Source organism: Streptomyces sp. NRRL S-920, from assembly GCF_000717945.1.
In the GTDB taxonomy this organism is placed as follows: Bacteria; Actinomycetota; Actinomycetes; order Streptomycetales; family Streptomycetaceae; genus Streptomyces; species Streptomyces alboniger.
Map to the genome: position 1 here is coordinate 57,672 of NZ_JODF01000001.1, position 112,429 is coordinate 170,100.

Below are 112,429 nucleotides of genomic sequence, written 5' to 3' on the forward strand. Positions count from 1 at the left end.
TCGACGTCCAGGGACTGACGGTCACCGTCGACCGGGGCCGCAAGACACTCCTCGACCAGGTCTCGTTCCCCGTCGGCGAGAAGTGCCTGCTGGCCGTTGTCGGACCCAGCGGCGCGGGGAAGTCCACCCTGCTCAACGCCCTCACCGGGCTGCGCCCCGCGGACGGCGGCACCGTCCTCTACGACGGCCGCGACCTCTACCGCGACTACGCGGAGCTGCGCCAGCGCATCGGCCTCGTACCGCAGGACGACATCCTGCACGCCCAGCTGACCGTGCGCCGCGCCCTCGGCTACGCCGCCGAACTCCGCTTCCCCCAGGACACCGAGCAGGCGGAACGCCGGGCCAGAGTCGATGAGGTCATCCGCGAACTCGGTCTGGAACAGCGCGCCGACCAGCCCATCCACAGCCTCTCCGGCGGCCAGCGCAAACGCGTGAGCGTCGCACTCGAACTGCTCACCAAGCCTTCGCTGCTCTTCCTCGACGAGCCCACGTCCGGGCTCGACCCCGGCATGGACCGCTCGGTGATGCACATGCTGCGCGGCCTCGCCGACGACGGCCGCACGGTCATCGTCGTCACGCACAGCGTGCTCAGCCTCGACGTGTGCGACCGGCTCCTCGTCCTCGCCGCGGGCGGGAAGATCGCCTATTACGGGCCGCCGCGGGACGCGCTGCCGTTCTTCGGCTTCCCGCAGTGGCCGGAGGCGTTCGAGGCCTTCGAAGGCGACCGCGACCGGGACTGGGCACGGGACTACCACCTCTCTCCGCTGCACCAGCGCTACATCGTCAACTCCTCCGCGCAGCCGTTCCCGAGGCCCCTCCCGCAGGACGGCACGGCCACGCCCGGCTCCTTCGCGCCGCCGCCGAAGCCGCAGAGCTGGGGTTCCCAACTGCGCACGCTGGTGCGGCGGTACGCGGCCGCACTCGGCGCGGACCGCACGTTCCTCGCCATCATGATCGCCCTGCCGTTCGTGATGGGCGCCATGGCCCGCGCGCTGGCCGGAAGCCGCCTCACACAGGAGACGGCGATGAACGCGCTGCTCATCCTCTGCGTCGGCGGAGTCCTGACCGGTGCCGCCAACGCGGTGCGCGAACTGGTCAAGGAACGCGTCATCTACCGGCGGGAACGGGCGGTGGGGCTCTCCAGATCGGCGTACCTGATGTCCAAGGTCGTCGTCCTCGGCACGGTCACGGTGCTCCAGGCCGTCGTACTGACCCTCGTCGCTCTCCTCGGCGTCGATCTCAACGCGCCCAACGGCAAGGGGGTGTTGCTGCCACCGCTGGTGGAAGTCATCCTCGCCGTGGCCCTGCTGGCGTTCACCGCCATGATGCTCGGCCTGCTCGTATCGGCGCTGGTGCGCAAGGAAGAGGTGACGATGCCGCTGCTCGTGTTCCTCGCCATCGTCCAGGTGGTCTTCTGCGGCGCACTCCTCAAGCTGAACGGCGTGCCCGGCGTCGAACAACTGGCGTGGCTGGTGCCCTCGCGCTGGGCGCTGGGCGCCATGGCGGGCACCATCGGCCTCGGCAGGATCGTCCCGGGCGAACTGACCACCGACCCGCTGTTCCGGCACTCCGCGGGTGTCTGGCTGCTCAACATGGGGATGCTGGTGGTCCTGTCGGCCGTCTTCGGATACGTGGTCGCCAGGCTGCTGCGCCGCCATGAACCCGCCGTGATGCGGAAGTAGGAGCGCCGGCGATGACCCCCGCGGAATTCCGCCCCACCCATGTGGTTCCCCAGGACGGGCTGCCCGCCTGGGAGGCACCCGACGTGGAGCGTCCGACGACCCCCCTCGACGCGCTGCTGCCCGTGCAGCTGGTCGACCGGCTCGGCGACTGGGGCCGCATCGTGTGCGCCAACGGCTGGTCGGCATGGGTCGACGGCCGGCTCCTGCTCGCCGTGCCGCGCGATCCACCGGGCGCGAGCGGCCCCCTGACCCGCACGGCGGACCCGCGTCCGCTGTTGACCAGGACCGAGGACGCCCTCGGCCGCTACCGGAGTGCGGTGGAGGAACTGGCGGGCGGCGGCGACGGGGAGTCCTTCCGGCGCGGGACGCACGGGCTGCGGGTGGGCGTGGTCGTGGAGGGCGAATCGTTGTGGCTCTACGACGCCGACCACGAGCGGTGGGTGTACTGCGACGGAACGCGGCTCAGTACGTACGCGGCGACGGAAGGGCCCACCACCGAGGGGCGCGGTGATGACCACGAGGCCGCCGAACCCCCACGGGCAGCCGCCGCCGACCCCGGCGCTTCGCCTCCGCCCGACGAGGAACCGACCCGCCTCGTCCCCGCCGCGCAGGAACCGACCGACGGAACCGACGGTTCGCCCGCCGGGATGGGGCCGGGGGAGACGCAGGTGGTACATGAGGTGGCAGGGCCTGAGCCGACGCGGGTGGTGGGCGAGGCGGTAGGGCCGGGGGAGACTCAGGTGGTCGATGAACTGCACACCCCTGAACCGCACACCCCGCACGGCGGACACCCCGCCCCGTTTCTCCCGCCCGAGGGGGCCGAACCCGATCAGCCGCTGCGGTCCGGTGACGCCTGATGGCGGCCGAGCCGGGCGAGGGCGGCCCGAGCCCGCACTCCGGGCGGCCCTCCGAGCTGATCGGGCAGCGGATCGCGGACTACCGGGTCGAGGGCGAGATCGGCCGCGGTGGCATGGCCGTGGTCTACCGCGCCAGGGACCTGCGCCTCGACCGGACCGTCGCCCTCAAGCTGCTCGCCCCCGAACTCGCCCGCAACGACACCTTCCGGCGGCGCTTCACGCACGAGTCACGCGTCGCGGCGGCGATCGAACACCCGCACATCGTGCCCGTCTTTGAGGCCGGCGAGACGGACGGGGTGCTCTACATCGCCATGCGGTACGTCCCCGGGAGCGATCTGCGCCACCTGCTCGACCGCGGCGGCCCGCTCTCCGTCACGGCCGCGGTCCGCATCGCCACCCAGATCGCCTCCGCGCTCGACGCGGCGCACGACCACGGCCTGGTCCACCGGGACGTCAAGCCCGGCAACATTCTCATCGCCAAGGGCACGGACAGCGACCACCCCGAGCACGCCTACCTCACGGACTTCGGCCTGACGAAGAAGTCCTTGTCGCTGACCGGATTCACGACAGTGGGCCAGTTCGTCGGGACCCTCGACTACGTGGCGCCGGAGCAGATATCGGGCCGCCCGGTGGACGGCCGATGCGATGTCTACAGCCTCGCCTGCGTCGTGTACGAGACCATGGCGGGCGGGCCGCCGTTCCAGCGCGACGACGACATCGCCCTCCTCTGGGCCCATCAGTACGACCAGCCGCCCCGCCTGACGGAGAAGCGGCCGGGTGTTGCCCCCGGCCTCGACGGGGTTCTCGCGAAGGCGCTGGCCAAGAGCCCGGAGGACCGGTACGGGTCGTGCCTGGAATTCGCCGCCACGCTGCGGGCCGCGGCCATGGGCAGCAGTACGGACGGCCACCCCCCGACGCGGGTGGACCGCCGCGTCGAGCAAGCCCCGGCCCACCCGGGCGCGCCCCCCGACCCACCCCGCTGGGCCCAGCCGGTCTTCCGGCGGCTGACCGAATAGAGCGGCCTCTCCCGACGGCCGACCGCACAGCCCGCGCCAGGTCAGGCCTCGGGCCGCACCTCGCCCCGCCGCTGGACCCGCCGCGCCAGCACCCCGCCGAGGAACCCCGAGACCAGACCCCAGGCAACGGCCAGGAGCAGCGCCTTCCAGAGGTGTGGCCGCAGCTCCACGAGGCCGGACAGGCCCCCGCCGAGATCCCCGATGCCGAGGAGCGAGAGCCCGTAGTGGGCCGACACGCCCGCCAGGAGACAGACGGCGAGCACGGTGAGGGCCAGCGCCACCGCCATGTGCACGGCGTGCTGCCAGGCCCGCGTCCGTGCCGGGGAGCGGGCCGCCATCAGGAACGCCGCCGCCGGCACCAGGACCGCCGCGACGACCAGCAGCCACCACACCCGCCCGTCGTACTCGGCGAGAGTCCGCAAGCTGAGCGTGGAATCGGTCGGCGTACGCAGCACCTCGTCGAGGACCCGCGGCATGGGCAGCCCGAACGGCCCGTCGACCCGGCCCTCCCAGGACGCGCCGAGCCCCAGGGTGAAGGCGAGCCAGACGAGGTTGGGCAACCCGAGCAGCAGCACCGCGAACGTCTCGGCGGCATGGCCGCGGGTCGCCGCCACGACGAGGCCGGCGGCGAGCCCCAGGGCGGCGTACGACAGCAGCAGGAACAGCATGGCGTACGCCGCGGGACGCACCGATTCCTGGAAGCGCAGCAGGCGGGCGGGGAGCGGGGAGCCGCGCGAGACGGACAGTGCCACGACGAGGACGCCCGAGAGCCACAGCAGTCCGAGGACGAGGGTCAGCGGCACGTCCGTCCTGAATCCGACCTCGGGTGAGGAGTCCAGCAGATCGCCGATCTCCCCGGCGGGCCCGTCGCCGAGCGCGATCGCGAAGCGGTGCCGGGCCAGCAGGCCGAGACCGGTGAGCAGCAGCACCCACAGCACTGCGATCCGGGCGGCCCAGCCGGCGAGTTCCCGCACGTCGGCCACGGCCCGGTGCCGCAGCGGCCGCAGGAACCCGGCGGCGACCACTAGAGCGCCGACGAGGCTGACGGAGAGCGGGAGCACGGAGAGCCCCGCGTCCGTCTCGGCGATCATCCCGGCGTCGCCGGAGAGCCCGACAGAGCCGCCGACCGCCATCACGACGACGGCCGCGACGACACTCGGGAACGCCCCGCCGGGCAGGTCGGCGGCGCCCGCGGCCCACAGGCCGAGCCCGGCGACGACGGCCATGGCCGCCAGGGAGGCGAGCACGGCCGCAAGGGCATGGGGCCAGCCATGAGGGGCCCGTCGGCTCTGCTCCGCGCGTTGCGCCCCGGCCCGCCGCGGCGGTGTCTGCTCGCTCACGGTGCCACGCTAAGCAGCGCGGGACCGGTCCGCCTTTCGAGAGGGCCTTCGAGAGTGCCTTCCGGAGGGCTTTCGGGAAGGCCGACCGGCGTCGGCTTGCGGGCCCCCGGACGCCGGGGCACACAATAGGCGCGTACCCGAATAAAAGGTACGTCGCCGATCCCCCTACACAGGGAAGTGTTCGTGAGCGTCGAACCGCCGTCGTCAGGACGCCCCACAGGACCCCCTTCGGGCCCGCTCTCGGGTCCTTCGCAGCCGAGCCCCTCGGGGCCGGGCGAGACCCAGGCGGGCGCGAGCCCCGCCGACTCGACGCCGCCCCCGGGTGGCGCGCGGCCCTCGGGCCCGCCGAGCGGCGGCCCGCCCCGCGGTCCGGCCCGGGGCGGGGGGCGCGGGGGCGGGCGAGGTCCTCCTCCAGCCCGCGGGGAAGTCGGGGCCCGACCCCTTCACCCCCTCGACGGCCCGCGAGGGCTCCACGCCACCCTCCCCGAGCGAGCTGCCCAGCTCGTCCGCCTCGGCCAACGTGACGCGCGGCGTCGACGGCGCGGCGCCCGGTCTCTACGGCGGGACGCGGAAGGTCGGCAGCTGCGACGTGGAGAAGCAGGTCGGCGCGCTCCAGAAGGACCCGGCGAAGAACAAGGCGTTCGCCTCCGTCCTCGACATCGAACCGTCCGGCGTCCCCCGCTACCTGCGCTCGCTCACGCCCGTGCACCTGCGGCTGGACACCCGCGTGACCAACCACGGCTTCCGCGACGGCCGAGCCACCGGCTACCAGGCCGTGCTCCAGACCGGCACCGCGGTACTGGTCGACGACCACGGCGTGCCGCGGGTGCGCTGCGCCTGCGGCAACCCGCTGCTGCCGCCCGTCGCGCAGAAGAGCACACCGCGGCAGACGGGCGACGCGTGGCCCGGGTACCGGTCCTCGAACGTCGTGGTCGTGGCGCCCGCCAGCCAGGTCGTGAACCAGTTCGTCGTGTACGACCCGGACAGCGGTGACTGGTTCACCCGGGGCAAGGGCGACACCGGCACCGGCGACAAGAAGACGAAGCCTCCGGCGACCAGGCCTCCCTCACGGCACCCGGACACCCCGTCCCCCGACGAGTCGACCTCGACGGCCAGTACGCCGCCGTGCGACACGCGGTCCCCCGGGGCGCCCCCGGCAAGCTCGTGCCCGCCCTCGTCGGCCCTGCCGCCCTCCTCGCCCGCCACGCAGCCGCCCTCCTCGGTCGAGGAAGAATCGCCCGCGTCCGAGCCCGCATCGCCGCCGTCGTCCCCCGAGGTGGACGGGGGCCCGTGAGCGAGCGGATGTCGCCGGGCCGGCGACGACGGGACAGTACTCTCCTCGCATGACTGACAATGCGCTGCGTTCCGTCACCATCGAGCGGGCGGGCCCCGGCCGGTTCACCGCGACCAACGCCCAAGGGAGCACGCTGACCTTCGGCACCGGCGGGGGTACCGACTTCACGCCGGTCGAGTTGTTCCTCGCGGCGATCGGCGGTTGCAGCGCGGCCGACGTGGAGGTCGCCACGAGCCGTCACGAGGAACCGGCCGCGTTCACCGTCACCGTGACCGGCACCAAGGTCGAGGACGAGGGCGGCAACCGGCTGTCGGACCTCGGGGTCGCCTTCCACGTCACGTTCCCGGACGGTCCGTCGGGGGAGCGCGCCCGCACCATCCTGCCCCGGGCCGTGAAGACGTCGCACGACCGGCTGTGCACGGTCAGCCGCACGGTCGAGGCGGGCACCCCGGTCACCGTGACCGTCTCCGACGGCACCGGCGACGCCTGACACGCCGTCAGGCGCGCAGCGCCTCGTAAGCACCTCTCCGAGCCGGCGGAGAAGAGCCGCGGGGACGGATGCGCTGAGCTGCTGACCTGCACTACGACGACCTGGCGCGTTGCGTGACGACGATGCACGCGAGCACGATGACGGCGGCCACCGGAGCGGCGGGCGCGAGGTGTTCACCGAGCAGGAGTACGGACCACATGAGCGTCAGCAGCGGCTGCGCGAGCTGGAGTTGGCTGGCCTTGGGCACACCGATCAGACCCATGCCCTGGTACCAGACGACGAAGGCCCCGAACTGTGAGACGCCGGCGACGTACACCATCCCCACCAGGGCCTTGACCGTCAGGTGCACCGGCTCCTGCGGAAGCGCCACCGCGGACACCAGAAGGTTGACGGGGGCGGCCAGGACGACGCCCCAGGCGATGACGCGCCACCCCGGCATATGGGCCGAGAGCCGCCCGCCCTCGGCGTAACCGGCCGCGCAGACCAGGAGCGCGGCGAAGAGGTACAGGTCCGCGAGCGTCGGTTGTCCGCGGTTCTGGAGAAGCGTGAAAACGATCACGGTGGCCGCGCCGGTCCCGGCCGCGCCCCAGAACATCTTCGAGGGGCGACGCCGCGTCAGGGCGGCCGAGATCGCCGCCGTCGCCACCGGCAGTACGCCGATGACGACCGCCGAGTGCGCTGTGGACGATGTCTGAAGGGCGAGGGTGGTGAGCAACGGGAACCCGATCCCGCAACCGACCGCGACGACGGCCAGCGCGGGCCGGTCGGCACGTGACGGCAGTGGGGCGCGGGACGCCACGAGCGCCGAGAGCGCGATGGCGGCCGCCAGGACACCACGTACTCCCGTGGCGCTCCACGGGCCGAATCCGTCGAGCGCCCATACGGTGCCCGGGAAACTGAAGGAGAAGCTCACCACACCGAGGGCGGCGAGCACTGTGCCGCGCCGCTGCGGCGTCCACCGCCCGGTAGCTCCCTCGCCGTGCCTGGTGGCCGTGGCCGTGCGGGTCACGGCTTCAGCCGCTCTGCCAGGGCGCGGGCGAACCGCAGTGCGCTGCCCTCACTGAAGGAGAGGTTGAGCGACGGCTCGCACAACTCCATTTCGAGCACCATCGGTTTGCCGTCACGGTCGCGGATCAGATCGATACGTCCGTAGAGCAGGGGAGGCTCGATCCCCAGGGTCGCCGCCGAGGCCTCCAGAGCGGCAGCGGCGACGGCGCGCTCGTCCTCGTCGGCGACCCTGGCCTTGCGGTACTCCAGCGTCGGCACGTTCACGGTGCCGTCCGGCATCAGCATCGCGCCCTTGTGGATGGCGTGGCTGTAGGCCCCGTCGAAGTACGTCAAGTCGATCTCGCCCTCGCGGTCGACCGACTCTATGTAGGGCTGGAGGATGACGTGACTGCCGCTGTCCTGAAGCCGGGCGATGTGCTCGGCCGCGACGTCCACGTTCTGCCGGGGATAGCGCTGGACGTCCTTGGAGTAGCAGGCGTTCGACGGCTTGATGACGAATTCGCGGGCCTCTGGATGGACCGCGAGGAAGTCCCGCAGCGCTGTCGACGGCTGTTCACCGGGGGCGACCACCGCTGTGGGCGCGACCGGCACGCCGTGTGCCGCGAGGTCCCGCAGATAGCGCTTGTCGAGGGCCCACCGCACCAACGGCATGGGGCTCAGGAGGTGCGTCTCGGCGGAGATCTCCTCGCACCGGGCGAGGAACTCGGGCAACCGGTCGACCCACGTCCACGGCGAGCGCATCAGAACCGCGTCGAAGCGGGACCAGGTGACGGCCGGATCGTCCCAGAAGACGACCTCAGGGACGAAGCCGACTTCCTTGCACGCGTCGAGCAGCGGCGGCATGTCGTAATCGATCGGGAGGCTGGCCGCGTCGGTGACCAGGGCAAGGGAGAACATATCGCCAGTCCATTCTCGGGAGGGGCAGGGGGAACGGTGTCGTCGGCGGCACAGCGCCACCGGAGGACCTACCAGGGGACGATTTCGCCCCTGTGCACGTAACTGCCGGTGGGGCCGTCGCTGTCGAGCAGGGCCATGTCGACGCTCGTCCTCGCCCCGTCCGGGATCTCGAGGTCACCCGCGCCTTCGTTCATGTCCGTCTTGGTGTAGCCCGGGTGCACCGCGTTCACCTTGACCGGCGTATCGCGCAGTTCATAGGCGAGGTGGACGGTCCAGGAGTTGATCGCGCTCTTGGACGCGCTGTAGGCGGGAAGCGATTTGAACATGGGGCTGTACGCGTAGGAGTTCGGGTCACTGTGTGTGCCCAGTGATCCGAGCAGGCTGGAGACGTTCACGATGCGCCCTGCCTGAGACCTGCGGATCAGCGGCAGAAAGGCCGTGGTCACCTCGACCACGCCGAAGACATTGGTGTCGAACGTCTCCCGCCACTGCCGCAAGGGCTGTTCGGAAGGCTGCTTGCCGTACTCCTCGATCCGGATGCCGGCGTTGTTGACCAGGATGTCGAGCCGGCCGTAGGCGCGCTCGACCTCGGCGGCAGCGGCGGAGATGCTGTCGCTCGATGTCAGGTCGAGCGTGAGGGCCTCGACATCGAGGTGGCTGCCCCGCAGCTCCTCGACCGCCTTGGCGACTGCCTCGGTGTCGCGTCCGGAGAGCAGTACATGGACGCCCTTCTCGGCCAGCTGGCGGGCTATTTCGAAACCCATTCCGCGATTGGCGCCGGTGACCAGTGCTATGCGGGATGACCTTGCACGCAAAACGGGGACTCCATCTCAAAGGATCAAGAGGTGAGGAAGGCTGAGGAGGACGCGGTCTCCTACCAGCCCACGGACAGGAACTTCGCCACGGGGGGACCGAACCGGTCGATGTCGACCAAGAAGGCGTCATGCCCTGCCGGCGAGTCGAGGAGCAGGAACTCGACATCGGCACCGCCGGCACTGAGGCCCTCGGCTATGGTGCGCTGTTGATGCCAGGGGAACAGGATGTCCGTCCGCGCACCCATCACCAACGCCGATTCGACGCGTATGCGGGACAGCGCCTCAGCGGCCGTGCCACCGCATGAATCCCCGAGATCGAACTGATCCATGCTGTGGCTGAGGTAGAGATAGCTGTTGGGGTCGAAACTGCGCACGAACCGGTTCGCGTGGAATTCGAGATAGCCCTCTACCTTGAACTCCGGTTCGACGGGGGCCGGTTCCGCGGACGCGTGCCGTGCCGGCTCCATGCGGGCCCGCCCGAAACGGCTGTCCCACTCCTCGGCGGAGCGGTAGGTCACCATGCCGAGTTTCCGCGCCATGAGCATGCCCCGGCGAGGGTAGTTCTCCTCGTCGTAGTGCCCCTGGTTCCAGTCCGGATCGGAGCGGATCGCCTCGCGCTGCAACGAGCGGACGGCAATCGAGAACGGCAGGGAATGCACCGACCCGCACATGTTGATGTGACTGCGTACCAGACCCGGGTGCCGGGCCAGCAGGGCCAGCGCGCTCATCCCTCCCATGGAGGTGCCGATCACGCAGGCCAGGCGCTCGAAGCCCAGAGCGCGCACCGTATAGGCCGCCGCGTCCGCGATGTCCTCGACCGAGAGCTGCGGGAAGTCGAGCCGGTAGGGCTCGCGCGTGGCGGGGTTGACGGAGGCCGGCCCGGTCGATCCCTTGCAGCTGCCCAGCGAGTTGACGCAGATGACGTGCCAGCGATCGGTGTCGATGGGCTTGCCGGGACCCAGCATGCCCTCCCACCAACCCGGGGTGGGGTCATGTTCGTTCGACGCCGCGTGTGCGTCGGGCGAGAGGCCGGTGAGAATCAGGATGACGTTGTCGCGTGCCGCGTTCAGCTCACCGAAGGTCTCATATGCGATACGGGCGCCGTACAGCGCGCCACCGCGCTTCATGGCAAAACCGGCCGGAAGGTCGATGAACCGGGTTCTCGGGCGGATGCTTTCTCTCATTAACCTAGTCCCACCTGCGGGGTCGAGAAGGACCTACTGGCCCGGGGCCGCACCGGACGCGGTGTCCAGCGAGTCCAGCCAGTCGTCGTCCGAGCCCTCGTTCATGCCGTCGAACAGGAAGGTGGACAGATAGCGCTCACCCGTGTCCGGCAGCATGGCCAGCAGCACCGAGCCCGCGGGCGCGTTCTCCGCCACACGCAGCGCCGTCGCCAGGGTGGCACCGGCGGAGATGCCGGCGAAGATGCCCTCCTCCGCCGCGAGACGGCGGGAGGTGTCCCGTGCCACCACCTCATCGGCGGTGAGCAGGTCGTCGATGACGCTCCGGTCGAGGACGCCCGGGACGAAGTTGGGGGCCAGCCCCTGGATCTGATGGGTGTTCCACTCCTGACCGGCCAGCACGGCCGCCTTGTCCGGTTCGAAGGCGACGACGCGTACGTCGGGCCGCGCCTGCTTCAGCATCTGCCCGACGCCGGTGAGGGTCCCGCTGGTGCCGAACCCGGTGACGAAGTAGTCCAGGCGCTTCCCGGCGAAGTCGCTCAGGATCTCCGCGGCGGTGGTCTCCCGGTGGTACGCGGGATTGGCCGGGTTCTCGAACTGCCTGGCACGGAACCAGCCGTGCTTCTCGGCCAGCTCGTCAGCGATCCGGTTCCCGCCCTTGCTGCCCATGGAGCCCGGGAACAGGATGACCTTGCCGCCGTAGGCGCGGATCAGCTTGCGGCGTTCCACCGAATACGTGTCGCCCATGACCGCCACGAATCGGTAGCCGCGCGCCGCCGAGACCATCGCCAGAGCGATGCCGACATTGCCCGACGTGCACTCCACGATGGTGTCGCCGGGCTTGAGCAGGCCCTTCGCCTCAGCGTCGAGAATGATGGAGAGCGCGAGACGGTCCTTCACCGAGCCACCGGGATTGAACGACTCCACCTTGACGTAGACCGAGGTGTGTTCCGGTGCCATCCGGTGCAGCTTGACGATGGGCGTACGCCCAACGGTGTCCAGGATGCTGTCATAGAGCGGCATAAGGGATCTTTCCTTCGTAAACGAATGTGGCCGGTCCGGCCATGTGTATCTGCGCGGTGTCGTCGGGCCAGTGGATCCGCAAAGTGCCGCCGGGCAGGGAGACCGAGACATCGCGGTCGATGCGGCCTCGCCGCATGAGGACTGCCGCGGCGGCGCACGCCCCGCTGCCGCAGGCGAGGGTCTCGCCGGCGCCGTACTCGTGGACGCGCAGGCGGAGATGGTCGCGCGAGACCACCTGGACGAAGCCCACGTTGACGGTCGGGGGCAGGACCGCCGAGCCGCGCAGAGCCGGACCCACCTCGGCGACGGGCGCGCTGTCCACGTCGTCGACCTCGATGACCGCGTGCGGATTTCCCGTCGAGACGGCCGAGAAGCGCAGGGGCCGAGCCCACCCCAGGTCGGCTTCGTACACGTCCTGTTCGTCCTCGTAACCGGCAACAGGAATGGCCGCGGGGGAGAACCGGGGCACGCCCATGGCGATGCGCATGGTGTGCGGGTCGAGCACTTCCACGGTATGGGAGCCGGATGGGCTGTCCAGCACGAACCGGGGCCCCCGCGCCAGACCGGAGCGCACCAGCCAGGCCGCCACGCAACGGGCACCGTTTCCGCACTGCTGCGAGGGCGAGCCGTCGCCTGTCCAGATGTCGTACGACGCTACGGCTTCGGCGCTGCGTGGAACTCCGACGCCGAGAATCATGTCGCAGCCGACACCGGTGTGGCGGTCGGCCAGCGCACGGCACAACTCCGGGGAGGGCGCCGGTGTGTCACGCAGATCGAGAAGGATGATGTCGTTGCCGGCACCGTGCATTTTGCTGAAGTGCAGCGCGGGCGACGGCTCGAACGGGCTTGTCCTCATCGGAGTTCAGTCGCGTGCGGCGGCGGCGTCGAAGACGGGCGCGACCATGTCGAGGATGACGGAAACCGCTTCTTCGCTGCTCTTGTCGTCCATCGGGGCGTTGAACTCCGCCAGTTCGACCCCGGCGAGCTGCGACAGCGGGATCGCTTCGAAGATGGCGCGGATCTGCGACGGCAGCATGCCATCCGGAACGGTGTAGTCGGCCGGCACCGAACCCGGCTCGAGAACGTCCCAGTCGATGTGGATCCACACGGGCGCCCCGCCGACCGCCGCGAGGACATTCTCCGCCGTGGCCTCCTTCGGCGGGATGACCCGGACGCCCGCCGTCCGCAGCAGTTCCCGCTCGCCCGCGTCGATGTCACGCGACCCGACCAGAACCGCCTGCTTCGGGTTGAGTCCGGCACCGTGGCCGCTGTCCCACAGTCCGCACGCGCCCGAGAGCACCATGCCGCCCAAGTAGCCCGTGTCGGTGGTGTCGGGCGTGTTGAAGTCACCGTGCCCGTCGATGTAGAGCACGACGACCTCAGGGGTCTTACGGGCGATGACCGGCAGGGTCGCCAGACTCGCTGAGCAGGTGTTCGAGACCAGCACGGGCAGCCTGTCGTTCTCGATGCTCGAAGTGACCGCGCGGGCGAGGCCGTCGAGCGTCTCCTTGGCCTGCGGAAGGCTGTCGCGCCAGTCGTCCTGGGCGGGCGGAGCGGGTGTTCCGATGAAATCGCCCTTGAGTCCGTAGCGCTGTTCCATCTCCCGTGCGAGGCGCGCCGCGCCCTCGATCATGCGCGGCACCCTGTCCGCCACGCGCCCCTGGGAAACAATAAGGTCGATCATCGCTGAACCTCTCTACGTGTGGAGGGATGTGCAAAACCTGGCCTGTGCCGGGCCGGGAGCGTGACCCAGGCGGTCAGGCACCTCGGAATTTGAAAGGGCACTCGTCCGACCGCGGGGCGTTCTCCTCGATGAGGCCGTACTGGTACCACTCGAGTCCACCGGCACCGTACGAACCCAGTTGCATCGCGTGCGGCATGGAGTCGTAGCGGGCGATCCGGTTGCGGATGTTGGCTCGGACCTTGCGTCCGCTCGGTGTCTCACCAGCGAATACGTCGAAGCGTTCGCGTGGGTTGATGATGAGGAAGAAGTACTCTCCCAGGTTGCGGCTGCGGCGTGCCGTGTGCGCGGGGCTGCTCATGTTGCAGAAGAGGGGCATGGAGTCGAAGCACATGGACCAGCCGTCGGTGTCCGGGTCCTTCCCGACCTCGTCCGGCCACGGCCCCGGGTCCACATCGTGCAGCTCCTGGAGCACCTTCCAGCCGAAGGCATGGTATTCCTCGACGGTCTGTGCTTTTACCGCGTCCTGCGAGAACGCGACTGCCAGGGGATAGGCGGTGTCCAGTTGGCCGTCCCACTCCCTCGATATTTCCACGTATTCCTTGAGGCCGGCCGCCAGGTGCTCCAGGCCGCTTCGCTCGCTGTTCTCCACGAAGATGAACCTCAGGAGGCTCTTGCGGAACGCGTTCCGCGAGAATACGCAGGGGAATCCGGAATCGGTCAACCGCTCGGCGAGGTCTTCGAAGGCTGCGCGGTGCCAACCGGTCGCCCCCTCGCTGACATGCGTATGTGTGATGAGTTTGGTGTTCTTTTCCGACTCACTCAACTGAGGCTTCCATTCCTCTACGGCTATCGCTACAGGCGCCTCTGGCGGATCGCCCTGAGCGCGCCAGGATGAGGTCTCGGGGTAATAGCTGAAGGAGAAGCAGACGATGGTGCGACACATCGCCTGATCGCGGTGGTTACTCGGCGTACGCGCTGAGGAGCGCCGAAAAATCAACTTCCGGAGCCGATGGGCTGTCAAGGTAAACCTGACCCCCTCACCGGCATGATGCTGCCCAAAGATGATCATGCGTGTCAAGGCTTTGCTCCTGCCGCCCGGCAAGGGGGCGCGGGGCGTCCGACCGGCAAATATTTGCCGGTTGCCGCGATGGTGGAACGGCAAACAGTTGCCTCTTGACGAGCGAAGCTGATCATTGGCAGCATCCCTTCGGCGCGCAGGTCAGCCCGGCCATTCACCACGCGAATGGCTCTTGATGGAGAATCTGGTTTCTTGCTTGCTTCGTGCACGGGGAATACGGGTCTGTCATTTCTTGTGGCTTCTTTCTGTTCGATGGCGAACGTGGAAGTCGGCTGTTTCTGTCGACGTCGCTTACATCCGACTCCGGTCTGATATCTCACACGAACACCCGAGGACAGTAGAAGCATGAAGAAACCACAGGACGCAGCCGCACCAGGCGGTTACAAGCGCAGCCTCGGGACCCGTCAAATGCAGATGATCGCGATCGGCGGAACGATCGGTACGGGACTCTTCCTGGGGGCCGGCACCGCGATTTCCCAGGCCGGTTCGAGCCTGATCATCTGGTACGCCATCGCGGGCGCCGTGCTCTTCCTCGTGGTCCGGGCCCTCGGTGAACTCCTGTTGTACCGCCGGGTGAACGGGAGCTTCGCCGACTACGCGCGTGAATTCCTCGGGCCCTTCTGGGGATATGCCACCGCCTGGACATACTGGATCATGTGGGTGACCACGGGGATGGCGGAGATCACCGCGGCCGGCCAGTTCGTGCACTACTGGGCGCCCGGCTTCGACCAGTGGAAGACCGCCCTCATCGCCCTGGTGGTCCTCGCGGGCGCGAACCTGATCTCGGTCAAGGTCTTCGGCGAACTGGAGTTCTGGTTCGCCATGATCAAGGTCACCGCCATCCTCGGCATGATCCTGATCGGCCTGGGCGTACTGACTCTCGGCTTCAGCGACGCGGGGGACACCGCTTCCGTCACCCACCTGTGGGCGGACGGCGGGATCGCCCCCCACGGGGCGTGGAACTCCCTGATGACCCTGCAAATCGTGCTGTTCGCCTACCTGGGTGTCGAACTGGTGGGTGTCACCGCCGGTGAGACCAAGGACCCCGAGAAGAACATCCCCCGCGCCATCAACACGCTGCCGATCCGGTTCGGTCTGTTCTACCTGGGATCGCTGCTCGTCATCCTCTCCGTGGTGAGCTGGAGCGAGTTCCAGCCCGGCACCAGCCCCTTCGTGGCGGCGTTCGCCAAGATCGGCATCCCGGCGGCCGCCGGCATCGTCAACTTCGTAGTCCTCACCTCGGCGCTCTCCTCGTGCAACGCCGGTGGCCTCTACGCCACTGCCCGCATGCTGCGCACCGCGGCTCTGAACGGCCACGCCCCCCGCGGACTGGCCCGGCTCAGCGAGCAGGGCGTCCCCCGGGCGGCGCTGGCGGTCTCCTCCGCCGTCATGGCACTGGGTGTCGGCGTCAACGCCCTCGACCCGGAGCACGCCTTCCTCTACATCACGAGCGTCTCCACCGGCGGAGCCATCCTCGTGTGGAGCATCATCCTCGTCACGCACATGCGCTACCGCCGTGCCGTGAACGAAGGGCGCGTGGCCGCGTCCCCGTACCGCATGCCGGGCGCCCCGTACACCAACTGGCTTGCCCTCGCGTGCTTCGCCTTCGTCACGGTGCTGATCAGCTGGAACTCCGACACCCGCCTGGCCCTGTACGTCATGGGCGTGTGGGTGATGCTCCTCGTCGTCGGCTACGCGGTCCTCCGTGCTCGGCGCACGGACACGCCGGACGAGCCCGGCACCGTCGAGGCCTCGCCCGCGGATCTGACCACCAGCGCACCACAGAACTGACCTCCGCCCGGCCTGCGTCGGCCTCCCGTCGATCGGAAGTGACCCCCGACATGTTGATAACGTCCGTAAAAATCACGCCCATTGCCGTCCAGGACCCCCCGCTGCTCAACTCCGAGGGCGTCCACCAGACCCACGCGCTCAGGTCCGTCATCCAGGTGCACACCGATGAGGGACTGACCGGACTCGGCGAGACCTATGGCGACGACCAGATGCTGGTCTGGCTTCGCGCGGTGGCACGGAAGCTGCCGGGCACGGACCCGTTCGCCACCAATGTGCTCATGGCCACCGTGACCGAGGTGATGGAGGAACTCGCCGGCGACAGTGCCAATGAGGTTCCGGTGGGCGCCGGCTATCCGATGGCGGGTGCGGCCTCCAGCAAGACGAAGGCCGCCGTCTTCTCCGCCTTCGAGGTCGCCTGCCTCGACATCCAGGGGAAGGCCCTCGGCCGACCCCTGCATGATCTGCTCGGCGGCAAGGTCCGGGACGCCGTCCCGTACAGCGCCTACCTCTTCTACAAGTGGGCCGAGCACCCTGACGCCCCCTACCCGGCCGACTCGTGGGGGGAGGCCCTGACCCCTGACGCGATGGTGGCGCAGGCGCGGCGCATGGTGGAGACGTACGGATTCACCTCGCTGAAGCTCAAGGGCGGAGTGCTCCGCCCCGGCCTCGAGGTCGACACCGTTCTGGCGCTGCATGACGCCTTCCCCGACTATCCGATCCGTATCGACCCCAATGCGGCGTGGACCGTCGACGTGGCCGTCGAGGTGGGACAGCGGCTCGAAGGCGCCCTGGAATACCTGGAGGACCCCGTCGGGGGAACTCCGGCCATGGCGGAGGTCGCGCGCAAGGTGTCGATGCCGCTGGCGACCAACATGTGCGTCACCGCCTTCGAGGACATCCCCGAGGCCGTACGTGAAGGAGCGCCGCAAGTCATCCTCTCCGACCACCACTTCTGGGGCGGCATGCGCCAGTCACAGGTGCTGGACGGGCTCTGCCAGACCTTCGGGCTGTCGCTGTCGATGCACTCCAACACGCACCTGGGCATCAGCCTGGCGGCCATGACCCACTTCGGCGCGGTCTCCCGCAGCCTCGCGTACTCATGCGATACGCACACGCCCTGGCAGACCGAGGAGATCATCGTGCCCGGCACGCTGGGCTTCGAGAACGGCGCGGTCCGCGTCCCGGACGGTCCGGGCCTCGGGGTGGAGCTGGACGAGGACGCCGTCGCGCGGCTGCACGAGCAGTGGGTGAAGTGCGGTGTCCGCACCCGCGACGACGTCACCCCGATGAAGGCCGTGCACCCCGAATGGACGGGCGAGACACCGAGGTTCACCAGCCTCTGACCGCCGCCTCCGGCCCGGGCGCGGGCGTGAGCTGACGACGAGCCGCAAGACCGAAGGACCCGATCACCGCGGAGCCGATGCTCCGCGACAGAGAGATGGCTGAGAATGCGCGTTACAGAGTCGATCGAGGACTTCTCCGAGCAGGAGCTGGACGAGATCGCCGCCGACTGTCTCTTCGGGAAGCAGTACCTCTCGTTCGTAGAGGAGGAGCACGGAACCCGCGCCCGGGTGCTCTACTTCTACGCGCGCGACAGCAGCGGGAAGCTGACCGAGTTCACCACCGGGCACGTATACCGTGAATCGATTCCGCTCACCTTCCACCTCGACGACTTCGCCGGTGCCGGGACCGCGGGGACGTTCGCACGGTGGACCTCGCACCTCGTCCTGGGCGTCCCGGTCAGGCTGCGCTCCCGCGTCTTCGCCACGCGGCCGTCGGCGATCCCGGCCTTCCTGGAGGAGATCGTGGAGTGGGCCGGGCAGGCGGGACTCGAAGCCGTCGTCCTGCCCTTCGTGCTCGGCTCGGACAAGAACCTCTGCGAGAGCCTGACCGAGGCCGGCTTCGCTTCCGCCTTCTACGAGGGCGACTTCTACCTCCCGGTCTCCGGTGGTGACATCGACGAGTTCCTCACCGCCGGTCTGCCCCGCGGCCCGCGGAAACGCTTCCGCAACGACATCAACCACTTCGAACGCAGCGGCCTCGAAGCGTTGGAGATCGCGGATCTGGGCCCGGCCGCCGCCGTGCTCGCGGACCAGCACCGCGCCCTGATGGAGCGGTACGGCAGGCCGGCGGTGGAGTTCACCCGCGAGTCCTTCGAGCGCTTCGAACGGCTGGTGCGGGACCGCAGCTTCATCGGCGTGCGCTCCGGCCGGGACCTCATCGGCTACTCGATGAGCATGTACGGCCACGGCACGCTGCACGTCCTGCGCTACGGACGCGACGACGATGTGTCGGACGACTCCCGGATCTACATCAACGTGGGCTACGTCGAGCCCCTCAAGCGTGCCATCGAACTCGGCTGCGAACGGGTGCACTTCGGCAAATCGGCGCACCGGGTCAAGACACTCCGCGGCTGTCAGTACGAGGACGGCCTCGTCTACGCCCGCTTTCTGACCAGAGGCGTCCACGGCGAACTCGCCGAGACCTTCTCCCGTCTCGACCGGGCCAACCGCGAACGCTTCCACGCGCTCGTGGACGGCACTCAGCCGGACAGGCCGTAGTCCAGGCGACCTCGACCGGGATCAGGGCGAGGAGCCGTCACCCGGTCGCGGATCGCCCCACGGTCCCCGCACAGCCACCCTTCCGCATCCTCATCACGGGGGAAAGATGACGCAGAGCAGTCCCACCCTGCCCAGCAGGCGCAAACATGTCGGCATCATGGGTCTCGGCTACACCGGCCTGCCGATGGCGATCGGTTTCGCCGAGGCCGGCCACCCGGTCACCGGTTACGACATCGACGGCGACAAGCTCGCGGCGCTGCGCGCGGGCAGGTCCTACCTCACCGACATCCCGGACGAGAGCGTGGCCGCGACGTCCGCGGCCCTCTCCGCGACCGGCAGCAGCGCGGACCTCGCGGAGACGGACGCGATCGTCGTCTGCGTCCCTACGCCGGTCGGGCCCGACGGTGAACCCGACCTGAGCATCCTCCAGGGAGCCCTGGACACGCTGGCCGGCCTGCTGCGGCCCGGGATGCTGGTCATCCTCCAGTCCACCGTCCCGCCGGGGACCACCGCCGCGGCGGCCGCGTTCCTCGCCGAGAAGTCGGGTCTCACGGCCGGAACCGACTTCTTCGTGGCCAACGCCCCCGAGCGGATCAATCCGGCCAACCGTGACGGCTGGACCCTGGCCAACACACCCAAGCTGGTCGGCGGACTGAACGAGGAGAGCACGCGTCAGGCCCGGCAGCTGCTGGAATCGGTGTGCCAGACCGTCGTACCGGTGAAGACCCTGGAGATCGCCGAGACGGCCAAGGTCTTCGAGAACACCTTCCGGCTGGTCAATATCGCCCTCACCTACGACCTGGCCGACCTGTGCAAGAGCCTCGGCATCCCCGTCCGCGAGGTGATCGATGCCGCGGCGACGAAACCGTACGGCTTCCTCGCGCATCATCCCGGCCCCGGCATCGGCGGCGAATGCATCGCCGTCGACCCGCTCTTCCTCAAGTCGGTGGCCGCGAAACACGGCCGCGAGGTCCCCCTGATCGACGCGGCCCATCGACGCATGCTGCACCGCCCCCAGCAGGTCGTCGACCGGGCGGAACAACTCCTCAACGACGTGGGGAAGAAGCTGTACGGCAGCAAGGTCCTGATCGTCGGCGTCTCCTACAAGCCCGAGGTGTCCGACACCCGCAACTCCCCGGCGCGGGACATCGCGAAAGAACTGCGACGCCAGGGTGCCGAAGTCAGCTACGTGGACCCGTACGTCCCCGAATTCACCGCCGACGGCGAACCCGTGCCGCGCGTGGGATGGGAGCGCTCGGTGGTTCTGGAGCACGACTGCCTCGTGCTGACCACGCTGCACGACGAGTTCACCCACCGCCCCCTGTGGTACGCCGCACCACTCGTGCTGGACGCCTGGAACAGAGCGGTCGTGGGCGACGGGGTGTTTCACCTGTGACGGTGCGCCACCCGGCCCGCTCACTGGTGCCCGTGCTCGTGGGCTACGGCCGCGCCGGCCGTGACCTGCACCATCACAGCTTGCGGACCCTCGCCGAGAAGGGCGCCCTCACCACCGGGCAGGTCCTCGTGGTGGACCCGGCGCACCGCGACGACCTGCCGCACGATGCCCAGTGGGCACCGGATCTCGCGGCCGCCGTCGCCGCGCTGCCCGAACCGGACCGCGGCGTGTTCCACCTGACCACGCCGGCCGGGCAACGCCTGCCCGCCCTGCGGCAGCTACTGGCCGCGGGCGCCCGGCGGTTCATCGTCGAGAAGCCCCTGGCACCCGGCGCGAACGAGGCGCGTCAAATGCTCGCGCTGGCCGACTCCGCGGGCGCCCAGCTCATTCCCATGAGCGTGTGGCCGTCAAGCGCGGTGACACAGGAACTTGTCGCGCTGCTGCGCGCGGGGCGCGTCGGACAGCCGCGCTCCCTGCGGATCGAGCAGCACAAGCCGCGCTTCCGCCGCGGCCTCGACGACGCCGCCCACAGCAGCGCACTACAGGTCGAGATGCCTCATCAAGTCCTGCTCGCGCTCCACCTGTTCGGCACGCCCTGCCGGCTGACGGCCGGCGACACCTGGCCCCTGCCCCTGCCCGACGTCCTGGTGCCGGCGCTCGGCGGGGCCCGGGTCGACCTCGTGCACGGCGGCCCCGAAGACGCGGAGGTCACCAGCACGCTGGTGAGCGACCTGACGTCACCGGTCCGTATGCGCCGCCTCAGGCTGACGGGGACCGAGGGCGAGATCGTGGCGCACTACCCCACGGGCGGTGACGACCCGTACGGCCAGCTCCAGATAGTGGGCGAGGAGTCACGGCGCATCATCCCCGACGCCCCCCTGACACGGCTGATCGAGGACGCGTACCGGTTCCACCTGGGCGAAGGCCCGCGACCGCCGGGCACGGACCCGGCCCTGCACCTGGCCGCGATGGATCTGCTGGACGCCGCGAACACCGCGGCGCACACCCGGGGCGCCGCAAGTAAAACCCCTGTCCCGCACAGGTCGAGAGAGGCTGAATCATGCTGAAGGACCCAAGCGTTCCGTTCTTTTCGGGTGCCGTCGGCCTGCACGCGACACGCGAGGGGCTCTCCGCCCGGGTCCGGCGGATCGCGGAATCGGGCCACTTCGTCGACGGCCCCGCTGTCGCCGAACTGGAGGAGGCCGTCAGCGCGTACACCGGAGCCCGGTACGCCGTCGCCTGCAACAACGCCTCCGACGCCCTGATCCTGATGATGAAGGCGGCGGGAATCGGCGCGGGCGACGAGGTGATCGTGCCGGCCTACACCTTCCTCGCCACCGCCTCCTGCGTCGTGCATGCGGGCGCAGAGCCTGTCTTCGCGGACGTGCTCCCCGACTCCTACGCCCTGAACCCCGACTCCGTGCGGGCGGCGATCGGCCCGAACACCAAGGCCATCATGGCCGTGCACCTCTTCCACCAGGCCGCGGACCTGCACACACTTCGCGAGATCGCGTACGAGCACGGCCTCGACTTCTTCGAGGACAGCGCGGAGGCGATCGGTATGCGCGTCGGGGACACGCACGCCGGGCTCTGGGGCCGTGCGGGCGTGCTCTCCTTCTTTCCCACCAAGACCCTGGGCGCTCTCGGCGACGCCGGGATGCTGATCACCGACGACGAGGAGCTGGCCCGGCGGGCAACACACCTCCGTCGACCCGGCCCCGCCGTCCAGGGCGACGGGCCCACGCTGATCGGCATGGACAGCCGCTGCGACGAACTACAGGCCGCGGTGCTCCTCACCCGGCTCCAAAGCCTCGACGCGGACATCTCGCGCCGAGCCGAACTGTCCGCGCGCTACACCGCCCGACTCGCTCCGCTGGCCCCCGTCGTCACCACACCCGTACGGGCGGACGCGCGGGAACCGTCCAACCTCGTCTGGTACGTGTACCTGATCGAGACCGAGCGCCGGGACGAACTGGTCGGCTTCCTCCAGGAGAACGGGGTCGGCACGGAGACGTACTATCCGCGCCCGCTGACCGCCCAGCCCTGCTTCCGGGGCCGGCCCGGAACCCGGGTCCCCGTCCCCGTCGCCGAAGCCGCCGCCGAGCGGGCCTTGGCACTGCCGCTCTACCCCGACCTCACCGAGGCCCAGGTCGACAGGGTCTGTGACCTCGTACACGAATTCCACCGCGGAACCCGGCGATGACGCACGTATCGACACCCACCGAGGAGAGAGCCATGTCCGTACCGCTGCACGGAACGGCCCAGCGGTACGCGCTGCTTGCCGACGACATCGTCGAGGTGGTCGAGGAGATCGCGGGCGCCGACGAGTTCATCCTGAAAGGCCGCGTCGCGGCGGTCGAGGCCGGCCTCGCGGCCCGCCTCGGCGCGGCACACGCCGTGGCCTGTGCCAACACCACGGGCGGACTGCTTTTGGTGCTCCGCGCACTGGACATCGGGCCCGGTGACGAGGTGCTGGTGCCCGCCTGGGCGGAATGGCCGGTGCTCAGCGCGGTGGTGTCGGCGGGGGCCCGCCCGGTGCTGGTCGACGTCGAAGAGGACGACGGCGCCCTGAACACCGCTCTCGTCGAGAACGCCTTCTCCCCGGCCACGCGCGCGGTGCTGACCATCGCCGCGGGCCGCCCCCTGACCGACGCGGCCGGCCGGCTCGGCATCCCCGTGATCGAACTGCTCGGTACCCGGAGTGAGACGCGGGTGAGCCCGATGGCCGGCAACCTCACACGAGTCCTCGCCCTCCGCCCGGAAGGCGTGCTCGGCGGCATCGGCGACGCGGCCGTGATCCTCACCGATGACAGCCGCGTCAGCGAGCTGTGCCGTACGCTGCGCAACCACGGTCAGGACCTGCGGACCCGCTTCCTCTACCACCACATCGGCTACAACTCGCGTATGGACGAGCTGTGTGCCGCGTTCCTGCTGCGCCGCCTGCCGGAACTCGACCTGCTGCACAAGGAACAGGCGTCGCTGGCCGGGAGGTACGCCGACAGCCTCCGTCCGCTCCAGGACGTGCGGACCGTCTCCGAAGGCCGCAGCGCCGCCGCGGACGGATTCCTGATCCGTACCGCGCGAAGGGACGCACTGCAACACCACCTCGCGGCGCGCTCCGTGGAAACGGCCCGCCCCCGGCCCGTCGCCCTGCACAGGGACCCCTCCGTACGGCGGCTCGCCGTGGTCACAGCGGAGTACCCGGTCGCCGAGCGGCTCGCGGCCGAGACGCTGGTCCTGCCGTTGTACCCGGGCCTGTCCCCGGAGACCGTCGGCCAGGTCGCGGACCTCGTCGTCGAGTTCGGCGCCACCGGATGAGCGGCGGGATCGGGAGCGGACGGCTCTGCGGTATCGGCGACGAGGCGGCCATTGACCTCGCCGGGCAGATCCGCATCCACAGCGAGCTGGGATTCACGGGTCTGGAGCTGCGCACGGTCGACGCGGTGGGCGTTCACGACCTGCCCGAGGACGCCGTGCGCGCCATAGCCGATCGGCTGGGTGAGGCCGGACTGGAGGTCCCCGTCCTCGACACACCGCTGGGAAGCTGGGCGGTCGACATCTCGGTCGACTTCGCCAAGGAACTCGACCTGCTGGAGCGGGCCTTGCGGCGGGCCGAGCTGCTCGGCTGCTCCCGGCTGCGGGTGATGTCCTACCCCAACACCGATCTGGACGAGCCGCGGTGGCGGGCCGAGGCGCTGCGCCGCATGCGGGAACTGACCCGCAGGGCAGCCGACTTCGGTGCCGTACTGCTGCACGAGAACTGCCATGGCTGGGCGAGCCGCAGCGCGCCGCACACGGTCGAGCTGATCACCGAGGTCGACAGTCCCGCGCTGCGCCTCCTGTTCGACACGGGCAACGGGCTCGCATACGGGTACGAAACGCTGCCGTTCCTCCGGGAAGTCCTGCCGTGGATCGACCACGTGCACATCAAGGACGGTGTCAGGGACGAGGGGGGCAACGCCGTGTTCGGCATGCCCGGCGAGGGCACGGCGAGTGTGCTCGACTGCGTACACGCCTTGGAGGAGGCCGGTTACCAGGGGTGGTACAGCATCGAGCCGCACGTCGCGCTCATTCCCCATCTCGGGGTGGCGGGCGAGCCGGACAAGCTGGCCTCGGCCTACAGCGCGTACGGCCGCCGGTTCCGGGAGCTGGTCACCCGCTCACGGGGCGGGAACACCCCCCTCCATCACGGCGGCCCCGCCGAGCAGGGTCTCGACCCGGTGTCCTTCACCGGCCGCGACCTGGACTGGCTCATGGAGCTGATGAGGCAGGACACGGTCTCCCCCTTCGAGGGCGGTGACCCGATGGGCATCGTCCGTGCCCAGAGCGTCTTCGTCGCCGGGGCGGCCCGGCGCGGTCTGGCCCTCAGGCAACTCAGCTCCCCGCCGCCCGACTTCCTGCACCAACCCGGCGTACCCGCCCAGGTGCACGCGGCACTCGCCGAGGCGCCGGAACGCTTCCTCGACGCACAGCCCTCCGTGGTGGTCGGGATGGGAGACCCCCAGCCCCCCGAACGGCGCCTGGTGTTCAACTTCCACATGGACACCGTGGGCCCCCACGTTCCTCCGCGACTCGATGCCCGCACCCTGCACGGCAGGGGAGCGGTCGACGACAAGGGGCCGGGCGTCGCCGCGCTCCTGGGGGTCGCCGCCGCGTTCGCCCATGACCCGTCACTCGCCGGGGACATCGAGGTCCAGATAGCCAGCGTGCCGGGCGAGGAGGGCGGCGCCATGGGCGTCTACGGCACCCGGTGGCTCGTGGAGTCCGGTGTCGTGGGCCGGCTCATGGTCTTCGCCGAACCCACCGGCGGCCGTTCCCTCGACGCCTGTAGCGCCGCGATGACGCCGCGATGGACGGTCACCGGCGCGGACAGCACCGACGATCACCCGTACGACGGGCACAACGCCACTGTCGCCCTGTCCCTGCTGGCCTGCTTTCTCACCGAACGGCTCGCGCCGGTGGCGGAGAAGCTCGGGGCGAAGCTCTGTGTCGCCGGGCTGCGGACGGGCACGTCGCACAACAGGGTTTACGGGTCCGGCCAGCTGCTGCTGAACATCGCCTACTACGACAACGCGGCGGCGCAGGAACTCGGCCTCGCCGTGGAGGAGACGGCCCTTGCCGCCGGAGAAGAGCTGCGGCGACGCTTCCCCGACAATCCGGTGGTCCGTCGGCTGGCAGCGGACTGGAACAGCGTCGTACGGCTGGACTGGCTCAAGCGTGGCCTGCCACCCCTGTCGAACCGGGACCCGGTGATGGAAGGCGTACTGGCCGCGGCAGGTCTGCCACGGCACGACGGCGTGGCGGACGGCACCGCCTTCACCTGCGACGCCATCTGGGCCGCGGGGCCGGGCCGGTACGTGGTCGCCTCGGGCCCCGGGACGCTGGACGGCAACGGCGCGCACACACCGGACGAACACGTCGATCTGAAGGACCTGGAACGTTACGCGACCCGCTGCCGCGACCTCGTGCTGCGCTTCGGCGCCGAGGTGGGCCGGGGGCGGCGGCAGGTCCCACACCTGCGGAAGGAACCGTCTCGATGAAGCTCGGAATCATTGGTCTCGGTGCGATATCACCCTTCTTCATCGAGGCCGTCGAACGGTCCGGCGAAGTGACGCTCGCGGCCGTCTGTGACACGGCCTCGGCCAAGACCGAGCCGTTCGCCGCGCGCGGGGTGGCGGCCTTCGCCCGCTACCAGGATCTGCTGGCCGCGGGCGTCTGCGACGCCGTCGTCATCACCTTGCCCAATCACCTGCACGCCGAGGCGGCGGAAGCCGCGCTCGACGCCGGGCTCGCCGTCTGCTGCGAGAAGCCTCTCGCCGTCACCACGGCGGAGGCAGCGCGCATGACCCGCGCCGCACGCCGCAACAACGGCGTTCTCTTCACCGCCTTCCACCGCCGCTACAACACCAACCTCTTGGCGCTGAGGAAGCGGCTCCCCGAGGATCCGGCCGAAGTGTCCCGCGTCGTGGTCCGCTACCACGAGAACATCACCGAGCACATGGGCGGTGAGGGCTGGTACCTCCAGCCCGAACAGTGCGGCGGTGGCTGCGTCATCGACAACGGCCCCAACGCGCTGGACGAGGCGCGCTTCCTTGTGGGCGACCTGACCCTGACGGACGCGAGCATCGGTGACGTCCGCATGGGCGCGGAGTTCTGTGCCGAGCTGGACCTGAAGAGCGCCGAGGGGGTCCCGGTACGGGTGGAGCTGGACTGGGCCCTGCCCACCGGTGAGGTGAAGGACGTCACGGTCGAGCTGCGCGACGGCGAGGTGCTCCACGCCGACATGCTCGGCGGTTACGACGGCTTCAAGGCCTCCCTCAGCCACGAGTACGACGGCATCCTCGCCGACTTCCGAGGCGCGGTCGCCGCCGGGTCCGCCGCCTACCAGGACCCGGGCCCGGACATCGTCGCCCTCGTCGAGGAGGCGTACCGCGTCGGACGGGCGAAGCACACCAGGCTGCGCATGTCGTCCAAGAACCCGGTCTCCACCAAGGTGGTCCGGCTCCTGTTCCACGTCACCGAGAAGCGGGGCATGACCCTCTCCCCATGGGGCTCCCGCGCCATCCCCGCTGGTCAGATCCACGAACTGGTCACCACGACCGACCGGCCCAGCGCCGCGGGCGACAGGGTGGACCGGGCAGGCTTCCTCGGCTTCGTCGAGTTCCAGGACCCGGCCATGCTCTGCCGGGGCGACGAGGTATGGGTCCGCCAGGCCGGCCGGGCCGACCACCGGATAGGCACCCTCGCGGGGTTCGACGAGTGTCATTACCCGAACCACTACAACATCCTCATCGACTCCGACCGACTCTGGACCGCGGGCGACATCAGCCTCCAGCCGGGCGACGAGATCCGCTTCGTCGAAGGTCCGCAAGAAGAGATCGGCTGAGCGCAGGAAGCCGGCCGGCAGAGTCCGGCAGAGTTTTGACGAAGGGCGACGACATGTCGGACACCGCACCGCGGCTCGAACCGCTGAACAAGATAATGATCACCTCGCGTGACTTCTCCGAGTACCTGGAGATGTTCGGGCTCACCGAGAACGACGTGCTGGTCGGGCCTGTTCTCGACTGCGCCGCGGGGGCGAGCGACTTCGCCCTGCGGGCACGCGGACTCGGCGCGTCGGTCGTGAGCGTGGACCCGCTCTACGACCGGCGACCCGATGAACTCCGGGGGCGCGTGCTGGACGAGCTGGACATCGGGGAGCTGCGGGCGCGTGAGGCTCCCCAGCTCTACGACCTCTCCTGGGCGGGCGGGCTCGACGGCTACCTCGGTATGAGGCGCGCGGCCGCGACCGCCTTCCTCGACGACTACGAGCGGGCGTGGAGCGGCGGCGGCCCCCGGCCCTATCTGTCGGCCGCGCTGCCCGATCTCCCCTTCGGTGAGGGCCAGTTCCGTCTCGGCCTCGTTCCCAATCTCCTGTTCACGTACGCCAACCTGTTCGACCGGGACTGGCATCGCGCAGCCCTGCTCGAACTGCTGCGGGTCTGCGACGAGGTACGGGTTCATCCGCTCACCGACACCTCGGGGCGGTTCTACCCGGAACTCGATCTCCTTCTGGCGGAACTGGCCGAGCGGGGAGTGGAGTGCCAACTCATCGACGTGGACTACCGGTTGCGGCGTGAGCGCAGTCGCACGCTGGTGTGCCGCAAGGGGCAAGGACCGGTGTGATGAAGGTGCGGCAGGGCGACGGGGAGACCGCGCGCGAAAGTACCCGGATGGACAGATGGCGCGAGAAACTGCCCCAGGGCACCGCCGGCCGCCAACTCACGGCAATGGCGTTGATCGACGCCCTGGGGACCGGTGTGTTCCTCTCGGTCTCCGTGTTGTTCCTGACGGGTGCCGTGGGGTTGTCCGTCGGCCAGGTCAGCACCGGCCTCGCGCTGGCGGCCGGGGCAGGGCTGCTGACGACGCTCCCGACGGGGATGCTCGCCGACCGCTGGGGCGTCCGGCGCCTCCTCGTGATCGTGGCGGTGTGGCGTGCTCTGTGCATGGTGATCTACGCGTTCGTTCCCGGCTTCGTGAGCTTCCTTGTCGTCGCCGTCCTGATGGGGTGCGTCGACAAGGCCATGGCGCCCCTCGTCCAGGCGCTCGTGGGCATGGCCGTTCCGGAAGCGGACCGGGTGAGGACCATGGCGGTCATGGGAGCCCTGCGCAACGCCGGCTACTCGGTCGGGGCCCTCTCAGGAAGCATCGCGCTGGCACTCGACACCCGGGCTTCCTATACGGCGGTGCTGCTCTGTAGTGGCGCTCTGCTGATGACGCTGGCCATGGTGGCGGCACGCATACCACTGCTGCCGGGCAAGGACACGGATCCCTCGGACCTCGGGCGGAGGTTGTCGGCCCGGGTCCTCACCGACCGGCCGTTCCTCGCCATCGCCGTACTGAACGTGGTGCTGGCCATGCATCTGTCGCTGCTGACCGTGGGACTGCCGCTCTGGGTGTCGACGGCTACGACGGCCCCCCGATGGATGGTCTCCGTGCTGCTCGCGGTCAACACCGCGCTCGCCGTGCTCTTCCAGGTACGCGCGAGCCGGGGCGCCGGCGACCTCACCAAGGCCGCGAAGCTCATGCGCGTGTCGGGCTTCAGCCTGGCGGTCGCGTGCCTGCTCCTCGCGGCGACACCGTCGTTCTCCGTCGTACCCGCGGTAGGTCTGCTCGTGCTGGGCGTCGCCGCCCTCACGGCGAGCGAGCTGTTCCAGTCGGCCGGAGGGTGGGGGATCTCCTACCAACTGGCCCGGGAGGGGCAGGAAGCCACGTACATAGCGCTCTTCTGGCTGAGTGTCGGTGCCCAGCAGGTGATCGGCCCCCTGCTGATCAACCAGTTGGTCCACGGGGGCACACTCGCCTGGGCCGCCCTGGCTGCCGTGCAGGTGGCGGCCGGCCTGGCGGTACCTCCTGTGACGCGGTGGGCCGCGAGGGCCCGGAGTGCCGAGAAGGCGCTGGCATATTGTGGGTCGGATTGATTTCGGAGGCCGGGCGACGGGGGAGACGGGAAGATGTTCGAGAACGGGTCCATATGGGGGCGGACGGGATGAAGACTGCTTACTCGTCAAGCAAGTTTCGAGGCTTGCCGAGCCTGTTGCGTGTCTGGCGACTCGAGGCCGGGCTCCAGATGGGGCGGGGTAAGGCGCTGTCGCAGAAGGAAGTCGCTCACGAGACGGGCGTGAGTGAGCGCTGGTATCGAACCCTGGAGAGCGGGGCCGACGTGTCCCTGCCTCCGAATGTCCTCGACCGGCTCGTCGAAACCCTCCAGCTGGGCCGCGATGAACGCATGGCGATCTACGCCCACGCGTTGAGCGGTTCGGCTCTGACACGCCCCTACGCGGTCGAGAGCAGCTCGGAATTAGCCGATCTGAAGGAGCTTGAGGAACTTGTCGAGTGGCCTCAGGACGTGCCTGCTTACCTGATCGACCACACGTGGACCATCATCCGTCACAACGCACCCATGGCGCGCTACTTCCCTTGGGTGACCGAGCCCTCCGCGAACCTGCTCCGCTGGGTGCTCACCGCGCCGGAAGCCCGTGAACAGCTGATGGGCTGGCACGACCACGTCGAGCACTACCTGGGGCAGCTGCGCTTCGCACTGGTCAACTGGCCGACGGACCCCGTGCTCAACGACTTGCTGGAGCACGTCCTGGCCACCCCCGAGTGCGAGCGGATCTGGCAGGAGAAGCCCCGGGTCGTCGCCTACCGGCAGGGACATCAGTTCCATCTGCGGGTTCCGTCCGCGTCCGCGTCCGCGGAAGAAGTGACGTTCCGTTCCCAGGTTCTTCTCCCGGCGTCGCACCCGGGGTGGCGTTTCGTGCTTCTGATGATGCACCAGAACGGATCGCGCTAGGAACCTCCGCCGGTTCGGGACATTTCCCCGCGCGGTAGGGGGGCAGCACTTTCGGCGTGCGGGGCCGGTCCTCGACCCAGTAGGCGGACCACCGGCTTGCGCAAACTGAGACTCGCGCTCAGGACGGACCCGTATCCGCAGGTCACCGCCGGTCGTGGACCAGCCGGTCAGCGGCATCGAGCCGCGATCGTACTGCGAAGCAGGAGCACAGCGACGATCAGTGTGGCGAGCCACATGACTGTGATCGGCATGGCCATGATGTTTGTAGACCGCGGAGTCGAACGGGGTCCGGAAGTTGAAGTGGCTGCGCGTGCCGCGGATGGCCTGGCCGGTGATGATCCCCGTCTCGATTACGCCACCCGTCGCGATCACGGCTCCGGCCCACCACCCCAACCGGTTTCCACGGGTGAGGAATTGGAGCATCCAGGTCGGCGTCAGGGAGTAGACCGCGATCGAGAGCGCGAACTTCAGCGGCTTCGCCCAGATCGGCGCGCCGGCCAGCACTCGCTCGTCTACGACCACTCCTCCTGCGGAGACGACGGCCAAGACGGCCGTGGCTGCGGCGAGATCGAAGCCGCCGCCACCGACGTCCCCCGAGCCGCTGCTGTCCTCACCACGAGCGTCCCCGATCAAGAGCAGGCACCCGGGCCGCCGCGGCCGGGTGCCTCTTCCGCGGGAGTTAATCCCGCGGGAAAAACGCTCGATTTACGGGTACGTGAATACGGCGGTCGCTACCCAGGTGCCATTCTGCGCGTGAGCCGAGATATAGGCGTTGCGCCCTGTTTGTAGGGAGCCGGATCGGTAGGGCCCCTGCGTAAGGTCGAACGTGACGTCTCCGTTGGCGGTGGCCAACACGAGGGAACCGGTCTGCACAGCGGAGATTTTGCCGCTGAAGCCCACGGTCGCGGACCACGGCGAGTCGGCCACGCGGCTGACCTGCGTGACGTGCTCTGTCGGAGCCGCCTGCGCCATCGGACCGCACACAGTCAGTACGCCGACCATTCCGACGGCCACAATGGCGATCCTGGCAATCTTCCCGGAATTTCGCATTGCACTCCCTTTCGTCAGGGTGCCCAGTTGGATGAGCCGAAACCCGTCGGATGCGGGCCGGCTGTCCGGACACTAACGGCACGCTCTGCGCATGTGTAAGTTCCTTTCACGTTCCTTTCGTAATTCCCTATCCGGGTCCCGTCACGGTGCGGGGTCGCGGGTCCGAGAAGACGGCTCCGGAGAACATGCAGCACAAGAAGTCGTCCAGCACCACGTGAAGATCATGTATTCGGCCGACAAGCCGAGGACGTCCCACACGTCGCGCGGGGGCAAGGTCACTCTCAAGGATCACGCGGGGCGGTGTACGTATTGCTCTGCCGGCCGGACGGTACGCGGTGCAGGCTCAGGCCAAGGGTGGGGATCGCAAGGTCGGCGTGAAGACCGACAAGGGCTCGGTGCACAAGGTCAAGGCCCGCAGCAGCGGCGGCGACGTAACGGTCGCGCAGCGCTGAGGCACAGCGCCGCCTCTGTGTCCGCCCGGCCCTCACGGGCGAGGCAGCAGCGTGGCGAGTGCCTGGTCGGCGAGGGCGGAGGTGGAGTCGAGGACCGGCATGATGCGCTGCGCCTCGCCTGCGACCAGCAGGATCTCGGTGCAGGCGGCGATGACCTGGAGGTCCATGCGTTTGCCCGCCTCGTCGTACAGACGTGCGGTGCGGGTTCCCTCGGTGGCGAGGAAGGGCCTCCGCGCGGTCGGGCACCGCGCCCGGGGCCGGTGTGCCCCACGCCGCCTCGGCGGTGCTCTTCATTGCCGTATGCATGCGGAGAAGTCTTGGCCGCCGGGGCACCGCGCGCTTCGTCAGCGGATCCGAATCCTCGGCGGCCGATATGTGCCGGAACCCCAGGCCGGGCACTGACGACTCGTTGGACGGAGCGTCGCCGGGCGAGTGGTTCGACGGTACGGAGAGCCTGGTCGACATTGGGGTTCCACGACGAACTCCGCCTCCTCGAACTCGCCTAGCGTCGCAGGCATGTATCCGAGGAGGAGGCGCAGGTGACCGAAGATCTGCACGACCGCGCGGTCGTCGCCGACACGCACAACGATCTGCTCATGTCGGTGGTGGAGCGGCCGCCGCACCGCTGGGCGGAGTTCTTCCGCGAGCGGTGGCTCCCGCAACTGCGCGAAGGCGGGGTGGACATCCAGGTCCTGCCGGTGTTCGTGGACGACCAGTTCCGGCCCGAGGGGGCGCTGCGCCGCACCCTGCGGATGATCGAGTGCGCGCACGCCGTCGCCGAGGGCAACCCCGACCACGTACGCCTGTGCCTCGACGGCGACGACATCGACGCCGCGCTGGCGCAGGGGCAAATCGCCCTGGTGCTCGCGCTGGAGAGCGCGCCCGGCGTGGACGCGGACGTGGAGCTGTTCCGGACGCTGCACCGGCTCGGCGTCCGAATGGCCTCGATCGCCCACTGGGGACGTTCCGCGCTCGGCGACGGCAGCGGCGAGGACGCGACCGGGTCCAGGCTCACCGGCGACGGGGTCGAGGCACTGCGTGAACTGGAGCGCCTCGGGGTCATGTTCGACATCTCGCACCTGGGGGCGGCCGGTGTGGCGCACGTGCTGGAGCTGGCGTCCCGGCCGCTGATCGCCTCGCACTCAGCGGCGCGCGCGCTCCGCGACCACCACCGGAACCTGACCGACGAGCAGATCCGGGGCGTCGCCGCCACCGGCGGCGTCATCTGCGTCAACTTCGTCCCCGACTTCCTGGCCGCCGAGCCGGAGCGGCAGACCATTGACCGGATCGTCGACCACATCGAGCATGTCATCGGGCTCGTCGGAGTCGAGCACGTAGGCATCGGCCCCGACTTCCTGCGGGAGGTCGCCGCGGACATCACCCCGCCGTGCTGCGACGGCGGTGACTACACCGGGGTCGCCCTCGACGCCTCGCTGACAGGTCTGGACGGACCGGCGGAGCTGCCCGCGCTCACCGCGGCGCTGCTCAAGCGCGGCCTCGACGAGCGGGACATCGGCGCGGTCCTCGGCGGCAACGTCCACCGGCTCTTCCGCGAGCAGCTGGGCAGGCCGGGCGGTGCCCGGTGAACGGGACGACGCCGGTACGGCCGGCGGAGCCGCTCGCCGCGATGCTCGCGGACCTGGAGGAACTCGTGGTGTGCGAGTCCTTCTCCTCGGACCTGGCGGCGGTGGCGCGCAGCGCGGACGTCGTGGCCGCGCAGGGAGCCCGGCACCTCGGCGTCCCGCCCGAGCGCATCGTCGTCGACGGTGTCACGCATCTGAGATGGACGTTCGGGACGCCCCGGGTGCTCCTCCTCGGACACCACGACACGGTGTGGCCCATGGGTTCGCTGGCCACCCACCCGTGGTCGGTGACCGACGGCATCGCGCGCGGACCGGGGGTCTTCGACATGAAGGCCGGTCTCGTGCAGATGTTCCACGCCCTGGCCTCGCTGCCCTCTCTGGAGGGCATCTGCGTGCTGGTGACCGGCGACGAGGAGGTCGGTTCGGACACTTCCCGGGCCCTCATCGAGGAGTCGGCGCGGCAGTGCGCGGCCACCTTCGTCCTTGAGGCGTCGGCGGACGGCGGTGCGCTCAAGACCGCGCGCAAGGGCACCTCCGCCTACGAGTTGGTGGTACACGGCAAGGCCGCCCACTCCGGTCTGGAACCGGAGAAGGGAATCAACGCGGCCATCGCGGCGGCAGAGCTGATCCTCGCCCTGGACTCACTCGCCCGCCGGGCCAACGCCGAGGTGCGCGACAAGTGGCACACCACCGTGGTCCCTACGGTCGTCAAGGCCGGGTCGGCCACCAATACGGTCCCCGCCGAGGCCACGGTCCACGTGGACGTCCGTGTCCCCTCCCTCAAGGCCCAGGAGTGGGTGGACAGCGCTATCCGGGCCATGGAGAGCACGGTCCCCGGAGCCCGCCTGGAGGTCCGCGGCGGGCCCAACCGGCCGCCCCTTGAGGAGGCGTCCTCCACCGACCTGTTCACCCGGGCCGGCCTCCTCGCTCAGCGCGAGGGCCTGGCCCCGCTGTCCTCGGCCGCGGTCGGCGGAGCGTCCGACGGGAACTTCACCGCCGGCCTCGGCTGCCCCACCCTGGACGGCCTGGGTGCCGTCGGCGGCGGGGCACACGCCGACGACGAACACGTGGTCGTCGCCGAGCTGGTCCCCCGCGCGCGGCTGCTCGCCGCCCTCGTCCAGGAGGTCACCCGGTGAGCACCCTCGACGTACGGGAGCTGCATACACTGCGCGAACTTGAGGGCGCCAACGCCCTGTTCGAGGAAATCTGGGGCAGCGCCCCCGGCAGCTCCCCCATGGGTGTCGAACAGATGCGGGCGCTCACCCACGCGGGCAACTATGTCGCCGGGGCCTTCGCCGACGGCCGGCTGGTCGGCGCGTCCGTCGCCTTCTTCGCGGCCCCCGTCGGGGAGGCCCTGCACTCGCACGTCACCGGCGCGCTGCCCGGCCATCAGGCGGGCCTGGCCCTCAAACTCCATCAGCGCCAGTGGGCCCTGGACCGCGGGCTGCGACGGATCACGTGGACCTACGACCCACTGGTGCGGCGCAACGCCCACTTCAACCTGACCAAGCTCGGAGGGCTCCCGGTGGAGTACCTCACCAGCTTCTACGGGGCCATGGACGACGTGATCAACGGCGGCGACGACACCGACCGGGCACTCGTCTCCTGGGAGCTGAACAGCCCCGCGGCGATCGCCGCCGCATCAGCATCGCGCCCCGGCCCCGTCGCGGCCCCCGACGACGCCGCGACCGCGCTGTCGGTGCGGAACGGGCGGCCCGTCGTCGGCCGCGGTGACGCCTCGACCCTGCTGGTCGAGGTGCCACCGGACATCGAGGGGCTGCGCCGCACCGACCCCGGCGCGGCCAAGGCGTGGCGACTCGCGATGCGGGAGGTGCTCGGCGGTCTGCTCGCCGAGGGCGCCCGCGTCACCGGCTTCCACGAGCGGACTTCCTACGTCGTCGCGCGCGACGCCGCGTCAACCCCGTTCCCATCAGGAGACAGGCACCATGAAGATCAACGGAATTGAACTGCGCCGGATCGCGATGCCGCTGCGGGCACCGTTCAGAACCTCCTTCGGCGTCGAGACCGCGCGCGATGTCCTGCTCGTACGCGTCGTCACACCCGACAACGAGGGGTGGGGCGAGTGCGTCGCGATGTCCGAACCGCGCTACTGCTCCGAGTACGTCGACGGAGCGGCCGACGTGCTGCGCCGCTTCCTGATCCCCGCGCTGCCCGCCGACACGGACGCCTACACCGCCAAGCGCGCCATGAAGCCCTTCAAGGGCCACAAGATGGCCAAGGCGGCGTTGGAGACCGCCGTCCTCGATGCCCAACTCCGCGCCGCCGGGCAGCCCTTCGGCGCATACCTCGGCGCCGAGTGCGAGCGGGTTCCGTGCGGGGTCTCGGTCGGCATCATGGACTCGATCCCTGAACTCCTGGACGCCGTGGGCGGCTTCATCGAGGAGGGGTACGTACGCATCAAGCTCAAGATCGAGCCCGGCTGGGACATCGCCCCGGTCCGCGCGGTACGGGAGCGGTTCGGCGACGACCTGCTCCTCCAGGTCGACGCCAACGCCGCCTACACCCTGGCCGACGCCCGGCAGCTGGCCAAGCTCGACGCGTTCGACCTGCTCCTCGTCGAGCAGCCGCTGGCCGATGACGACCTCGTCCAGCACGCCGCCCTCGCCAGGCAGCTGCGTACGCCTGTCTGCCTGGACGAGTCGATCGAGTCCGCCGAGGACGCCGCGGCGGCCATCACGCTGGGCGCCGCCTCCGTCATCAACATCAAGCCGGGCCGGGTGGGCGGCTACCTGGAGGCCAAGGCCATCCACGACGTGTGCGTCGCCCACGGCGTCCCCGTGTGGTGCGGAGGCATGCTGGAGACCGGCATCGGCCGCGCCGCGAACGTCGCGCTGGCCGCACTGCCCGGCTTCACCCTGCCCGGCGACACCTCCGGTTCGCGCCGCTACTTCGCCACCGACGTCACCGAGCCGTTCGAGCTTGCGGACGGTCACCTCGAGGTGCCCACCGGAGCGGGACTCGGTGTCGAACCGCTCGCCGAGGTGCTGGAAGAGGTGACCACGGCCAAGGAGTGGATCCAGCTGTAGGGGTGATGCACTGGATGGCGTGTGTCTTGGGCCGGGCTCAGTGGTGGATCAGACGGGGCACGGCCATGAACAGGCCCAGTTCGGCGCGGAGTTCGCGGATCAGGTTCAGGACGGGACGGCGCCCTGGACGGAGACGTCGAGTGCGGAGGTGATCTCGTCGGCGATGAGCAGGCCCGGCTTCGCGGCCAGGGCGCGGGCCACCGCGACCCGCTGGCGCTGGCCGCCGGACAGCTCCCGCGGGTACTTCCGCGCTGCCGTGGCGGGCAGGGCCACGAGGTCCAGGAGGCGTTCGACCTCGCTCTGCCGCGCGTCAGGCCGCATGCGGGGCCCGATGCCCTCGGCGATGGAACGACCCACGCCTATACGGGGGTTGAGGGAGGAGTAGGGGTCCTGGAAGACCATCTGGTTCTTGCCCTTGTCGTCGAACGCGCCAACGCCTTCCACGAAGCGACATCCGACCTGGCAGTGCCGCCCGGCATCAGGTTCTGACCACGACTCACTGGCCCTGGCGCCAGTGGAGGCCGGCTTCCCTCACCCCTGCGTGCTGGGAGGACGCATCACCCTCAACTGAAGCATGAGAGCGAAGCGCACCGACGGGTCCTGGAGATCGACCTGCGCCACCTCGGCGGCCCGCCGGATGCGGTAGCGGAAGGTGTTGGGGTGGACGAATACGCTCGCCGACGCGGCGATGACGTCGCCGAACGCGTCCAGCCACGCACGCAGCGTCTCGATCAGGTGTGAGCGGTGCTTGGCGTCGTACTCCACAAGGCGAGCCACCGGGCTGAGCAGCTCATCGCCCTGTACCGCAGCCATGTCCCGCAGGTCCAGCAGCAGCGCGTCGATGTACACGTCGCCGATCGCCGCCACCCGCCTGCTGCGCTGGTCGCTCATCAGCACGCGCAGGGCCCGGTCCGCCCGAGTCCTCGACCGGCTGAGGGCCGACGGTTCGGTGGCCACCGAACCGATGCCGATCACCACCTGGGAGCGTTTGCCGGCGCGCTCCACGAAATTGGCCGCGATCTGCGCCGCCCGCTCCTGGCCGGCCTCCGGGTCCGCCGGCACCGGCACGATGGCGTAGGCCACGTCGCCCAGCAGGGCGAGGGCCGATCTGGGCCGCACGGCATTGAGGTGGATGCCCAGGGCACTGGTCAGCCGCTGCCGTTCGGCGGCGAGGTGCGCATGGTCGCCCCGCTGTCCTCTGAGGCCCATGGCCAACACCACCGTGGGCTCCTCCACGAGCCCCAGCCGGTCCAGGGCATCGGCCGCCCCCATTCCGCCCTCCAGGACCGTGCTCACGAGATCGGCCCGCAGCCGGTTCTGCGCGTCGGCGCCCGCGCGGTGGCGCAGCAGGTGCAGCGCTACGAGTTTGGCGGCGTCCTGGAAGGCCTGCTCACGATCGGGGGTCAACGGCTCCTCGACCGCGGCCCACACCGACCCCAGGAACTCGTCACCGGCGCGCACCGCGACGGCCACCCGTGGCAGGGCGGTCTCCCCCTCCTCGATCGTGGCCGGGGCGATGTGTACCGGTCGGTCACTGCGGTACAGCTCGCTGAAGACGCCCCGGCTCTCCAGGATCCGCAGGTATCCGTCGGGTACGCGGCGGGCCAGGATCGTGGCGACGCGCGACTGGTCCGCCTCGTCCTGACGCCCGGAGAAGGCCAGGATGCGTTGGCGGCGGTCCTCGATCGTGATCGGTGCGTCCAGCAGGGTCGCGACGGCATTGGCCAGCGCGAACAGGTCACCGGAAGGCACCCCTCCCAGCGACTCCACGCCGGGGTCCCCGAGGTCCCCCTCGGTGAGCAGCGTCCGCAGAAGCTCTGTCAGCTGCGACCACGACGCGCCCTGCGTCAAGGAAATGAGGGCCACCCCCGAGGCCGCCGACGCCGCGGCAAGCACCTCGTCCCGCTCGACCGGCCCCCGCACGACCAAGGCTGCCGCGCCGTGCTCGCCCAGCTCGCGTAGGAGCCTCGCGACCTCCTCCGTCCCATAGACACCGACGCCCAGCACGATGGCGCGTGGCGGGAACGCGACCTCATCGCCCGGGTCGTGGATGACAACACCACCCACCGCGTCGGTCAGCTCGGGGCTCCCGTGCACAAGATCGAGCAGGGCAGGGCTGAAGTCCTCAAGCACACGGACAAGGCTGGTACGAAGATTCAACGGCAGGTCCCTGATCACCACCTCAGGCTAAGACGGCGACTGTCACCCGGGTTCGTGTGGCTGAACGAGTTCGGAGGCTGGAATCGTCGTCTCATACGAGAATGCGGGCGGACTCCGGCTTCTGCCGGTGCCCGCGTGCCCCTAGGCGCCTGCTCCATCCACTGAGCTACGGGGTCTGGCCTGCGTAAACGAAGCTTCCACCCGCGCCGAGCGCGACCGCGCCGTCCCCGCTGCCTTCCAGTGCTTCCGGCGAACCCCGAGGGACCGCGCGCGGCGGCCACGCTGCTCGTGATCGCTGACCAGCAGCGCCCCAACTGGGCGAGGAGGGCGGTACGTTCGTCGACGCGATTGCAAGCACGATGAGCGCGAGGGGCAATATGTCGATGGGCAGCATGTCGATGGGCGACCGTGTCGTGACCGTACTGGGCGAGTTGTTGACAACGACCGTATGCATGGCGTTGGACAAGAACTACGTCCGCGGCTTCGACGAGGCGTCCAGCGCCTGCGTGGGGGTGTTGGCGGAGGCCAGCGACGGACTGGTGGCAAAGATGGCGTCCGGGGTCAAGCTGTCCCCGCAGGAGCAGGCACTGTACGCGCGGCTGTCCGAAGTGAAGGCCGAGATGGAAAAACGTCTGGAGGCTTCCTACGAGCCGCCGTCCGCGAAGCTCAACTTGCCCTAGCCGCCCGGCGTTATACGCCGGTGGTCAGGTAGCGATGTGCTGGCGGGCGGGGGCCCGGCCCCGCGGACCCGTAGTGCGGGGGATGAGCCGAGCAACTCCAATGCACTAGCAGAGGGCGACGCGCGCGGCGTCACTGGCGAGCATCGAACATGTCGGCATTCACCGGCCTCCGCCATGGTCAATCCCCCCATGGTCAACCCCTCCATGGTCAACCCCTCCATGGTCAACGGAAGGCACCCTGCGATGAACGGCAACGCCCACGAGCGCACCCGGGCCCGGTTCGACATGCTTGACGCGAACGGCGACGGCCGGCTGCAACGACAGGACTTCGCGCTGCTGGCCGATCGCGTGATCGCCAGCCAGGACGAGCCCCTCGACTCGGCGAAGGCACAGCAGGCCCGCTCGGCACACGAAACGTACTGGCAGGGCCTGCTCGACCATGCGGACACGAACGGCGACGGGATCGTGAGCTTCGAGGAGTACGCGGCCGCCGTGCGGGACAGCGGCGCGCAGGACCGGTTCATCCGGCCTTACGCCCGGGCGATGGTGAACCTGTGCGACCGCGACGACGACGGCCGGGTCGAGCGTGCCGACTACCTGGCGTACATGGCCGCCGTGGGGTTCGCCCCGGACCGCGCCGCGTCGATGTTCGACCAGCTCGACCAGGCCGGCGACGGAAACATCAGCGCCGACGCGTGGGCGGAGGTCATCTGCCGGTACTACGGCAGCCCGGCCGAGGACGCCGTGGCCGACCAACTCATCGGCTCGCCCGCGTGAGCAGTCGGGCGATCGGCTCGACGGCGTCCGCGGCAGGCACGCGGACGCCGTTCGTCATCGAGGGCTTCGACTCGGTCGGCTTCGCGGTCGGCAACGCGTTCCAGAGCGCACACTTCCTGGTGACCGCGTTCGGGATGACGCCGGTCGCCTACCGCGGCCCGGAAACCGGGAGCCGCGACGAGTGCTCGTACGTCCTGCGCGCCGGCGCCACACGGTTCGTGGTCACAGGTCCGACGCGGTCGCGCACCGCGCTCGGCGAGCACGTCGCCGAACACGGCGACTCGGTGTTCGACGTAGGGATCCGGGTCTCGAACGTCGAGGCCGCCTTCCGGCACGCGGTCGCCGCCGGGGCGAGCGGCCTCGATGAGCCGCACGAACTGCGAGACGCGGACGGTGCGGTCCGGCTGGCGAGCTTCGCGGCCTACGGCCCGGTCCGGCACACCTTCGTCGACCGGTCGGCGTACCGCGCCGCCTATCTCCCCGGCTACCAACCGTGCCCGCACACGTTTCCCCAACCGCCCCCCGTACCGTATTTCACGGCGATCGACCACTGCGTCGCCGCCGTCGAAGCGGGCCGGATGGACGAATGGGTCGACTTCTACCAGCGTGTCCTCGGCGGCGAACTGCTGGCGGAGTTCATCGACGGGGAGATCTCCACGCGGTACTCGGCGCTGCGTTCGAAGGTGGTCGCCGACAGGTCGCGCCGGGTCAGGTTCCCCGTCGTCGAACCCGCGCCGTCGGAGCGCGCCAGCCAGGTCGAGGAGTTCCTGCGCTTCCACGGCGGCCCGGGGGTACAGCACGTGGCACTCGCGACCGGCGACATCCTGCGCGCCGTGGACGGCATGCGCGCGGCCGGAGTTCAGTTCCTGCCGGCCCCGGCCGCGTACTACGAGGACCCGGGCCTGCTCGCCCGCATGGGCCCGATCAGCTCGCCGATCAGCGAGCTGCGTGACCGCGGGGTCCTGGTCGACCAGGACGAGAACGGCCACCTCCTGCAAATCCTCACCAAGCCCGTGCAGGACCGGCCGACCGGCTTCTTCGAGCTGATCGAGCGGCACGGCTCGGAAGGCTTCGGGGTCGGCAACTTCGCCGCCCTCTTCCACGCCATCGAACGGGAGCAGGACCGACGCGGCAACCTGTGAGCCGCCGAGGCCTGGCGCCGAGGCCTAGTACGGACCGTTCACATTGTCGATCGAGCCGTAGCGGTCGGCCGCGTAGTTGCAGGCGGCCGTGATGTTGGCGACGGGGTCGTAGCTGTCCAGCGACGTGCCCGGGACGTGGTACGCGGCGAACGTGGGGGCGATGACCTGGAGGAGCCCCTTGGACGGGGTGCCGGCGACCGCGTTGGAGTCCCAGTTGTTGATGGCCAGCGGGTTGCCGGAGGACTCGCGCATGACGTTGCGGTGGATGCCCTCGTAGGAACCGGGTATGCCGTGCTGGGCCATGATGTCGAGCGACTCCCTGATCCAGCCGTCGAGGTTGTTGGCGTAGGTCTTCTTCGCCGGGGCGGCGGCAGGCACGGCCGCACGCTCGGAGCGGTCCGCCCGCTCGGCGGACGCGGGGGAGGCGTCCGTCTTCTTCGCGGGCTCCGCCGCGCCCTTCGCGCCGAGCGTGAGCTTGAGGCCGGGGTGGATCAGCTTCGGGTCGCCGCCGAGGACGCCGCGATTGTCCTCGTACAGCTTCTTCCAGCCACCGCTCACGGAGTGCTCCCGGGCGATCTTGGAGAGGGAGTCGCCCGCGACGACGACGTACGTGCTCGCGTCCGCGGCCGGCTTAGGGGCCGCGCCGGCGCTCGTCGCGCCCAGCACCGGCAGGACGAGGACGGCTCCACCCGTTCCCGCGGCGGCGATACCGCGGTTGAGCGATCTGGACTTCGGACGGCGGTGCTTTCCCTTTGCGGGCATGAAAAAGTTCCTCTCCGTCGCCTGCGAGGTGAGCTGTCGGGTTTGGACGGGAGCTGTCCCGGCGCATTTGAACGCGCCTTCACCCCGAGCCGTTCCGGAAACCGGATCGGCGGCTTACCTGGGTCCCCCGCTCCTGCCGTGGGTGAGTGAGTGGAAGGGTTTCCGGGCAGCGGCAGGATTCGGCGTTCCGCCCGGATTGACGGTGACATTAAGCGAGAAAGGCGGGACGGAACAAGGCGGGAATTCACACAGGCGAATACGGAGAGTCGTCCTGGGGAGTCAGAACTCCTCGCTCTTTCTGATCAACAAAGCCAACTCGCTTTGCGGGGAACGGAAATGCGCGCGGTGGCCCTAATGATCACGGCTGTCGGCGTGACCCATTTCACTGAATGGGGAGGGGGGAATTCGGGGCTATCGTGATTTCCGCTGCAAAGAAGGACATATCGCACCCCCTGTCTCCGTGGGCATGCCACTCCAAGGGGACCTGTGACCCCACCAGGCCCTGATCGTTGTAGGGGTGCTCGGAGCGCCCCCGCTTCGTCCGAGGAGGAGAGCCTTTCCGCTCCTTGCCCCCAGCCCCCGCCAGGCACAATCGAGTTGGCTGCCCCTTGGATACGACCAGCCCGCACGAACCCCCCGCCGTGTCCGCCACCGCGGAGGCACGCGGCGACCGTCGAACGGCTGCGCCACGACCCGCTCGCCCCGGGCAACCCGATGGTCGACGCCAGCACCCCCAGCCAGTACTCCTCGCCCTGGACGGTGCTCCTCGGCGCGTCGGCCAAGCTGACGGGGCTCGGACCGTTCACCCTGCTCCGCGTCGCGGCACTGGCCTCGCTCACCCTGCTCGGCACAGGCGTCTGGCAGTTCACGCGCACGTTCACCAGGCATCGCTCGGCGCCCGCGCTGGCCCTTCTGTGTCTGCTGCTCCTGTGGGGCCCTCTGCGGACTCACCGGGACCGGCGGGATCCGCTCGTCGTCTTCTTCGCTCTCGGCGCGATGGTGGTTGCGGCAGGGGCCGCGAGCGGGCACTGGTGGTCGAGAACGGCCCTCGATTCGCGCGCGTCAGCTGCGCCGGGGTGACCTGGACAGTGCTGCTTTTCGGGGCCTGGACGCAAACGGGAGCACTCGGGTATGTCGTTCGTGCGGACGCGCTGCCCGAAGCGATCGAGCGCAGAACTATTTCGCTTCGCGCATGGTGCCCGCGTACGGGCCATACACCGTGGCCACCGGATACCCGGACTTCTTTCTGCCCGAGGAACGGCAGCGCAGGAAGACGGTCGAGCGCTACTTCGCTCCCGGCGCCGATCGCGAGGACCGCGTCGACGCGCTGCTCCGCTATCACGCCAAGTGGATTATCCAGACGAGGGGCGAGGGCGGACGGCCCGAGGGCGATCAGGCCCTGCGGAAAACCGCCACCGGGCCGACAGGGCAAGTCCTTTACGAAGTGGTCGGGTGACGGGCATTCCAGGACCACGGGAGATGGGCATGTGTGGGAGAGGAAATGCGTGTGTCTGATAGCCACCGTGGGCGCCACGGCAGAGAGCACGACGACGGGGCGGAGACGACGTCGCGTACCCCCGATGTAACTGTCGTCGTCATTGTCTACAACGACCCGCAAAAGCCTGCCCCGTGCCGTGGCGTCAGTGCTCAACCAGTCGCTGCGCAATCTCGAAGTGATCATCTGCGACGACCGCTCGACGGACGAGACCCCCTCGATCGCCCGCCAGTTGAGGGAAATGCGACCCCCGGGTGCGCTATCTGCGGCTGAGCAAGAACAGCGGGGGGTGCGGCGCCCCGCGCAACGCCGGCATCGCCATGGCCAGAGCGCCCCACATCATGTTCCTCGACGGCGATGACGAACTGCCCAAGCACGCCTGCAAGTCGATGCTGCTGACCTTGGAAGGGACCGAATGGCCCGCAGCTTCGCGGTCGTACCGTGGGCGGTCTACACCTGGCGGCTCGCCGCCGCCCGGGACAAGCCCTCCATCTCCTCCAGCCACCACAAATCCGCAACGTGGTCGCACCGCGGCACGTCAAGCGCGAAGGGGACAGAACCTACTGGGGTCGGGGAGATGTCCCTCGTGGCGCTGACCAGCGAGTGCGAGGGGCGTCCGATGGCGCTGGCCGCGGCCTCCGCGTGCGGGGTGCCCTGCGTCATCGATGCGTGTGCTGATCGAGGACGACGCACGACGAGAGCGCTACGGGCGCGCGGCGTACGAGCACGTCTCCGCGCTCGCGCTGCCCACCGTGCCGGACCGCTGGGAGTCGCTGTTCGACCAGGTCGAACGGTAATCCAGCAGCAACTTGCGTTCGAGGCGCTCTGCCGTATTGAGTCACCCCCCACACCGAGAAACACAGGATCAGGAACACATGAGCACTCAGCGCACCACGCGGTACCGCCGGCACATCGGCCTCGCGGTCCTCGCCACCCTCACCGCCGTCTCCCTCGCCGCGTGCGGAGGCGGCTCCGGCAAGAAGAGCCGGTCCGGCGGGACCGGCGGGGCCGGCGGGTCCTCGGAGTCGAGCGAGGCGCCGAAGAACCTCAAGCTCGGGCAGGCAGGGCCGGCGCAGGAGATCACCAGATACGAGAAGACCGGCAAGTTCTCCCTCACGCCGACGAAGGTCACCCTCGGCAAGCCGGCGGACCTCGACGAGCTGAACGACAAGAAGAAGTACAAGGACCTGAAGGTCGCCTGGATCTACGTGAAGGCCAAGCACGTCGGCGGTTCCGCGGTGAAGGAGCCGATGGTGATGGGCAACGTGAGCGGCGAGACCTCCGCGGGCGAGCCCGCGACGCAGTTCCTCCTCATCGGCGACCTCTCCAGCCGTCCCTCCGACTGCCTCGGCAACGACGGCGCGAAGAGCCTCGGCAGCGACGACATATGGAAGAAGGGCGAGACGCGCACCCTGTGCGAGCCCTACCTCATCCCCGCCGACACCACACTGAAAGCAGTGACGTACTCGCAGGGGTACTACAAGGAGCCCATCAAGTGGGCCGTACGGTAGGACCCGGAGGTCCGTTCGGGTGGAGAGGGTGTGCTGGGCCGTTACGCGGCCCTGCTGCCGCGGCAGGTGACATAGCGACAGTACCTGCGTATTCCAGGAGGAATATACTCATGCGCGTTCGCTCGACCATCCTCGCCGCCGCTCTCACCGTGTCCGTCCTGGCCGTCGGCGCGGGCGCGGCCGTCGCCGACGACGACCACCACCGCTACAACCCGCGCCACGCGTGCTACGACCACGAAGGGTTCGCCGGTACGTTCGACAGCGTCGGCGGCCCGCTCGGCATCGTCTGGTCCACGGCCGCGGGCTACGACCACGAGGGCTGCGGTAACAAGGGCGGCAGCCGGCACTGACGCGTCCGCAGGCGGCGCGGTGGTGAGGCGGGATTCAGCCCTCCTCACCACCGTGCTTCGCGTGGGGCGTACGTCAATTGCCCCCGTCGCCCATCGTGGCGCCGACGGCGGCCAGTGCGGTGGTCACGGGCTGGAAGAACGTCTCACCGCCCGCCGTGCAGTCGCCGCTGCCGCCCGACGTGAGCCCGATCGCGCTCCCGTCGCCGGTGAACAGCGCGCCCCCACTGTCTCCCGGTTCGGCGCAGACGTCCGTCTGGATGAGCCCGGAGACGGTGCCTTCCGGGTAGTTCACCGTGGCGTTCAGCCCGGTGACCGCGCCGTCCCGGAGCCCGGTGGTGCTGCCCATGCGGAACACTTCCAGCCCGACCGCCGCGTCGGCGGCCCGCACGATCTGGGTGGGCTGCCCGTTGCCCGTGTTCACGACGCTCGGGGCGTCCGTGGCCGGATCGTCGTACGTGACCAGCGCGAAGTCGCCGTCTCCCGGGAACGTCGCGGCCTGGACGGTACCGATGGGCGCGCCGTTCGGGTCCTGCGACCACTGCTGGGCGGCGACACCGCAGTGCCCCGCGGTGAGGAAAGCGGGGCTTCCGTCCCCGGCCGTCACATTGAAACCCAGCGAACAGCGCGCGCCGCCCCCGAAGATGGCGTCGCCCCCCGCGGCGAACGGTTTGAACTCGCCCTTGGACTTCTGGATGCGGGCCACGCCCGCGCCGAGCGACTCGACGGTCTTCTCAAGCCTGTCCCACCGTTCGCCGGTGACGGTGCGGTCAGCGGTGACCAGGACCTGATTGGTCCTGGGGTCTATGGACCACGAGGTTCCGCTCACGGTGGCCCGGCTCTTCAGCGTCTTGGTGGCGGCCTTCAGTTCACCGGCACTGCGGGTGACGCTCCGCGCCACCGCGCCCGCCCTTCTCACCTGGGCACCCGCTTCGTCTCCGCCGCCCGCGACATTGACGACGAGCTGCCGCTTCTCCGTGTCGTAGAAGGCTCCGCCGTAGGCATCGCCGAGTTGTGAGGCCAGCGGCGCGACGAGCCGTGTCGCCGATGCCGCGCTGAGCCGCTTGGCGGCGGACGCCGAAGTGCTCCCCTCTCCGGACGGTGCGGCGTTGGCGTGCTGGAGCAGCAGAGCTGTCGCCAGCGTGCCCATCGCCACCGCCCCTGCCAGAGCAGCCTTTCGCTTGGGTATGCGCTTATGCCTCAAGTTGTCGCCTCCTGCGCGGATGCCGAGCCCGGTCACCGGCCGAAGCCGGGAGTGTGTTCGGCCCCTGAATACGGATGAGACGAGAGGTGCGTTCACGGACGCGGGGGAAATGCGGCTGACCCTGTGTCACAGAACGCCGACAGCGCCAGCCGAGGAGAACTCCGCCATGCCCGAGACAACCACGTACCTGACCCGGCGACTTCGTGGTCGCGCCACGGGACTGGCCGTGGCCGCCACGGCTCTCGCCCTCGCCGCGCCGGTCCACGCAACGGCAGTGACCCACAAGGCGGCCGCCGCTTCCGCCGACCCGGTCTCCGTGCTGAAGTACACCGCACAGGAGCGCAAGGAGGCCCTCGCCTACTGGACGCCCGCCCGTATGAAGGCCGTTGGCGAGTCCGTGGACCTCGGTCCGACCGGTCCGAAGGCCAAGCTGTGGCGCGGCCCCACCCTGAAGACCGTCGGGCGGCGAGCGCCAACCGCTCCGCCGTGATGACGGCCGCCCACTGCGTGCGCCGCGGCTCCTCGCCCGCCAACACCAACTTCTCGATGGTCTTCGCCCCTGGTCACAGCAAGGGCAGGATGCCCTACGGCACCATCTCCTCCTTCGGCTACTCCGCCACCGCCCGCAGCTCGGCGAGGAACTCCTGCAATGCGTCGGCATGGCGAAGAAGGAGCACGGCACGCAGGTCCTCCCCTGCGACATGAGCGGCGGCTCCAGCGGCGGCCCGTGGGGTGTACGACCGGGCCCAGGGTCTCTGGCCCGCACCTCTCAGGTACGGGCCCCTCCGATCGTGCGGCCGCTCAACTGTGCGGAAGCCGTAAGGGGATCAGAGGCCGAACTCCTGCGGCGACACACCGAGCGCCGCGCACGCCTCGCGCAGGACCTGCTCCTCGGCCGGGGCGATGTACCCGTCCGCGCCCGCGACGACGAAGCCGGTCTGCACGACCGCCTTCGCCTCCGCCGGCTTCTTCGCCGCCTTGGCGATCTCCTGCATGACGGCGGTCTTGCCCTGCTGGAAGTTGAACGACAGCTGGTCCACGTGCTTGTTGAACCGCTGCCGCAGCTGGTCGGGCGGGAAGTTCTGGAGGACGTCGTTCTGGAGGATCAGCGACTCCACGTGCTGCCGCTCGGCCGGGTCGACCGATCCGTCGGCCGCGGCGACCAGGGCGCACATGGCCATGCTGGCGTCTCGGTAGGCGCCGCTCTTGAGTTCCGTCTTGAGGGAGGTGAGCTGGGACTTGAGCACGCCGACGAGCTGCGCCTTCGAGCCCGAGCCCGAGCCGGCCCCCGACCCCGGCCGCCCGTGGCCGCTGGAGCCACGGGCCCCCTGCGACTGCTGCTGAAGACCCTTGGCCTGGTCCTTGATCCGGTCCCACATCGCCATCCGTGCCACCTCGGCTAAACGTTCGCTTGTCCGCACGCGGTCCGCGCGTCCCTGTGCCAACGTCTTCCCGCCCCCCGAAGTTCCGACGCCGGGCAGGCGGCCTGAAGAGGCCAAGAAGATGTCCAGGAAGGGCGTCGGGCCAACGCGCGTTGGGGGCGCCCCCCTTGAGAGGGCGCCCCCAACGCGCTTGATGCCGGTCGTCCGGTCGGTGTCAGTGCCGACCGGCGTCCTTGATCTTTTCCTTGGCCTGGCGTGCGTCGCCCTTGGTCTGGTCGGCACGTCCCTTGGCGGTAAGGCGTTCGTTGCCCACGGCGCGTCCGGCCGCTTCCTCCGCCTTACCGACGGTCTGCTCGGTCTTCGCCTTGGCCTTCTCATCGGCGGCCATGCTGCTCACACCCTTCAGTGTCGGGATCATGTGCTGCATGTACGTCTGGCCACTCAAGGCGGGCGCAAACGTAGAAATTCCGGATGGATTTCCGGGGGCCGCCGCTGTGCGTTCTCAGCGGCCGCGCCGGACCATCGCCGCCTTGCGGGCCTCGGCGAGCTTGCGGGCCTCGCCGGACTTACGGGACTTGCCGCCCGTACCGCGCGAGGCGTCCTTGCTGGTGCCCAGGCCGCGGAAGGGGGCGTTCGTGTTCTTGGGCCGTGTCGAGGGCCCGCCGTCGAGCGGCGTCCCGGAGGGCGCCTTGGCGCCGGTGATGCGGCTCAGCGCCGCCTCGCCCGAGCGCACCTTGGTGACCGTCGCCTCGATACCGGCCTCGGCCATGATGCGGCTCACCTCGCGCCGCTGGCCCGACAGGACCAGTGTGACGACGCGGCCGGACTCACCGGCGCGGGCGGTGCGGCCCGCGCGGTGCACGTAGTCCTTGGGGTCGGTGGGCGGGTCGACGTTGACCACGAGGTCGAGGTCGTCGATGTGCAGGCCCCGGGCCGCGACGTTCGTCGCCACCAATACGGTGACCTGGCCGTTCTTGAACTGCGCGAGGGTCCGCGTGCGCTGTGGCTGGGACTTGCCGCTGTGCAGGGCCGCGGCGTGCACTCCGCTGGCCCGCAGATGCCGGGTGAGCAGGTCGACGGAGTGCTTGGTGTCCAGGAACAGCAGGACGCGGCCGTCGCGGGCGGCGATCTCCGTGGTGACGGCGTACCGGTCGGGGCCGTGGACGACCAGGACGTGGTGGTCCATCGTCGCGACCTCGCCCGCGGACGCGTCGACGGAGTGGACGACGGGGTCGTGGAGGTAGCGCTCGACCAGGCTGTCGACATCGCGGTCCAAGGTGGCCGAGAACAGCATCCGCTGGCCGTCGGCGTGCACCTGGTCGAGCGCCTCCGTGACCTGCGGCAGGAAGCCCATGTCGCACATCTGGTCGGCCTCGTCGAGGACTGTGATCCGCACCCGCCCCAGGTGGCAGGCCTTGCGCTCGATGAGGTCGTGCAGACGGCCGGGGGTGGCGACGACGACCTCGGCCCCGTCCCGCAGCGCGGCGATCTGCCGGCCGGCCGACATGCCGCCGACGACCGCGGCCATCCGCAGCCGCAGCGCTTCGGCGTACGGCGTGAGCGCCTCGGTGACCTGCTGGGCCAGCTCCCGGGTGGGTACGAGGACCAGGGCGAGCGGACGCTTCGGCTCGGCACGCCGCCCGGCCGTCCGCACGAGCAGCGGCAGACCGAAGGCGAGCGTCTTGCCGGACCCGGTGCGTCCACGGCCGAGGACGTCACGGCCCGCGAGTGCGCTGGGCAGCGTCGCCGCCTGGATCGGGAAGGGCTCGCGCACGCCGAGCGCGGTCAGCGTGCGCAGGACCTCGCCGGGCAGGTCCAGCTCGGCGAACGACGCGATCGTGGGCGCGGCCGGGGCGGGCTCGCCGCTGGGGGTGCCGGGACGGTCGGGATGCTTCATGAAAGAGCCTTCCGCAGAGGGAACGTACCGAGGAAGGCCCGGCAGGACGACAGGACGATCAGGGTGACAGGGTGACGACAAAGTCGAGAGGTCGGCGTACGGACGTGACCGGGCGGGTCGAGGCCCCGGCCAGTGCGTACACGCAAACGGTTGATGGTAACACAGAGTGACAGTTCGGGGGGCGGTCTTCCGGCGGAGAATCGTTCCTTCATGCCATCGTGGTGGCATGACCATCGAAGTTCGGCCCGCTTCGCTCTTCGAGGACGTACACGCCCTCCTCGGCCCGAGGACGCCCGGGGCCAACGTCTGCTGGTGCCTGAGCTACCGCATCCCGTCCAAGCTCAACAACGAGCTGCGCGGCCCCGCCCGCGGGGAGTACGTCGCCGAGCTGTGCCGCAAAGGCCCCCCTCCGGGGGTGCTCGCCTACGACGGCGACGAGCCGGTGGGCTGGGCCGCCGTGGCCCCGCGGTCGGACACCTCGTTCGCCCGCAGCCGCGTCATCCCGCACGTCGACGACCTGCCCGTCTGGTCGCTGTGGTGCGTGCGCGTACGGCCCGGCCACCGCAAGAGGGGCATCTCGCACACCCTGATCGCCGGGGCGGTCGAGTTCGCCCGCGCCCACGACGCCCCGGTGATCGAGGCATACCCCTTGGACAACGGCGCCGCCAAGGTCGATCTGACGATGGCGTACGCCGGTATCCGGAAGAACTTCGAGCGCGCCGGGTTCACCTACGCCGCCGACACCGATTCGGTGCTTGCGGGCCACCCCCGCATCCTGATGCGGCTCGACCTGCGCCGACCGCCGGCCGATCACGTGTGACCGGCACGCCCGCCGCGTCGGCCTAGGCTGAACCCATGCGCCTGCTGCTGACCTCCGACACCCACGTGCCCGCCAGGGCGAAGAGCCTGCCGGAGGCCCTCCTGGCGGCCATCGACGAGGCCGACGTGGTGATCCACGCCGGGGACTGGATCGACGAGGCCACGCTCGACCTGTTCGAGTCCAGGTCGCGTCGGCTGATCGGCGTGTACGGCAACAACGACGGTCCCGGACTGCGCCGGCGCCTCCCCGAGATCGCCCGCGCCGAGCTGGCCGGACTGCGGTTCGGCGTCGTGCACGAGACCGGAGCGGCCACCGGGCGCGCACAGCGGTGCGCCCAGCGCTTCCCGGACCTGGACGTCCTCGTGTTCGGCCACAGCCACATCCCCTGGGACTCCCAGGCCCCGGGCGGCCCCCGGCTGCTCAACCCCGGCTCGCCGACCGACCGCAGACGGCAGCCCTTCTGTACCTTCCTCACCCTGACCGTGTCGGACGGAGCCCTGTACGACGTGACGTCGCACCGGCTGCCGCCGAGGCGTTGACCGGCGCTCGCGGTGGGAGGCCCGTCACGGGTGGAGGGCGCTCCACGTGGCGGCGTCCACGACACCCGTCACCGGCAGTGCGAACTGGCGTTGCAGGTGCTCGACCGATGCCTTGGTGACCGCCTCGAAGACACCGCTCACGGGGACGTTCACATAGCGGTAGACCTCATTGAGGATGCACTGGAGATGCCGTACGGCCTCTCCCGTACTCCCCGTCTGGAGGGTGGGATGCCCGCCCAGGTACATGCACAGGCGCCATTCGGCGGCCGCCGCGCCCGCGGCGACCTCGGGGCGTGCGCCACCGTCGGGGTCCTTGATGGCGACGGCGCTGATGCGTGGCGGCGTGGGTTCGGAGGCGCGGGCGGCGACGGGGCCCGCGGCGGACAGGGCCAGCGCCGCGGTGGTCACGGCCACCGCGGCGGCCGTACGGATCGTGCGGGTCGTGGGTCTCGTGCGGGTCGTGGGTCCGGTCTTCATGGGGATTCCTCCTCGCGCCGGGGCGCCTGCGGAAACTGATCGGGACGGACCGTTCGGGGGAGGGCGCTCAGTACCAGGGGCAGCGCGGCAACCCGGCGACCGGGTGGGACATGCCGGTGGGGATCCTGACGACTTCTGCGGGGACATTGCCCCAGCCCTTGATGCGGGGCAGCTCACCGACCTGGTCGCCCTGGGTGTAGTACCAGACGTTGTTGCCCTGGGTGTCCCTGGGGCCGATGGTGTAGCAGGTGAACCAGGACGGGGAGAGGCGCAGCCAGCCGGTGATCGGCGCGTCGAAAGAAGGCCGGCCGTAGACGTCCGACGGAAGGTTGTCGCAGTACAGCGCCTTGGTGAACGAGTTGCCGATGGTGTCGCGCAGCTCGAGGCCCTCCTGAAGCGAACAGGTGGCGCGCGCGCCGGCGCTCGCGGGCGTGGCCGTCAAGGGCAGGCACAGCAGCGCGCCGACGGCCGCGGCGACGATTGTCCTTTTCACGGCGTACTCCTGATGGGTCGTGAACACGTGAACAGGGAGCGGGGAGGAGGAACGGTGGAGGTGGTGCCGGGCCCGCTCACGACCAGGGGCACTGTGTGAGGCCGGGGAAGGGGTGCTGGGGCGCCTTGACCGCGACCGCCGGCATGTAACCCCAGGCCTTGACGGTGGGGGAGGACACGATCTGGTCGCCCTGGGTGTAGTACCAGATGTTGTTCCCCATGTAGTCGGACCCCTCCTTCCAGCACACGAACCAGCGCGGAGTGAAGAGCATCTTGCCGACCACCGGGCTCGTCGAGCGCGACTGGATGCGTACCGAACCGGGGGTGAGGTCGCACCACATGTCGCCGCTGAAGTTCATCCCGGTCCAGTCCACGTGCGGCTCGCCGGGCCGCAGCCAGCAGGCCGGGTCCTCGTCGGCCGCGGCGGACGCGGGCGTGGTGAGCGCCCCGCACACCAGTGCGGCGGCGGCCAGCGGCCCCACGAGCCGGCGCAGCCGACGCAACCGGCCTCTGGGTCTTCCACTCATGGCGCGTACACCCCTCGTCTCGGAACTCCGGCGGTACGGGGCCGATGGTGGCCGCGCCGCCTGACGTGCCGCTGACGAACAAGTCCGCCCCCTCGATGTCAGGCGTCCGTCAGCCCCCCATGGGAGGCTCCGCTCCCGCGCATCAGCCCGTATCGCGACATCTGATCGGCCCGTACAGCGACATCTGAGGGGGACTCATGCGAAGACCCGGTCACGGACGTACGTACGCCGCACTGCTCGCTGTCGTCGCCCTCCTGCTCACTCTGACGGCCACGCAGGACACCGCCCGCGCTGCCTCGCCCTCGGCGGTGGACGACATCAATATCGTCGCCACCCACAGCGGCATGTGCCTCGAAGCCGCTACCGCCGCCGAGGGAGAGGTGATCACGCAGCGCGGGTGCGCCGGGCGCAAGAACGCCCTGTGGACGCTGAAGTCATCGGCTCTGGGCGGGGCTTCGTACCAGATCGTCAACGTCTACAGCGGCAAGTGCCTCGCGGTCGAGAACTCCAGCACCGCGGCCGGCGCCCTCGTACGGCAGCAGACCTGCGGCAACCAGCCCGGCGCGAGCTTCACCTTCACCGAGGCCGACGGCGGGGTCTGGATCCAGCCCAGAACCGTCAGCGCGTCCCCGCTCTGCCTGGAGGTCACGGACTCCTCCACCGCCGACGGCGCGCGGTTGCGCCAATGGGGCTGCGAGCGGCAGTCCGGTTCCGTCTTCACCCAGGAGCGCTACCAGGGACCCGTGGTCGGCTGGGCGAAGATCCGCCCGGCGAGCGCGCCTTCCCTGTGCGTCACCGAGGGCCGTGACCGACAGGGCCTCTACCGCAGTGCCGTCGCCGTGCAGCGCCCCTGCGCGCAGGCGGTCCCGCCGCGCACCTACCTGGAAGAGGTCGGCGCCGGGCGCTACCGCATCCAGTGGCACCATCCGGAATTCGGCATCGGCTGTCTGACCGTCATGGACGGGGGTCCGGTTCCCGGCATGCTCGAACCGTGGGACGCCTGTTCCGTGGCCACGGTGTTCCAGATCGAGCCGGTCGAGACCCCGGCGCCGGGCGGCTTCCGCATCCGCGACGCGGGCACGGGCCAGTGCCTCGGCATGGCGGGCGGCGGCACCGCGGAGGGCGTCGAGGTCATACGCCAGACGTGTACGTCGGCACTGTCCCAGGAGTTCTTCGTCGATCCGGAGTGAGCACCACGGCCCCCCCCGGGGTGCCATCCCCCGGTGCCGTCCCCCCGCCGAAGTCACCCCGCCTCGGGGGCGATCTCCGCGATCAGGTCCTCCACCAGGACCTTGATCTGGTCCCGGATGGGGCGGACGGCCTGGACGCCCTGGCCCGCCGGGTCTTCGAGCCGCCAGTCGAGGTAGCGCTTGCCGGGGAAGACCGGGCAGGTGTCACCGCAGCCCATCGTGACGCAGACGTCCGACTCCTTGACCGCGTCGACGGTGAGGACCTTCGGGGTCTCGGCGGAGATGTCGATGCCCACCTCGCGCATGGCCTCGACCGCGGCCGGGTTCACTTCCCTGCCCGGGGCCGACCCCGCCGAACGGACCTCGACGCGGTCGCCCGCCAGATGGGTCAGCCAGGCGGCGGCCATCTGGGAGCGGCCGGCGTTGTGGACGCAGACGAACAGGACGGAGGGCTTCCGGTCAGGCATCTGGGGCCTCTCTTGCTGGGACGTACATCGCATCACTGGCTGCTGATGTGACAGTATCAGCCCATGCTGACATCAGCCGACACTGATCTGATCCGGGTCCTCGCCGACCCGCTCAGGCTCCGGATCGTGACCCTGCTGGCCCACGAGACCCTGTGCACCACCCACCTCGTGGAGGAGACCGGCGCCCGGCAGACGAACCTCTCCAACCATCTGCGGGTGCTGCGCGAGGCCGGGGTCGTGGAGACGGAGCCCTGCGGCCGGTTCACCTACTACAAGGTGCGGCCCGAGGTGATCGAGGCGCTGGCGGGCACCTTCGGCGGGCTCGCCGAGATCGCGCGCACCACCGCGGAGACCGGCCGGAAGCGAGCGTGCTGATGGCCGCCACGGACCCCGGAACCACCTCGCCGCCGCGCGGCGGCGAGGACGCCTCGATCGTCGCCAGGCTCTCCACGCTGGACCGCTACCTCGCGGTGTGGATCCTCCTCGCGATGGCCGTCGGCATCGGGCTCGGACGCCTCGTCCCCGGCCTGGACGGCGCGCTCGCCGAGGTGGAGATCGGCGGCGTCTCCCTGCCGATCGCCATCGGCCTGCTGGTCATGATGTACCCGGTCCTCGCCAAGGTCCGCTACGACAAGCTCGACGCCGTGACGGGCGACCGCAAGCTCATGGCGTCGTCGCTGGTCATCAACTGGATCGTCGGCCCCGCGGTGATGTTCGCGCTGGCCTGGATCTTCCTGCCCGACCTGCCCGAGTACCGCACCGGTCTCATCATCGTCGGCCTGGCCCGCTGCATCGCGATGGTGATCATCTGGAACGACCTGGCGTGCGGCGACCGGGAAGCGGCGGCGGTGCTCGTCGCACTGAACTCGGTGTTCCAGGTGATCGCGTTCGGCCTGCTCGGCTGGTTCTACCTCGACCTGCTGCCCACGTGGCTGGGCCTCGGCGACGGCGAGCACCTCGACATCTCCATGTGGAAGATCGCCCTGAACGTCGTCGTCTTCCTCGGCGTCCCGCTCCTCGCCGGGTTCCTCACCCGCCGCGTCGGCGAGAGGGGGCTTGGCCGCGAGAGGTACGAGTCCGCCTTCCTGCCCAGGATCGGCCCGTGGGCCCTCTACGGCCTGCTCTTCACGATCGTCATCCTCTTCGCCCTGCAAGGAAGGACCATCACGTCGCAGCCGCTGGACGTGGCCCGTATCGCGCTGCCGCTGCTGGTGTACTTCGCCCTCATGTTCTTCGGCAGCTTCCTGCTGGGCAAGGCGGTCGGCCTCGCCTACGACCGCACCGCGACGCTGGCGTTCACCGCGGCGGGCAACAACTTCGAACTCGCCATCGCCGTCGCGATCGCCACCTTCGGCGTGACGTCCGGCCAGGCCCTCTCCGGTGTCGTCGGACCGCTCATCGAGGTCCCGGTCCTCATCGGGCTCGTGTACGTGTCCCTGGCCTGGCGCGGGAGGTTCGCGGCCGTCAGGCGGTGACGCGCCCCAGGACGTGTCCCATCGCCGCGAGCACGGCCGGTTCGACGCGGTAGTACACCCACGTCCCGCGCCGCTCGGAGGCGAGTAGGCCGGCCTCCTTGAGCTTCTTGAGGTGATGGGAGACGGTCGGCTGGGACACCCCCACGTCGGAGATGTCGCATACGCACGCCTCGCCGCCCTCGTGCGAGGCGACCAGCGAGAACAGCCGCAGCCGTACGGGGTCGCCGAGCGCCTTGAACATCGCGGCCGTCCGCACCGCCTCCTCGGCGGTGAACGGGCGCTCGGTCAGGGGCGGGCAGCAGGGCTCGACGTCGGCATCCAGCAGCGGCAGCGCCTTCGTATTCGACATGCGTCTATGTTGACACATGTCGAATCACGGGCGAAGGCGACCGCGTCTCACCCCCCCTGATTCGACATCTGTCTATGTTGACGTACGTCGAAGTAGGTGCGACCCTGGCCGCACAAGCCATCGACGAATGTCGAATCAAAGGGGAGTCGCCGTGACCACGCCGATCCATCACCCGCCCGCCACCGACCTGCCCACCGTGGTGATCGGCGCGGGCCCCGTCGGCCTCGCCGCCGCGGCCCAACTCGTCGCGCGCGGCATCGAGCCCCTGGTCCTCGAAGCCGGCGCCGCGGCCGGCAGCGCCGTGCGCGAGTGGTCGCACGTACGTCTCTTCTCCACCTGGGCCGAGGTCGTCGACCCCGCCGCCGAGAAGCTCCTGGCCCCCACCGGCTGGGTGAAGCCGGACGGCGCCACCTACCCGACCGGCGGCGACTGGGCGCGGAGATACCTGCGGCCGCTGGCCGACGCGCTGGGCGACAAGGTCCGCTTCGGCGCGACGGTGACCGGAGTCTCCCGCCGGGGCCGCGGCCGCGTCGTCGACGCCGACCGCGAGCAGCAGCCCTTCACCGTGCACATCCGGAACGCCGACGGCAGCGAGCAGCGCGTCATCGCCCGCGCCGTCATCGACGCCTCGGGCACCTGGGCGACCCCCGGCCCCATCGGCGGCGACGGCCTGCCCGCGCTCGGCGAGCGGGCGCTGAGGGAGCGCATCTCGTACCGCGTGCCCGACCTCAAGGACCCCGCGGTTCGGGCGCGTTACGCGGGCAGGCGCACCGCGGTGATCGGCTCCGGGGCCTCCGCGTTCACCGCGCTCGCCTCCCTGGCCGACCTCGCGAAGGAGGCCGCGGGCACCCACGCGGTCTGGGTGCTGCGGCGCGGGATCGGCGGCGCGACCTTCGGCGGCGGCGAGGCCGACCAGCTCCCGGCCCGCGGCGCCCTGGGCCTGGCGGCGAAGGCCGCCGTGGACGACGGGTACGCCGACGCCGTCACCGGATTCCGCGCCGAATCCGTCCACGAGAGCGGCGACCGCCTGGTGCTCACCGCCGACGACGGCCGCCGCCTCGACCCGGTCGACGAGATCATCGTCCTGACCGGCTTCCGCCCCGACCTGTCCTTCCTCGACGAACTGCGCCTGGGACTCGACGACCGCCTCCAGGCACCGGTCGGGCTGGCCCCGCTGATCGACCCCAACCAGCACTCGTGCGGCACGGTCTACCCGCACGGCGTGAAGGAGCTGTCCCACCCCGAGCCGGGCGTCTACCTGGTCGGCATGAAGTCCTACGGCCGCGCCCCGACGTTCCTCGCCATGACCGGCTACGAGCAGGTCCGCTCCGTCGCCGCCGCCCTAGCCGGTGACCAAGAGGCCGCCGAGCGCGGGGAACTGACGCTCCCGCAGACCGGAGTCTGCGGTGGGGCCGGTCTCTTCGACGAACCGGCAGACGTACGGGTGCCGGGCGGTGCGCTGGTCCCGGGCGGTGTGGAGCAGGCGGGCGGCTGCTGCGGCACGCAGTCGGTGTGCTGAACGCTCCGCGGGAAGCGAAGCCCTCTTGCCCGCCCATATCGCCCGAACGGCGGTGAGCGTTCGCGCAAGCGGCCCAGAGGCCGTCTGCTGGAGAGCGATCGCATTTCCTACCACGGAGGAGATCACTCCATGCGTGTCCGCACTCTCAGCGTCGCCGTCCTGATCGCCGCCAGTGTCGTCGTGGGCGGCGCGGGCCAGGCCATCGCCGACCCCGGCCCCGACGACGGCCCCACCGCCACCGGCGTCAGCTCCAACAGCCCCGGCGTCATCTCTGGCAACACCACTCAGGTGCCCATCGAGCTCGGCGCCAACGTCTGCGGCATCTCCCTTGACGTCCTGGCGGCTCTCAACCCGGCCCTCGCCAACATGTGCAAGGCCAACTGACCACGCCGTCAGCGAGGTCAAGCGGCCCGGACCGGGACTCCCGGGCCGGGCCGCGGCCTGTCAGCCGATCGACGCCCAGTGCTTCCAGTAGTTCGCCGCACCGGCCGAAACCCGGCCCGCGAAGGTCCCGTCGCCCTTGCCCGCGTTGAGCCACAGGCGGTCGGAGGTGTCCCGCGAGAGCAGGTCCTGCTTGCCGTCGCCGTTCACGTCACCCGCGCCGATGACGTCCTTGTAGGAGGCGCCCCAGTCCTTGAAGACGCGGACGCGGTCCTTGAGCTTGCCGGTGCGCAGACCCACGTAGCGCCACAGCTCACCGGACTTGTCGAGCGCGAGCACGTCCCCGAGGCCGTCGCCGTCGAGATCCCCGGCGCCGATGACGCGCGTATAGCCGGTCCAGGCGGTACGGATCTTCACCCGTGGCTTGAAACCGCCCGAGCCGTCGGCCGCGTACAGGTACACGTCACCCGTGGCCTTGTCCCGGGCCAGCAGGTCGGGAAGGCCGTCCCCGGTCTGGTCGCCGCCGGCGAACAGCGTGTCGTAACCGCTCCAGTCGCGGGCGAGCCGCTTGTACGCCGAGTCGGGCGACGGCAGGCCGCCGCACACCGGGGTGTAGAGGCGGGTCTCACCACCGGGCAGCCGCACGATCAGGTCGTTGCAGCGGTCGCCGTCGACGTCACCGAACGGCACGACCCGGGTCTTCTCGTCCCACGGCGAGGCGTAGAAGGTCTCCGTGGGGTTGGTGGTGTCCCCGGTGTACAGCTTCATCGACGCGCTGAACGACAGGCCCACGACATCCCCGCGCGAGTCGTCCGCGTAGTCGTGCCACGCGGGCTTCGCGCGGGTGCCCGTCGTCGCGGTGAACGCCGTAGGCGTGCTGCCGTCGGCGGACGACTGCGCCCAGACCGCCACCGGGCGCCCCTTGCCGTCGACGGCAGCCCGGCCCGTGCTCGCGGTGTCCTTCGTCTGCGAGTTCAGAGTGCGCGGCTTGGCCAGGTCGCCGCCCTCGACGGTCTGCGCCACGAAGTCCGCGCGCAGGGAACGGCCCAGCTCGAAACGTTTCTGCGTGTACGTGACGACGACCGCGCCGCCCGCCCCGGCCACCGCGCCCAGCGAGTCCGCGTCGACGTTCGAGGCGAGCTTGCGCGCCTCGCCCCAACCGTCCCGGGAAGCCAGGCGGGTGGCGACGCCCGGGGTCCCCTGCGCCAGCATGCCGACCGCCGTGACGTCACCGTTCGGCGCCGTCAGCAGCTCTGCGGGCGCGTACGCCCGCGAGCCGACGCCGACCTGTTGCCTCGGGCCCCACTCCGCGGCCCCGGCCGCCTTGCGGGCGTAACCGCCGAGCGACAGCAGATGGAAGCCGCCTTCGGGGTGGGCGGCCAGCGCGACCTGCTCGGGCTTCTCGCCGAGCTGCGGCAGATCCCGCGGCGCCGTCCAGGAGGAAGCCGAACCCGCGGGCTTCTCGACGTACTTGTAGTGCCACTTGTACGCGGACGGGTCCGGGTCGACTCCATCGCCCGTGTAGTGACTGTTGCCGCCCCAGATCACGCCGACCGTGCCGGCGGGGTCGACGGCGACCCGTACGTCCCGCAGCGTGTAGTCGTAGACGTGGTCGTCGCGCACGATCGGGTCGGGCAGCTGGTCCAGCGTCTTCGGCGCGGACCAGTCGGCGCCGGGACCGGACCGCTCGACGACGGTCAGGCGGCGCTCCTCGTCCATCCACGCGACGGCCTGGTGGCCCTCGGCGTTGGACGCCAGCGTGGTGGTCTGCGTGCGCCAGTGGCCGCGCGCGACCGTGCCGGTGGTGACGTCCTCGGCGGGCGAGAAGGCGGTGCCGTCCGGCGCGAGGCGGGACATCCTCAGCGTGTCGGCCCCGCCGTCCGCCGGACTCTTCCACCACAGCAGCGACACCGAGCCGTCCTCGGCGCGCTGGAGGGTGCCGCCCGGCGGCGCGGGCTCGGCCGACTGCCAGGCCGTGCCGCCGGCGGGCCGCACCGACAGCACGGTCTTGCCGCCCTGGGTGAAGAGCCCGGCGACGGTGCCGCCACGGGTCGACTTCAGGTCGACGACGCCGGTGACACCGGTGAGGCCGGGCAGTTCCTTCGGCGCGGTCCACGGGCCGAGCCCGGCCGGGACGGCCGCGGGCGCCGCGGTGGGTGTGGTCGCGGGTGTGGCCGCCTGGACGGCCGGCGCGATGGTGCCCAGCGCGAGCGCGGAGACGAGCGCGCTCCCCAAGAGCGCGCGAGACTGCATGGTCATATGAGAAAGCCCCCCCGGGCTTGGTGCCTGTCCCGGCTCACTGCCGGGAAATCAGCCGAAGCGTATATCAGCCAAGATCGTGCCGTGTTCGACCCGTCGGCCGCGGCGGGCGACGCCCGCCGACCCAGAAGCACAGCACCACCGAACACACCGCCGCGGCCGCACACCACGTCGAGAGGTACTCCTGCCGCCACAGCGCCACGGACACCACGGCTCCCAGGGCGACCAGGACACCGAACAGGACGAGGCCCCGGTCGCCGGACAGGAGAAGGGAGCCGATCGTGGCGAGAAAGTAGCCGCCGACGATCAGCTCCGCGTAGGGGAGTCCCAGGGAGTACCCGATGGTGTGCCCACGGATCTCGGCCGTCACCGCGCGGGTCGCCAGCGCGTACGCGAGCGCCGCCGCGGTCACGGCCCCCGCCGCGAGGGGAACGAGCAGACGACGGCGGGCGCCCGGGGAGACGGCGCACAGCACGGCGGCCGGGACCCACAGCGCGGGCAGCGGGAGCGCGATGACGGCCCAGGCGAGCGTGGCGGGCCCGGCACCACCGCCACCGCGCCAGACGGCGGCCTCGATGATCTGGTGGACGCCGAGGAGCAGCGGCAGCGCGGCCAGCGGCAGGTCGCGGGGCCGCCGCGCCGCCAGGACCACCGAGGCGGCTCCCACGGCGGCGATACCGGCGCCCGCGACGAGGTCGGCCGTCGCACTCCAGCACATGGCGGCAACGCTACGGCCGGGCCGGCGCGGGGGCGCGCGCTGGCGCTCCTTCGGGGGTACCCCCCGAGCTGAAGATCATCGGATGCAGAATGACCCGTATGCCTATAACGAACACGCCGAAAGCGGCCACGCTCGACGACGCTCCGCTGATCGGCCGCACCCTGGCCCGCGCCTTCGGCGACGACCCGATGATGCGCTGGTTCTTCCCCGACGAGGCCTCGCGCGAGGCCTCGTTGGGGCGCTACTTCAGCACGATCTTCACCCGGCAGTACGTCCAGCACGGAGTGTGCGAGCGCACCGAGGCGGCGGCCGCGTTCTGGGTGCCCGCGGAGGCGCAGGAGAAGGCCGTTCCCGACGCGGACACCATCCAGGAGCTGCGGAACATCCTCGGCGACCGGGCGGAACTGTTCGGGAGCGCCGTCGAGATGGCAGCCCAGCACACGCCCCAGGAACCGCACTGGTCCCTGGCGCTGATCGGCGCCGACCCGGCCGCCCAGGGGCAGGGACAGGGGGCCGCCCTGCTGCGCTCGGGCCTGGCCCAGGCCGACGCGACGGGGCAGCCCGTCTATCTGGAGTCCTCCAAGGAGTCCAACCTCCCCGTCTACGAGCACTTCGGCTTCACCGTGCGCGAGGAGTTCCGGCTGCCGGGGGAGGGGCCGGTGCTCTGGTCGATGTGGCGCGAACCGCGCCCCCTCGCAGACGGCTGAGGTCTGTCCGGCGCCCCCCGCCGCCCCGCCTCACGACTTCAGGGCGAACGGTCCGTCCGAGCCGAAGGCCGACGCGGCGAAGCGCTCGCCGATGAGGCGCTGGATGGCGGCGTCGGGATGGAGCTGGTCGGGCAGCGGCAGTTCGGCCGCGTCGGCCTGGCCGTACAGGTCGCGGCCGTCGAGGTAGTGGAGGTTCGCGTCGTCGGCGGCGCGCTGGCGCACGATACGGGCCAGCTCGTCCCGGATGACGTTGAGCGTCAGCTTACCGGCGGCCCGCTCCGCGGGATCGCCCATGGCCTTGAACCGGAGCCTGCCCTCAGCGATGTTCTCCAGGTCCGGGGCGCCGGGCCCGGGGGTGTCCTCGTGGATCGGGCACAGGATGGGCGAGACGACCAGCAGCGGGGCCGTGGGGTGCCCCTCGCGGATCGTGTCGAGGAACCCGTGCACCGCGGGCCCGAAGGCGCGCAGCCGCATCAGGTCCAGGTTGACGATGTTGAGGCCGATCTTGACGCTGATCAGGTCCGCGGGGGTGTCGCGCATGGCGCGCGCGGTGAACGGGTCGAGGAGGGCACTGCCGCCCAGACCGAGGTTGATCAGCTCCACGCCGCCGAGGGAGGCGGCCAGCGCCGGCCAGGTCCCGGTCGGGCTGGCCGCCTCGGAGCCGTGGCTGACCGAACTGCCGTGGTGCAACCACACCTTGCGGCCGTTTTCCGGGACCGGCTCGACGGGGGCGTCGGTGCGCAGGGCGACCAGTTGGGTGATCTCGTTGTGGGGCAGCCAGATCTCCACGTTCTTGACGCGGTCGGGCAGGGAGGGGAAACGGACGGTGCCGACCGGCCCGGGCACGGTTTCCGACGAACCGGTGGTCATGTCCACCAGCAGGACATTGCCGCCGGTCACACTGGCCTGGCCGCTGAGGGTGCCGTCGACCAGCAGGTCGTACACGCCGTCCGGGCGCGGCGGGGCGCCCTGGTAGGACGTCTTGGTGCGGAGCGTGTCCAGCTCGACGGTGGTGGCGCGGGTGCGGAACGCCAGCCGTACGCCGGAGGGTTGGGCCTCCGCCATCGCCAGCTGGCCGTCGGCGCACTGGGCGCGGGCCCGGGCGGGCAGCCGGTGCGGCAGCACCCCGTGCTCGGTGCGCTCCAGATCGAGCGCGCCGCGCAGGAGATCCGCGGCGAGGGAGAGGGTGATCGGGGTGGTGATCAGGTCCGTTCCCCGGGACCGCCCCGGGGTGGCGGGGGTGGGGCCGGGGGCGGGGTCGTGCGGAGAGTTCATGATCCCAGCGTGTCAAGCGGAATCGCGATCCGCACATGGTTTTCCGGCCCGACGCACATCGGCTTCCGCTGTGCCGGGCGGCGTGTGACGACGTACGAAGTCCGGTTGGGGAAGCCGTGACGTGAGCAGCGTGGGGGAGTCGACGCTGCCGACGACTGGCAGACCATCGCGTACCGACAGCCGCTCGTGTACCGACAGTGCGGTCACGGCATCGGCCGGCACATGGACGGGCGGCGGGGCCGACGACGCCCGCGAGAGCGTCCGCCTCTGCTCGGCCCCCATCGGGGACACGCCCGGCGCGGAGCCCCAGGTCTCCTCGAACAACGCGTTGGCGGCCGCCGGTTCACGCAGCTTGTGCGGCTCGCGGACGGCGAGGTCGCTCACCGGAGGACGTCCTCGACGAGGGCGGCGAGGAGCCGTGCCCGGGGGACCATCTCGGCGACGACCACATGCTCGTGGTCGGCGTGCGCGCCGCCGCCGACGGCCCCCAGACCGTCCAGCGTCGGACAGCCGAGCCCGCCGGTGAAGTTCCCGTCGGACGCCCCGCCGACCGCCGCCGAGAGCAGCGTTCCCCAGCCCTGCCGCCGGGCGATCGCGCGGGCTCGCGCGAACAGCTCGGCGGACGAGGTCTCCTCCAGGGGCGGCCTGTGGGGGCCGCCGCGCACCTCCAGGCGCGCTCCCGGCACGGTCACCTTCAGCGCCCGCATGCAGGCGTCCACCCGCTCCTGCGCCCTGCGGGTCGGGACCCGTACGTCGACGCTGACCGTGGCCTCGGCGGGCACCGTATTGGTCGCCGAACCCGCGCCCACCACCGTGGGGACCACCGTCGTACGCCAGTCGTGCGGCGCGCCCGCGTTGACCTCGTCGGCCACTCCCTCCAGAGCGAGGATGAGATGCGCGGCCTCGACAGCCGCGTTGACACCCTTCTCCGGCTCGAGGCCGGAGTGCGCCGCCGCGCCGTGCACCACCAACTCGTAGGCAGAAGTGCCCTTACGTGCCGTCTTCAGCGCGCCCCCGTCCGCCGAGGCCTCCAGAACGAAGGTCGCCGCGCACTGCCGCGCCGTCTCCTCGATGAGTGGCAGCGAGGTGTCCGAGCCGACCTCCTCGTCCCCGGTCACCAGGACGCACACACCCTCGAGGGAGGGGAGCAGGGCCAAGGCGTGGAACATCTGCACGAGACCGGCCTTCATGTCGAAGATCCCCGGGCCGCGCGCGATGCCGTCGCTGACCGACCACGGATGCGTCGCCAGGGACCCCGTCGGCCACACCGTGTCGTGGTGCCCGAGGAGAAGCACCCGGGGCGTACCGAACGTCCACCGCAGATGCGTCACGCCGTCGACGACCAGACGCTCGGGCTCGGCGCCGAGAAGGCGGGCCCCCTGCGCTGCCACGACGTCCGCGCTGCGTGCCACGGCCGCCAGGTCCGAGGAGAAGGACTCGCACACCACCAGCTCCTTGAGGTCCGCGACCATCGCGGCGAGCAGATCCTCGGTCGCCTTCGACCCGCGGGGCCCCTGCGACCCGTGGGTCCCTGTTGGCTCTTCGGTCACCTTCGACTCCTCCCCGAGAACAATCCCGCGATGCTAGCTTCTCGGGGTGCGGTCGGCTCGCGGCGCCGCCTTTCAGGGGCGCCAGTAGAGCGCGGGGTCCGGGTGGTCGACGAAGCCCAGCGCGCGGTAGAGCGGTTCGCCCTCCGGTGATGCGTACAGGTCCACGCGGGAGGCCTCCCGCTCGCGGAACCAGCCGAGCAGCGCCCGCATGATCGCGCGACTGTGGCCGCGCCGCCGGTACGCCGGGTCGGTGACCACGCCGATCACGTGGCCGACCCGGCCGCTGGGGTTGTGCGGGCCGGGAAACCACTGGTCGACCGTGCCGATGCCGCAGGCGGCCAGGCCGTCGTCGCCGTCCACGACGAAGATCCGTGCGGACGCCCCGGCCGGCCGGTCCTCGGCCAGCCGTTCCTTGAGTACCAGGGCGAGGCGGTGGCGCCAGTCGTCACCGCCGGACGCGGGGTTGAAGTACTCGCCCCCGAGATCCTCGAACAGCAACGCACGCAGCCGTACCAGCTCCGGAATGTCACTCTCGACGGCCTGCCGCACGACAAGGCCAACACCGCTGGTGCGGTGGGGTGTTGCGAGGTGTTCCACGGTGTCTCTCATGAAATCACCTTGATGTAATGACCTTATGCATCTCAACCCTTACGGCGCAGACGCCGTGAACCTGGCGGCGGACCTCGCCAACCGGCGTCCGAGCGGCGCGGAGGAACTGACGGATCGGTGCCGGGCGGCCGGGCTGACCCTGGAACGCCCGGCGACGCCACGAGACATGGACGTCCTCGAAGGCGCCCTCGACGCCTGGGAGAAGGTCGTCGACGCCACCGACGAGGAGGAGCGCGCCGAGGCGGTCAACGCCATGCTGGCCGCCTCCGCCGCCCACCCCCGGCTGACCGACCACGCGGGCGACGGCTGGCATCTGCACTACCGCGACGATCAACTGCCCCTGGGCTCCCTGCTGTTCTCCCTGATATCGGTCGGCACCGCCCTGCACCTCGTCGGGCGCGGCATGCATCGATTGCGGCGGTGCGAGGTCACCGAGTGCACCACGATCTTCGCGGACACCTCCCGTACCGGACGGCAGCGCTACTGCTCCCACCCGTGCGCCAACCGCGACGCGGTACGCCGTCACCGCGCACGGGCCAAGCGGTGAGGGCGGGGATCCACGCGAGCTAAGGCCTGCGCGAAGGGTTGACCGGGCGTTTGAAGACGCTTACGGTCCCGATCGCAAGTTCTTGCAGATTCAACCTGCAAGATTCTGCAAGCGATTCGCCGCGCATGGAGAGGTCCGCCGCGCGCGGATCGCCGTCCGGGGGCTCCCGCGCCCCGGCGTCCGCGTCCCCCCACCCCCACTGGAGGCCCCGTGAACGGCTCAACGCACATAGCCCGCAGACCAGTCGCCGCGACGCTCGCCCTGGCGGCCGGCGTCCTCGGGAGTCTCGTCGCGCCGGCGCCTCGGGCGGAGGCGTCACCGCCCGGCGGCAAGGACGTCACCGCCGTCCTCTTCGAGTGGCGCTTCGACTCGGTCGCCAAGGCGTGCAAGAACCAACTCGGCCCGGCCGGTTATGGGTTCGTGCAGGTCTCGCCGCCCCAGGAGCACATCCAGGGCGGCCAGTGGTGGACCTCGTACCAGCCCGTCAGCTACAAGATCGCCGGTCGCCTCGGGGATCGGGCGGCCTTCAAGAACATGGTCGCCACCTGTCACGGCGCGGGCGTCAAGGTGGTCGCGGACGCCGTGATCAACCACATGGCGGCCGGCTCGGGGACCGGCACCGGTGGCTCGTCCTACACGAAGTACGACTACCCCGGCACCTACTCGGGTGCCGACATGGACGACTGCCGTTCCGTGATCACCAACTACGGCGACCGCGGGAACGTACAGAACTGCGAACTCGTCGGCCTCGCCGACCTGGACACGGGGGAGGGCTATGTGCGCGGTCGGATCGCCGCCTACCTCAACGACCTCCTCTCGCTCGGCGTCGACGGTTTCCGGATCGACGCGGCCAAGCACATGCCGGCGGAGGACCTGGCCGACATCAAGTCACGGCTGAGCGATCCGGGCGTGTACTGGAAGCAGGAGGCCATCTACGGCGCCGGTGAGGCGGTCTCGCCCAGCGAGTACCTCGGCAACGGAGACGTCCAGGAGTTCCGGTACGCCCGTGACCTCAAGCGTGTCTTCACCAACGAGAAGCTCGCCTATCTGAAGAACTACGGTGAGGGCTGGGGGTACATGACCTCCGGGAAGTCAGCCGTCTTCGTCGACAACCACGACACCGAACGCGGCGGCGACACCCTCAGCTACAAGGACGGCGCCAACTACACCCTGGCCAACGTCTTCATGCTCGCCTGGCCGTACGGGGCGCCCGACGTCCACTCCGGGTACGAGTTCTCCGAACGTGACGCGGGCCCGCCCAACGGCGGCTCGGTGAAGGCGTGTTACTCCGACGGCTGGAAGTGTCAGCACGCGTGGCGCGAGATCTCGGGGATGGTCGCCTTCCGCAACACCGCGCGCGGTGAGGAGGTCACCCGCTGGTGGGACAACGGCGGCAACCAGATCGCCTTCGGCCGCGGCGACAAGGCGTACGTCGCCATCAACCACGAGGGCTCCTCGCTGAAGCGCACCTTCCAGACCGCGCTGCCCGCGGGATCCTACTGCGACGTCCAGTCCGGCAGGCGCGTCACGGTCGACTCCGCCGGGCAGTTCACGGCCACGCTCGGCGCCAACACGGCGGTCGCGCTGCACGTGGGGGCGAGGACGTGCGGATCCTGAACACCCGCCGACGCGCGCACTGTTGATCGGTCGGCAGGAAGCGGGTGATCGCTCGGGAGGAAGCGGGGTAGGGAAGCGGCATGACTGCTCTCGGCGTGGTGTTCCGGCCCCAGCTTCCTCCCGAGCGACTGCGCGCCACGGTGCGTGCGGCCGACGACGCGGGCCTCGCGGAGCTGTGGCTCTGGGAGGACTGCTTCTTGGAGAGCGGCATCGCCTCCGCGGCCGCGGCACTGGCCTGGTCGGAGCGGCTGCGCGTGGGGGTCGGCCTGCTGCCCGTGCCGCTGCGCAACGTTGTGCTCGCCACGATGGAGGCGGCCACACTGCACCGGCTGTTCCCCGGCCGCGTCACGCTCGGTGTCGGGCACGGCGTGCAGGACTGGATGGGGCAGGTGGGCGCGCGGGCCGAGTCGCCGCTGACCCTCCTGCGCGAACACCTCGACGCCATGCGGGCGTTGCTGGCCGGGGAGCGCGTGACCACCGAGGGGCGGTACGTCCGGCTGGACGGCGTCGCGCTCGACTGGCCGCCCGCGTCGGCGCCCGCCGTCTACGCCGGTGCGCGCGGCCCCCGGTCGGTGCGGCTGACCGGAGAGGCCGCCGACGGCACGATCCTGGACGCGAGCACCACACCGGAAGGCGTACGGGAGGCGTGCCGGCTCATCGACGAGGGAAGGCGGGCCGCCGGACGCACGGACACGGCCCACCCGGTGGTGGTCTACCTCCACGCGGCGCCCGGCCCGGACGCGCAGGCCCGGCTGCGCGCCGAACTCGGGCGCGACGGGCGGGAGGGAACGCCGGGCCTCGGCGTGGCGGGCGGCGCCGAGGACGCGGCGAAGGCCGTCCGCCGCCTCGCCGAGGCGGGAGCGGCCACGGTCGTCCTCCAGCCCACCGCCGACGAGCCGGACCCGGAGGGCTTCATCCGCTTCGTCACGGACGAGGTCGCCCCGCTGGTGCCGTAGGCCCTGCCCGACGGGGGCCCAGCACGGGCCCCCGCCGATGCGGAACCGTAGGCTCACCCGTATGGGAAACAGAGAGGCGCCAGCCCCGCAGACCGGCACTGGTACCGGTACCGGCTCGGAAACCGGTACGGGCACCGCCACCAGTACCGGCACCCCCACCGGCTCGGGCACCGGCACCGGCTCGCTGGATCTCAACCAGCTGCGCACCTTCCTCGCCGTCTACCGCTCGGGCTCCTTCACCGCGGCCGCCCGCCTCCTCGGCCTCTCGCAGCCCACGGTCACCGCGCAGATCCGCTCCCTGGAGCGCCAGCTCGACCGGGAGCTGTTCGAGCGGCTGCCGCGCGGCGCCGCCCCGGCGCCGTTCGCGGACGAACTGGCGTCCCGCATCGTCGAGCCCCTGGACGCCCTCGCCGAGGTCGCGGGCCACGGCGGTGACGGCTCGGCGGAACCGGTCCATCTGGCAGGGCCGGCGGAGTTCCTCTCCCATTGCGTGTTGCCCGGCCTCGCGCCCCTCGTGGAGAAGGGGGTGCGGCTGCGGATCACGACGGGCCTCACCGAGGACCTCCTGGACGGCCTGCGCGCGGGCCGCCACGACCTGGTGGTCGCCACGGTGCGGCCCCGCGGCCGGGCGCTGGCCTCCGTGCCCCTCGCGGACGAGGAGTTCGTGCTGGTCGCGGCGGGCGGCTGGGCGGAGCGCATCGGCGGGCCGGAGCGGATCACCGCGCAGGGGCCCGCGGCGCTGCGCGGCGTGCCCCTGGTGGCGTACGCCGATGACATGCCGATCGTCCGTCGCTACTGGCGTCACGTCTTCGGCAAGCGCCTCGTGTGCGAGCCCGCCGTCACCATGCCCGACCTGCGCGCGGTCAAGGCGGCGGTGGTGGGCGGCGCCGGATTCAGCGTGCTGCCCCGCTATCTGTGCCTCGACGAGCTGGCCTCGGGGGCCCTGGTCCTGCTGAACGACCCGGAGGACCCGCCGATCAACACGGGCTACCTCGTACAGCGCCCCGGCTCCTCGGACAACCCGCACGTCGCGCTGGTCAGGGACCACATGCTGGAGAACGCGCGCGACTGCTAGCCGGTGCCGGAGTCGGTGCCGGTGCCCGTCCCGGGGCCGGGGTCCGTGAGCTGGAGGGTGTTCTCCCAGATTGTGTTGAGTGTCCTGACGAGTCGCTCGTACGGGATGCGCTGTCCGAGTACGAACACCATGTAGGCCATGCGGCTGACCATCACGGACAGGGCGTGCGCGGTCACCAGGGGATCGAGGCTCGCGTCGGCCTCGCCGTTCTCCTGGAGTGTGCGGATCAGCTTGGCGTTGCGCCGTGCGAACGCGTTGCCGCGCTCGATGCGCAGGGCCATGAACTTCTCGTCGATCTGGGCGACTTGCTCGAACAGTGCCATCAGGCGCGCGTTCTTCTTGTACGCGCGCAAGTACTCGCGGTTCGACGCGTCGATGAGCCGGCGGGTGTCGGTGATGCCGGTGCGCTCGCGCAGATGCGGGTGGAGCATCTCCTCCTGCACCTGCTCGACGAGCGCCTGGAAGATCTCTTCCTTGCTGTTGAAGTACGTGTAGAACGACCCGGAGGCGACCTGCGCGGCCTTGGAGATGTCCGTGATCCGGGCGTCCAGATACCCGTCACGTTCGAAGACCTCGCGGGCGGCGGCGATCAGCGCGTTGCGGGTCCTGACACCGCGCGCGCTGCGTGGCGTGATCGGTTGCTTCTGGCCGCCGTCTGCGGCCGGGGCCTGGGCAGCCACTGCGATCCATTCACTGTCGTTCGAACCTGTACGTAACCTGGCAGCGGATGCTATCAGCAGCCGCTGACTCCCCTCGGCGGTAGGCGCGTTCATCTTATTGAGCTTGGCATTGAACCTGAATCCGGATTCAAATACGGTGGCCGGGCCGGCAGGGACCACAACCGTGGGAGGACTCGTGTTCGACGTCAGCGACAGGGCCAAGGAGTACGGGAAGAAGCTGCTCGCCTTCATGGACGAGCACGTCTATCCCGCCGAGGCGGTGTACGAGGCACAGATGACGGAGTCCGGCGATCCGCACTTCCATCCGCCCGTGCTCGAAGAACTGAAGGCCGAGGCGAGGAAGCGGGGCCTGTGGAACCTCTTCCACCCGCACCCGCGGTGGGGCCCCGGCCTGACCAACCTGGAGTACGCGACGCTCGCCGAGATCATGGGCCGCAGCGCGCACCTCGCCCCCGAGGCCACCAACTGCAACGCGCCGGACACCGGCAACATGGAAGTCCTCACCCTCTTCGGCACCGAGGAGCACAAGGAGAAGTGGCTGAAGCCGCTGCTCGCGGGTGAGATCGCCTCCGCGTTCGCGATGACCGAACCCGCCGTCGCCAGCTCCGACGCCCGCAACATCGAGATGCGGATGGTGCGCGACGGCGACGACTACGTCCTCAACGGCCGCAAGTGGTGGACGTCCAACGCCCTGCACAGGAACTGCCGGGTGCTCATCGTGATGGGCAAGACCGACCCGGACGGGCCGAGCCACCGGCAGCAGAGCATGATGGTCGTCCCGCTCGACACCCCCGGCGTCACGGTCCTGCGCGGCCTGCCCGTCTTCGGCTACCAGGACCGCGAGGGCCACGCGGAGGTGCTCTTCGAGGACGTACGCGTCCCCAGCACCGCCCTGCTCGCGGGCGAGGGCGACGGCTTCATGATCAGCCAGGCCCGCCTCGGCCCCGGCCGCATCCACCACTGCATGCGCTCGATCGGGATGGCCGAGCGCGCCCTCGATCTGATGATCGACCGCGCCCGGTCCCGGACGACGTTCGGCGCGCCGCTGTCCGACCGGGCCAACATCCAGGATTGGATCGCCGAGGCCCGCATCGAGATCGACATGGCGAGGCTCCTGACCCTCAAGGCCGCCCACCTCATGGACACCGTCGGCAACAAACAGGCCCGCACGGAGATCGCCGCCATCAAGGTCGCCGCGCCCGAGGTGGCGCTGAAGGTCGTCGACAGGGCGATCCAGGTCCACGGCGGCGCCGGGGTCTCCGACGACTTCCCGCTCGCGCGCATGTACGCCCAGCTGCGCACCCTGCGTCTCGCGGACGGCCCCGACGAGGTGCACAAGCGCACCATCGCCCAGCGGGAACTGCGCCGCCGCGAGAACGAGCGGAGCGCGCGGTGAGCGGCCCGCTCGCCGGCAGGGTCGCCCTCGTGACGGGCGCCTCGCGCGGCATCGGTCTCGCGGCCGCCGCGGCCCTGCGCGAGCGCGGCGCACGCGTTGTCATCACCTCACGCAGCGACGAGCGCGCCAAGGAGGCGGCGGCCCAACTGGGCGACGACGTCATCGGATGCGGCGCCCACGCCACCGACGAGGAGGCGGCGCGCGCCTGCGTCGACCTCACCATCGACACGTACGGCCGGCTCGACATCCTCGTCAACAACGCCGGTACGAACCCCGCGTTCGGCCCCGTCATCGACCAGGACCACGCCCGGTTCGCCAAGACGATGGACGTCAACCTGTGGGCGCCGATCCTGTGGACGTCGCTCGCGGTCAAGGCGTGGATGGGGGAGCACGGCGGCTCGGTCGTCAACACCGCCTCGATCGGCGGCCTCATGGTCGCCCAGGACGTCGGCATCTACCACGTCTCGAAGGCCGCGCTCATCCATCTCACCAAGCAACTCGCCCTGGAACTCGGCCCGAAGGTCCGCGTCAACGCCATCGCCCCCGGTGTCGTACGGACCAGACTGGCCGAGGCGCTGTGGCAGGAGAACGAGGCACGGGTCGCCGCGGCCACCCCGCTCGGCCGCATCGGGGAGCCCGAGGACCTGGCGGAGGCCGTGGCGTTCCTCGCCGGGGACGGCGCGCGCTGGATCACCGGCGAGACCCTCGTCGTCGACGGCGGGCAACTCCTCGGCCCCGGGCCCTTGTGAGGGCCGCCGGCCGCGACGGTCCCCGGGGCCCCGGGGAACCGGCGCGGGCTCTCAGGCGGGCAGGGCGTCGACGGTCGGCACGACGGTGCCGAACAGGTCGGTGACGGTCGTCAGGGCGGCCGTCTGGAGGGCGGCGGCGGACAGGACCGTGCCGTCCGGGGCGGTGAGAGCGCGGGTGGCGGTCGCCTCGGCGACGACGGTGGGCCGGTAGCCGAGGTTGAAGGCCCCCTGCGCGGTGTAGTTGACGCACATGTGCGTCATGAAGCCGGCCAGCACCAGATCCTTGCCGCTGCCCGCGGCGACGCCCAGGTCGCCGAGCGTCTTCTCCAGCTCGGTGGCGTGGAAGGAGTTGGGGAACTGCTTCACCACGACCGGCTCGCCCTCCACCGGGGCGACCTCGTCACACAGGGAGCCGATGTGGGCGCGGATGTCATAAGGGGTGTTCTCGCCACCGTCGTTGATGATGTGGACGACCGGGACGCCCGCGGCGCGTGCGCGCCCCAGCAGGCGTGCGGCCGCCGCGAGTGCCGTCTCGGCACCGTCCAGGGTCATGACTCCGGTCCGGTAGGTGTTCTGAAAGTCGATCATGATCAGGGCGGACTCGCTCAGCCGGGGCGCCTGGTTGTCCAGGCCGATCACGTCGCGCAGGGTCGTGGACGCGTGGTGGGTGGTCATGGTCGTGGGGTGCCTTTCGATGGGAACAGTGATGGTCAGCCGGTGCTGACACGGAACCGGCGGCGGTAGGCGGCCGGGGTGATGGCGAGTTGGCGCCGGAAGGCGCGGTGCAGGGTCTCCACCGAACCGAGTCCGGCGGCCGCGGCGACCTGCTCCAGGGAACGGTCGGTGCTCTCCAGGAGCCGCCGGGCCGCCTCCACCCGGGCCGCTTCGACGTAGTCGGCGGCGCTGGTGCCCGTCTCCTGTTTGAACACGCGGGCGAAATGCCGCTCGCTGAGGCACATCCGGGCCGCAAGCGCCGCCGCGGACAGGTCGTCGCCGAGGTGCCCGGCGATCCACAGCCGCAGCTCGTCGATGTCGCGGCGGTCGGACGCGGGGCGGCTGAGCGGCACGGAGAACTGGCTCTGCCCGCCCTGCCGCTTCAGGAACATCACCAGCTGCCGGGCGACCGCCAGCGCGATGTCCTCCCCCTGGTCCTCGGCCACCAGCGCCAGCGCGAGATCCAGGCAGGCGCTGATCCCGGCACCCGTCCACAACCGGCCGCGGTCGGTGCGTACGAAGATCGGGTCCGGGTCGACCGTGACGGCGGGGTGGTCGGCGGCGAGCTGTGCGGCGGTCGACCAGTGGGTCGTCGCCGTCCTGCCGTCGAGGAGTCCGGCCGCGGCCAGCAGATGGGCGCCGACACACACCGACGCCACTCGCCGGGCGCCCGGGGCGGTCTCCCGCAACCACTGGACGACCTCGCCGTCGATACGGGCGCGGGGGCCGTCGTCGGTCATGTCGACCGCACCGGGCACCAGCAGGGTGTCCACCCGCCCGCCGACCTCTTCGAAGGACACGTCGGTGAGCAGCCGCACGCCCGCCGAGGTGCGCACCGGGCCGACGACCGGCCCGGCGAGGCGGACCTCGTACCCGGCACGGCCCCCGGTCTCGCGGTTGGCCAGCGCGAAGACCTCGGCAGGGCCGGTCACGTCGAGGAGATCGACATCGGGGAAGACCGCGATGACGACGCGGTGCGAAGGGGGCATGCGGCCATCCTCCCGGCCCCCGCCCGATGGCGGCAATGACGATTCCCTGTCACATCCGGACACGCCCCCACGGTCGTGCCCGTGGGGCCCGTGACACCTGGGGCGCCCGTGACGCACGCGAGCGGGCCCGGCGGAACGAATCCGCCGGGCCCGCTCGCATGGGGGTGTACTCAGTCCGTGCCGGACTCCATCGCGGCGCGGTCCAGCATCGACTCCTCGTCCGTCGTCTCGCCGCGCGAGGCGATCGCCTGGGCGCCGCCCGCGTCCATGGCGCCGATCAGACCCGTCGAGGCCGCCTGCGCGGCGCCGATCGGCGTCGGGTGGACGGTGCCGACCAGGCCCAGCTCGACGTACTGCTCAAGACGGGAGCGCGAGTCCGCGATGTCGAGGTTGCGCATGGTGAGCTGGCCGATCCGGTCCACCGGGCCGAACGCCGAGTCCTCGGTCCGCTCCATGGAGAGCTTGTCCGGGTGGTAGCTGAGCGCCGGGCCCCGCGTGTCGAGGATCGAGTAGTCCTCGCCGCGCCGCAGCCGCAGCGTCACCTCGCCGGTGATCGCCGCGCCCACCCAGCGCTGGAGCGACTCGCGCACCATCAGCGCCTGCGGGTCGAGCCAGCGGCCCTCGTAGAGCAGCCGCCCGAGCCGCCTGCCCTCGTTGTGGTACGCGGCCACGGTGTCCTCGTTGTGGATGGCGTTGACCAGGCGCTCGTAGGCGATGTGCAGCAGCGCCATGCCCGGCGCCTCGTAGATGCCGCGGCTCTTGGCCTCGATGACGCGGTTCTCGATCTGGTCGGACATGCCGAGGCCGTGCCGGCCGCCGATCGCGTTGGCCTCCATGACGAGGTCGACCGGGGAGGGGAACTCCTTGCCGTTGACCGTCACGGGACGGCCCTGGTCGAAGCCGATCGTGACGTCCTCGGTGCCGATCTCCACCGACGGGTCCCAGAACCGCACGCCCATGATCGGGTCGACGGTCTCCAGGCCGGTGTCGAGGTGCTCCAGCGTCTTCGCCTCGTGCGTGGCGCCCCAGATGTTGGCGTCCGTGGAGTACGCCTTCTCCGTGGAGTCGCGGTAGGGCAGCCCGTGCGCGACCAGCCACTCGGACATCTCCTTGCGGCCGCCCAGCTCGCTCACGAAGTCCGCGTCCAGCCAGGGCTTGTAGATCCGCAGGTGCGGGTTGGCGAGCAGGCCGTAGCGGTAGAACCGCTCGATGTCGTTGCCCTTGAACGTGGAGCCGTCGCCCCAGATCTGTACGCCGTCCTCGAGCATGGCCCGCACGAGGAGCGTGCCGGTCACGGCCCGCCCCAGCGGCGTGGTGTTGAAGTACGGACGACCGCCCGACTTGATGTGGAACGCGCCGCAGGCGAGCGCCGCAAGGCCTTCCTCGACCAGCGCGGCACGGCAGTCGACGAGTCGGGTGATCTCGGCGCCGTACGCGGAGGCTCGGCCGGGCACGGACGCGATATCGGGCTCGTCGTACTGCCCGATGTCGGCGGTGTAGGTGCACGGGACGGCGCCCTTGTCGCGCATCCAGGCGACGGCGACGGAGGTGTCGAGACCGCCGGAGAAGGCGATACCGACGCGCTCGCCGGTGGGGAGGGAGGTGAGGACCTTGGACATGGCAAGAGTATGCATCAGAATGCATGGCCATGCAAACAGCTCTCGCCCGGCCGGCTCACATGTTCTTCGCGCCCGCCTTGATCGCCTCCCGGATGCGGGTGTACGTGCCGCAGCGGCAGATGTTGCGGATCTCGTCCAGATCGCGCTCCTCGATCTCACGTCCCTCGGCGGCGGCCCGACGCACCTTGGCGACGGCGGTCATGATCTGCCCCGGCTGGCAGTAGCCGCACTGGGCGACGTCCAGCTCCAGCCAGGCCTCCTGCATCGGGTGCAGCTCCTTGCCGACGGTGGCGGGCAGCCCCTCGATCGTGGTGATCTCGTCATTGGGGGCGATCTTGGAGACGGGGACCGAGCAGGGGTTGAAGGCCTTGCCGTTGATGTGCGACGTACAGGCCTGGCAGACGCCGATGCCGCAGCCGTACTTGGGTCCGGTCACGCCGAGGAGATCACGCAGGACCCACAGGAGACGTACGTCGTCCTCGGCCTCGACGGTGATCCGCTCGCCGTTCAGTGTGAAGGTGTGGCTCGCCATGGCGGGAATCAGGCTCCTCAGAAGGCGCGGTCGAGACCGTCGGTGGGGGACTGGGGGGTGGAGGGCTCGCGGGGGAGCGGGTCGAAGCCGAGCGTGCCGTGGTTGATGGGGAAGCTCGTCGGCAGCGTCCCGGTCGCGCGCGCGTACGCGCAGGCGATGGCGGCGAACGCGGGAGCGACCCCCAACTCGCCCGCACCAGCGGGCTTCTCGCTGTCGCTCGGCATGATCACCACGCGCAGTTCGAGCGGCGTGTTCCACTGCCTCGTATAGAAGTAGTTGTCCCAGCTGCCCTCCAGCGGCAGGCCGTCCTTGATGTGCAGGCTGGATGTGAGGGCCATCGCGAGCGCGTCGTTGAAGCCGCCCATCATCTGAGCCTCCAGGCCGCGGGGGTTGATGGCGAACCCCGCGTCGACGACCATCAGCGCCTTGGTGACGCGCGGTCCCGTCACCGCGTCCCGGATCTTCCGGTTGACGGTCTCGGGGCGACAGTCGATCTCGACGAGCGCGGCGACCGCGCCCCGGTACTCCGCGTGTACGCCGACGCCCTGCGCCAACCCGGCGGGCAGCGGCCTGCCCCAGCCGCCCTCCTCGGCCGCCCGGTCCAGGACGGCCCGCAGCCGCTTGTCCTTGAGGAACGCGCGGCGGAACTCCACCGGGTCCCTGCCCATCCTCGCGGCGAGCTGATCGACGACCAGCTCCCGCGCGCACGCCACGTTCGGGGAGTAGATGTTGCGCATGCTGCCCGTGTTGAACTTCAGCGGCACCTCGTTCAGCAACTGGGTCGTGGCGCCGAAGTGGTACGGCGTGGACTGCGTCAGCTGGAAGATCGTCTCGGCGAACGTCAGATTGCCCGCGACGGGCAGCTTCGCCGCGGCCGACGTGATCATCTCGCCGAGACCGTGGCCGAAGTCGGTCTGCGAGCCGGTGTGCCGCTGCTCGTAACTGAGGACGTTGCCGAGGGCGTACGTCGCCCGTACGCGCGAGACGCACATCGGATGCGTACGGCCCTGGCGGAAGTTGTCCGTGCGGGACCACGACAGCTTGACCGGCTTGCCCATCTTCTGGGAGATCTCCGCCGCCTCGGCCGCCACGTCGTGGAAGAGATGCCGGCCGAAGGACCCGCCGCCCTCCACCACATGCACGGTGACCGCCTTTTGGGGCAGCCCCAGCCGGGCGGCGATGTCCTGCTGGGCCACGATCGGGACCTTGAGGCTCGACCAGATCTCGGCGCGGTCGGCCCGCACGTCGGCAATCGCGTTGTCCGGCTCCAGCGGGCTGTTGCTGGCGAACGCGAAGGTGAACTCGGCGTCGACCTTCTTGGTGAACAGCGGTGGTACGACCATGGGCAGGGCGGCCGCCTTGATCTTGCGCAGGACGGTGTCGTCCGATTCCGTGTCCACCGTGCCGCGCCCCCAGGTCACCTCCAGGGCGCGCAGCGCGTCGATGCACTGGCCGAAGGTCGCACCCCGCACGGCCACCCCGTGCTCGATCACCGCGACATCGGTGATGCCCGGCATCCGCAGGACCGCGTCGGCGTTGTGCACCGCCTTGACCGTGCCGTTGATCGTCGGCGGCCTGCGCACCATGGTGGGCTTGGCGTCCGGGACGTCGTGGTCCATGCCGAACTTCTTGCGGCCGGTGACGATCTCCAGGGCGTCGATACGGTTGCGGGGCGTGCCGAGCACCGTGAAGGCCTCGCGGGGCTTGAGCCGCGCGGTGGCCGCGCGGACCTTCGCGCTCGCGGCCTTCTCGGCCAGTGAGCCGTACGTGGCGCTGCGGGCCCCGCACCGGATCACGCCGTCCTCGACCGTCAGCCGGGAGGCCGCCACGCCCCACTCCTCGGCCGCCGTCGACACGAGCCGCTGCCGGGCGACGGCGGCGGCGGTGCGGACCGGCAGATACATGCTGCGCATCGAGTTCGAGCCGCCGGTGAACTGGTTCATCAGCAACTCGGGCCGCGCGTCGGCGAGCGCGACCCGCACCTTGTTCAGCGGCAGGTCCATCTCCTCGGCGATCATCATGGCGATCGCGGTGGTCATGCCCTGGCCCACCTCCGCGCGGGGCACGGCGAAGGAGGCGGTGCCGTCGGTATGCACCTGGACGGTGATCAGCCCGGACGTGGGCGCCGCCACCAGGTTCTGGAGATCGCCGAGGTCGAAGAGGTTCTCGGGCTGCGGCGGGGACGGTACGGCCGCCGCGGCCTCCTGCCCCTGGACCGCGTCGGCGCCGAAGCGGACGCCGACGGCGAGGGTCGGGGCGGCGAGCAGATAGGCGAGCACTCTGCGGCGCTCGGGAGCGGGTTCTGTCATGGGCGGTCCTTCCAGCGGAGGGGGACGAGGGGCACGAGCTGGTACGAGCGGGTACGAGCCAACGGCGGGACAAGTGTGGCGTGTTGGAGTCGGTGCGGAGGGGCCTGGGGCGGCCCGCGGCGGCCGGGTGGCCGGGAATCATCGGCCCACGTGCCGCGCGCCACGTGCCGTTCGCCAGGTGGCAGGTGACAGGTGCGAGGTGGCGGCGGCTGCCATGGCCCGTACGGCAGTGCGACGCCCACTGTTCGCCCGGTCGTCATCTGCCGTCACCCGCGATCGACGAGCATCTGGGATTCATCTGAAATCCGTTCGCGGTATCCCGAACCGCGGTATCCCGAGGGGACAACGTTGCGACGCCCACGTCCAGGACGTACCTACCGAGGCAGCGGCACGGCCGCCGCGGGCCCACTGGCGGCCGTGCTGTCACTGGCCCTGGCGGGGTGCGGGTTCGCCGGCCCCGGGGAGGGGGAGGGGGACGACCGCGCGTCCGCCGCTCCCGCAGCCGTCGCGGGGATCGACTGCGCGAGGACGGGAAAGGTGCCAGGGACGGGGTCCAGCGCCCAGCAGAGCGCGATGAAGTTCTGGATCAAGGAGTACCAACGCGCCTGCCCCGGCGTGCGGATCGCCTACAACCCCATCGGCTCCGGGGCCGGCAGCGCCCAGTTCCTGCGGGGAGCCACCGCGTTCGGCGGCTCCGACAGCGCGTTGAAGCCGGACGAGGTCGCCCTGTCCAAGGACGTCTGCCGGGGCGGCCGCGCGATCGACCTGCCCATGGTCGGCGGGCCCGTCGCGATCGGATACGACCTGCCGGGCGTCGACAGCCTGGTCCTCGACGCCCCGACGCTCGCCAAGATCTTCGACCGGCGGATCACCAGCTGGGACGACGCGCGCATCCAACGGCTCAATCCCGGTGCCGAACTGCCCTCCATGCCGATCCGCCCCGTCCATCGCTCCGACGACTCGGGCACTACGCAGAACTTCCAGGCGTATCTCGCGGGCGCGGCCCCCGACGCCTGGCGGCACCCGGTGGGCAAGGCCTGGCAGGGCAGGGGCGGCGCGTCCGCGAGCGGGTCGAGCGGAGTCGCGGCGGAGGTCACTTCCGGCTTCGGCGCGATCGGCTACTTCGAACTGTCCCTGGCGCGGGCCCGGCACATCAAGACCGTCAGCATCGACACGGGAGCGCCCGCCCCCGTCAGGCCCACGCCCACGACGGCGTCGGCCGGTATCGCGGCGGCGGCCCGCGTAGCGGGCAAGGGCAAGGACATGACGCTGAGGTTCCGCTACGGTTCCTCGGCGCCGGGCGCGTACCCGATCGTCCAGGTCACCTACGAGATCGTCTGCGACAAGGGAAACCACCGGGCGACCCTGCCCGCACTGAAGTCGTTCCTGAACTACACCGCGAGCGAGGCGGGCCAGGAGCCGCTGTCCCGCCTGCACTACGCGCCACTGCCGGAGTCCGTCGCGGGCCGGGTACGCGAGGTGGTCCGCACGCTCGCCTGACGGGGCCTTGCTGCGGCGCGGGTCGGCGTTGGCTCGGCGCCGGTTCGCCCCACCCGCGTCACTCCAAACCCACCCCGCGGACAGGAAAAGGCCGGATGCGAGACTGCCCGTATGTTCACGGAGATCATCGCGGCAGCCGGTGTCCTCGGGCTGCTCACGGTGGTGCCAGGGCCGGATATGGCCGTGGTCACCAGACGGGCCGTCAGCTCCGGTTGGCGTGACGGGCTGCGCACGGTTGGCGGCATCACCGCAGGGCTGCTCGTCTGGGGCGTACTCACGGTGGCCGGACTCGCCGCCGTGCTGGCCGCTTCGGCCGTCGCCTACACGGCCGTCAAGCTGCTCGGCGCCGCCTATCTCGTCTTCCTCGGGATCCAGGCCCTGGTGCGCAGCCGCAAGGGTGCGCCACCGTCCGCCGCCGTCCCCGGCGCGGCGGCGGACGGCGGCAGCCCGTGGCGGACCGGCCTCGTCAGCAACGTCCTCAACCCCAAGATCGCCGTCTTCTACACCGGCCTGCTACCCACTCTGACGCCCCATTCCCTGCCCTCACACCTGGGCATGGCCCTGCTGGTCCTGCTGCACGCGGCCCTCACCCTGGTCTGGTTGGGCGGTTATGTCATGGTCCTGGCCAAGGCCCGTGCCTTCTTCGACAGGCCCGCGGTACGCCGCGCCCTCGACCGGGTGACGGGCGTCGTGCTGATCGGCTTCGGGCTGAAGGTGGCGACAGCCGACAGCTGATACGGGCGTCGAGGCACCGGGCGCCGGCCCTACTTCTTGTCCCAGGCGACCGGCAGTTCGTGCACCCCGAAGATGTTCATGCCGGTCCGCAGCGGCACGTCATCGGGGGCGACGGCGAGCCGCAGCGTCGGGAACCGGGTGAACAGCGCGGGGATCGCGACCCGCATTTCGATGCGGGCCAGCTGCTGGCCGAGGCACTGGTGGATGCCGTGGCCGAACCCGACGTGGCCGGTGGCGTTGCGGCGCACGTCGAGGGCGTCGGGGTCGGGGAACCGCTCCGGGTCGCGGTTGGCCGCCTCCATGGATACGACGACCGTCTCGCCCGCCCTGATCAGTTGGCCCGCAACCTCGGCGTCCTCCAGCGCGGTCCGCGCCCCCATCTGGGCGACGGTCAGATAGCGCATCAGCTCCTCCACGGCCGTGTCGGCGAGACCCGGATCGCCTCGCAGGGCCGCGAGTTGGTCCGGGTTGCTCACCAGGGCGAAGGTGCCGTACGCGATCATGTTGGCGGTGGTGTCGAGGCCCGCGCCCAACAGGAAGGCGCCGATCCCCGCGAGTTCCTCGTCGGTGAGGTCGCTGCTGGTGAGGTCGCTGAGAAGGTCGTCGGTAGGGGCGGCCCGCTTGGTGAGGACCAGCTTGTGCAGATACTCCTGGAACGCCGCCAGGGCGGCGCCCTTCTCCTCCTCGCTGGTGCCCTGCGTGATGAGCACCTCGGTCTGCTGCCGGAAGAAGTCCTGGTCGGCGTAGGGCACTCCGAGGAGTTCGCAGATGATCAGCGCGGGGATGGGCTGCGCGTACGCCTGCACCAAATCGAGCGTCGGCCCCCGACGCTCCATGGCGTCGAGGTGGTCGGCGGTGACCTGCTCGACGCGTTCGGTGAGCAGCCGCATCCGGCGCACGGTGAACTTGCCCGTGAGCAGCCGCCGGTAGCGGGTGTGCTCGGGGGCGTCGAGCCCGGTGAGGTCACCCACCGGAGCGGGCCCCAACGTCCCCTCGATCCCGGAGTCGTAGGGGAGGTGCATGAGTTCGTAGCGCGAGCTGAAGCGGGAGTCGCTCAGGATCGCGCGCACCACGGAGTGACTGGTGGCGAGCCACCCCACATGCCCGTCGGGGAAGCGCAGCCGGGCCAACGGCCGCTTCTCGCGCAGTGACGCGTACTCGACGGGCGGGTCGAAGGGGCAGCCCGAGGGGCGCTCGATGGGCAGGCGTACGGGTTCTTCCGACAGTTCGTGCCGCATGGTGTCCTCCGGTGCAGGAAATACCGTGACGCCAGCATGGCACAGAAGTGACGCCAGTACGAGCCAACTTGGCTCCCATTGGCGCTCGTTGGCGTCAATGTGGCGCTGGAGTGGCCGGGAGGAGTGGCTCAGGCGCTGAGACGGTGATGCGCGAGGTTCAACGCCTCGTCGATGACCCGTCGCAGATGGCCGTCGCGGAGCGAGTAGACGACGCGGCGGCCTTCCTTGCGCGTGTCCACTAGCCCGGCGAGGCGCAACCGCGCGAGATGCTGGCTGACGGCGGGACGTGCGGCGCCGCACGCCTCGGTCAACGTGGTCACGTCGGCCTCGCCCTCGCTCAGGCGGCGGACCAGGACGAGGCGGGTGCGGTCGGCCAGAAGTGCCAAAAGCTCGGCGGCGAGGGCGAATTGCTCCTCGCTCGGGGTGTGCGGGTGCGCATGGTGCGCAGGTGGTAGGTGCATGCGTGCGTTCACACGCACATAATGAGGGGCTGGACGGCCGGTGTCCACACCGGCCGGGACCGGCGCCGCCGGTCCGCCGCGGCCGGGCCCGGCCGCGACGCCCACCGCGCACCGGAAGGGGCACCACGTGAGCGACGGCCATCACCACCACCGTGACCACTCCCAACACCACCGTGACCACCCCCACGACCGCCACGCCCACTCCCACGAACCCCACGCCCACCCTCGCAAGTCCCACCCCCACCCCACCGGGCCGAAGCGCCGCACCCACCGCCTGCGGCACCTGTTCACCCCGCACTCCCACGACTCGGCCGACAAGGTCGACACCGCGCTGGAGAGTTCGGCGCGCGGCATCCGGGCGCTGTGGGTCTCCCTCGGCGTGCTGGGACTCACCGCCCTCGCGCAGGCGGTGGTCGTGGTGATGTCCGGCTCCGTCGCCCTGCTCGGCGACACCGTGCACAACGCCGCGGACGCCCTGACGGCGGTGCCGCTCGGCATCGCCTTCGTCCTCGGGCGGCGCGCCGCCACCCGCCGCTTCACGTACGGATACGGCCGTGCGGAGGATCTGGCGGGCCTGGTCATCGTCCTCACGATCGCCGCCTCCGCCGCGTTCGCCGGCTGGACGGCCGTCGAACGGCTCCTGAACCCACGGGACATGAGCCACGTGCCCGTCGTGGCCCTCGCCGCCGTGATCGGCTTCCTCGGCAACGAAGGCGTGGCCCGCTACCGCGTCCGCGTCGGCCGTGAGATCGGCTCGGCCGCGCTCGTCGCCGACGGACTCCACGCGCGTACGGACGGATTCACCTCGCTCGCCGTGCTGGTCGGAGCGGGCGGCTCCGCTGTCGGGCTGCGGCTCGCCGACCCCGTGGTCGGCCTCCTGATCACGGCCGCGATCCTGCTGGTCCTGCGCGACGCGGCCCGCGAGGTCTTCCGCCGCGTCATGGACGCCGTGGATCCGGCGCTCGTCGACGCGGCGGAGGGGGCACTCCTGGAGGTGCGGGGCGTACGAGGCGTAGGCGAGCTGCGGATGCGCTGGATCGGCCACCGGCTGCGCGCCGAAGTGGCCGTCGTCGTGGACGGCTCGCTGACCCTTCGCGAGGCGCACGAAGTGGCCGTCGAGGCCGAGCACGTACTGCTGCACGCCGTCCCGCGCCTGACGGCCGCCCTGGTCCACGCGGACCCGCAAACCGCCGCCGGGGAGCGCGACCCCCACCTGACCCTGGCCCACCACGCACCCGCCTGAATGCGCCGCTGTGGCGCAGGTCACGTGAAGCGGCGGGAACTGGAGTGCTGCGCCGTCCGACTCCTGGACCGGCCCGGTCGCAGCCGGGCCGCTGTCCGTCGATCCAGGAGAACACCTCATGCCCGCCGAACCCACCGTCCTCGCCGAAGGCGACGGGCAGCAGCCGGCCGAACCACAGGATCCGCCCCGAACCGCACAGGCCCGGCCCGCCGGGAAGCGGTCAGGATGGGCGTCGTTGCGGCCGCTGGTCCTGCGACTGCACTTCTACGCCGGGCTGTTGATCGCCCCGTTCCTCCTGGTCGCCGCCGCGACGGGCCTTCTGTACGCATGCTCGTACCAGGCCGAGAAGATCGTGTACGCCGACGAACTGCGCGTGCCGGTAGCGGCAGGCAAGAGCGAACTGCCCCTGTCGCGCCAGGTGGCCGCGGCCCGCGAGGCGCACCCGGAGGGGGAGGTCAGCGCGGTCCGGCCCGCGCCGGAGAGCGGCGCCACCACACGCGTCCTGCTCTCCGGGGTGCCGGGCGTCGACCCCGAACGCACGCTCGCCGTCTTCGTGAACCCGTACACCGGAGAGGTGCGCGGCGCGCTCGAACAGTACGGGGCGACCGGCGCCCTGCCGCTACGTACCTGGATCGACGAACTCCACCGGGATCTGCACCTCGGCGAGCCGGGGCGGCTCTACAGCGAACTAGCGGCCAGCTGGCTGTGGGTGATCGCGGGCGGCGGCCTCGTCCTGTGGTTCGGACGCCGCAGGTCGCAGCGGAAGCTGCGCGGCACGACGGGCCGCCGCCGCACGCTGTCGCTGCACGGCTCGGTGGGCGTGTGGGCCGCGCTCGGACTGTTCTTCCTGTCGGCGACGGGGCTGACGTGGTCGGCGTACGCGGGCCAGAGCATCAGCGATCTGCGGGACGCCATCGGCCAGAGCACGCCGACGGTGACGGCGAGCGTCACGCCGGGAGCGGAGCCCGGCGAGGGTTCCGCCGGGGAGCACTCCGGGCACGGCGCGGGCGGCGGTTCGGGCGCCCCGGCCGACACGGGGAGCGGGAAGCGCGGGGCCGACGTCGGTCTCGACGCCGTACTGAAGTCCGCCCGCGGCGAGGGGCTCTCGGATCCGGTGGAGATCATTCCGCCCGTCGACGCCTCGTCCGCGTACGTCGTCAAGCAGGTCCAGCGCAGCTGGCCCGAGAAGCAGGACTCGGTCGCCGTGAACCCCGCGAACGGCGAGGTCACCGATGTGCTGCGGTTCGACGACTATCCCGTGCTGGCGAAGCTGACGCGGTGGGGCATCGACGCGCACTCCGGTTCGCTCTTCGGTGTCGTCAACCAGATCGCGCTCGCCGCGCTCGCTCTCTGCCTGATCCTGCTGATCGTGTGGGGGTACCGCATGTGGTGGCAGCGCGGCAGCGGTTCCTCCTTCGGGCGGCCCATGGCGCGCGGCGCCTGGCAGGACGTACCGGCGTACGTCCTGGTCCCGCTGATGGCGGCGATCGCGGTGCTCGGCTACTTCCTGCCCCTGCTCGGCATCCCGCTGGCGGCGTTCCTCGCCGTGGACATCGTGCTGGGGGAGATCGCGTACCGGCGGGGGAGGCGTACGTACTCCTGAGACGCCCTGCCTCGGGCCCTCGTCGCCCTTCCCCGGCCCCCCGCCGCCAGGCCTCGTCGCAATGAGGTTCGGGCGAATGTGTGTGACCGGCGTCTGAGCGGGCACTCGAAAGGTGGGCCCCGCCGTGTCTCCCCCGTCGCGGCGGGGCTCCCCTGAGGGAGCGCCGAGGCCGGACCGCCGGCCCAGCTCCCCGTCACCGCCGCCCCGCCCCACGGCACGCCGCTTCTTCACCCCTCTCGCCGTCACGCGCCGGGCGCGCCGCTCCTCGCCGGTTTGGCCCGCCAGGCCGCGGCTACCCGTGCGGCAGCGAAGGGAGAGGCCCGTGACCGCCACGACTTCCTCACCGCCCGTGCCGCAGGAACGCAGCCACCAGGACCTCGTCCGCTATCTGGAGGACCGCTTCGCCTGCGCCCAGGCCTGCGACGACTGCGTGCGCGCGTGCACCCGGCGGCAGGGCCCCGCCGAGCCGGGTGACGCCCTCCCCACCACCTGCGCCGACGTGTGCGACGCCACCTCCCGCCTCCTCGCCGAACAGCCCAACCAGGACGAGCAGCGGATCCGTATGCAGGTCGAGTGGTGCCGGGACGTCTGTCTCCAGTGCGCCGCCCTCTGCGACCTCCGCCCCGCATCGGCCGGCTGCGCCCAGGCGTGCCGAGGCTGCGCCGAGGCCTGCGACGACTTCCTCACGACACTGGGCTGAGCTGCCTCACGACACCGCACCGAGCCACCTCGCAACTCCGGGCCGAGCCACCGGCATTCCCTATTCCTGAAACACGTTCTACTGTGTGCGCCGTCAAGTCCGAGGCCGAGCGAACCAGTCAGAGCCTGGAGGGGCCGTGCACCTCGCATACACGCCTGAGCAGCAGCAGTTGCGCACCGAGCTGCGTGCGTACTTCGCCGAACTGGTGCCGGACAACGTCTACGCGCGGCACGGCGACCCCGCCGCCCGGAAGCGGTTCTACCGGGAAACCGTCCGGCGGCTGGGCACGGACGGGTGGCTCGGCGTCGGGTGGCCCAAGGAGTACGGCGGGCGCGGGCTCACGCCCATGGAGCAGTTCATCTTCTTCGACGAGGCCGCGCAGGCGGGCGTCCCGCTGCCGCTCATGGCCCTCAACACCGTCGGCCCGACGATCATGCAGTTCGGCACGGAGGAGCAGAAGGGCTACTTCCTGCCGAGGATCCTCTCCGGGGAACTCGACTTCGCCATCGGGTACAGCGAGCCCGACGCGGGCACCGACCTTGCCGCGCTCAGGACGAAGGCGGTCAGGGAGGGCGACGAGGCCACCGGCCACTACACCGTCAACGGGCAGAAGATCTGGACGACCAACGGCGACACCGCCGACTGGGTGTGGCTCGCCGTCCGCACGGCCGCTCCCGAGGACGGCGTCCCGCTCCACAAGGGCATCACGATGCTCCTCGTCCCGACGAGCGACCCCGGTTACTCCTGCACCCTCATCAACACCCTCGCCTCGCACGACACCACCGCCAGCTACTACGAGAACATCCGCGTGCCCGTCTCCCGCCGCGTGGGAGAGGAGAACAAGGGCTGGCGCCTGATCACCAACCAGCTCAACCACGAGCGCGTCACCCTCGCCGCCCACGGCACCATGGCCATCCGCGCCCTCCACGACGTGCAGCGCTGGGCAATGGACACCAAACTCGCCGACGGCCGCCGCGTCATCGACCTCGCGTGGGTCCGCCGATGCCTGGCGAAGACCCACACCAAGCTCGACGCGATGAAGCTGCTCAACTGGCAGATGGTGAACGCCGTCCAGGACGGCACCCTCACTCCGCAGGACGCGTCCGCCGTCAAGGTCTACGTCTCGGAGGCGCGTCGCGACGCGTATGCCTGGCTCATGGAGGTCGTCGGCGCGGCGGGCGCCCTGAAGGAGGGGTCGGCGGGCGCGGTCCTCCACGGTGAACTGGAGCGCGGCTACCGCTCGGCCGTGATCTTCACGTTCGGTGGCGGGAACAACGAGATCCAGCGCGAGATCATCGCGTGGATCGGCCTGGGGATGCCGCGCGTGCGCCGCTAGTACCGGTACGGGCCCGGACTGGCCGACAGGGTGCGACTCCCCGATGAACAGCGGCGCAGCTCAGCACCGCCTCCCAGCGACAACCGGGGCAAGCGCTAATCTCCGTACGTATGACCGATTATCAAACGCGTGACCGGCTCGCGGCTGACCTCGCGAGACCGACGACCCGCCGCGTCTTATGGCCCGCAGCGGGTGGCACCGCGTTCATCCTCGCCGCCGACCTTGCCACGCGCGCCTACAACCACTACGACTCCATCCCGGCCGTCCGCAGGCTGGTGAACGTCGACGTCGAGGCCAACCTGGCCACGTGGTGGAACAGCACGCTCCTGCTGGCCGTGGCGGGCATGGCGCTGACCGCCGCGCTGCTCAGCGGGGCCGGCGTGCGCCCCGGGCGCCTGTCCTGGCTGGGGCTCGCCGCCGCGACCGCACTGCTCAGCATCGATGAGACAGTCTCGTTGCACGAACGCCTCGGTGAGGTCGGCCGGTCGTGGAAGGAGTGGGCCGGGGGCTCGCTGCCCACGCACGCCTGGGTTTTGCCGGGCGCGGCGCTCGCGGTGGCGGGCACCGTGTGCGCCGTGCTGTGGGCGCGGAAGCTCCCGCGTGACCTGCGGTACGGGCTTCTCGCCGCACTGGCGGTGTATCTGGGCGGGGCGCTGCTGACCGAGGCGTTCAACGGCTGGGCGCTCGAGAACGGCCACAGCACCGTGCTCATGCTGGGCACGCTCGTGGAAGAGGGCTTGGAGATGAGCGGCTGCCTCGTGGCCCTCGCCGCCCTCGGCCGGTACGTCATGCTGGAGCGCGACCCGGCCTCCGGGCGCGCGGCGCTCCGGTTGCGGGACGGTTAGAACCTCAGCGGCCGATGAGGCTGTGCAGGCCGATCGTGCAGCCGCCGAAGGCGGCCAGGCCGGCGAGGAGAGCGCCGGCGGTGCCGCCCGTGCTGAGCAGGGTGAGGACGCCGACCACGGTGCTGAAGAACGCCGCCATCAGCAGGATCAGCGCCGTGCGCTGGCTCAGCAGTGCTTCGTTGGCCGGGCCCGGGTCGGACGGGGGAGTCGGCGGGGTGCTCATGCGGGCCCCGTGTCGCGGCCGCTGCGCACGGTGTAGGCGTACCGGGGCATGGCCAGCAGCTGGTCGACGATCCAGGCCCACTGGGCGCGGCGCCCCGGCAGGTCGGCCAGGTAGCCGCGCTGTTCCTCCACCCACTCGTGCCGCTCGTCCGCGGGCAGCAGCAGGGCCAGTACGCGGGCGATGAGCTGGAGCGCCCGGCCTCCGGAGGCGTTCTCGTAGCGCTCCCGCGCTCGTGCCGGGGACCACGGTGACGGCTCGTCGGAGTCGGTCGGCTGCCGGTCCTCCGGGGGCGCCTTGGCGTCCTCGCCGGCGGTGCCGCGGTCCGTGTCAGCGGTGAGCCCGGGAAAGCTGTAGGTCGTGTCGGCCCCGCGCCGGACCTGGCCCCGCAGCGGGCTCTGACCGCGCACGGCCCTGCTGTTGAAGAGGAACCCGCCGTGGTGGCGGTTGATGGTCGACTCCACGGTCAGCCAGGCACCGGTGCCGGACTTGAAGCGGCACTCGATACGCGTGGTGGGTTCCTCGACAGGGCTGGCGGCGAGGAAGCGGCGCAACTCGTGGACCACGAGACCCAGATCCATGGGGTGGATGAGCGAGGCGAGTTGGGAGCCGACGAGCTCGTCGGCGTCGCGGCCGTAGACCCCGCTGGCGGCCGGACTCACGTACCGCAGGACGCCGCTCGGCGCGGCGATCATGATGACGTCGCTGGAGCCCTGGACCAGCGACCTGAAGAGGTTCTCCTTCCGGGCCAGTTCCTGGGCGAGCGTGATGCTGTCCAGGAGCATCACGGCTTGGCGCGCCACGAGGGCCATCACCACGGAGCCGGCGGTCAGCAGGACCACGCGGTCGACGCGCTGGCCGCTCAGCGCGTTGTAGAGAATCCCCAACATGCAGACCGCCGCGGCCAGATACGGCGTGAGGGCCGCCAAGGAGCCGGATGCGGGGGTGACGGGGGCGGCAGGGGCGCTCTGCCGATCCGGCCTCACACGGGTGTGGGCCCGGGTGTCGCGGACGGCGCCGCGGCGTGGCATCCAGGGTGCGTACGCCAGCAGCACGGCGGCGGCGAACCGGCAGGCGTCCAGGACCGGGCTGGAGTGGGAGCCCCCACGCGCCAGGGGGGAGCCGAACAGGGTGTCGCACAGTACGGTCAGGGTGAGCGCGGCGATCACCGCGCAGATGGCGGGCCGGTCGGCCGAGGAGCGCCGGAAGCGGAGCACGAGCACCGTTCCGACGAGGACGGTTTCGAGCAGCGGCAGGGCCAGGGAGAGCGCGGTCGGCGCCACGGCCGGTCCGTCGTCGAAGCCTGCGGCACGGTCCACGGCGAAGCTCCAGGAGAGCGTCAGGAGTGAGCCGCCGACGAGCCAGGCATCCAGGGAGAGACAGGCCCAGCCCGCCCGGGTGGCCGGGCGCCGGGCGAGCATCAGCAGTCCCACGATGGCCGGGGGAGCGAAGCAGAGCAGGAACAGTCCCGCGAGGAGCGGCGGGGCTGCCGCGCGGCCCTGCACCGCCTCGTGGCAGCCCCAGACGATGTCCCCGAGCGCCGCCATCGCCGAGGAGAGCGCGAACAGCAGCCAGGCGGCGCGCAGCGGGCGCGGCCGGTGCCTGGCGTGCAGGAAGCAGGAGATCGCGGCGGCCGCCGCGGCCGCACCGAGGCCGAAGTGGCCCATGAGGAGGTCGAGTCGGGCCGACCCCCAGCCCAGGACGGAGCCCGTGGCGTAGCCGGCGCAGAGCGCCGCGAGCAGGAGCCGTAGCACACGCGACCCGGGCGCGGCCCGCTCAGGGCCGGCGATACCCCGCTCACTCACCGCTGCCTCCGGCCAGTCCGGGACGCGCGACGCGCGCGCGGCCCGTGGCGGGTGCGGCGGCCGTCGCCTCCGCCAGGGCTTGTGGCGCGGCGGCGGCGCCCTTGGAGCTGACGCGGTAGAAGCGGCGGCGCGGGCGACCCTCGCCCTCGGCGATCTCATCCCGCTCCCAGTACCGCTCGACCCAGCCCGCCTGCCGCAGGCGTTCGAGGATCGGGAAGAGCGTGCCGTTCGGGAGACCGGTGCGCTTCGACAGTTCCAGTCCGTACAGCCCATCGGCGAGTACGACCGTGCGGTGGTCGCGGGCGTCGCCGTGGCCGAGGAGGGCGCGCAGCACTGTTTGCGTGTGCGGCGTCATCTTCACATCCGGCATGGGCGCAATCTACTTAGGTCGAAGGATCCTTGTCTACCTAGGTAGCCGAGCAGTGATCGGGGCGGGATTCCGGCTGGAACCGAGGAGGCGGGGAGGTCACACTGGGGAGCGACGGGCCGCAAGGCGCCACCGGCAGCAGAAGGCGGCACCGGGCAGCAAAAGGCATCACCCGGCAGGAGTTGGCCGCACAATGACCGAGCCCATAGCCCCGACCGCGCCCGACCCCGGCCTCTTCGGACCGGCGTCGGTGACCTGGCAGCTCCACTCGGACCCCATGATGTGGATCGCCGGGATCCGCGCCCTCTACCTCCAGGCCCTGCACCCCCGGGCGGTCCGCGGTGTCATGGCGAACTCCGACTTCCGCAACGACGCCTGGGGCCGTCTGATGCGCACCGCGCACTTCGTCGGCACCACCACTTACGGCACCACCGAGGCCGCCGAGAAGGCGGGCGCCCGCGTACGCAAGATCCATACGATGCTCACGGCCACCGACCCGGCGACGGGGGAGCGCTACGGCGTCGACGAGCCCGAACTGCTGCTCTGGGTGCACTGCGCGGAGATCGACTCCTACCTCCATGTCGCGCGAAGGTCGGGGATCCGGATGCCGGACGCGCTCGCCGACCGGTACGTCGACGAACACCGGCGGAGCGCCCGGCTGGTCGGCCTGGATCCCGCGGACGTACCGGCGTCGGCGGCCGGGCTCGCCGCGTACTTCGAGAAGGTGCGGCCCGAGCTGGCCGCCGGGCCCGACGCCCGCGCCGTCGACGACTTCCTCCGGCGCCCGCCGACGCACCCCCTGCTCGCCCCGGCGCGCGCCCTGCTGTGGCGGCGCGTCGCCGAACTCGCGTACGCCTCGCTGCCGCCGTACGCCCACGAGCTGTACGGCAGAGCCGCCCCACCGCCCACCACGGTGACCCGGCGGCTGACTCTCACCGGTACCGTCCTGCGCGCCGTCCCCGCGCGTGTGCGCTGGCAACTCCCGCCCAAACACATCCTGCGCGCCATGGCCCGCCTCGGCCCCGGCAGCCGCCCGGCCCCGTACAAACTCGACAGACGGGACGCCATACTGGACGGGCCGGGGAGGGCGCAGCGAGGCAACGGGGGCGACAGCACGAGATGGCGGACACCAGGCTGATCCAGGGCCGCTACCGGCTGCTGGATCTGATCGGGCGCGGCGGGATGGGCGAGGTGTGGCGGGCACGCGACGAGTCGCTCGGACGCCAGGTCGCCGTCAAATGCCTCAAACCGATGGGGCCTCAGCACGACCACTCCTTCACGCGCGTCCTGCGCGAGCGCTTCCGGCGCGAGGCGCGGGTCGCCGCCGCCCTCCAGCACCGCGGCGTCACCGTCGTCCACGACTTCGGCGAGTACGACGGTGTGCTGTACCTGGTCATGGAACTCCTCGAAGGGCGCAACCTCAGCCAGCTCCTGGAGGACAACAAGCAGCACCCGCTGCCCGTCGCCGACGTCGTGGAGATCGCCGCCCAGGTCGCCGCCGCCCTCGCCTACACCCATGAACAGGGCATCGTCCACCGGGACCTGAAGCCCGCGAACATCATGCTGCTCTCCGACGGCACCGTGAAGATATGCGACTTCGGCATCGCCCGCCTCGGCGCCGACATCGGCTTCACCTCCCGCCTGACCGGCACCGGCATCGCCATGGGCACACCGCACTACATGTCGCCCGAGCAGATCAGCGGCGAACCCGTCGACCAGCGCAGCGATCTGTACTCCTTCGGGTGCGTGCTCTACGAAATCGCCACCGGAGCCCCGCCGTTCGACCTGGAGGACGCCTGGGCCGTCCTCGTCGGACACCGCGACACCGCCCCCGCCCCGCCGCGCCGCCACCGCGGCGAACTGCCCGCCTACTTCGAGCACATCGTCCTCGACCTGCTCGCCAAGGACCCCGGCGACCGGCCGGCGGACGCGCGAGAGCTGGGCCGGCGCATCGCCGAGCACCGCGCCACCCCTTCGTACGTCCCGACGGTCGCCACACCCCCGGCGCGCCCGACCGGACAGCCGCCCGCCGGTGAGCCGAGCCTGCCCTCCTGGACCCGCGGCATGACCACCGGACACAAGGCGAGCGGCGCCTCCGTGCTGCGCACCACCCCGCCCGACGCGGCGGCCGGCCTCACCGGAGAGTGGATCCCGCGCACCGACGCACGCCGGACCCGGACCCCCCGCCAGGCCGAACGGCCCACACCGCCACCGGAGTTGATCGCCACACTCGCGGGCCGCCACAACGCGGGGCTGAGCCTCGGCAGGCTCGGGCGCTGGGCGGAGGCGGGCGAGGTGCACCGAGCCGTCGCCGCCGAACGCGAGCACGCGCTGGGCCCCGACCACCCCGACACGCTCGCCAGCCGGTACGAGGTCGGCTTCACGCTCAGCCGCACCGGCCGCGCCGCCGACGCCCTGCGCGAGTACGGCCGGGTCGCCCAGGGGAGGGAGCGCTCCCTCGGGCCCGAGCATCCGGACACGCTCGCGGCCCGCCAGGAAATGGCGTACGTACTGGGGCAGTTGGGGCAGCACTTCGAAGCGCACCAGATGTACACCTCGGTGCTCGCGGCCCGCGAGCGGACGGCGGGTCCCGACCATCCGGACACCCTGCGCTGCCGCCACAACCTCGCCTACAACCTCAGCCGCCTCGGCCGGCTCGAGGACTCCTACCGACTGGCCGAGCAGGTCGCGGCGGCCCGCGCGCGCGTCCTCGGCGCGACCCACCCCGACACGCTCGTCACCCGTTACGAAGTCGCGTACGCGCTCGGCCAGTTGGGGCGCTGGCCGGAGGCGTTGAACACCTATCGCGAAGTCGCCGAGGCGCGGGTGCGGGCGCTCGGCGCCGACCACCCCGACACGCTCGCCGCCCGCTACGAGGTCGGCATCAGCCTCGGCAGGCTCGGCCGCAGCGCCGAGGCGCTGGAGCTGTACCGCGACCTGATCGACGATCGTACGCGCGTGAGCGGCCCCGCCGACCCGGAGACGCTGCGGGCGCGGCACGGGCTCGGCGTCAACCTCGGCAGGCAGGGCCGATGGGAGGAGGCGCTCGCGGAGGCCAGGGACGTGTGCGCCATCCGCGAGCGGGTGCTCGGCCCCGACCACCCCGACACGCTGGTGAGCCGCCGCGAGGTCGCGGTGGGCCTCGGCTGGCTCGGCCGCTGGGCCGACGCGCTCACCGAGTACCGCAGGGTGGCGGCGGCCCGCGAGCAGGTACTCGGCGCCGACCATCCCGACGCCCTCGCCAGCCGCAACGACGAGGCGCACTGCCTGGAACAACTGGGCCGTGGCACGGAGGCGGTAGAGCTGTACCGCAGGGTGGCGGCGCTCCGCCAGCACCGGGCGGCCGGTCCGCACTGAGCCCCTCCTCCCGGGACGTGTCCCCGTCGCGGGCGGGTCCCCACCGGGAGTGCTCGTGCTAGGAAGAGGCATGTCCGATCGTGCTGCGTACGACGCCGTCATCGTCGGCGGTGGTCATAACGGTCTCGTCGCCGCCGCCTATCTCGCCCGCGCCGGGCGTTCCGTGCTGCTCCTGGAGCGGCTGGCCGGCACCGGGGGCGCCGCCGTGTCCAGCCGGCCCTTCGCCGGGGTCGACGCGCGGCTGTCCCGCTACTCGTATCTCGTCAGCCTCCTCCCGAAGAAGATCGTCCGGGATCTCGACCTGGACTTCAGGGTGCGCACGCGCACCATCTCCTCCTACACCCCGACCGAGCGCGCCGGACGCCCCACGGGCCTGCTCGTCGGCGGTGGCGAGGCCCGCACCCGGCGGGCCTTCGCGCGACTCACCGGGGGCGAACGCGAGTACGCCGCCTGGCGGGACTTCTACGCCATGACCGGCCAGGTCGCCCGCAGTGTCTTCCCCACGCTCACCGAACCCCTGCCCGGCCGCGAGGAACTCCGCGCCCGCGTCGACGACGCCACCGCCTGGCGGGCCCTCTTCGAGGAACCCATCGGCACGGCGATCGAGGAGCGCTTCGCCGACGACCTGGTGCGCGGAGTCGTCCTCACCGACGCCCTCATCGGCACCTTCGCCGACGCCCACGACCCGTCCCTGCGGCAGAACCGCTGCTTCCTCTACCACGTCATCGGCGGCGGCACCGGCGACTGGAACGTGCCCGTCGGCGGCATGGGCGCCCTCACCGGAGCCATCGCCGACTCCGCGCGCGGCGCGGGCGCACGGTTGCGCACGGGGTGCGAGGCGACGCGGATCGACAGCGACGGGGCGTGCGCCGAAGTCACCTACCGGGAGGGCGACCGCGGCGAGCGGACCGTCGCCGCCCGGCACGTGCTCGTGAACGCCTCTCCGCAGGCCCTCGCCACCCTGCTCGGCGACGCACCGCCCGCGCCCGCCGAAGGCGCCCAGCTCAAGGTCAACATGCTGCTCAAGCGGCTGCCGAGGCTGCGCGACACCTCCGTCGACCCGCGCGAGGCGTTCGCCGGGACCTTCCACATCGCGGAGGGCTACGAGGAGCTGGCGACGGCGTACGCCCAGGCCGCGGCCGGCGCCCCGCCCGCCGCGCCGCCCTCCGAGATCTACTGCCACTCGCTCACGGACCCGACCATCCTCGCCCCCGACCTCGTCGAGGACGGCTACCAGACCCTCACCCTCTTCGGACTGCACACGCCCGCCCGGCTCTTCGCCGACGACCACGACGCGGTACGCGACGACCTGCTGAAGTCGACCCTCGCCCAGCTCGACAAGCATCTCGCCGAGCCGATCGCCGACTGCCTCGCGCCCGACGCGGAGGGCCGCCCCTGCATCGAGGCCAGAACCCCGTTCGACCTGGAGCGCGACCTGCGCCTGCCCGGCGGCAACATCTTCCACGGCGACCTCGCCTTCCCCTTCGCTGAGGACACCGGAGCCGTCGAGGCCCCCGAAGCCGCTGAGGGCGGCGGCGCCCGCTGGGGCGTGGCGACGCGGCACGCGAACGTCCTGCTGTGCGGGGCGGGCGCCGTGCGCGGCGGGGGCGTCAGCGGCATCCCGGGCCACAACGCAGCCATGGCCGCCCTTGGCCAATAGCCCTGGTGTACGGTCATACGTCGATCATCAGCGCGAGCGAGGAGAGGGGCGCCACGATGGCTTCCCGCCGAGGGGACGGCACCCCGACCTTCACCGAGCAGGCCCGCCGCGGCCAGCTCATCGAGTGCACGATCGACCTGATCGCCTCGAAGGGCTATCCGGCGACCTCCCTGGCGGCGATCGCCGAGCAGGCGGGCCTGTCGAAGGGCGCGGTCCTCTACCATTTCGCGTCCAAGGACAACCTGGCCCAGGCCACCTTCTCGTACGTCGTCGAACGGTTCACCGCGTACGTGAACGACAAGGTGGCCGCCGCACCGGACCCGCGCGCGGCCGTCGTCGCGTACGTCCGGGCGATGATCGGCTACCAGCGGGAGAACCGCCGCCATGTACGGGTGATCACCGAGGTGCTCCTCGACGACGCGGGCGGCACCCGGCTCAAGAACCCCGGCGGCCATGACACGGCGGGCCGCTGGAACGCCCTCGCGGACCTCCTCGCCGCGGGGCAACAGGCCGGACAGCTGCGGGAGTTCGCCCCGGCCACGGTCGCCCTCGCGATCGGTGGGGCGATCGACGGCGTGGTCGCGCACTGGCTCACCCATCCGGAGCTGGACCTGGATGCCGCGGCGGACGAACTGGTGACGTTCACGCTGCACGCCATCGAGAAGCGCGGCTGAGACCTCCCGGTACCCGCCTTTTGCCTCCCGCCCGGGGCCGGACCCGTGGTCAGCGGCGCGCGAACGCCGGTGCGTGTTCCGGGCGCACGCCCACCCCGCCCAGGTACCCCGTCACCGTCCGCAGCGCGGGCACTGCCCGCAGCATGCGCAGGGGCAGCGGCAACCGGTCCCCGCTGAGGGTTCCGGCGAGCGCGGGCCTCAACAGCATCTCGTGCTCGCCCAGTTGCTGCTTCTGCGTCATGGCCATCGGCAGCCACCGGCGCTTCTGGACGCGGGCGAGGTCGCGTACGTCCACGCGGCCGTGCCGCAGCGGTTCGGCGAGGAGGCGGGCCGCGGCGACGGCGTCCTGGACCGCGAGGTTGACGCCGACGCCACCGACCGGGGACATGGTGTGCGCGGCGTCGCCGATGCAGAGCAGGCCCTCGGTGTACCAGCGGGGCAGCCGCCCCATGGTGACCTCCAGGAGTTTCACGTCATCCCAGGAGCGGATCTCCGCCATCGTGGCGGGGTCCCAGCCGAGCAGCGCGCCCAGACGCTCGCGGAATCGTTCGATGCCGTGGGACCGCAGCTCGCCGTCCGTGCCCTTCTTGATGAGGTATGAGGTCTGGTAGTAGTCGCCGCGGTCCATGGTCGCGGCGACCTGGCCGTCGCGCACGCGCATGAAGACCCGGTCGCTCTTGACCTCGTCCGGTGGCGCGGGCACCCGGACCTGCCAGACGTCGATGGGCACGTCGTACGAGATCGGTACGAGCCCGGCGGCGGCGCGGACCAGGGAGCCCCGGCCGTCGCAGGCCACCGTCAGATCGGCGGCGATCTCGCCGGACGTGCCGTCGCCGGTGACGTAACGCACCCCGGTGATCCGGCCGGAGCCGTCCCTGCGCAGCCCGGTCGCCGCCGTCCGCATGCGCAGCGTGAACGACGGCTCGGTGGCGGCCTCGCCCGCGAGCAGATCGAGGAAGTCCCACTGGGGGACCATCGCGATGTACTTGTGTCTGCCGGGAATGTGCCGCAGGTCTCCCGCGACGACCGTGGTGTCGTCGATGTGCATCCGCATGTCCCGCAGCTTGCGGACCGGCAGCCGGGCGAAGCGTTCACCGAGGCCCAGTTCATCGAGCAGGCGCAGGGTCGAGGGGTGCACGGTGTCCCCGCGGAAGTCGCGCAGGAAGTCGCCGTGCTTCTCCAGGACCGTCACCTCGATCCCCGCCCTGGCCAGCAGCAGGCCGAGCATCACGCCGGCCGGGCCACCGCCCACTACACAGCACGTCGTGCGTTCCATCTCGGTGTCCTCCCTGAGTAGGTGCGGCCACACTAACCGATCGGTTAGTAATCTGACCACGCGGTCAGGCGAGGCGTCCGCCCAACAATCTGACGCAGCATCAGGAAACCTCTTCCGTCGGCCGGGCCGCTGCGGCATCCTGCGGCCATGCAGACGGAGTTGAGCAGGAGACTGGGAGTCGAGCACGCCATCTTCGGTTTCACGCCCTTCCCCGCGGTGGCCGCCGCCATCAGCAGGGCGGGCGGGCTCGGGGTGCTCGGCGCGGTCCGCTACACGGCACCCGACGACCTGGCCGGGGATCTCGACTGGATGCAGGAGCACGTCGACGGCATGCCGTACGGGCTCGATGTCGTCATGCCCGCCAAGAAGGTCGAAGGCGTCACGGAGGCCGACGTCGAGGCGATGATCCCGGAAGGGCACCGGCAGTTCGTCAAGGACACCCTCGCCAAGCACGGCGTACCCGAGCTGGCCGAGGGCGAGGCGTCCGGCTGGCGCATCACCGGCTGGATGGAGCAGGTCGCCCGCGACCAGCTCGACGTCGCCTTCGACTACCCGATCAAACTCCTCGCCAACGCCCTCGGTTCACCCCCGGCCGACGTCATCGAGCGCGCGCACGCCCACGGCATCCTCGTCGCCGCCCTCGCGGGCAGCGCCCGGCACGCCCGCAAACACGCGGACGCCGGCATCGACATCGTCGTCGCCCAGGGGTACGAGGCGGGCGGCCACACCGGCGAGATCGCCTCCATGGTGCTCACCCCCGAGGCCGTGGAGGCGGTCGCGCCGCTGCCGGTGCTCGCCGCCGGGGGCATCGGCAGCGGCGAGCAGATCGCGGCCGCTCTCGCGCTCGGCGCCCAGGGCGTCTGGCTCGGCTCCCTGTGGCTCACCACCACCGAGGCCGACCTCCACTCGCCCGCCCTCACCCGAAAACTCCTGGCGGCCGGCTCCGGCGACACGGTCCGCTCCCGGGCCCTGACCGGCAAACCCGCGCGCCAGCTGCGTACGGAGTGGACCGACGCGTGGGACGACCCGCAGGGGCCGGGGCCGCTGCCGATGCCGCTCCAGGGGCTCCTCGTCGCCGAGGCCGTCTCGCGCATCCAGAAGTACGAGGTGCAGAACCTGCTCGGCACCCCGGTCGGGCAGATCGTCGGCCGGATGAACAGTGAACGCGCCGTCCAAGCCGTCTTCGACGATCTGACGCGCGGCTTCGAGCGGGCCGTCGACCGGATCAACCGCATCGCGGGAAGGGGAAGCCAGTCGTGAGCACACCTGCCAACAGCGCCCCGCCGAACGGCTTCTGGGCGCAGGCCGTCGCCGACCCCGCCCGCACCGTCCTCATCGCCCCCGGCGGCGAGCAGTGGACGGCGGGCCGACTGCACGGCGCCGTCAACCAGTTGGTGCACGGGCTCCGGGCCGCAGGTCTGGAGCGCGGCGACGCCTTCGCCGTCGTCCTGCCCAACGGCGTGGAGTTCTTCACCGCGTACCTGGCCGCCGCCCAGGCCGGTTTCTACCTCGTCCCTGTCAATCACCACCTGGTGGGCCCCGAGATCGCCTGGATCGTCGCCGACTCGGGCGCCAAGGTGCTGATCGCGCACGAGAGGTTCGCCGACGCGGCCGTGGCGGCGGCCGACGAGGCGGCGCTCCCGGCGACCCACCGCTATGCCGTGGGCGACGTCCCGGGATTCCGACCCTACCGCCAACTCATGGACGGGCAACCGGAGTCCGTACCCGAGGACCGCACGCTCGGCTGGGTCATGAACTACACCTCGGGCACCACCGGCCGCCCCCGCGGCATCCGCCGACCGCTGTCCGGCAAGCTCCCCGAGGAGTCCTACCTCGGTGGTTTCCTCGGCATCTTCGGCATCAAGCCCTTCGACGGCAACATCCACCTGGTCTGCTCACCGCTCTACCACACCGCCGTCCTCCAATTCGCGGGCGCCGCCCTGCACATCGGTCATCCGCTGGTCGTCATGGACAAGTGGACACCCGAGGAGATGCTCCGTCTCATCGACGCGCACAAGTGCACGCACACCCACATGGTGCCGACCCAGTTCCACCGCCTGCTCGCGCTGCCGAACGCGACGAGGGCCGCGTACGACGTGTCCTCGATGCGGCACGCGATCCACGGCGCCGCCCCCTGCCCCGACCACGTGAAGCGGGCGATGATCGACTGGTGGGGCGAGTGCGTCGAGGAGTACTACGCCGCCAGTGAGGGCGGCGGCTCCTTCGCCACCGCGCAGGACTGGCTGAAGAAGCCCGGCACGGTCGGCAAGGCCTGGCCCATCAGCGAGCTGGCCGTCTTCGACGACGAGGGCAACCGCCTGCCGCCCGGTCAACTGGGCACCGTCTACATGAAGATGACCACCGGCGGATTCTCGTACCACAAGGACGAGTCGAAGACGAGGAAGAACCGCATCGGCGACTTCTTCACCGTCGGCGACCTCGGGCTGCTGGACGAGGACGGCTATCTCTTCCTGCGCGACCGCAAGATCGACATGATCATCTCGGGCGGTGTGAACATCTACCCCGCCGAGATCGAGTCGGCGCTGCTCACGCACCCCGCCGTCGCCGACGCCGCCGCCTTCGGGATCCCGCACGACGACTGGGGCGAGCAGGTCAAGGCCGTCGTCGAGGTCGCCGAGGGCAGGGCCGCCGACGATGCCCTCGCCGCCGAGATCCTCGCCCACTGCGAGCACCGCCTCGCGGGCTACAAGCGGCCCAGGAGCGTCGACTTCATCGAGACGATGCCCCGCGACCCGAACGGCAAGCTGTACAAGAGGCGGCTGCGCGACCCGTACTGGGAGGGACGCGAGCGCGCCATGTGAGCGAAGGGCCGGGCCACGCCGCCGCCCGGCCCCCGACGCTCAACTGCCGTGCGGACTCAACGGCGTTCGCGCACCCGCACCACCTTCAGCGCGGGATCCTCACGGATGTCCTTCTCGCAGAAGCGCGACGTCACCCAGCGCTCCTTCGCGTAAAGCCGCGTCTGATCGCTGTAGTACGGCGAGTTGGGGTCGGCGGACTGAGAGTACGTCAGCAGCGTACGGGCCTTCGGGCAGCGGCCCTCGCTCCAGCCGACCGCCTGGATGTGACTCGACCCGTGCGTGACCTCGGTGTAGCCCTCCTTCGCGCTCCAGGTGGGGTCGATCTTGTTCCACACACCGAGGGACTCCGTGCCACCGTGTATCGGCAGGCGCTCGCCGCCGCGTACGACGTACTGGTTCTCGCCCAGCGGCGCGTCGAGCGCGATCCCCGCCGCGTTCAGCTCGGCCACCGCGTCGGCCAGCGCCCTCGGGAACTCCGGTGCCGTCGTGTCGAGGGTGTTCGGCGTGCGCACCGGGTCGGCCGCGGAGAACGGCACCTTCCACAGCCGCGCGTTCGGCACCGTCGCCGTCAGCTTGCGCCAGAAGCGGTCGAAGAGCAGCGCGCCCCGGCTGTCGGTGTTCATGGTGCGGTCCCAACGCGCCAGCGCCGTACAGGCCTTGGACACGTCGACGGGCTTGCCGTCGCTGCCCGTCGCGGTCCCGCCGGGCAGTGCCGCGCACGCCCTCGCGGTGTCCTCCCCGGCGAGATCCGCCACGGGCACGCGGTTCGCGAACTGCTGGCGTTGCAGGTCCCCGACCGTCAGGCCGCCCCTCTTCGCCATCGCGGAGACGTCCTCGATGGCGCCGCGCGTGCGCACCGAGCGCTGGGTGCCGAGGGATCCGAAGACCCGCTCATAGCCGGTGATCGGCCGGTCCGCGTTGGTCAGCCACGCGCTGTCGTTCGAGTTCTCCACGTACGGGGCGTCCTTGAGCGTCGGCATCCGCGAAGGGCCGAAGATCCCGGGCTGCACGGCGTCCTTGTCGGAGCCGAGTGCGCACGCGCCCCGCGAGCCGTCGAGCACGGCGACGCCCGACACCGGGTAGGTGACCTTGCCGAGGTCCGTGCTGCAACGCCGCACCAGCTCGTCGGTGATGCGGGGAAGCACCTGCGACTGCGTGAACAACGACCGGCCGCGCCGGTCCGCCGCCACGGTGTTCACCCAGGGCAGCCCCTGCGTGTCGCGCAGGGCCTTGAGGATGCCGGCGGTGGACCGGGCCTTGCCGAAGCGGAGACCGGTGTCGTTGCCGCGCAGATTCACGGCGTTCGGGTCGTTGAGCGCGTACGCCGTGGTCGCGGACCAGGGCAGCGGCAGCTGCGGGCCGAAGCCGGTGATGACGGGGCCGTAGCGCGTCCACCACTGGGTGCGGGTCACCGGGGCGCCGCCCTTCACGGGCACCGTCACGGTCCGCTTCGTCATCCTGTGCGGCTTGCCGTCCACCAGGTAGGTGGTCGGATCGGCCGGGTCCAGCGTGAGCTGGTGCAGGTTCAGGGGGACGCCGGTGGCGACGGTGTGGCTCCACGCCACGTCACCGTTGAAGCCGATGTTGATCGCGCCGGTGCCGATCAACGAGGCGCCGGACACGTTCAGTTCGCCCGGGATGGTCTGCTGCGACTGCCAGAAGCGGCGCCCGCCCTGCCAGGGGTAGTGCGGGTTGCCGAGCAGCAGGCCCCTGCCGTTCGCGGTGGTCCCACCGTGGAACGCGACGGCGTTGGAGCCCATGTCGGAGTCCCGCGCCGAGAACAGCTCCCGGGCGGCCTGTGCCGAGCGGCGCGGATCGGCCACGCGGTCCCTGGCCGTGTCGCCCGGCGGCCGTGCGCCCGTGATGCCGTCGACGCCGCGCCCCTGCCCGCCGAGCACCTGCACGGCGAAGCCGTGCCGGGCCACGTCGAGCGCGGTGATCGGGCGGACCCAGTCGGCCTTCGCGCAGGCCGGGTCGGTGACGCGGTTCTGTGCCAGCCAGGCGTTGTAGCCCGCGGCGAAGCCGCGCATCAGCTCCTTCGTCTCCCGGCTGGGGCCCGCGGGGGCGGGCCGCTTCAGGAGCTTCTCCACGGTCCCGGCCTTCCGCACACCGCGGAAGTACAGATCGCTGCTGAGGTTCGTGGAGGCCGACGACAGGGCGGCGCCGGGGGAGGCGTCCGCCCCGAAGTGGCGCGAGCGCTCGCCGCGTACGGTCACATAACCGTCGGCGAGCGTGCACACCTGGTCGGCGGCCTGCGCCCAGCCGGTGCCGAAGCCGAGGTCGGCGTAGTCCTTGGCGAGGATGTGCGGAATGCCGTACTGCGTATAGCGGATGGTGGCGTGCAGGCCGCCGCCCGACGGATGCGCGTCGCGCGGAGCGGCCACCGCGCCGGCCGGCAGCAGGGCCACCGCGGTGAGCAAGGTGATCCCGGCGGCGGCCAGACGTCTCGTACGGGTACGCAAGGGTGCCTCCCAACAGCGTTGACGGAAGGGGCGGTTGAGCGTACCAAGCGGTATGTCATCTGTGGGGTCCGTTGACCGGGGTGCTGTGGCGTCCCGCCGGGTGGCGTGCCGTGTGGTCCCTTGACCCGGGTGCCGCGGGAGGCACAGGATCACGCCATGACGGGTGTACGGGAGAGCACGGTCGACGCAGTCCTCAGCCGCAGCGCGCGCCGCACACCGCGCCGGACGGCACTGCGCTACGGCGAGCGGTCCTGGACGTACGAGGAACTGGACGACGCCGTCTCGCGCGCCGCCCGCGTACTGCGCGACCACGCCCTGGTGCCGGGCGAGCGGGTCGGCGCCTACGCCCACAACTCCGACGCCTATCTGATCGGCTTCCTCGCCTGCGCCCGGGCGGGCCTGGTCCACGTGCCGGTCAACCAGAACCTCACCGGCGACGACCTGACGTACATCCTCCGCCAGTCCGGCAGTTCGCTCGTCCTCACCGACCCGGACCTCGCCGGGCGCCTCCCCGCCGACGTGCCGGCCCTGCCCCTGCGCGACACGGACGGCTCGCTGCTCGCGCGGCTCGCCGCGTCACCCCCGTACGAGGGACAGGGCCCCGGCGGCGACGATCTGGCGCAGCTGCTTTACACCTCGGGCACGACCGCCCGGCCGAAGGGCGCCATGATGTCCCACCGCGCGCTCGTGCACGAGTACGCGAGCGCGATCACCGCCCTGGACCTCAAGGAGGGCGACAAGCCGGTCCACTCGCTGCCGCTCTACCACTCGGCGCAGATGCACGTCTTCCTCATGCCCTACCTCGCGGTCGGCGCCGAGAACACCGTGCTCGACGGGCCGGACGCCGAGCGGATCCTCGACCTCGTCGAGGCCGGGCGCGCCGACAGCCTGTTCGCGCCGCCCACCGTGTGGATCGGCCTCGCGAACCACCCCGGCTTCGCCACCCGCGATCTCGGCGCGCTGCGCAAGGCGTACTACGGCGCGTCGGCCATGCCGGTGCCGGTCCTGGAACGACTGCGTTCCACACTGCCCGGTCTCGGCTTCTACAACTGCTTCGGGCAGAGCGAGATCGGCCCGCTCGCCACCGTCCTCGGACCCGACGAGCACGAGGGGCGGATGGACTCCTGCGGGCGACCCGTCCTGTTCGTCGAGGCGCGCGTCGTCGACGAGGACGGCCGTGAGGTGCCGGACGGCAGTCGGGGCGAAGTCGTCTACCGCTCACCGCAGTTGTGCGACGGCTACTGGGACAAGCCGGAGGAGACCGCCGAGGCGTTCCGCGACGGATGGTTCCACTCGGGGGACCTCGCCGTGCGGGACGCGGAGGGCTACTTCACCGTCGTGGACCGCGTCAAGGACGTCATCAACTCCGGTGGCGTGCTCGTCGCCTCCCGCCAGGTCGAGGACGTACTGTACGCCCACCCGGGCGTCGCGGAGGCCGCCGTGATCGGGCTGCCGGACGAACGCTGGATCGAGGCGGTCACCGCTGTCGTCGTACGCAAGGACGCGGAGCTGTCGGAGGCCGAACTCATCGCCCACGCCCGCGAGAAGCTCGCCCACTTCAGGGCGCCCAAGCGGGTCCTGTTCGTGGACGAGCTGCCGCGCAACGCCAGCGGGAAGATCCTCAAGCGGGAGCTGCGGGACCGCTTCGGTGACGGCATCATGTGAGGCAGGGGGTGGGGCAGTTGGCGGAGCGGCAGCCGTCGCGGCAGAACCTGAACAGGCGCCGTCGCCGAACCGGCTTCGTCGGCCGCCAGGGCGAGCTGGGCGTGTTCCGGGACAACCTCTCCCGGGACCCCGCGGACGACGCCTTTCAGTATCTCTTCCACGTCCACGGCCAGGCAGGGGTCGGCAAGACGTCGATGGTGCGGCAGTGGGAGGCCCTGGCGCGCGAGGCGGGGGCGCTCACCGCCTACCTCGATGACGACGTGCACAGCGTGATCGAGGCGATGGAAGCGATCAGCGCCCAGTTCGAGCGCCAGGGCGTGGCACTGAAGGGGTTCAAGAAGCTGCTCGCGGCCTATCGACAGCGGCGTCATGAAGCCGAATCGCCCCTGACCGTGGCGGGGGTGGGGTGTGCGCAGGACGCGGGAGGCGGGGCGTCGCCCACGGCGTCGCCTTCCAGCACCATCGCGGCGCAGGCAGGTCTCGCCGGGCTCGGGATGGTGCCGGGCATGGGTGCGGTCGCCGGCGCCATGGACCCGCAGCAGCTCGCCCAGGGCGCCGATCGGATACGTGCCTCGCTCAGTGGCCGGTTCCGCAACCACGCCGATATCCAACTGGTGCTGTCTCCCGTGCGGATGCTGACGCCGGTGTTCATGGACGACCTGGCGGAGGCGGCCGCACGGAGTCCGCGTGTCGTGCTGTTCTTCGACGTCTTCGAGCGGACCAGCCCCGTTCTGAACGAGTGGCTGCGGGACATCCTGGTCGGTGAGGAGTACCCGGGCCTGCCCGTCAACGTCCTGGCCGTCCTGTCCGGTCAGGGGCGGCTCGACGCCCGGTGCTGGGGAGACCATCTGGATCTGGTGGCCGACATCCCGCTCGCGGTCTTCACCGAGGAGGAGGCCCGGCAACTGCTGGCGGCCCGGGGCGTCACGCATGAAGAGACCATCCAGGTCATCCTGCATCTGACGGGGCGGCTGCCGGTTCTGGTCGACACGCTCGCACTGAACCGCCCCCAGGAGCCGGGGGAGGTCGCCGACCCTTCCGAGACCGCGGTCGAACGGTTCCTGAAGTGGGTGTCGACCCCCGAGCAACGGGCCGCGGCCCAGGCCTGCGCACTGCCCCTGCAAATGGACGAGGACATCTACCGGGAGACGGTCCCCGAGGCGCTGGCCGATCAGTACGGCTGGCTGCGCGGTCTCCCCTTCGTCACCGGCCAGGCCGGCCGCTGCCGCTACCACGACGTCGTCCGCGCCGCCATGCTCCGGTTGCAACGCACCCAGTCACCCACGCGCTGGCAACAGCAGCACACGCGGCTCGCCGACATCCATCGCCGGCGAGGCCAGGCTCTCCAGGAGACGCTCGCACCCAACGACGGCCGGTCGCACAGCGTTTGGCGGGAGCACCGGCTCAACGAGACGTACCACCGCCTGTGCGCGCGCCCCGACCACGCCCTGCCGGACGTCCTGCACGACCTCGTGCGGGCCTGCGACGCGGGCACCGCCGTTCTGCGGCGCTGGATACACATGGTCGTCCAAGCCGGGAAGGACTCCGCGGACGAGCGGCTCACCTCGTGGGGGGACCTGCTCGCCGCCGCGTTCGGAGAGCCCGCCGACGACCTGATCTCCGCTCTGTCACTGGTACTCGCCGCCCCGGAACTCCGCGCCGAGGACCGCGCCTCGGCCCACATGCTCCGAGGCCGCCAACACCGCAGGTCCGGCGAGTACGAAGCGGCCTTGACGGACTACGCCTCCGCTCTGGCGCCGAATCCGGACTTCGCCCGTGCGCTGTACGGTCAGGGTGAGACCCTCCGGCTGATGGGGCGTTACGACCAGGCACTGCACAGCCTTTCCAGGGCGATGGACGTGGAGCCCGACGACCCCTGGAGCATCCTGGCCCGCGGACAGACCTATGAGGCGATGGGCCGCTACGACGACGCCCTCGCTGATTTCGGCCGTCTGAAGGAGAGCGACGACGACGTGGGTTGGTGGGCCCTCGTCCACCGGGGGGACATCTACCGGACCATGGGCCGCTACACCGAGGCTCTGGCCGACTGCGACGAAGCCATCGGACGCAAACCGGACGATGCCTGGGCCGTTGTCCGGCGTGGCATGGTCTACCAGGCCATGGGTCGTCTTGAGGAAGCTCTCGCCGACTACGACCACGCCGCTGAGCAGCAGGCCACTCGGGCCTGGGCGTGCACCGTGCGCGCCCAGATCCATCGCTCCGCCCACCGGTTCGAGGCGGCGCTGGCCGACCACGACCGCGCCGGTGAAGCCAAGCCGCACGGCGCGTGGGTCATCGGCAACCGCGCGGAGACGTACCAGGCCATGGGCCGTTATGACGATGCGCTGGCTGACCACGACCGTGCGATCGAACTGGACCCGGAAGGCGCGTGGGTCATCGCCAGCCGGGGGCACACCTATCGGGCCATGGGCCGCTATGCAGAGGCCGTGGCCGACTACGACCGCGCCATCCGACTACAGCCGGGAGAACCCTGGCACGTGGTCCGGCGGGGGCAATCCCTTGAGGAGATGGGGCGCTGCGACGACGCCCGGGCCGACTACGACCGTGCCATCGAGATGGCTCCCGCGCGGGTCTGGATGTGGGTTGTGCGCGCCCAGTTCCTTCAGCGCGTCGAGCGGTACGAAGACGCGCTGGCCGACTACGACCGTGCCATCGAGCTGCTCCCGGGCACCGCCTGGATCCTCTCCAACCGGGCCTTCGTTCTCCGCTTGCTGGGGCGGTACGAGGACGCGCTCGCCGGTTACGACCGTGTGATCGCGCTCGATCCGACGGACGAATGGGCCTTCGTGGGCAGGGGAGAGGCGTACCGGGCCCTGGGCCGCTACGAAGAGGCCGTGGCCGACTACGACCGTGCCATCGAGGTGGATCCGGAAGAACCCTGGAGGTTGTCCAAGCGCGCGCTGGCATACCGGGCGCTGGGGCGGTACGAGGACGCGCTCGCCGACTGCTACCACGTTCTGCACATCCGGCCCGACAACGCCTGGTACCACTTGGAATGCGCGGTGGTCCTCAGGTTGCTGCGGCGGCCGGAGGCCGGTGACCACATCCGGCGCGCAGTGGAGGTCTACTCCGCTGAGGCGGGCGGTGAAGGCCCCGCGGCCGCCCATGCGCGAGGCAATCTTCTGGTGGTCCACTGCGCGGCCGACGCGTGGGGCGAGGCGGCCGCGGAACTGGAACGCTTCCTGGCCTGCGGCCCCCGCAGGCGACGTATCCGTGAAGCGCTGGACGACCTGAAGGACCTCCAGGAGGCCTTGCCGATGGACCATCAACAGATGGAACCCATCCGTCGGCGGCTGGAGCGTGCCGTGACACTGCCATGACGAGGCTCTACGCCCTTTCCCGCAGATCCACGATCCGCTTGAACTTGCCCACCGAACGCTCGATCGTCTCCGGGTCGACGATGTCCACGCCGACCGAGACACCGATGCCGTCCTTCACGGCCGCGGCGATCTCCCGGGCCGCCGCCTCGCGCCGCTCGCCCGGCGTGTCGGCGCGCGCCTCGGCCCGCACCGTCAGGGCGTCCATGCGCCCCTCGCGGGTCAGCCGCAGCTGGAAGTGCGGCGCGACGCCGGCCGTGCGCAGCACGATCTCCTCGATCTGCGTGGGGAAGAGATTGACCCCGCGCAAAATCACCATGTCGTCACTGCGGCCCGTCACCTTCTCCATCCGCCGGAAGACCCGGGCCGTACCTGGAAGCAGCCGCGTCAGATCGCGCGTGCGGTAGCGGACCACGGGCATGGCCTCCTTGGTGAGGGAGGTGAAGACCAGTTCGCCGCGCTCCCCGTCCGGCAGCACCTCGCCCGTGATGGGGTCGACGACCTCGGGATAGAAGTGGTCCTCCCAGATGTGCAGCCCGTCCTTGGTCTCCACGCACTCCTGGGCGACGCCCGGGCCGATGACCTCCGACAGTCCGTATATGTCGACCGCGTCGATCGCGAAGCGCTCCTCGATCTCGTGCCGCATCTCCTCGGTCCACGGCTCCGCGCCGAAGATGCCGACCCGCAGGGACGTCGTACGGGGATCGATGCCCTGCCGCTCGAACTCCTCCAGGAGCGTGAGCATGTACGACGGGGTCACCATGATGATCTCGGGGCGGAAGTCCAGGATCAGCCGGACCTGACGTGCCGTCATGCCGCCGGACGCGGGAATGACCGTGCAGCCGAGCCGCTCGGCGCCGTAGTGGGCGCCCAGACCGCCGGTGAACAGGCCGTACCCGTAGGCGACATGGACCTTGTCGCCGGGCCTGCCGCCCGCGGCGCGGATCGAGCGCGCCACCACGTCCGCCCACATGGACAGATCGCGCTCGGTGTACCCGACGACCGTCGGCTGGCCCGTCGTGCCGCTGGAGGCGTGCAGCCGGCGCACCTCGGACTGCTCCACCGCGAACATCCCGAACGGATAGTTCGCCCGCAGGTCGTCCTTGGTGGTGAACGGGAATCGCGCCAGGTCGGCGAGCGAACGGCAGTCGTCGGGGCGCAGGCCCGCCTGGTCGAAGGCCGCCCGGTAGAACGGGACGTTCTCGTACGCGTGCAGCAAGGTGTCCTGAAGGCGCTCCAGCTGCAACGCCCCGAGTTCGCGGGGGCCGAGCTGTTCCGCCGCGTCCAGCTGTGGCGGCATACGCGTCATAAAGGGTTCTCCCGTCCCGAACGGGCGACCGATCATTCGGTCGTCGATCTTCTGTCGAGGTCAGTAATCCAGTCCCCGAGGTGGCCGTCAAGAGATCTCGCACGGCCGTCGGGCCGGTGGGCCGACGCGCACCGGCGTTGCCCGGACCGTGCCGGGATGTGATGATCCCCGGCATGCCGGTATTCAGCGCGTACGACGGGACCCAGCTGGCCTACCACGAGAAGGGGGAGGGCGAGCCGCTGCTCTGCGTGCCGGGCGGCCCCATGCGGGCCTCCGTCTACCTGGGCGATCTCGGCGGCCTCACGGCGCACCGCCGCCTCATCCTGCTCGACCTGCGGGGCACGGGCGACTCCGCGGTGCCGGACGACACGGCGACGTACCGCTGCGACCTTCTCGTCGACGACATCGAGGCGCTGCGCGAGCACCTCGGGCTCCACCAGGTCGACGTGCTCGGGCACTCCGCGGGCGGTGACCTCGCCACGCTGTACGCGGCCCGCCACCCCAAGCGGATGCGCACCCTGGTCCTGGTCACCCCGGCCACGTTGGCCGTCGGGGGCGCCGTGACCGACGAGGACCGCCGCGAGGCCGCCGCGCTGCGCAAGGACGAGCCCTGGTACCCGGCGGCCGAGGCCGCGCTGCGGGAGATCGCGCAGGGCCGTGCCCCCAGCGCCGGCTGGGAGGCCATCGCACCGCTCACCTACGGGCGCTGGGACGCGGCGGCCCAGGCGCACCGCGCGCAGAGCCCGGCCCAGAAGAACGCGGCGGCCTCCGAGGCGTACTACGCCGAGGCCTCCTTCGACCCGCCCGCCACCCGCGCCGCCCTCGCCTCCCTGGCCGCGCCGGTACTCGTACTGGCGGGCGCCTATGACGGTGGACCGAGCCCCGCCCGGGCCGAGGAACTGGCGGCGCTCTTCCCAGCCGGCGTGTGCCAAGTACAGCCGGGCGGCGGGCACTTCCCGTGGCTGGACGATCCGGAGTGGTTCAGGCGGCGGGTGGCGGGGTTCCTGGCGCAGGACTGAGCGGTGCCCGGCTGGGCGGTGCTTGGCCGGTCCGGCCTGCTCGGAGCGACAGGCGGAGCGCTCGTACGATGGGCGGGTCCACGCCAGCAGCGAGCCGCGAGGGAACTCTCCGTGCATCTCACCTCGACCGTGGGTCGTGCCCTGTCCGCCTGCGCCGCGACTGCCGCCTTGTTCGCCGGAAGTGCCGTGGCGGTCGCCGCACCCGTACCAGCCCCCGCGCCGCAGGAGCTGACCGCGCCCACGGCCCCGTACGGCCAACTGCGCCCGCTCGCCGACCTGTCGGCCCAGCGTCTCGCCGCCGCCGACCTCGTCGCCGCCGCCAAGTACGGCACGGACAGTCCCATCGACGATCCGGTCCGCGAGAAGCAGGTCCTGGACGCGGTGGCCCGTCAGGCGCGGGAGACGGGCGGCGACCCGGAGGCGACGGTCCGGATCATCCGCGACCAGATCGACGCCAACAAGGTGGTCCAGCGAGGGCTGTTCCGCCGCTGGGACGCCGACCCCTCCCAGGCGCCGAAGGAGCGTCCGGACCTCAGTGAGGTCCGCGAGGAGATCAACCGGATCAACGGCGGTCTGGTGCGGGGCATCGCCGCGTCGGCCGACGCGCGGACCGCGCCGTACTGCGGGGGAGTCCTGACCGCGGCCGCCGTACACACCCGGCATGCCGACCGGCTCGACGCCCTGCACGGCGTCGCGCTGGGGCGGGCGCTGCGATCCGTCTGCGCGCGATGAGGTCCGGCCGACCCGGGCGGGCGGCCCGAGGTGCGCCGGTCGGACCTCAACCCCCCGCCGCCACCGCCTTCGCCCACCGGTAGTCCGCCTTGCCGCTCGGCGAGCGCTCGATGTGGTCCGTGAGGACCACCGCGCGCGGGATCTTGTACCCGGCGAGCAGCGGGCGGCAGTGGGCCTGGACGGCCGCCAGGTCCAACGAGGGCGCCCCGCCGCGCAGTTGGATGACGGCGGCGACCCTTGAGCCCCAGCGCTCGTCGGGCACGCCGGCGACCAGCGCGTCGTACACGTCCGGATGGGACTTCAGGGCCTGCTCGACCTCCTCCGGGTACACCTTCTCGCCGCCGGTGTTGATGCACTGCGAGCCGCGTCCGAGGACGGTGACGATGCCGTACTCGTCGACCGTCGCCATGTCACCGAGCAGCACCCAGCGTTCGCCGCCCTTCTGGAAGAACGTCTCGGCGGTTTTCACCGGGTCGTTGTAGTAGCCGAGCGGCACGTGGCCGCGCTGGGCGAGGCGGCCCGGCACCCCGACGGGGACCGGCTCGTGCGTGGCCGGATCCACCACGCGCGTACGGTCGTTGACCTCCAGGCGAAAGCCCTTACGGGGGCCCGAGTCGTCCGTCGCCCTGCCGTTGGAGCCGGACTCGGAGGAGCCGAAGTTGTTGAGGAGGAGTACGTTCGGCACCAGTTCCTGGAACTGGGCCCGCACCGTCTCCGACATGATCGCCCCGGAAGAGGAGACGCTGAACAGCGACGACAGATCGGTGCCCTTGAGCGGGCCGCGCAGGGCGTCGATGAGCGGCCTGAGCATCGCGTCGCCCACCAGGGACACGCTCGACACCTTCTCCCGCTCGATGGTGCGCAGCACCTCCTCGGGCACGTACTTGCGGTGCAGGGCCACCCGCTGGCCGTAGTTGAAGGCGATGAACGACGTCAGCGTCGACGTGCCGTGCATCAGCGGGGGAGTGGGGAAGAAGGTGAGGCCGGCCCCGCCCGCCGCGACCCGCTCGGCCAGCTCCTCGGGCCGCTTCACCGGCTCACCGGCCGGTTCACCCCCGAAGAGCCCCGCGAAGAACAGGTCCTCCTGACGCCACATGACGCCCTTTGGCATACCGGTCGTGCCGCCCGTGTAGATGATGAACAGGTCGTCCGCCGAGCGCGGTCCGAAGCCGCGCTCCGGTGAGCCCGCGGCCTCCGCGTCGGCGAACGCCACCACGTCGACGGCGTCGGTGGCGCCGAGTGAGGGCGCGCCCGCGGGCGGCTCGCCCACCCGTATCAGGTGCCGCAGCTTCTCCGTGCGCGGCAGCGCCGCCGCGACCCGCTCGGTGAACTCGGCGTCGAAGACGAGCGCCGCGAGATCCGCGTCGCGGTAGAGATAGGCCAACTCCTCCTCGACATAGCGGTAGTTGACGTTGACCGGCACCAGCCGGGCCTTGAGGCAGCCCAGGACCGTCTGGAGGTACTCGACGCCGTTGTACAGATGCAGCCCCAGGTGCTCGCCGGGCTTCAGGCCGCTGTCGATGAGGTGGTGCGCGACGCGGTTGGCCACCGCGTCCAGCTCGGCGTAGGTCAGCCGGCGCTCCGCGCCCGTGCCGGGGTGGTCGATATAGACAAGCGCCTCGCGGCCGGGAACCACGTCGACGACCGACTCGAACAGGTCGGCAAGGTTGTACTCCACCGCGCTCCTCCTGACCCCGGCGTCCACTGCGAGCCCCCGCTTGGCGGTCATCAGAGCAGAGGCACCCACAAGTGGGAAGGGTCCCCGCGCAACAAAACTGACTGGGTGTCAGAAAGCTATTGAACTGGCACCCCGGCTACTGCAACCTGTTCCAGGTCCGGGGGCGACAGGATGCCCGGCGACGGAGGGAGCACGGCACATGGGCGGGACGGAACACCTCTCCGTGCGGCGCGAAGGCGCCACACTGATCCTCACGCTGAACAGGCCCGAGGCGAAGAACGCGCTGTCGCTGCCGATGCTCGTGGGCCTCTACGACGGATGGGTGGCGGCCGACGAGGACGACGCGGTCCGCTCGATCGTGCTGACCGGCGCGGGCGGAGTGTTCTGCGCGGGCATGGACCTCAAGGCCC

General features: G+C 70.8%; 104 protein-coding genes, 3 pseudogenes and 1 riboswitch (2 of these 108 only partly in view). Of the genes and pseudogenes, 64 read left to right on the plus strand and 43 right to left on the minus strand.

Annotation, left to right across the window (positions count from 1 at the left end; all coding sequences use genetic code 11):
• The 3 genes in view from IG54_RS0100175 to IG54_RS0100185 are tightly spaced (at most 11 nt apart) and all read left to right on the plus strand, a layout consistent with a single transcriptional unit that may run on beyond the window.
• Window positions 1–1,682: the 3' portion of an FHA domain-containing protein gene (locus IG54_RS0100175; RefSeq protein WP_030775460.1), read on the plus strand. Its footprint begins 685 nt before the window's first position; only the last 1,682 of its 2,367 coding nucleotides appear in the window; the start codon falls outside the window, past its left edge; the stop codon is at window positions 1,680–1,682.
• Between the two features lie 11 nt (window positions 1,683–1,693).
• Window positions 1,694–2,539 (plus strand): hypothetical protein, encoded by an 846-nt coding sequence (locus IG54_RS42755; RefSeq protein ID WP_234335899.1) that lies wholly within the window; start codon window positions 1,694–1,696, stop codon window positions 2,537–2,539.
• A complete protein-coding gene (locus IG54_RS0100185) occupies window positions 2,539–3,555 on the plus strand; it encodes a serine/threonine-protein kinase (protein WP_030775466.1) in 1,017 nt (338 codons plus the stop codon). Before IG54_RS42755 ends, IG54_RS0100185 begins: the two co-directional genes overlap by 1 nt.
• 41 nt (window positions 3,556–3,596) lie before the next feature.
• Here the strand turns inward: IG54_RS0100185 and IG54_RS0100190 are convergent, their stop codons facing one another.
• Window positions 3,597–4,895, minus strand: a complete 1,299-nt coding sequence (locus IG54_RS0100190) for a streptophobe family protein (protein WP_030775469.1) — start codon at window positions 4,893–4,895, stop codon at window positions 3,597–3,599.
• Window positions 4,896–5,217: 322 nt separating this feature from the next.
• Here IG54_RS0100190 and IG54_RS0100195 point away from each other — a divergent pair, with 322 nt between their 5' ends.
• A complete protein-coding gene (locus IG54_RS0100195; protein WP_078593538.1) occupies window positions 5,218–6,189 on the plus strand; it encodes a DUF6777 domain-containing protein in 972 nt (323 codons plus the stop codon).
• A gap of 49 nt (window positions 6,190–6,238) precedes the next feature.
• Window positions 6,239–6,679, plus strand: a complete 441-nt coding sequence (locus IG54_RS0100200) for an OsmC family protein (protein WP_030775475.1) — start codon at window positions 6,239–6,241, stop codon at window positions 6,677–6,679.
• 91 nt (window positions 6,680–6,770) lie between these two features.
• Here IG54_RS0100200 and IG54_RS0100205 read toward each other — a convergent pair whose 3' ends face one another.
• From IG54_RS0100205 to IG54_RS0100240, 8 genes are all read right to left on the minus strand, one after another.
• Window positions 6,771–7,688, minus strand: a complete 918-nt coding sequence (locus tag IG54_RS0100205) for a DMT family transporter (protein WP_078593540.1) — start codon at window positions 7,686–7,688, stop codon at window positions 6,771–6,773.
• Window positions 7,685–8,584 carry an ATP-grasp domain-containing protein gene (locus tag IG54_RS0100210; protein ID WP_030775481.1) on the minus strand — a complete coding sequence of 300 codons (900 nt, stop codon included), beginning with the start codon at window positions 8,582–8,584 and terminating at the stop codon, window positions 7,685–7,687. Before IG54_RS0100210 ends, IG54_RS0100205 begins: the two co-directional genes overlap by 4 nt.
• Before the next feature lie 68 nt (window positions 8,585–8,652).
• Window positions 8,653–9,399, minus strand: a complete 747-nt coding sequence (locus IG54_RS0100215) for an SDR family oxidoreductase (RefSeq protein WP_030775484.1) — start codon at window positions 9,397–9,399, stop codon at window positions 8,653–8,655.
• 59 nt (window positions 9,400–9,458) lie between these two features.
• The gene (gene metX, locus IG54_RS0100220; protein WP_030775487.1) at window positions 9,459–10,583 is read right to left on the minus strand and encodes a homoserine O-acetyltransferase MetX; all 1,125 of its coding nucleotides are present in this window, start codon (window positions 10,581–10,583) and stop codon (window positions 9,459–9,461) included.
• A gap of 33 nt (window positions 10,584–10,616) precedes the next feature.
• Entirely contained in the window at window positions 10,617–11,603 is a 987-nt protein-coding gene (gene cysK / locus IG54_RS0100225; RefSeq protein ID WP_030775490.1) for a cysteine synthase A, read from the minus strand.
• Window positions 11,590–12,459, minus strand: a complete 870-nt coding sequence (dapF, locus tag IG54_RS0100230; RefSeq protein ID WP_030775492.1) for a diaminopimelate epimerase — start codon at window positions 12,457–12,459, stop codon at window positions 11,590–11,592. Before dapF ends, cysK begins: the two co-directional genes overlap by 14 nt.
• A 6-nt stretch (window positions 12,460–12,465) precedes the next feature.
• Entirely contained in the window at window positions 12,466–13,287 is an 822-nt protein-coding gene (locus IG54_RS0100235) for an arginase family protein (protein ID WP_030775495.1), read from the minus strand.
• Window positions 13,288–13,360: 73 nt separating this feature from the next.
• A complete protein-coding gene (locus IG54_RS0100240) occupies window positions 13,361–14,356 on the minus strand; it encodes a YqcI/YcgG family protein (RefSeq protein WP_234335919.1) in 996 nt (331 codons plus the stop codon).
• Window positions 14,357–14,710: 354 nt separating this feature from the next.
• On the opposite strand from IG54_RS0100240, the gene IG54_RS0100245 reads away from it, so the two are divergent.
• The 12 genes from IG54_RS0100245 (at window position 14,711) to IG54_RS0100305 (ending at window position 29,948) form a co-directional block, all read left to right on the plus strand.
• Window positions 14,711–16,156, plus strand: coding sequence for an amino acid permease (locus IG54_RS0100245; RefSeq protein WP_078593543.1), 1,446 nt, complete (start codon window positions 14,711–14,713; stop codon window positions 16,154–16,156).
• 50 nt (window positions 16,157–16,206) lie between these two features.
• Window positions 16,207–17,499, plus strand: coding sequence for a glucarate dehydratase family protein (locus IG54_RS0100250; protein WP_030775504.1), 1,293 nt, complete (start codon window positions 16,207–16,209; stop codon window positions 17,497–17,499).
• A gap of 105 nt (window positions 17,500–17,604) precedes the next feature.
• Window positions 17,605–18,717 (plus strand): GNAT family N-acetyltransferase, encoded by a 1,113-nt coding sequence (locus tag IG54_RS0100255; protein ID WP_030775506.1) that lies wholly within the window; start codon window positions 17,605–17,607, stop codon window positions 18,715–18,717.
• Between the two features lie 106 nt (window positions 18,718–18,823).
• Entirely contained in the window at window positions 18,824–20,113 is a 1,290-nt protein-coding gene (locus IG54_RS0100260; RefSeq protein WP_051819157.1) for a nucleotide sugar dehydrogenase, read from the plus strand.
• Entirely contained in the window at window positions 20,110–21,180 is a 1,071-nt protein-coding gene (locus IG54_RS0100265) for a Gfo/Idh/MocA family protein (RefSeq protein WP_030775512.1), read from the plus strand. The genes IG54_RS0100260 and IG54_RS0100265 overlap by 4 nt, the downstream gene beginning before the upstream one ends.
• The gene (locus IG54_RS0100270; RefSeq protein ID WP_030775515.1) at window positions 21,174–22,316 is read left to right on the plus strand and encodes a DegT/DnrJ/EryC1/StrS family aminotransferase; all 1,143 of its coding nucleotides are present in this window, start codon (window positions 21,174–21,176) and stop codon (window positions 22,314–22,316) included. The genes IG54_RS0100265 and IG54_RS0100270 overlap by 7 nt, the downstream gene beginning before the upstream one ends.
• A gap of 32 nt (window positions 22,317–22,348) precedes the next feature.
• Window positions 22,349–23,431, plus strand: a complete 1,083-nt coding sequence (locus IG54_RS0100275) for a DegT/DnrJ/EryC1/StrS family aminotransferase (RefSeq protein WP_030775518.1) — start codon at window positions 22,349–22,351, stop codon at window positions 23,429–23,431.
• Window positions 23,428–25,653, plus strand: a complete 2,226-nt coding sequence (locus IG54_RS42405) for a M20/M25/M40 family metallo-hydrolase (protein ID WP_199809473.1) — start codon at window positions 23,428–23,430, stop codon at window positions 25,651–25,653. The genes IG54_RS0100275 and IG54_RS42405 overlap by 4 nt, the downstream gene beginning before the upstream one ends.
• On the plus strand, window positions 25,650–26,999 hold the full coding sequence (locus IG54_RS0100290; RefSeq protein WP_030775523.1) for a Gfo/Idh/MocA family protein: 1,350 nt from the start codon (window positions 25,650–25,652) through the stop codon (window positions 26,997–26,999). Before IG54_RS42405 ends, IG54_RS0100290 begins: the two co-directional genes overlap by 4 nt.
• Before the next feature lie 53 nt (window positions 27,000–27,052).
• Window positions 27,053–27,778 (plus strand): hypothetical protein, encoded by a 726-nt coding sequence (locus IG54_RS0100295; protein WP_158708757.1) that lies wholly within the window; start codon window positions 27,053–27,055, stop codon window positions 27,776–27,778.
• 47 nt (window positions 27,779–27,825) lie between these two features.
• Window positions 27,826–29,073, plus strand: coding sequence for an MFS transporter (locus IG54_RS0100300; protein WP_063756174.1), 1,248 nt, complete (start codon window positions 27,826–27,828; stop codon window positions 29,071–29,073).
• A 104-nt stretch (window positions 29,074–29,177) separates the two neighbouring features.
• On the plus strand, window positions 29,178–29,948 hold the full coding sequence (locus IG54_RS0100305; protein ID WP_051819160.1) for a helix-turn-helix transcriptional regulator: 771 nt from the start codon (window positions 29,178–29,180) through the stop codon (window positions 29,946–29,948).
• A 1,534-nt stretch (window positions 29,949–31,482) separates the two neighbouring features.
• On the opposite strand, the gene IG54_RS43410 is transcribed toward IG54_RS0100305, so the two are convergent.
• Window positions 31,483–31,617, minus strand: a complete 135-nt coding sequence (locus IG54_RS43410; protein ID WP_267883620.1) for a hypothetical protein — start codon at window positions 31,615–31,617, stop codon at window positions 31,483–31,485.
• Window positions 31,618–31,989: 372 nt separating this feature from the next.
• Here IG54_RS43410 and IG54_RS0100325 point away from each other — a divergent pair, with 372 nt between their 5' ends.
• The 4 genes from IG54_RS0100325 to menC are packed head-to-tail and all read left to right on the plus strand — an operon-like array spanning window position 31,990 to window position 36,080.
• Entirely contained in the window at window positions 31,990–33,036 is a 1,047-nt protein-coding gene (locus IG54_RS0100325) for a dipeptidase (RefSeq protein WP_030775537.1), read from the plus strand.
• Between the two features lie 41 nt (window positions 33,037–33,077).
• A complete protein-coding gene (locus IG54_RS0100330; protein ID WP_030775540.1) occupies window positions 33,078–34,169 on the plus strand; it encodes a M20 family metallopeptidase in 1,092 nt (363 codons plus the stop codon).
• Window positions 34,166–34,999: a hypothetical protein gene (locus tag IG54_RS0100335; protein ID WP_051819161.1), complete on the plus strand. Its 834-nt coding sequence runs from the start codon at window positions 34,166–34,168 to the stop codon at window positions 34,997–34,999. Before IG54_RS0100330 ends, IG54_RS0100335 begins: the two co-directional genes overlap by 4 nt.
• Entirely contained in the window at window positions 34,980–36,080 is a 1,101-nt protein-coding gene (gene menC, locus IG54_RS0100340; RefSeq protein WP_030775546.1) for an o-succinylbenzoate synthase, read from the plus strand. The genes IG54_RS0100335 and menC overlap by 20 nt, the downstream gene beginning before the upstream one ends.
• A 105-nt stretch (window positions 36,081–36,185) precedes the next feature.
• Here the strand turns inward: menC and IG54_RS41100 are convergent, their stop codons facing one another.
• Entirely contained in the window at window positions 36,186–36,524 is a 339-nt protein-coding gene (locus IG54_RS41100; protein ID WP_234335901.1) for an ATP-binding cassette domain-containing protein, read from the minus strand.
• An 87-nt stretch (window positions 36,525–36,611) separates the two neighbouring features.
• Window positions 36,612–38,213: a PucR family transcriptional regulator gene (locus IG54_RS41105; protein ID WP_234335903.1), complete on the minus strand. Its 1,602-nt coding sequence runs from the start codon at window positions 38,211–38,213 to the stop codon at window positions 36,612–36,614.
• Between the two features lie 410 nt (window positions 38,214–38,623).
• Here IG54_RS41105 and IG54_RS0100355 point away from each other — a divergent pair, with 410 nt between their 5' ends.
• The 3 genes from IG54_RS0100355 (at window position 38,624) to hppD (ending at window position 40,839) form a co-directional block, all read left to right on the plus strand.
• Window positions 38,624–38,920: a hypothetical protein gene (locus IG54_RS0100355; RefSeq protein ID WP_158708758.1), complete on the plus strand. Its 297-nt coding sequence runs from the start codon at window positions 38,624–38,626 to the stop codon at window positions 38,918–38,920.
• Window positions 38,921–39,109: 189 nt separating this feature from the next.
• Window positions 39,110–39,697: an EF-hand domain-containing protein gene (locus IG54_RS37495; protein WP_158708759.1), complete on the plus strand. Its 588-nt coding sequence runs from the start codon at window positions 39,110–39,112 to the stop codon at window positions 39,695–39,697.
• Window positions 39,694–40,839 (plus strand): 4-hydroxyphenylpyruvate dioxygenase, encoded by a 1,146-nt coding sequence (gene hppD / locus IG54_RS0100365; protein WP_078593546.1) that lies wholly within the window; start codon window positions 39,694–39,696, stop codon window positions 40,837–40,839. Before IG54_RS37495 ends, hppD begins: the two co-directional genes overlap by 4 nt.
• Before the next feature lie 24 nt (window positions 40,840–40,863).
• Here the strand turns inward: hppD and IG54_RS0100370 are convergent, their stop codons facing one another.
• Window positions 40,864–41,601, minus strand: coding sequence for a transglycosylase SLT domain-containing protein (locus IG54_RS0100370; protein ID WP_030775559.1), 738 nt, complete (start codon window positions 41,599–41,601; stop codon window positions 40,864–40,866).
• 3 nt (window positions 41,602–41,604) lie between these two features.
• Window positions 41,605–41,760, minus strand: a riboswitch (cyclic di-AMP (ydaO/yuaA leader).
• A gap of 555 nt (window positions 41,761–42,315) precedes the next feature.
• Here IG54_RS0100370 and IG54_RS0100375 point away from each other — a divergent pair.
• From IG54_RS0100375 to IG54_RS0100405, 6 genes and pseudogenes are all read left to right on the plus strand, one after another.
• Window positions 42,316–42,681: a hypothetical protein gene (locus IG54_RS0100375; RefSeq protein WP_030775561.1), complete on the plus strand. Its 366-nt coding sequence runs from the start codon at window positions 42,316–42,318 to the stop codon at window positions 42,679–42,681.
• A 112-nt stretch (window positions 42,682–42,793) separates the two neighbouring features.
• Window positions 42,794–43,057 carry a hypothetical protein gene (locus IG54_RS0100380; protein WP_030775564.1) on the plus strand — a complete coding sequence of 88 codons (264 nt, stop codon included), beginning with the start codon at window positions 42,794–42,796 and terminating at the stop codon, window positions 43,055–43,057.
• A 45-nt stretch (window positions 43,058–43,102) separates the two neighbouring features.
• Window positions 43,103–43,491, plus strand: a pseudogene (locus IG54_RS42410) (glycosyltransferase family 2 protein); the annotation flags it as partial.
• A gap of 270 nt (window positions 43,492–43,761) precedes the next feature.
• Window positions 43,762–43,893: a hypothetical protein gene (locus IG54_RS43415; RefSeq protein ID WP_267883621.1), complete on the plus strand. Its 132-nt coding sequence runs from the start codon at window positions 43,762–43,764 to the stop codon at window positions 43,891–43,893.
• Between the two features lie 78 nt (window positions 43,894–43,971).
• Entirely contained in the window at window positions 43,972–44,607 is a 636-nt protein-coding gene (locus tag IG54_RS0100400) for a hypothetical protein (protein ID WP_030775569.1), read from the plus strand.
• Window positions 44,608–44,717: 110 nt separating this feature from the next.
• Window positions 44,718–44,957 (plus strand): hypothetical protein, encoded by a 240-nt coding sequence (locus tag IG54_RS0100405; protein WP_030775572.1) that lies wholly within the window; start codon window positions 44,718–44,720, stop codon window positions 44,955–44,957.
• A gap of 73 nt (window positions 44,958–45,030) precedes the next feature.
• Here the strand turns inward: IG54_RS0100405 and IG54_RS0100410 are convergent, their stop codons facing one another.
• The gene (locus tag IG54_RS0100410) at window positions 45,031–46,104 is read right to left on the minus strand and encodes a S1 family peptidase (protein ID WP_030775575.1); all 1,074 of its coding nucleotides are present in this window, start codon (window positions 46,102–46,104) and stop codon (window positions 45,031–45,033) included.
• Between the two features lie 220 nt (window positions 46,105–46,324).
• Here IG54_RS0100410 and IG54_RS42760 point away from each other — a divergent pair, with 220 nt between their 5' ends.
• The gene (locus IG54_RS42760; protein WP_051819163.1) at window positions 46,325–46,648 is read left to right on the plus strand and encodes a hypothetical protein; all 324 of its coding nucleotides are present in this window, start codon (window positions 46,325–46,327) and stop codon (window positions 46,646–46,648) included.
• Window positions 46,645–46,863: a hypothetical protein gene (locus IG54_RS42765; protein WP_234335905.1), complete on the plus strand. Its 219-nt coding sequence runs from the start codon at window positions 46,645–46,647 to the stop codon at window positions 46,861–46,863. Before IG54_RS42760 ends, IG54_RS42765 begins: the two co-directional genes overlap by 4 nt.
• A 122-nt stretch (window positions 46,864–46,985) precedes the next feature.
• On the opposite strand, the gene IG54_RS0100420 is transcribed toward IG54_RS42765, so the two are convergent.
• The 3 genes from IG54_RS0100420 to IG54_RS0100430 all read right to left on the minus strand — a co-directional run bounded on the left by IG54_RS0100420 (window position 46,986) and on the right by IG54_RS0100430 (window position 49,437).
• Complete coding sequence (locus IG54_RS0100420) at window positions 46,986–47,543, minus strand: tellurite resistance TerB family protein (RefSeq protein ID WP_030775577.1); 558 nt, start codon at window positions 47,541–47,543, stop codon at window positions 46,986–46,988.
• Between the two features lie 211 nt (window positions 47,544–47,754).
• Window positions 47,755–47,928, minus strand: coding sequence for a CsbD family protein (locus IG54_RS37505; RefSeq protein WP_078593589.1), 174 nt, complete (start codon window positions 47,926–47,928; stop codon window positions 47,755–47,757).
• A 114-nt stretch (window positions 47,929–48,042) separates the two neighbouring features.
• The gene (locus IG54_RS0100430; RefSeq protein ID WP_030775580.1) at window positions 48,043–49,437 is read right to left on the minus strand and encodes a DEAD/DEAH box helicase; all 1,395 of its coding nucleotides are present in this window, start codon (window positions 49,435–49,437) and stop codon (window positions 48,043–48,045) included.
• 226 nt (window positions 49,438–49,663) lie between these two features.
• Between IG54_RS0100430 and IG54_RS0100435 the strand changes: the two genes are divergently transcribed.
• Together IG54_RS0100435 and IG54_RS0100440 are read left to right on the plus strand one after the other, a co-directional pair.
• Complete coding sequence (locus tag IG54_RS0100435) at window positions 49,664–50,257, plus strand: GNAT family N-acetyltransferase (protein ID WP_030775584.1); 594 nt, start codon at window positions 49,664–49,666, stop codon at window positions 50,255–50,257.
• 35 nt (window positions 50,258–50,292) lie between these two features.
• Window positions 50,293–50,796, plus strand: a complete 504-nt coding sequence (locus IG54_RS0100440) for a metallophosphoesterase family protein (RefSeq protein ID WP_030775586.1) — start codon at window positions 50,293–50,295, stop codon at window positions 50,794–50,796.
• A gap of 24 nt (window positions 50,797–50,820) precedes the next feature.
• Here the strand turns inward: IG54_RS0100440 and IG54_RS41120 are convergent, their stop codons facing one another.
• The 3 genes from IG54_RS41120 to IG54_RS0100455 all read right to left on the minus strand — a co-directional run bounded on the left by IG54_RS41120 (window position 50,821) and on the right by IG54_RS0100455 (window position 52,292).
• The gene (locus IG54_RS41120) at window positions 50,821–51,273 is read right to left on the minus strand and encodes a peptidoglycan-binding domain-containing protein (protein WP_051819164.1); all 453 of its coding nucleotides are present in this window, start codon (window positions 51,271–51,273) and stop codon (window positions 50,821–50,823) included.
• A 67-nt stretch (window positions 51,274–51,340) separates the two neighbouring features.
• Window positions 51,341–51,766: a hypothetical protein gene (locus IG54_RS0100450; RefSeq protein ID WP_030775593.1), complete on the minus strand. Its 426-nt coding sequence runs from the start codon at window positions 51,764–51,766 to the stop codon at window positions 51,341–51,343.
• Between the two features lie 76 nt (window positions 51,767–51,842).
• Entirely contained in the window at window positions 51,843–52,292 is a 450-nt protein-coding gene (locus tag IG54_RS0100455; protein WP_158708761.1) for a hypothetical protein, read from the minus strand.
• 197 nt (window positions 52,293–52,489) lie between these two features.
• On the opposite strand from IG54_RS0100455, the gene IG54_RS39030 reads away from it, so the two are divergent.
• Window positions 52,490–53,482, plus strand: a complete 993-nt coding sequence (locus tag IG54_RS39030) for an RICIN domain-containing protein (protein ID WP_051819165.1) — start codon at window positions 52,490–52,492, stop codon at window positions 53,480–53,482.
• Window positions 53,483–53,535: 53 nt separating this feature from the next.
• Here IG54_RS39030 and IG54_RS0100465 read toward each other — a convergent pair whose 3' ends face one another.
• Window positions 53,536–53,949 carry an arsenate reductase ArsC gene (locus IG54_RS0100465; protein WP_030775603.1) on the minus strand — a complete coding sequence of 138 codons (414 nt, stop codon included), beginning with the start codon at window positions 53,947–53,949 and terminating at the stop codon, window positions 53,536–53,538.
• A 63-nt stretch (window positions 53,950–54,012) separates the two neighbouring features.
• Here IG54_RS0100465 and IG54_RS0100470 point away from each other — a divergent pair, with 63 nt between their 5' ends.
• Both IG54_RS0100470 and arsB read left to right on the plus strand, forming a co-directional pair.
• Window positions 54,013–54,324 carry an ArsR/SmtB family transcription factor gene (locus IG54_RS0100470; RefSeq protein WP_030775606.1) on the plus strand — a complete coding sequence of 104 codons (312 nt, stop codon included), beginning with the start codon at window positions 54,013–54,015 and terminating at the stop codon, window positions 54,322–54,324.
• Window positions 54,324–55,424: an ACR3 family arsenite efflux transporter gene (gene arsB, locus IG54_RS0100475; protein WP_030775609.1), complete on the plus strand. Its 1,101-nt coding sequence runs from the start codon at window positions 54,324–54,326 to the stop codon at window positions 55,422–55,424. Before IG54_RS0100470 ends, arsB begins: the two co-directional genes overlap by 1 nt.
• Here arsB and IG54_RS0100480 read toward each other — a convergent pair.
• On the minus strand, window positions 55,414–55,773 hold the full coding sequence (locus IG54_RS0100480; protein WP_030775612.1) for an ArsR/SmtB family transcription factor: 360 nt from the start codon (window positions 55,771–55,773) through the stop codon (window positions 55,414–55,416). The genes arsB and IG54_RS0100480 overlap by 11 nt on opposite strands.
• 151 nt (window positions 55,774–55,924) lie before the next feature.
• Here IG54_RS0100480 and IG54_RS0100485 point away from each other — a divergent pair, with 151 nt between their 5' ends.
• Together IG54_RS0100485 and IG54_RS0100490 are read left to right on the plus strand one after the other, a co-directional pair.
• Window positions 55,925–57,292 (plus strand): NAD(P)-binding domain-containing protein, encoded by a 1,368-nt coding sequence (locus IG54_RS0100485; RefSeq protein WP_420712214.1) that lies wholly within the window; start codon window positions 55,925–55,927, stop codon window positions 57,290–57,292.
• 129 nt (window positions 57,293–57,421) lie between these two features.
• Complete coding sequence (locus IG54_RS0100490) at window positions 57,422–57,676, plus strand: chaplin (RefSeq protein ID WP_030775618.1); 255 nt, start codon at window positions 57,422–57,424, stop codon at window positions 57,674–57,676.
• Window positions 57,677–57,736: 60 nt separating this feature from the next.
• Here IG54_RS0100490 and IG54_RS39035 read toward each other — a convergent pair whose 3' ends face one another.
• Window positions 57,737–59,926, minus strand: a complete 2,190-nt coding sequence (locus tag IG54_RS39035; RefSeq protein ID WP_158708762.1) for an FG-GAP repeat domain-containing protein — start codon at window positions 59,924–59,926, stop codon at window positions 57,737–57,739.
• 73 nt (window positions 59,927–59,999) lie between these two features.
• Window positions 60,000–60,650, minus strand: coding sequence for a DUF6629 family protein (locus IG54_RS0100500; RefSeq protein WP_030775622.1), 651 nt, complete (start codon window positions 60,648–60,650; stop codon window positions 60,000–60,002).
• A 98-nt stretch (window positions 60,651–60,748) separates the two neighbouring features.
• On the opposite strand from IG54_RS0100500, the gene IG54_RS0100505 reads away from it, so the two are divergent.
• Window positions 60,749–61,357 (plus strand): GNAT family N-acetyltransferase, encoded by a 609-nt coding sequence (locus tag IG54_RS0100505; RefSeq protein WP_037895881.1) that lies wholly within the window; start codon window positions 60,749–60,751, stop codon window positions 61,355–61,357.
• A 30-nt stretch (window positions 61,358–61,387) separates the two neighbouring features.
• On the opposite strand, the gene IG54_RS0100510 is transcribed toward IG54_RS0100505, so the two are convergent.
• The 4 genes from IG54_RS0100510 to IG54_RS0100520 all read right to left on the minus strand — a co-directional run bounded on the left by IG54_RS0100510 (window position 61,388) and on the right by IG54_RS0100520 (window position 64,791).
• Window positions 61,388–62,632 (minus strand): GDSL-type esterase/lipase family protein, encoded by a 1,245-nt coding sequence (locus IG54_RS0100510; protein ID WP_030775626.1) that lies wholly within the window; start codon window positions 62,630–62,632, stop codon window positions 61,388–61,390.
• Between the two features lie 12 nt (window positions 62,633–62,644).
• Entirely contained in the window at window positions 62,645–63,016 is a 372-nt protein-coding gene (locus IG54_RS41760; RefSeq protein ID WP_158708763.1) for a hypothetical protein, read from the minus strand.
• Window positions 63,013–64,104, minus strand: a complete 1,092-nt coding sequence (locus tag IG54_RS0100515; RefSeq protein ID WP_030775628.1) for a M20 family metallopeptidase — start codon at window positions 64,102–64,104, stop codon at window positions 63,013–63,015. Before IG54_RS0100515 ends, IG54_RS41760 begins: the two co-directional genes overlap by 4 nt.
• Before the next feature lie 150 nt (window positions 64,105–64,254).
• Entirely contained in the window at window positions 64,255–64,791 is a 537-nt protein-coding gene (locus tag IG54_RS0100520) for a GNAT family N-acetyltransferase (RefSeq protein ID WP_063756168.1), read from the minus strand.
• Between the two features lie 25 nt (window positions 64,792–64,816).
• Between IG54_RS0100520 and IG54_RS0100525 the strand changes: the two genes are divergently transcribed.
• From IG54_RS0100525 to IG54_RS0100540, 4 genes and pseudogenes are all read left to right on the plus strand, one after another.
• Window positions 64,817–65,338: a CGNR zinc finger domain-containing protein gene (locus IG54_RS0100525; RefSeq protein ID WP_030775634.1), complete on the plus strand. Its 522-nt coding sequence runs from the start codon at window positions 64,817–64,819 to the stop codon at window positions 65,336–65,338.
• Window positions 65,339–65,566: 228 nt separating this feature from the next.
• A pseudogene (locus tag IG54_RS0100530) lies at window positions 65,567–66,946 on the plus strand (alpha-amylase); the annotation flags it as partial.
• An 89-nt stretch (window positions 66,947–67,035) separates the two neighbouring features.
• Window positions 67,036–67,911 (plus strand): LLM class flavin-dependent oxidoreductase, encoded by an 876-nt coding sequence (locus IG54_RS0100535; RefSeq protein WP_030775639.1) that lies wholly within the window; start codon window positions 67,036–67,038, stop codon window positions 67,909–67,911.
• A 61-nt stretch (window positions 67,912–67,972) separates the two neighbouring features.
• Entirely contained in the window at window positions 67,973–68,986 is a 1,014-nt protein-coding gene (locus tag IG54_RS0100540) for a LysR family transcriptional regulator (protein WP_078593556.1), read from the plus strand.
• Here IG54_RS0100540 and IG54_RS0100545 read toward each other — a convergent pair.
• Window positions 68,983–69,666 carry a TetR/AcrR family transcriptional regulator gene (locus IG54_RS0100545; protein ID WP_234335907.1) on the minus strand — a complete coding sequence of 228 codons (684 nt, stop codon included), beginning with the start codon at window positions 69,664–69,666 and terminating at the stop codon, window positions 68,983–68,985. The genes IG54_RS0100540 and IG54_RS0100545 overlap by 4 nt on opposite strands.
• 163 nt (window positions 69,667–69,829) lie before the next feature.
• On the opposite strand from IG54_RS0100545, the gene IG54_RS0100550 reads away from it, so the two are divergent.
• Window positions 69,830–71,062: an acyl-CoA dehydrogenase family protein gene (locus IG54_RS0100550; RefSeq protein ID WP_267883622.1), complete on the plus strand. Its 1,233-nt coding sequence runs from the start codon at window positions 69,830–69,832 to the stop codon at window positions 71,060–71,062.
• Window positions 71,059–71,811 (plus strand): SDR family oxidoreductase, encoded by a 753-nt coding sequence (locus tag IG54_RS0100555; protein WP_030775654.1) that lies wholly within the window; start codon window positions 71,059–71,061, stop codon window positions 71,809–71,811. Before IG54_RS0100550 ends, IG54_RS0100555 begins: the two co-directional genes overlap by 4 nt.
• 51 nt (window positions 71,812–71,862) lie before the next feature.
• Here the strand turns inward: IG54_RS0100555 and IG54_RS0100560 are convergent, their stop codons facing one another.
• The 5 genes from IG54_RS0100560 to IG54_RS0100580 all read right to left on the minus strand — a co-directional run bounded on the left by IG54_RS0100560 (window position 71,863) and on the right by IG54_RS0100580 (window position 77,974).
• Window positions 71,863–72,486 carry an isochorismatase family protein gene (locus IG54_RS0100560; protein ID WP_030775657.1) on the minus strand — a complete coding sequence of 208 codons (624 nt, stop codon included), beginning with the start codon at window positions 72,484–72,486 and terminating at the stop codon, window positions 71,863–71,865.
• Window positions 72,487–72,521: 35 nt separating this feature from the next.
• Entirely contained in the window at window positions 72,522–73,514 is a 993-nt protein-coding gene (locus tag IG54_RS0100565) for a GlxA family transcriptional regulator (protein ID WP_030775660.1), read from the minus strand.
• Between the two features lie 170 nt (window positions 73,515–73,684).
• The gene (argG, locus tag IG54_RS0100570) at window positions 73,685–75,133 is read right to left on the minus strand and encodes an argininosuccinate synthase (RefSeq protein ID WP_030775664.1); all 1,449 of its coding nucleotides are present in this window, start codon (window positions 75,131–75,133) and stop codon (window positions 73,685–73,687) included.
• Between the two features lie 55 nt (window positions 75,134–75,188).
• Entirely contained in the window at window positions 75,189–75,665 is a 477-nt protein-coding gene (locus tag IG54_RS0100575) for a (2Fe-2S)-binding protein (protein WP_030775666.1), read from the minus strand.
• 17 nt (window positions 75,666–75,682) lie between these two features.
• A complete protein-coding gene (locus tag IG54_RS0100580) occupies window positions 75,683–77,974 on the minus strand; it encodes a molybdopterin cofactor-binding domain-containing protein (RefSeq protein WP_051819166.1) in 2,292 nt (763 codons plus the stop codon).
• 348 nt (window positions 77,975–78,322) lie between these two features.
• On the opposite strand from IG54_RS0100580, the gene pstS reads away from it, so the two are divergent.
• Both pstS and IG54_RS0100590 read left to right on the plus strand, forming a co-directional pair.
• Window positions 78,323–79,474 (plus strand): phosphate ABC transporter substrate-binding protein PstS, encoded by a 1,152-nt coding sequence (pstS, locus tag IG54_RS0100585; RefSeq protein ID WP_051819167.1) that lies wholly within the window; start codon window positions 78,323–78,325, stop codon window positions 79,472–79,474.
• Between the two features lie 111 nt (window positions 79,475–79,585).
• Window positions 79,586–80,209, plus strand: coding sequence for a LysE family translocator (locus tag IG54_RS0100590; RefSeq protein ID WP_030775676.1), 624 nt, complete (start codon window positions 79,586–79,588; stop codon window positions 80,207–80,209).
• A 29-nt stretch (window positions 80,210–80,238) separates the two neighbouring features.
• On the opposite strand, the gene IG54_RS0100595 is transcribed toward IG54_RS0100590, so the two are convergent.
• Both IG54_RS0100595 and IG54_RS0100600 read right to left on the minus strand, forming a co-directional pair.
• The gene (locus tag IG54_RS0100595; protein ID WP_030775679.1) at window positions 80,239–81,447 is read right to left on the minus strand and encodes a cytochrome P450; all 1,209 of its coding nucleotides are present in this window, start codon (window positions 81,445–81,447) and stop codon (window positions 80,239–80,241) included.
• 128 nt (window positions 81,448–81,575) lie between these two features.
• On the minus strand, window positions 81,576–81,908 hold the full coding sequence (locus IG54_RS0100600) for an ArsR/SmtB family transcription factor (protein WP_030775682.1): 333 nt from the start codon (window positions 81,906–81,908) through the stop codon (window positions 81,576–81,578).
• Window positions 81,909–82,035: 127 nt separating this feature from the next.
• On the opposite strand from IG54_RS0100600, the gene IG54_RS0100605 reads away from it, so the two are divergent.
• From IG54_RS0100605 to IG54_RS0100625, 5 genes are all read left to right on the plus strand, one after another.
• On the plus strand, window positions 82,036–83,151 hold the full coding sequence (locus IG54_RS0100605; RefSeq protein ID WP_030775686.1) for a cation diffusion facilitator family transporter: 1,116 nt from the start codon (window positions 82,036–82,038) through the stop codon (window positions 83,149–83,151).
• A gap of 118 nt (window positions 83,152–83,269) precedes the next feature.
• The gene (locus IG54_RS0100610) at window positions 83,270–84,754 is read left to right on the plus strand and encodes a PepSY-associated TM helix domain-containing protein (protein WP_030775688.1); all 1,485 of its coding nucleotides are present in this window, start codon (window positions 83,270–83,272) and stop codon (window positions 84,752–84,754) included.
• A 322-nt stretch (window positions 84,755–85,076) separates the two neighbouring features.
• The gene (locus IG54_RS0100615; protein ID WP_063756169.1) at window positions 85,077–85,454 is read left to right on the plus strand and encodes a hypothetical protein; all 378 of its coding nucleotides are present in this window, start codon (window positions 85,077–85,079) and stop codon (window positions 85,452–85,454) included.
• A 136-nt stretch (window positions 85,455–85,590) separates the two neighbouring features.
• Window positions 85,591–86,790 (plus strand): acyl-CoA dehydrogenase family protein, encoded by a 1,200-nt coding sequence (locus IG54_RS0100620; protein WP_030775692.1) that lies wholly within the window; start codon window positions 85,591–85,593, stop codon window positions 86,788–86,790.
• A gap of 110 nt (window positions 86,791–86,900) precedes the next feature.
• On the plus strand, window positions 86,901–87,635 hold the full coding sequence (locus IG54_RS0100625) for a hypothetical protein (protein ID WP_030775694.1): 735 nt from the start codon (window positions 86,901–86,903) through the stop codon (window positions 87,633–87,635).
• A 4-nt stretch (window positions 87,636–87,639) separates the two neighbouring features.
• On the opposite strand, the gene IG54_RS0100630 is transcribed toward IG54_RS0100625, so the two are convergent.
• From IG54_RS0100630 to IG54_RS37515, 3 genes and pseudogenes are all read right to left on the minus strand, one after another.
• Entirely contained in the window at window positions 87,640–87,858 is a 219-nt protein-coding gene (locus tag IG54_RS0100630) for a hypothetical protein (protein ID WP_030775696.1), read from the minus strand.
• 359 nt (window positions 87,859–88,217) lie between these two features.
• Window positions 88,218–89,660 (minus strand): annotated as a pseudogene (locus IG54_RS0100635) (PAS domain S-box protein); the annotation flags it as partial.
• Window positions 89,653–90,030 (minus strand): PadR family transcriptional regulator, encoded by a 378-nt coding sequence (locus IG54_RS37515; protein WP_199809474.1) that lies wholly within the window; start codon window positions 90,028–90,030, stop codon window positions 89,653–89,655. The gene IG54_RS37515 and the pseudogene IG54_RS0100635, both read right to left, overlap by 8 nt.
• 190 nt (window positions 90,031–90,220) lie before the next feature.
• On the opposite strand from IG54_RS37515, the gene IG54_RS0100645 reads away from it, so the two are divergent.
• The 4 genes from IG54_RS0100645 (at window position 90,221) to IG54_RS0100660 (ending at window position 95,718) form a co-directional block, all read left to right on the plus strand.
• Entirely contained in the window at window positions 90,221–91,165 is a 945-nt protein-coding gene (locus tag IG54_RS0100645) for an oxygenase MpaB family protein (protein ID WP_037895885.1), read from the plus strand.
• Complete coding sequence (locus IG54_RS0100650; RefSeq protein ID WP_030775703.1) at window positions 91,147–93,384, plus strand: serine/threonine-protein kinase; 2,238 nt, start codon at window positions 91,147–91,149, stop codon at window positions 93,382–93,384. Before IG54_RS0100645 ends, IG54_RS0100650 begins: the two co-directional genes overlap by 19 nt.
• 70 nt (window positions 93,385–93,454) lie before the next feature.
• A complete protein-coding gene (locus IG54_RS0100655; protein ID WP_030775704.1) occupies window positions 93,455–95,044 on the plus strand; it encodes a phytoene desaturase family protein in 1,590 nt (529 codons plus the stop codon).
• A 56-nt stretch (window positions 95,045–95,100) separates the two neighbouring features.
• Window positions 95,101–95,718 (plus strand): TetR/AcrR family transcriptional regulator, encoded by a 618-nt coding sequence (locus IG54_RS0100660; protein WP_030775707.1) that lies wholly within the window; start codon window positions 95,101–95,103, stop codon window positions 95,716–95,718.
• 49 nt (window positions 95,719–95,767) lie between these two features.
• On the opposite strand, the gene IG54_RS0100665 is transcribed toward IG54_RS0100660, so the two are convergent.
• Window positions 95,768–96,994, minus strand: a complete 1,227-nt coding sequence (locus tag IG54_RS0100665; RefSeq protein WP_030775710.1) for an FAD-dependent oxidoreductase — start codon at window positions 96,992–96,994, stop codon at window positions 95,768–95,770.
• 147 nt (window positions 96,995–97,141) lie between these two features.
• Here IG54_RS0100665 and IG54_RS0100670 point away from each other — a divergent pair, with 147 nt between their 5' ends.
• Together IG54_RS0100670 and IG54_RS0100675 are read left to right on the plus strand one after the other, a co-directional pair.
• Complete coding sequence (locus IG54_RS0100670) at window positions 97,142–98,254, plus strand: nitronate monooxygenase (RefSeq protein ID WP_030775720.1); 1,113 nt, start codon at window positions 97,142–97,144, stop codon at window positions 98,252–98,254.
• On the plus strand, window positions 98,251–99,816 hold the full coding sequence (locus tag IG54_RS0100675) for an acyl-CoA synthetase (RefSeq protein WP_030775723.1): 1,566 nt from the start codon (window positions 98,251–98,253) through the stop codon (window positions 99,814–99,816). The genes IG54_RS0100670 and IG54_RS0100675 overlap by 4 nt, the downstream gene beginning before the upstream one ends.
• A 56-nt stretch (window positions 99,817–99,872) precedes the next feature.
• Here IG54_RS0100675 and IG54_RS0100680 read toward each other — a convergent pair whose 3' ends face one another.
• A complete protein-coding gene (locus IG54_RS0100680; RefSeq protein ID WP_030775726.1) occupies window positions 99,873–102,278 on the minus strand; it encodes a penicillin acylase family protein in 2,406 nt (801 codons plus the stop codon).
• Between the two features lie 156 nt (window positions 102,279–102,434).
• Between IG54_RS0100680 and IG54_RS0100685 the strand changes: the two genes are divergently transcribed.
• Complete coding sequence (locus tag IG54_RS0100685) at window positions 102,435–103,943, plus strand: acyl-CoA synthetase (RefSeq protein ID WP_030775729.1); 1,509 nt, start codon at window positions 102,435–102,437, stop codon at window positions 103,941–103,943.
• A gap of 17 nt (window positions 103,944–103,960) precedes the next feature.
• Window positions 103,961–107,284, plus strand: coding sequence for a tetratricopeptide repeat protein (locus IG54_RS0100690; protein WP_158708764.1), 3,324 nt, complete (start codon window positions 103,961–103,963; stop codon window positions 107,282–107,284).
• Between the two features lie 7 nt (window positions 107,285–107,291).
• Here the strand turns inward: IG54_RS0100690 and paaK are convergent, their stop codons facing one another.
• Window positions 107,292–108,581, minus strand: coding sequence for a phenylacetate--CoA ligase PaaK (gene paaK / locus IG54_RS0100695; protein ID WP_030775735.1), 1,290 nt, complete (start codon window positions 108,579–108,581; stop codon window positions 107,292–107,294).
• Between the two features lie 182 nt (window positions 108,582–108,763).
• Here paaK and IG54_RS0100700 point away from each other — a divergent pair, with 182 nt between their 5' ends.
• Window positions 108,764–109,609, plus strand: a complete 846-nt coding sequence (locus tag IG54_RS0100700; RefSeq protein ID WP_030775738.1) for an alpha/beta fold hydrolase — start codon at window positions 108,764–108,766, stop codon at window positions 109,607–109,609.
• 111 nt (window positions 109,610–109,720) lie between these two features.
• Complete coding sequence (gene aroQ, locus IG54_RS0100705; RefSeq protein WP_030775740.1) at window positions 109,721–110,341, plus strand: gamma subclass chorismate mutase AroQ; 621 nt, start codon at window positions 109,721–109,723, stop codon at window positions 110,339–110,341.
• Window positions 110,342–110,387: 46 nt separating this feature from the next.
• Here aroQ and IG54_RS0100710 read toward each other — a convergent pair whose 3' ends face one another.
• Window positions 110,388–112,019, minus strand: coding sequence for an acyl-CoA synthetase (locus IG54_RS0100710; RefSeq protein ID WP_030775742.1), 1,632 nt, complete (start codon window positions 112,017–112,019; stop codon window positions 110,388–110,390).
• A gap of 199 nt (window positions 112,020–112,218) precedes the next feature.
• Between IG54_RS0100710 and IG54_RS0100715 the strand changes: the two genes are divergently transcribed.
• Window positions 112,219–112,429: the start of a crotonase/enoyl-CoA hydratase family protein gene (locus IG54_RS0100715; RefSeq protein ID WP_030775745.1), read on the plus strand. The gene runs 590 nt beyond the window's last position; 211 of the gene's 801 nt are visible here — the first part of the coding sequence; it begins with the start codon at window positions 112,219–112,221; its stop codon lies beyond the right edge, outside the window.

What these genes read in the sequence shown, in the direction of transcription:
- IG54_RS0100590 (WP_030775676.1), top strand. Translation starts at nt 79,586, where the DNA reads ATGTTCACGGAGATCATCGCGGCAGCCGGTGTCCTCGGGCTGCTCACG.
- dapF (WP_030775492.1), bottom strand. Translation starts at nt 12,459, where the DNA reads ATGAGGACAAGCCCGTTCGAGCCGTCGCCCGCGCTGCACTTCAGCAAA.
- IG54_RS0100410 (WP_030775575.1), bottom strand. Translation starts at nt 46,104, where the DNA reads ATGGGCACGCTGGCGACAGCTCTGCTGCTCCAGCACGCCAACGCCGCA.
- IG54_RS0100290 (WP_030775523.1), top strand. Translation starts at nt 25,650, where the DNA reads ATGAAGCTCGGAATCATTGGTCTCGGTGCGATATCACCCTTCTTCATC.
- IG54_RS0100515 (WP_030775628.1), bottom strand. Translation starts at nt 64,104, where the DNA reads ATGGTCGCGGACCTCAAGGAGCTGGTGGTGTGCGAGTCCTTCTCCTCG.
- IG54_RS0100245 (WP_078593543.1), top strand. Translation starts at nt 14,711, where the DNA reads ATGAAGAAACCACAGGACGCAGCCGCACCAGGCGGTTACAAGCGCAGC.
- IG54_RS0100660 (WP_030775707.1), top strand. Translation starts at nt 95,101, where the DNA reads ATGGCTTCCCGCCGAGGGGACGGCACCCCGACCTTCACCGAGCAGGCC.
- IG54_RS0100535 (WP_030775639.1), top strand. Translation starts at nt 67,036, where the DNA reads ATGACTGCTCTCGGCGTGGTGTTCCGGCCCCAGCTTCCTCCCGAGCGA.
- IG54_RS42405 (WP_199809473.1), top strand. Translation starts at nt 23,428, where the DNA reads ATGAGCGGCGGGATCGGGAGCGGACGGCTCTGCGGTATCGGCGACGAG.
- IG54_RS0100210 (WP_030775481.1), bottom strand. Translation starts at nt 8,584, where the DNA reads ATGTTCTCCCTTGCCCTGGTCACCGACGCGGCCAGCCTCCCGATCGAT.
- IG54_RS0100470 (WP_030775606.1), top strand. Translation starts at nt 54,013, where the DNA reads ATGCTGACATCAGCCGACACTGATCTGATCCGGGTCCTCGCCGACCCG.
- IG54_RS42760 (WP_051819163.1), top strand. Translation starts at nt 46,325, where the DNA reads ATGCCCGAGACAACCACGTACCTGACCCGGCGACTTCGTGGTCGCGCC.
- IG54_RS43410 (WP_267883620.1), bottom strand. Translation starts at nt 31,617, where the DNA reads ATGGACCTCCAGGTCATCGCCGCCTGCACCGAGATCCTGCTGGTCGCA.
- IG54_RS0100560 (WP_030775657.1), bottom strand. Translation starts at nt 72,486, where the DNA reads ATGACCACCCACCACGCGTCCACGACCCTGCGCGACGTGATCGGCCTG.
- IG54_RS0100255 (WP_030775506.1), top strand. Translation starts at nt 17,605, where the DNA reads ATGCGCGTTACAGAGTCGATCGAGGACTTCTCCGAGCAGGAGCTGGAC.
- IG54_RS0100235 (WP_030775495.1), bottom strand. Translation starts at nt 13,287, where the DNA reads ATGATCGACCTTATTGTTTCCCAGGGGCGCGTGGCGGACAGGGTGCCG.
- IG54_RS0100490 (WP_030775618.1), top strand. Translation starts at nt 57,422, where the DNA reads ATGCGTGTCCGCACTCTCAGCGTCGCCGTCCTGATCGCCGCCAGTGTC.
- IG54_RS0100500 (WP_030775622.1), bottom strand. Translation starts at nt 60,650, where the DNA reads ATGTGCTGGAGTGCGACGGCCGACCTCGTCGCGGGCGCCGGTATCGCC.
- IG54_RS41120 (WP_051819164.1), bottom strand. Translation starts at nt 51,273, where the DNA reads ATGAAGACCGGACCCACGACCCGCACGAGACCCACGACCCGCACGATC.
- IG54_RS0100540 (WP_078593556.1), top strand. Translation starts at nt 67,973, where the DNA reads ATGGGAAACAGAGAGGCGCCAGCCCCGCAGACCGGCACTGGTACCGGT.
- IG54_RS0100520 (WP_063756168.1), bottom strand. Translation starts at nt 64,791, where the DNA reads ATGAGAGACACCGTGGAACACCTCGCAACACCCCACCGCACCAGCGGT.
- IG54_RS0100455 (WP_158708761.1), bottom strand. Translation starts at nt 52,292, where the DNA reads ATGAGTGGAAGACCCAGAGGCCGGTTGCGTCGGCTGCGCCGGCTCGTG.
- IG54_RS0100700 (WP_030775738.1), top strand. Translation starts at nt 108,764, where the DNA reads ATGCCGGTATTCAGCGCGTACGACGGGACCCAGCTGGCCTACCACGAG.
- IG54_RS0100565 (WP_030775660.1), bottom strand. Translation starts at nt 73,514, where the DNA reads ATGCCCCCTTCGCACCGCGTCGTCATCGCGGTCTTCCCCGATGTCGAT.
- IG54_RS0100510 (WP_030775626.1), bottom strand. Translation starts at nt 62,632, where the DNA reads ATGAACTCTCCGCACGACCCCGCCCCCGGCCCCACCCCCGCCACCCCG.
- IG54_RS0100665 (WP_030775710.1), bottom strand. Translation starts at nt 96,994, where the DNA reads ATGGAACGCACGACGTGCTGTGTAGTGGGCGGTGGCCCGGCCGGCGTG.
- IG54_RS0100260 (WP_051819157.1), top strand. Translation starts at nt 18,824, where the DNA reads ATGACGCAGAGCAGTCCCACCCTGCCCAGCAGGCGCAAACATGTCGGC.
- IG54_RS0100630 (WP_030775696.1), bottom strand. Translation starts at nt 87,858, where the DNA reads ATGAGCACCCCGCCGACTCCCCCGTCCGACCCGGGCCCGGCCAACGAA.
- IG54_RS0100505 (WP_037895881.1), top strand. Translation starts at nt 60,749, where the DNA reads ATGCCTATAACGAACACGCCGAAAGCGGCCACGCTCGACGACGCTCCG.
- IG54_RS0100420 (WP_030775577.1), bottom strand. Translation starts at nt 47,543, where the DNA reads ATGGCGATGTGGGACCGGATCAAGGACCAGGCCAAGGGTCTTCAGCAG.
- IG54_RS0100600 (WP_030775682.1), bottom strand. Translation starts at nt 81,908, where the DNA reads ATGCACCTACCACCTGCGCACCATGCGCACCCGCACACCCCGAGCGAG.
- IG54_RS0100185 (WP_030775466.1), top strand. Translation starts at nt 2,539, where the DNA reads ATGGCGGCCGAGCCGGGCGAGGGCGGCCCGAGCCCGCACTCCGGGCGG.
- IG54_RS0100645 (WP_037895885.1), top strand. Translation starts at nt 90,221, where the DNA reads ATGACCGAGCCCATAGCCCCGACCGCGCCCGACCCCGGCCTCTTCGGA.
- paaK (WP_030775735.1), bottom strand. Translation starts at nt 108,581, where the DNA reads ATGCCGCCACAGCTGGACGCGGCGGAACAGCTCGGCCCCCGCGAACTC.
- argG (WP_030775664.1), bottom strand. Translation starts at nt 75,133, where the DNA reads ATGTCCAAGGTCCTCACCTCCCTCCCCACCGGCGAGCGCGTCGGTATC.
- IG54_RS0100670 (WP_030775720.1), top strand. Translation starts at nt 97,142, where the DNA reads ATGCAGACGGAGTTGAGCAGGAGACTGGGAGTCGAGCACGCCATCTTC.
- IG54_RS0100580 (WP_051819166.1), bottom strand. Translation starts at nt 77,974, where the DNA reads ATGACAGAACCCGCTCCCGAGCGCCGCAGAGTGCTCGCCTATCTGCTC.
- IG54_RS39030 (WP_051819165.1), top strand. Translation starts at nt 52,490, where the DNA reads ATGCGAAGACCCGGTCACGGACGTACGTACGCCGCACTGCTCGCTGTC.
- IG54_RS0100685 (WP_030775729.1), top strand. Translation starts at nt 102,435, where the DNA reads ATGACGGGTGTACGGGAGAGCACGGTCGACGCAGTCCTCAGCCGCAGC.
- IG54_RS0100575 (WP_030775666.1), bottom strand. Translation starts at nt 75,665, where the DNA reads ATGGCGAGCCACACCTTCACACTGAACGGCGAGCGGATCACCGTCGAG.
- arsB (WP_030775609.1), top strand. Translation starts at nt 54,324, where the DNA reads ATGGCCGCCACGGACCCCGGAACCACCTCGCCGCCGCGCGGCGGCGAG.
- IG54_RS0100405 (WP_030775572.1), top strand. Translation starts at nt 44,718, where the DNA reads ATGCGCGTTCGCTCGACCATCCTCGCCGCCGCTCTCACCGTGTCCGTC.
- IG54_RS0100370 (WP_030775559.1), bottom strand. Translation starts at nt 41,601, where the DNA reads ATGCCCGCAAAGGGAAAGCACCGCCGTCCGAAGTCCAGATCGCTCAAC.
- IG54_RS39035 (WP_158708762.1), bottom strand. Translation starts at nt 59,926, where the DNA reads ATGCAGTCTCGCGCGCTCTTGGGGAGCGCGCTCGTCTCCGCGCTCGCG.
- IG54_RS0100355 (WP_158708758.1), top strand. Translation starts at nt 38,624, where the DNA reads ATGGGCAGCATGTCGATGGGCGACCGTGTCGTGACCGTACTGGGCGAG.
- IG54_RS0100295 (WP_158708757.1), top strand. Translation starts at nt 27,053, where the DNA reads ATGTCGGACACCGCACCGCGGCTCGAACCGCTGAACAAGATAATGATC.
- IG54_RS0100330 (WP_030775540.1), top strand. Translation starts at nt 33,078, where the DNA reads ATGCTCGCGGACCTGGAGGAACTCGTGGTGTGCGAGTCCTTCTCCTCG.
- IG54_RS0100270 (WP_030775515.1), top strand. Translation starts at nt 21,174, where the DNA reads ATGCTGAAGGACCCAAGCGTTCCGTTCTTTTCGGGTGCCGTCGGCCTG.
- IG54_RS0100430 (WP_030775580.1), bottom strand. Translation starts at nt 49,437, where the DNA reads ATGAAGCATCCCGACCGTCCCGGCACCCCCAGCGGCGAGCCCGCCCCG.
- IG54_RS0100525 (WP_030775634.1), top strand. Translation starts at nt 64,817, where the DNA reads ATGCATCTCAACCCTTACGGCGCAGACGCCGTGAACCTGGCGGCGGAC.
- IG54_RS37495 (WP_158708759.1), top strand. Translation starts at nt 39,110, where the DNA reads ATGGTCAACCCCTCCATGGTCAACCCCTCCATGGTCAACGGAAGGCAC.
- IG54_RS0100300 (WP_063756174.1), top strand. Translation starts at nt 27,826, where the DNA reads ATGGACAGATGGCGCGAGAAACTGCCCCAGGGCACCGCCGGCCGCCAA.
- IG54_RS0100240 (WP_234335919.1), bottom strand. Translation starts at nt 14,356, where the DNA reads ATGATCATCTTTGGGCAGCATCATGCCGGTGAGGGGGTCAGGTTTACC.
- IG54_RS0100250 (WP_030775504.1), top strand. Translation starts at nt 16,207, where the DNA reads ATGTTGATAACGTCCGTAAAAATCACGCCCATTGCCGTCCAGGACCCC.
- IG54_RS42755 (WP_234335899.1), top strand. Translation starts at nt 1,694, where the DNA reads ATGACCCCCGCGGAATTCCGCCCCACCCATGTGGTTCCCCAGGACGGG.
- IG54_RS0100435 (WP_030775584.1), top strand. Translation starts at nt 49,664, where the DNA reads ATGACCATCGAAGTTCGGCCCGCTTCGCTCTTCGAGGACGTACACGCC.
- IG54_RS0100440 (WP_030775586.1), top strand. Translation starts at nt 50,293, where the DNA reads ATGCGCCTGCTGCTGACCTCCGACACCCACGTGCCCGCCAGGGCGAAG.
- IG54_RS0100380 (WP_030775564.1), top strand. Translation starts at nt 42,794, where the DNA reads ATGGTGCCCGCGTACGGGCCATACACCGTGGCCACCGGATACCCGGAC.
- IG54_RS0100610 (WP_030775688.1), top strand. Translation starts at nt 83,270, where the DNA reads ATGCCCGCCGAACCCACCGTCCTCGCCGAAGGCGACGGGCAGCAGCCG.
- IG54_RS0100200 (WP_030775475.1), top strand. Translation starts at nt 6,239, where the DNA reads ATGACTGACAATGCGCTGCGTTCCGTCACCATCGAGCGGGCGGGCCCC.
- IG54_RS37505 (WP_078593589.1), bottom strand. Translation starts at nt 47,928, where the DNA reads ATGGCCGCCGATGAGAAGGCCAAGGCGAAGACCGAGCAGACCGTCGGT.
- IG54_RS0100650 (WP_030775703.1), top strand. Translation starts at nt 91,147, where the DNA reads ATGGCGGACACCAGGCTGATCCAGGGCCGCTACCGGCTGCTGGATCTG.
- IG54_RS0100375 (WP_030775561.1), top strand. Translation starts at nt 42,316, where the DNA reads ATGGTCGACGCCAGCACCCCCAGCCAGTACTCCTCGCCCTGGACGGTG.
- IG54_RS0100655 (WP_030775704.1), top strand. Translation starts at nt 93,455, where the DNA reads ATGTCCGATCGTGCTGCGTACGACGCCGTCATCGTCGGCGGTGGTCAT.
- metX (WP_030775487.1), bottom strand. Translation starts at nt 10,583, where the DNA reads ATGAGAGAAAGCATCCGCCCGAGAACCCGGTTCATCGACCTTCCGGCC.
- IG54_RS37515 (WP_199809474.1), bottom strand. Translation starts at nt 90,030, where the DNA reads ATGCCGGATGTGAAGATGACGCCGCACACGCAAACAGTGCTGCGCGCC.
- IG54_RS0100465 (WP_030775603.1), bottom strand. Translation starts at nt 53,949, where the DNA reads ATGCCTGACCGGAAGCCCTCCGTCCTGTTCGTCTGCGTCCACAACGCC.
- IG54_RS0100625 (WP_030775694.1), top strand. Translation starts at nt 86,901, where the DNA reads ATGACCGATTATCAAACGCGTGACCGGCTCGCGGCTGACCTCGCGAGA.
- IG54_RS43415 (WP_267883621.1), top strand. Translation starts at nt 43,762, where the DNA reads ATGCGTGTGCTGATCGAGGACGACGCACGACGAGAGCGCTACGGGCGC.
- IG54_RS0100275 (WP_030775518.1), top strand. Translation starts at nt 22,349, where the DNA reads ATGTCCGTACCGCTGCACGGAACGGCCCAGCGGTACGCGCTGCTTGCC.
- cysK (WP_030775490.1), bottom strand. Translation starts at nt 11,603, where the DNA reads ATGCCGCTCTATGACAGCATCCTGGACACCGTTGGGCGTACGCCCATC.
- IG54_RS0100400 (WP_030775569.1), top strand. Translation starts at nt 43,972, where the DNA reads ATGAGCACTCAGCGCACCACGCGGTACCGCCGGCACATCGGCCTCGCG.
- IG54_RS0100480 (WP_030775612.1), bottom strand. Translation starts at nt 55,773, where the DNA reads ATGTCGAATACGAAGGCGCTGCCGCTGCTGGATGCCGACGTCGAGCCC.
- IG54_RS0100595 (WP_030775679.1), bottom strand. Translation starts at nt 81,447, where the DNA reads ATGCGGCACGAACTGTCGGAAGAACCCGTACGCCTGCCCATCGAGCGC.
- menC (WP_030775546.1), top strand. Translation starts at nt 34,980, where the DNA reads ATGAAGATCAACGGAATTGAACTGCGCCGGATCGCGATGCCGCTGCGG.